We start from the raw sequence: 114746 nt of genomic DNA on the forward strand, positions 1-114746 counted from the left end.
CCGGCTGGCCCACCTGTCCCGACTGATCCGCGTAGCCCGACTGGCCTGCGTAGCCGGGGTGGTCTGCGTAGCCGGGGTGGCCCGCGTGGCCAGGTTGGCCAGGTTGGCCAGGGTGGCCCGCGTGCCCAGTCCGCTCTTCCTGCCCGGTCCGGGCCGGCTGGCCCGCGTCGCCCGGCTGGCTCGCGTAGCCCGCGTGGCCCAGGTCGCCCGGCTGGTCTGGCTGACCCGGATGGCCCAGCTGTCCGGTCCGGTCGTCCTGCACGGTCCGGTCCGGCTGCCCGGCCTGCTGCGTCTGCTGCTCGGCCTGCCGTTTGCTGCGCCGGAGCCCCATGGTGTGCCGCCTTCCGTGCCGGTCGACCACCCGGTGGTGATCGTGTCTCCGACGCTACGGAGGGTGCGGGGTCGGAACCATGGCGGGAGCTGGCGCACCGGTGGTGGGGGTAGCCCGACCAACGGCCGGAGGCACGGTCCCACCGGCCCGGGGGTGGACGGGGCCGCCAGCCGAGGGTGAACGGCCCACCAGCCCGAGGGTGGCGGGGCCTGCCTACCCGGGCATCTGGCGGGACCGGCCCAGGCACCGGCAGGTGCCGGGCACCGACACCGGGAAGAGGCCAGGTGCCTACCGGGTATCTGGCGGGACCGGCCCGAGGGGGGCGGGGCCTGCCTACCCCGGCTTCAGGCACCGGCAGGTGCCCGGCACCGACACCGGGAAGGGGACGGACACGGCTTCGGGCGGAGCTGGCGCGGGCGGCGGTGGCGACCGGACGCCGCCGGACGGAGTCCGGTGCAGCGCCGCGAAGTCCGCGGAGCGGTGCGAGCGGTGCGAGCGGTGCGTCGAAATGGTGGGCGGCGTGTTCTAGAAGGCCGCGCGGCGGATCAGGAGGAGGGCTCTGTCGTCGTTGACGTCCTTGGCCACCTTTTCGATCAGGTGCCAGGTCGCGCCCTCCCAGCCCGCGCCGACGTAGCGGTCGGCCTCGCCGGTGAGGCGGTCGATGCCCTCGCTGATGTCGCGGTCGGCCGTTTCGACCAGGCCGTCGGTGAAGAGCATCAGGACGTCGCCGGGGCGGAGGTTGCCGCGGGCGGGGGTGAACTCGGCGCCGTCGTAGACGCCGAGGAGCGGGCCCTCGCCGGTCTTCTCCTGCCAGCGGCCGGTGCCCGCGGAGAGCTGGAGGGCGGGCAGGTGGCCGGCGGAGAGGAGTTCGTAGTCGCCGGTCTCCAGGTCCAGGACGAGGTGGATGGAGGTGGCGAAGCCCTCGTCCCAGTCCTGGCGGAGGAGGTAGCCGTTGGCGGCCGGGAGGAAGCCGTGCGGGGGCAGGGCTCCGAGGAGGCCGCCGAAGGCGCCCGAGAGGAGGAGGGCTCGGGAGCCCGCTTCCATGCCCTTGCCCGAGACGTCGGTGAGGACGATCTCCAGGGTGCGGCCGCCGTTGGTGCGGGCGGCGACGACGAAGTCGCCGGAGAACGACTGGCCGCCCGCCGGGCGCAGGGCCATCTCCCGGTGCCAGCCGCGCGGCAGGGCGGGCAGTTTGCTCTGGACCCGGATGCGTTCGCGCAGGTCGAAGAGCATGGTGCCGCCGCGCCGCCAGGGCACGCCCACGCGGCTGCGGAACTGCGCGATGACCAGGCCGAAGAAGCCGCAGGCCGCGACGACGAGGACGGTGCCGGGGGTGACCCGCGCCGGACCTTGGGTGTAGGGGCCGAGGACGAGGGCCTCGACGATCAGCGCGGCCGCGGAGGCCGCGTAGAGGGCGAGCAGACTGGCGGGACGGAGCAGGAGCCCGCCCGCCACGATCGGCAGGACGAGCGCGGCCGGCGAGAACCAGACGGGCAGCATCAACGTGCCGCAGGCGATGGCCGGGATGGTCAGGAGCAGACCGCCGAAGGCCAGCCAGTCGGAGGCGTCGCCGCGGAAGTAGTCGACGGCGGATTTGCGCAGCGCCGTGCGCGCCCGGTGCCACATCATGCGGGACCGGGCCAGGAGGGACTCCACGTGTGCTCCGGCCATTGCTTCGGGACCCTATCCATCCTGGCTGTGCCCGCGCAGGGGTACCCCCTGAGATGGGCCCATCGGCAACCGAAAAGAGATCGACCGGGACGGATTGCCCTGATAGGGATGGCCGTATGGCTCTTGAGACGCGCGTATTGCAGTCGGACGAGTGGGACGTCTGGTACGACCAGCTGGAACTGGCGTTCGGTGGAGTGCCCGAAACCCCCGAGGAACGGGAGCTCTACCGGTCGCTGACGGAGACGGAGCGCTCCCTCGGCGTCTGGGACGGCGAGACCTGCGTCGCCACCGCCGGCGCCTTCTCCTTCCGGCTTTCCGTGCCGGGCGGGGCGCTCGTCCCCGCCGCCGGGGTGACGATGGTGGGCGTCTCCCCCACGCACCGCAGACGGGGTGTGCTCAGCTCCCTGATGCGCCGCCAGTTGGACGACTTCCGGGCGGGTGGTGAACCGATCGCCGTGCTGACGGCCTCGGAACCGGTCATCTACGGGCGCTTCGGCTACGGCACCGCCGCGTACTCGATGTCCGTGGAGATCGACAAGACCCGCGTACGGCTCTCCGTGCCGCCGGGCACCGACGACGTACGGCTGCGGCTGGTCGATCCGCGCAAGGCACTGGCCGACTGCGAGCGGGTCTACGCGGCCCTGCTCGCGGGCCGTCCCGGGATGCCGGCCCGGCAGCCCGGCTGGGAGCTGCAGGCGCTGCTCGACCCGGAGTCGATGCGGAACGGCGCCTCACCGCTGCGGTGCGTGGTCGCGGAGCGGGCGGACGGCGAGGTGGTCGGGTACGCCCGCTACCGGGTCAAGCCCGAGTGGGACCTGACCGGTTCGGACGGCCGGGTGGACGTGGCGGACCTCGACGCGCTCGACCCGGCGGCGTACGCGGCGCTGTGGCGTTACGTGTGCTCCATCGACCTGACGTGGACCGTGCGGGCCGTCAAGCGGCCGGCGGACGATGCCGTACTACACCTGGTCACCGATGTGCGGCGGAGCCAGGCGCGACTGCGCGACTCCCTGCACGTACGGATCGTGGACCTGCCGGCGGCGCTGACCGCGCGGGCCTACGGGGCTCCGCTCGACGTGGTGCTGGAGGTCGAGGACGCCTTCTGCGCGTGGAACGCGGGACGCTGGCGGCTGACCGCCGGCGCGGACGGGGCCGCGACGTGCACCCGGACGGAGGCCCCGGCCGACCTGGAGCTGTCGGTACGGGAGCTGGGCGCGGCCTATCTCGGCGGGGTGACCCTGAACTCCCTGGCCGCCGCCGGTCTGGTGCGCGAGCTGCGGTCGGGCGCCCTGGCCGGTGCCTCCCGCGCCTTCGCCGGGGACGTGGCCCCCTGGCTGCCGCACGGCTTCTAGCCCGGCCGGCCGCTTACCGGGACTGACACCCCGGGCACCAGAAGAGGTTGCGGGCGGCGAGACCGGCGGTGCGGATCTCGCCCCCGCAGATGTGGCAGGGCATGTTCGCCCTCCGGTAGACGTACACCTCGCCGCCGTGGTCGTCCACCCTCGGCGGGCGGCCCATGGCCTCGGGCAGGTGTTCGTCGCGCACGGTGTCGATGCGGTTGTTGCGCACGCCCTCGCGCATGAGGACGACGAGGTCTGCCCAGATGGCGTCCCATTCGGCGCGGGTGAGGTCCTTGCCGAGGCGGTAGGGGTCGATGCCGTGCCGGAAGAGGACCTCGGCGCGGTAGACGTTGCCGACGCCCGAGACGACCTTCTGGTCCATGAGCAGGGCGGCCACGGTGGTGCGGGAGCGGGAGATCCGGGCCCAGGCGGTGTCCGGGTCGTCGTCGCTCCGCAAGGGGTCCGGGCCGAGCCGGTCGTGTATCGCCTTCTTCTCGCCCTCGCCGATCAGCGCGCACGCGGTGGGGCCGCGCAGGTCGGCGTAGTGGTCCTCGTTCAGCAGCCGGAGCCGGACCGTCTCCGCGGCGGGCGGGGCCGGGGCGGTGCCGAAGCCGAGCTTGCCGAAGAGGCCGAGGTGGATGTGGATCCAGGCGTCGCCGAGTTCGAGGAAGAGGTGCTTGCCGTGCGCCTCGGCGGATTCCAGCTCGCGGCCGTCGAGCAGGGCCGCGCTCTCGGCGAACCGGCCCTGCGGACTGCTCACCCGGACCGGCCGGGCGGCGAAGCGCTCGGTGTGGTCCTCGGCGAGGCGGTGGATCGTATGCCCCTCGGGCACGGCGGTACTCCTAGGAAAAGAAAAACCGGCCGCGCCGCCCCGGAGGGCGTCGCGGCCGGAAGCGGTATCAGCCCTGCGGGTGGTGCGCCGGGATCGGGGGGAGCTCGCCGGTGGTCTCGTAGGCGGTGAGCATGTCGATCCGGCGGGTGTGGCGCTCCTCGTCGGAGTACGGCGTCTTCAGGAACGCGTCGATGAAGCTGACGACCTCGTCCTGGGTGTGCATGCGGCCGCCGACGGAGATGACGTTGGCGTTGTTGTGCTCGCGGCCGAGCTCGGCGGTCTGGACGCTCCACGCGAGGATGGCGCGGATGCCCTTGACCTTGTTCGCGGCGATCTGCTCGCCGTTGCCGGAGCCGCCGATCACGATGCCGAGGGAGCCGGCGTCCGCGGCGGTCTTCTCCGCGGCGCGGAGGCAGAACGGCGGGTAGTCGTCCACCGCGTCGTAGATGTGGGGCCCGCAGTCGACGGGCTCGTGGCCGTTGTTCTTGAGCCAGTCCACCAGGTGGTTCTTGAGCTCAAAGCCGGCATGGTCGGATCCGAGGTACACGCGCATGGTCCGAGTGTGGCACGAGCCGGGCCGGTGACCCGCCGCGGGGTGTCGCGTAAGTCACTTCTAAAGCTCAAGTAAACCCAAAGAACGCAGATGGGACACCGCGGGACCGAAGTCCTGGACGTTCGTCCCGAAGCAACGATCCGGATTGGGGTCTTCCGCCCTGCGTTCATCTCAGGTTTGAATGCCGGGGCTCGCCACCCGAGAACCTAAGGATCCGTTCATGAGCTCCACGACGACCCTTCAGAAGGAAGGCTCTCCCACCGGCAATCCCGGTGAAGGCCAGCCCTCCGACGGCCTGAAGGCCGGTCTCAAGAACCGCCACCTGTCCATGATCGCCATCGGCGGCGTCATCGGCGCCGGGCTCTTCGTCGGCTCCGGCGGCGGCATCGCCAAGGCCGGCCCCGCCATCCTGATCTCCTACGCGCTGGTCGGCGCGATGGTCGTCTTCGTCATGCGGATGCTGGGCGAGATGGCCGCCGCCAGCCCGAACTCCGGCTCCTTCTCCGCCTACGCCGACCGGGCGCTGGGCCGCTGGGCCGGTTTCTCCATCGGCTGGCTGTACTGGTTCTTCTGGGTCGTCGTCCTGGCCGTGGAGGCCACCGCCGGCGCCGTCATCCTCGAAGGCTGGGTCCCGGCCGTCCCGCAGTGGGCCTGGGCACTGATCGTGATGGCCGTGCTGACGGTCACCAACCTCGGCTCGGTCGCCTCGTACGGCGAGTTCGAGTTCTGGTTCGCGGGCATCAAGGTGGTCGCCATCGGCGGCTTCGTGATCATCGGCCTGCTGGCCGTCTTCGGCGTGCTGCCGGGCTCGGACAACCCGGGTGCGGGCTTCGCCCACCTCACCGACACGGGCGGCTTCATGCCGAACGGCTGGGGCTCGGTCCTCACCGGTGTGCTGATGGTCGTCTTCTCCTTCATGGGCAGCGAGATCGTCACGCTGGCCGCCGGCGAGTCCGAGGACCCGCGGCGCGCGGTCACCAAGGCCACCAACTCGGTGATCTGGCGCATCGGCGTCTTCTACTTGGGCTCGATCTTCATCGTGCTGACCCTGCTGCCGTGGAACGACAAGTCGATCGTCGACAAGGGCTCGTACGTCGCCGCCCTGGACTCGATCGGCATCGCGCACGCCGGCCAGATCATGAACGTGATCGTCCTGACGGCCGTCCTGTCCTGCCTGAACTCGGGCCTCTACACCGCCTCCCGCATGGCCTTCTCGCTGGGCGAGCGCGGTGACGCCCCGAAGGCCTTCGCCAAGGTGAACAAGCGCGGCGTGCCGATGGCGGCCATCCTCGGCTCGGTCGTCTTCGGCTTCGTCGCCGTCTACTTCAACTACGCCTTCAAGGACACGGTCTTCAGCTTCCTGCTGAACGCCTCGGGCGCGATCGCGCTGTTCGTGTGGCTGGTCATCTGCCTGACCCAGCTGCGGATGCGCGGGATCCTCATGCGCGAGGCCCCGGAGAAGGTCACGGTGAAGATGTGGCTCTTCCCGTACCTGACCTGGGCCACCGCCGCGATGATCACCTTCGTCCTCGGCTACATGGTCTACGACAAGGACAACCGCGAGACCGTCCTGCTGTCGCTGCTGGTCGCGGCCGTGGTGATCGCGATCGGCGTGGCACGCCAGCTGCGCCGCAAAGCCGCGCTGAAGGCCTCCACCTCCGCGTAGTCGCTCCGGACACGACGACAGCCCCGGACCGCGCAGTGCGGTCCGGGGCTGCCGTGCGAACGGGTCGGGCGCGGGGGTACGAGCGCTCACGCGCGGCCGAGCAGCTTCCAGGCGGCCGGCAGCAGGCCCATCGCCAGCGCCGCCTTGAGCGCGTCGCCGATCAGGAAGGGCGTCAGCCCGCCCGCGACGGCGGCGCCGAAGGACATCCCGGTGGACAGCGCGAGGTAGGGCACGCCGACGGCGTAGACGAGCGCGGAGCCCAGCACCATCGTGGCGGCGGTGCGCAGCACCGAGCGGTCGGCGCCGCGCCGCGCGAGGGCGCCGACGACCGTGGAGGCCAGCAGCATGCCGAGGACGTACCCGAAGGTCGCGCCGCCCGCGCCGGAGGAGCCGCCCGCGAACCACGGCACGCCGGCCATGCCGACCAGGGTGTAGAGGGCCAGCGAGAGGAAGCCGCGGCCGGCGCCCAGGGCGGTACCCACGAGCAGTGCGGCGAAGGTCTGCCCGGTGATCGGGGCGGCCAGGCCGTCGACGTGGACGGCGATCTGCGCGGCCAGACCGGTGAGCGCGGCTCCGCCGGCCACGAGCGCGATGTCGCGGACGCGGCTCGCGGGCAGCAGGTCGGCGAGGACGGCGCCGGGCCGGAAGGAGACGGAAGCAGTGCTCATCGGGGACTCCGCGGGAGGTGGGGGCGGCAGGGACGATCACCGACGTTAGTCCCGGGTCCCGGCTCCCATCAGGGTGGCCCGGAACAAAGCCGTACTCCCCGGTTTGGTGGGGAGTACACAAAGACCCCGCTCAACGCCCGAGTTGAAGTGATCCGCATCACGGGCAATGACGGCTGACACGTCCGTTTTGCGCGGATGGGCGCTCTCCGGAGAGACTGTAGGGTCCCTCCAACTGTCGCGGAGCCCCCGCCGCCGCCAGGCCCTAGAGAGTACGAGCACCCCTCATGCGCGACCTCCCGTCCGCCCCTCCCGGCACCACGGACGAACTCCCCCCGGAGCCCCTGAGCCACAGCCTCAAACAGCGCCACCTGACGATGCTGGGCCTCGGCGGCGTGATCGGCGCCGGGCTGTTCGTCGGCTCCGGCGTCGGCATCACCATCGCCGGTCCCGCGATCATCTGCTCGTACCTGCTCGCGGGCATCCTCGCGATGCTGGTGATGCGGGCGCTCGGCGAGATGTCGGCGGCGATGCCCGCCTCCGGCTCCTTCTCCGTCTACGCGGAGAAGGCGCTCGGCCGCTGGGCCGGCTTCTCGGCCGGCTGGCTGTACTGGTTCCTGCTCGTCGTGGTGCTGGCCGTGGAGGCGACCGCGGCGGCGAAGATCGCGAACGGCTGGCTGCCCTCGGTGGACCAGTGGGTCTGGGTGCTCCTCTTCATGGTGGTCTTCACCGTGAGCAACCTGGCCGCCGTGCGGAACTTCGGCGAGTTCGAGTTCTGGTTCGCGGCCCTCAAGGTCGGCGCGATCGTGCTGTTCCTGATCCTGGGCACGCTGGCCGTCTTCGGGCTGCTCCCGGACACCGACCCGATCGGGATGGCCAACCTGACCGGCCAGGGCGGCTTCTTCCCGAACGGCGCGAGCGGCGTGGTCGCCGGCATGCTGGCCGTCGTCTTCGCCTTCGGCGGCCTGGAGGTCGTCACCATCGCGGCCGCCGAGTCGGACGACCCGGCCCGGTCCGTCTCCCGCGCGGTGCGCAGCGCCGTGTGGCGCATCCTCTTCTTCTACGTCGGCTCGATGCTGGTCATCGTGACCCTGCTGCCGTGGGACTCGCTGGAGCCGGGCCAGAGCCCGTACGTGGCCGTCCTCGACTCGATCGGCATCGCGCACGCGGGCCAGATCATGGACGTCGTGATCTTCGTGGCCCTGCTGTCGGCGCTCAACGCGAACCTCTACGGGTCCTCGCGCATGGTGTTCTCGCTGGCGGAGCGGGGCGAGGCACCGAAGGCCCTGCTGAAGGTGTCGGGCAGTGGGGTGCCGCGCCGGGCGGTCGTCGCCTCGGTGGCCTTCGGCTTCTTCTCGGTCGTGCTGAACCTGCTGTGGCCGGACACGATCTTCCTCTACATGCTCAACGCGGTCGGCGCGGTGCTGATCTTCGTGTGGGCCCTGATCGCGGTCTCGCAGCTGAAGCTGCGCAGGAAGATCGAGCGGGACATGCCGGAGCGGCTGACGCTGCCGATGTGGCTGTTCCCGTACGCGACGTGGGCGGCGCTGATCGGGATGGCCACGGTGCTGGTCCTGATGCTGTTCGACGATTCGGCGCGGCCGCAGCTGCTGTGGTCATCGGGGGCCGCGGCCGCGGTGCTGCTGGTGGCGTGGGTCCGGGAGATCCGGGCCAAGCGGTCTTGACTCCACCTCGTTCGCGGAACGGGCCCGGGACTTCGGTCCCGGGCCCGTTCTGTTGCGCGGGCGGACGATCACGTCGGGTGAAACGGGTGTCCGTATGATGGACATAAAGCGTCCGATTATCGGACGGTGGGCAGACTGGCCCCCATGAGCCAGAGCACCATCACCCCTCCTGAGCAGCAGCAGAGCCCGGCGCGGCCCGAAGCCGGATCGCCCCTCGGCAACGGACTCAAGCAGCGCCACCTTTCGATGATCGCCCTCGGCGGGGTCATCGGCGCGGGCCTCTTCGTCGGCTCCGGCGCCGGCATCGCGGCCGCCGGTCCCTCGATCGTGCTCGCGTACGCCGCTTCCGGGCTGCTCGTGATGTTCGTGATGCGCATGCTCGGCGAGATGTCCGCCGCGAACCCCTCCTCCGGCTCCTTCTCGGTGCACGCGGAGCGGGCCATCGGCCCGTGGGCCGGTTTCACCGCCGGCTGGATGTTCTGGACCCTGCTCTGCGTGGGCGTGGCCATCGAGGCCATCGGCGCGGCGCACATCATGACGGGCTGGTTCCCGGGCACCCCCTCGTGGATGTGGGTGCTGGCCTTCATGGCGATGTTCTGCGGCTCCAACCTGGCCGCCGTCTCCAACTTCGGCGAGTTCGAGTTCTGGTTCGCCGCCCTGAAGATCGGCGCGATCGGCCTCTTCCTGGGCCTGGGCGTGCTGGCCGTGCTCGGCGTGCTGCCCGGCACCGGCTCCCCCGGCGCCGCCAACCTGCTGCACGACGGCGGCTTCCTGCCCAACGGGATGGACGGGCTGCTGGTCGGCCTGCTCGCCTCCGTGGTCGCGTACGGCGGGCTGGAGACGGTGACCATCGCGGCCGCCGAGTCCGACAACCCGGTCCGGGGCGTCGCCAAGGCCGTGAAGACCACCATGTGGCGGATCGCGATCGTCTACGTCGGCTCGATGCTGGTCATCGTCACGCTGCTGCCGTGGAACGACCCCGCGGTCACCACCGACGGCCCGTACGCGGCCACCCTGGACCACCTGGGCATCCCGCACGCCGGCCAGGTCATGAACGTGGTCATCCTGATCGCCCTGCTGTCCGCGATGAACGCGAACATCTACGGCTCCTCCCGCATGGCCTACTCCCTTGTCTCCCGCGGCCAGGGCCCCAAGGCGCTGGGCAAGCTCTCCGGCCGGGTGCCGCGCCGGGCGGTGCTCGCCTCCTCCGGCTTCGGCTTCGTCACCGTGCTGCTGTCGTACTGGTACCCGGACACCCTCTTCGCCTGGCTGCTGAACATGGTCGGCGGCGTCATCATCGTCGTCTGGGGCTTCATCGCCGTCTCGCAGTTCGTGCTGCGGCGCCGGACGGAGCGCGAGGCCCCCGAGAAGCTGGTCGTGAAGATGTGGGGCTTCCCCTATCTGACCTGGGTCGCGCTGGCCGGGCTCGTCGGGGTCCTGGTCCTGATGGCCATGGGCGACGACACCCGGACCCAGCTCGTCTTCACCGGCGGCCTGACGGTGGCTCTGGCCGCCACCGGCTACGCCCTCCAGCGCCGGGCGGCGGCGCGCGAAGCCGCGTAACACCCGCCGTACGGCGGCCCGGAGGCCGGACTCATGCGATCGCATGGGTCCGGCCTCCGGCGTTCCGGAGGTCCCGACAAGTGAGGCGACCCTTATGAGAATCGAGGAATAGATGCTGCTAGCGTGCAGTTGCGCATTGATTGCAATAAGCAGTTGGCACGCCGAGGGGACCGGATAACACGCATGGCCATTTACACGCTTCCTGAGCTTCCGTACGACTACGCGGCGCTCGAGCCGGTGATCAACCCGCAGATCATCGAGCTGCACCACGACAAGCACCACGCGGCTTACGTCACGGGCGCCAACAACACGCTGGAGCAGCTGGCGGAGGCGCGCGACAAGGAGAACTGGGGCGCGCTGAACGGCCTGGAGAAGAACCTGGCCTTCCACCTCTCCGGCCACATCCTGCACAGCATCTACTGGCACAACATGGCCAGCCCGAAGACCGGCGAGGGCGGCGGCGAGCCCACCGCGGCCGACGGCCTGGGCGACCTGACCGACGCGATCACCGAGTCCTTCGGCTCCTTCGCGAAGTTCAAGAAGCAGCTGACCTTCGCCGCCTCCGCGACCCAGGGCTCCGGCTGGGGCGTGCTGGCGTACGAGCCGGTCAGCGGCCGCCTCGTCGTCGAGCAGGTCTACGACCACCAGGGCAACGTGGGCATCGCGAGCACCCCGGTCCTGGTCTTCGACGCCTGGGAGCACGCCTTCTACCTTCAGTACAAGAACCAGAAGGTGGACTTCATCGAGGCGATGTGGAACGTCGTCAACTGGCAGGACGTGGCCAAGCGCTACGCCGACGCCAAGGCGAACACCCCGCTGCTGATCCCTGCCAAGGGCTGATCAGCGCCACCAAGCCGTCCGCCTCGTGATCGTCTTCTCAACCTTCACTTGCGGGCGTGTCCACCAGAAGGCCCCCGCGAGGACGTGACTCGCGGGGGCCTTCTGCGTCCGCGCAGTCGACGAGTCCGTCCACCTCGCCGACCACCGTGAACTCCCGTGCCAGCCCGGTCTCGTGGAGCCGCGCGAAGGGGGTGAAGGGGACGCCGAACTCCGACTCCCCGCGGTCGAAGTTCCAGCTCTTGTGCACCTGGAAGCGGTAGTCGCTCACCACGGAGCCGTCCTCGTGGACCCGTACCGTGCCGCTGATCCGGTACTGGGCCCCGCGCAGCGCCAGCCACCAGTCCGCGCTGCCGCCCTCGCGGGCGCGCCGGGTGATCAGCACCCCGCGCCAGCCGCTGTCCGCCGCGTACGCGCCGGGCTCGCCGAGCACCCGCGCGGCCTCCCGCCACTCGCGCAGGCGCAGGTCCACGTCCTCCCGTACGGCGGGCACGGCGAGCAGGGCCCGCGCGTCGACCCGGTACGGGCGGCCCGTGCCCCGGAGGTAGTGGCGCAGGGTGCCGGCGGCATGGCGGACCCCGAGGGCCGACCACAGCGGGGGCACCGCGACGCAAGCTGCCCGCAGCACCCGGTCTCGGGGGCGTGCGGGCAGGCTGGCGTGCGCGGCATTGTCGTTCGGTATCGCGGGCTCCGCCCGGCCGCCGCTGCGGCCGAGCGGTTCCTCCCGTGTCGGGCTAGTCCCCATAGGGGGACGTTAAGGGAGGAACCGGACCCCTGCTAGTCGGGACGGTCGGGCCGGCAGGGCCGGTCGGACTAGTCGAAGATCGGGCCCTGCGTGCGGGTGCGCTTGATCTCGTAGAAGCCCGGGGTGGAGGCGACGAGCAGGGTGCCGTCCCAGAGGCGGGCGGCGGCCTCGCCGCGCGGGGCGGGGGTGACGACCGGGCCGAAGAAGGCGACCTCTTCGCCGTCGGCGCCGGGCACCGAGATGACCGGGGTGCCGACCTCCTGGCCGACGCGGTTGATGCCGTCATTGTGGGAGTCGCGCAGGACCTCGTCGTACTCGTCGGAGTCCGCGTAGTGGATCAGCTCGGCGGGCAGGCCCACCTCGTCCAGGGCCTCGGCGATCGCCTCGCGGGTCGGGCCCGTCGCCTGGTTGTGGAAGCGGGTGCCGAGAGCGGTGTAGAGCTTGCCGGTGACCTCGTCGCCGAACTTCTGCTGGGCGGCGACGACCACGCGCACGGGGGCCCAGCCCTTGGGGCCGAGCAGTTCGCGGTAGCGCTCGGGCAGTTCGTCGAGCTTGTTCTCGTTCAGGACCGCGAGGCTCATCACGTGCCAGCGGACTTCCACGTCACGGACCTTCTCGACCTCCAGCATCCAGCGGGACGTCATCCAGGCCCAGGGGCAGAGCGGGTCGAACCAGAAGTCGACAGCGGTCTTCTCGCGCACCTGGGTGTCAGCCATGTCTCTCCTCAGATCGGAACGTTCCTCCCTGCCCAACGGCTCCGACCGCACGCGCATTCCCCCGTGGGAGGATTCTGTCAGGTATCGCGATCACGCACGAAGGAGTGCACGTGCCCGGAGAGAATCTGTCCCGTGACGAGGCCCGCGAGCGGGCCGAGCTGCTGTCCGTCGACGGGTACGAGGTGGTCCTCGACTTGAGGTCCGCGGTGGACGAGGCCGAACCGGCCGACGGCCCCAGGACCTTCCGTTCGGTGACCACCGTCCGCTTCCGCGCCGCCGCTCCGGGAGCATCGAGCTTCGCGGACCTCCTCGCGCCCCGGGTGAACGCCGTGACCCTCAACGGGCTCGCGCTGGACCCGGCCGTCGTCTTCGACGGCACGCGGATCGCCCTGGACGGGCTGGCCTCCGAGAACGTGCTCGTGGTCGACGCCGACTGCGCGTACAGCCGGACCGGCGAGGGCATGCACCGCTTCGTGGACCCGGAGGACGGCGAGGTCTACCTCTACACGCAGTACGAGCCGGCCGACGCCCGCCGGGTGTACGCGAACTTCGAGCAGCCCGACCTCAAGGCCCCGTACCGCTTCGAGGTGACCGCGCCCGAGGGCTGGCAGGTCTGGAGCAACGGGGTCGAGGAGTCCCGCGAGGGGCAGACCCGGCGCTTCGCCGAAACCGCGCCGATCTCCACGTACATCACGTGCGTGGTGGCGGGGCCGTACCACTACGTCACGGACTCCTACACCCGCGGGGACCTGACGATCCCGCTGGGCGCGATCTGCCGCAAGGGGCTGGCGAAGCACTTCGACGCGGACGACGTCTTCCTCGTCACGAAGCAGGGCTTCGACCTCTTCCACGAGATCTTCGACTACCCGTACCCCTTCGGGAAGTACGACCAGGCCTTCGTGCCGGAGTACAACCTCGGCGCGATGGAGAACCCGGGGATGGTGACCTTCCGGGAGGAGTACATCTTCCGCGGGAAGGTCACGCAGGCCTCGTACGAGCGGCGCGCGAACACGATCCTGCACGAGATGGCGCACATGTGGTTCGGCGACCTGGTCACCATGAAGTGGTGGGACGACCTGTGGCTGAAGGAGTCCTTCGCGGACTTCATGGGCTCCTTCGGACTGGTCGAGGCCACCCGCTTCGACCAGGCCTGGGTCACCTTCGCCAACAGCCGCAAGGCGTGGGCCTACCGGGCCGACCAGCTGCCGTCCACGCACCCGATCACGGCCGACATCCGTGACCTGGAGGACGCGAAGCTGAACTTCGACGGCATCACCTACGCCAAGGGCGCGGCGGTGCTCAAGCAGCTCGTGGCGTACGTGGGCCGGGACGCCTTCCTGGAAGGGGCGCGGCGCTACTTCAAGGCGAACGCCTACGGGAACACCACCCTGGACGATCTGCTGTCGGTGCTCGCGGACGTCTCCGGGCGGGACATGGCCGAATGGTCGCGGGCCTGGCTGCAGACGGCCGGCGTGAACGCGCTGACCCCGGTGGTGACCTGTGACGCGGGCGGCCGGATCACCGAGCTGGCGGTGGTCCAGGACGGCGACGAGCTGCGCCCGCACCGGGTCGCGGTGGGCCTGTACCGCCTGGACCCGGACGGCGCGCTGGTGCGCTACGCGCGGTCCGAGGCGGACGTCGCGGGGGCCCGCACGGTCATCGGCGAGCTGACCGGGCAGGAGAAGCCCGCGCTGGTGCTCGTCAACGACGAGGACCTGACGTACTGCAAGATCCGCTTCGACGAGGCCTCGCTGGCCTCGCTGCGCTCGCACCTGGGCTCGGTGACGGACCCGCTGAGCCGCGCGCTGTGCTGGTCGGCGCTGTGGAACCTGACGCGCGACGGGCTGATGCCGGCGCGGGACTTCGTCTCGCTCGTGGTGGCCCACGCGGGCCGGGAGACGGACGTGGGCGTCCTGCAGATGCTGCACGCGCAGGCGCTGACCGCGGTCGGCAGCTACGCGGCGCCCGACTGGCGGGAGCAGGGCGGCAAGGTGCTCGCGGCGTGCGCGCTGCAGGAACTGCGGTTCGCGGAGCCGGGGTCGGAGCACCAGCTCACCTGGGCCCGCTTCTTCGCGGCGGGCGCGGCGACCGAGGGCGACTTCCAGCTGCTGCTGGGGCTGCTGGAGGGTTCGGCGCGGATCGACGGGCTGGAGGTGGACCAGGAGCTGCGTTGGGACTTCCTGCTGCCGCTGGCCGCGCACGGGGCGATCGGCGAGGAGGTCATCGCGGCGGAACTGACGCGGGACGACACGGCGTCGGGCAAGCGGCACCAGGTCCGGTGCCTGGCGGCTCGGCCGTCGGCGGCGGTCAAGGACCAGGCGTGGGCCGCGGTGGTGGAGTCGGACGCGCTGTCGAACGCGCTGGTCGAGGCGACGATCGCGGGGATGCAGCGGCCTTCGCAGCGGGGCCTGCTCGCGCCGTACGCGAAGCCCTACTTCGCCGCCATCGAGCGGATCTGGGCCGACCGGTCGATCCAGATCGGCATGGACGTGGTGCGGGGGCTGTACCCGTCGCTGCAGGACTCGCAGGCGACGCTCGACGCGACGGACGCGTGGCTCGACGCCCACGCGGATGCCGCGCCCGCGCTGCGCCGCCTGGTCCTCGAGTCGCGGGACGACCTGGCGCGGGCGCTGCGTGCGCAGGCGTGTGACGTGGCGGCGGGCTAGCACTGCGGGGCTGCGCCCCCGGACCCCGCGCCTCAAACGCCGGCGAGGCTGAATTCTTCGGCCTCGCCGGCGTTCGCGTGCCGGGAAACGGTGCGCAGCCTGGTCAGCGGCCTATGCCATCGGCAGTCGAACGTCCGTACTTTAGCCCCAGCTTGTCCCGATTTGCCGACGGATGTGTAACAGGGGTTAGCGAGGCCATGGCCTGAGGGAATCTCAGCGTCATGAACCACAACGCACCCCTCCCCCTCGCCCACCTCACCGACAACCGCCCCCGCGTGCTGTCGCTGACCCAGCTCCGTGAGCACGGGGTCTCCGCCTCCGACGCCGCCGAGCGGTCCTGGCAGCAGATCCTGCCGGGGGTGTTCCTGCTCCATTCCGGGCCCGCGACGAGCGAGGAGCGGCTGCACGCGGCGCTCCTGTACGCGGGGCGCCGCGGGGACGAGGTCATGATCACGGGACTGGCCGCCCTCGCCCTGTACCGGTTCTCCTCCGCCCCCGCCCTGCTCGGCCTCCCGCAGATCGACGTGCTCGTCCCGAACACCCGCCGGCTGCGTTCCGCCGGACAGGTCCGCATCGTGCGGGCGCACACCCCGCCCCGGCCGGTGGAGGTCACCGGACTGCCCGTCGCCCCCGTGGCCCGTGCCGTCGCCGACGCCGTCGCCCACCTCTCCGACGCCGGTACGGTCCGCCGCCTGCTCAGCGAAGCCGTCCGCGGCGGGCACTGCGAACCGGCCGCCGTGGTGCGGGAGCTGACGGTGGCCCGGCTGCTGAACCGCCCGCACGTGGTGGACGCCGTCGAATCGCTGCTCGCCGAGGGCCGGGCCATCGCCGAGGACCGGCTGTACCAGCTCGTACGGGGCTACGAACTCCCCGAGCCCGTCTGGAACGTGGACCTGCGGCTGCCCGGCGGCCCCCACCTGGGCGGGGTCGACGCGTACTGGCCGGAGCAGGCGGTGGCCCTGGAGATCGACACCCGGGCCCCGCGCCAGGGAGAGGACGAGGCGTGGGAGGAGTCCGTCCGCAAGCGGGAGACCCTGGAGCGGTGCGGGGTGACCGTCCTGCACATCACCCCGCGCAAGCTCCGCGACTGGCCCGAGCAGCAGGCGGCGGTCGTGCGGACCGCCCTGACGGCGTCCGCCGACCGCGAGCCCGCCGCCTACCTCGTCGTCCTGCCCCGGTGAGGGCCCGGGCGAGGGTCCAGGTGCGGGCCCTGCGGGCCCTGCCGCTACCGCGCAGGCTGCCAAGGCGGCGCGGGCAGCGCCGGATTGGCCGGCGAGTACTCCGGGGCGCTCCACAGCAGCCGCCCCGGGTGCACGCTCTCCACCACCGACTCGATCCGGAAGCGGACCCGGCGCTCCCCGCCCGCCCCGAACTCGGGCTCCGCCCGCCCGCTGAGCTGGAGCAGCGCCCCGCTCTCCCAGTCGGGGAACAGCAGTCCGGCCCGCGGGTCGGCCAGCAGGTTCCCCAGGGTCAGGAACATGGCGTTGCCGGCGTAGTCCGGCCAGGCCAGTTCGGTCGGGGACAGCACCTCGACGAAGCCGGGCATCCCGCCCCGGTGGCTCGCGTCGGCCCCGTCCGCCCCCGCGGAGGTGGCGACGAAGAAGGTGTCGGCGGCGCGGACGGCCCGTTCCTGGTCGGGGGTGAGCGCGTCCCCGCGCCGCACGACACCGGCTCCTTCGGCGGCGAGCTGGAAAGGCTGCCGCTTCTGGAGGTACTTGGGGCAGTTGGCGAAGACCCGTTCGGCCGCCAGCGCGAACCCGCCGGGGGTCACCTCCAGGGTTCCGCCCAGCCGCATCCGGCGCCGGGTGCGCGGGTCGAGGGAGATGGTCCCGACCCGGGTGCCGGCGGTGGCCAGCGCCTCCGCGAGCGGATCGCCCTCGGGGACCCCGCCGGTGACCGCGATCCGGTCCGGCCCGGTGGCCCGTACGAAGCCGGGGGCGCCGGTCAGCAGTGAGGCCCAGAACAGCCCCCCGGCGTCGGCCGCGCCGACGACCAGGTGCGGCTGCTGCGCCAGGAAGGCCGCGGCCACGTCCTTGATGTGCGGGGTGACGGACTGCCCGACGTGCACGGCGTGCTCGCGGACACCGACCCGCTCCTGGATGGCCAGCGAGCCCCAGTGATACCCGGACATTAGAAGAACCCGCAGGTCGGGGCCCCTGTGGTGGGAGCCTCGGCGCCTTCGGCGCCGCTCGGCACGGAGATCTCCAGACGGATTCCGTCGGGGTCGTGGAAGAAGATCCCGCCCGAGGACGCCCCTTCCCCGTGGGGGACGACCCCTTCGTAGGCGAAGTCGACACCCAGACCGCGCAGCCGCTCCTCGTACCCCCTGACCTCCTCGATGGCGTCCGCGGAGAGCGCGAGGTGGTGCAGTCCGGCCGCGCCGGGCGCGTAGGCCCCCTCGGCCTGCTGCCACAGCGTCAGCACGAGTTCGCCGTCCCGGCCGAGGAAGGCGAAGCGCCGGTCCTCCTCCTTGCCCTCGCCGAGCAGCTCGAAGCCGAGGCCGTCCCGGTAGAAGACGAGCGACCGGGTGAGGTCCGTGACGTTGAGGCCCACGTGGCCGGTGCGCAGCTTGCTGATGACGGTCGTCACAACGGTTCCTTCCCCAGAACTACAAATTTCTAACCTTCTAAATCGAGATTAAGGGTTAGAACCCAGGGAGTCAACCGCTCACGTACTCTTGAAGGGTTAGAGCCACGAGGAGGCGGACATGACGGCGGCGGACACGACGACGGCGGACCCACGACCCCTGACCGGGGAACCGGTCGCCCTGGACCTGATCAACACCCGGTGGGTCCAGGAGGGCGAACCGCTCGACCTCTTCGCCGGGGCCTTCGGGCTCAGCCGCGTCGAAGGGCTCGCGCTCTGGCTGGAGAGCGCCGGGCTGGCCGGCCGCTTCCGCGCCGACGCCTCGACCCTGGTCCACCTGCTCACCGCCCGCGAGGCACTGGCCCGCGCGGTCGCGGACCCGGCCGACGAGAGCGCCCGCGCCCTGGTCGACGCCGTCCTGGAGCACGGCCGGATCCGGGCGACCCTGACCGCCGAAGGGCCGGGCGAGCGGACCGAGTTCGACGACCCGACCTGGGGTCCGGCCTGGACGGCCGCCCGCGACTACCTGGAGCTGCTGGGCTCCGACCCCGCCCGGATCCGCAAGTGCGCCTCCGAGACCTGCGTCCTGCGCTTCCACGACACCTCGCGCAACGGCACCCGGCGCTGGTGCTCGATGTCGGCCTGCGGAAACCGGGCGAAGGCCTCGCGCCACTACGCCCGCACGCGCGAGCACTGAGCGCCCGGCGCCGTCGCGCCGGACCGTGCCCTGACACCTCGCGCACGTGCGCGTGCGTCGGAGGGGCAGAAGTTGTCACACCCGATCTGAGACGGAGACACGCCGCCCCCCTGGCGCACGGTCGGGAAGTCTACAAATCCATCTCCGAGCCCGAAGGTTCGTACCCGTTCACCCCGGTACGGGCCCACTGGCGTATGCCCCGAGCTGGCGGGAGTCCGCCATGGCAGGTATCGGTCCGTGACAACTCTCCCCAAAGAGCTGTCACTTACGCGAGGCTGACCGGTCATCCGGCACCGAAATCCGGACCGTACCTTTCACTTAGCCAGGGATGCTGATGACCCTCGACTCCCCCAGCTCCATACCCGGGGCCCGACGCGCCGCGCGCGTCGCGGCCGCGGCCGGCCTGGTCGCCGCTCTCGCGGCCACCGGTGCCATGCCCGTCTTCGCGGCGACCGGCACGAATACCCCCGCGCCCAACCCCGCGGTGAAGTCGGCCGACGAGAAGCTCGGATCGGCCGACGCCGAACTGCTTCAGGAAGCCAAGACCAAGGGCGAGAAGACCGTCACGGTCATGGTCGCGACGGCCCCCGGCGAGACCCAGCAGGTGGCCAAGCAGCTCGACGACGTCCAGGGCGCCTCCGTGGGCCAGACGTACGACAAGCTCGGCTACGTGCGGGCCACCCTGCCGACCGACAAGGCGGAGGCCGCGCTGAAGGCGGCCGCCAAGCTGTCCACCGTGCACGGCATCGACCTGCGGCACGAGATCCAGCTGCCGGACCCCCGTCCGGACGCGGACCGCGAGACGGGGACGGTGAAGCGGACCGCCGCCGAGACCTACCCCGGCCCGGACAAGAACACCCCGGCGAAGAACCCGTACAACCCGTCCTTCGAGACGGGTGCGCTGGACTTCCTCAAGAAGAACCCCAAGGCCGACGGCCGCGGCGTGACCATCGGTGTCCTGGACTCGGGTGTCGACCTCGGTCACCCCGCGCTCCAGAAGACCACCACCGGCGAGCGCAAGATCGTCGACTGGGTCACCGCGACCGACCCGCTCGCCGACGGCGACGCCACCTGGCGCGCGCAGATCACCCCCGTCGCCGGTGGCACCTTCACCGCGGGCGGCGGGAGCTGGAAGGCTCCGGAGGGCTCGTTCCAGTGGAGCCGCTTCACCGAGTCGATCACCGCCAACGGTGACATGAAGGGCGACGTCAACCGGGACGGGGACACCACCGACCGGTTCGGCCTGCTCTACGACCCGGTCGCCGGGACCGTCCGCGTCGACACCGACCAGGACAACGACTTCACGAACAACGAGCCGATGAAGCCGTACAAGGACGGCTACCAGATCGGCTACTTCGGCACGGACAACCCGGCGACCGAGGTCGCCGAGCGCATCCCGTTCGTGATCGAGATCCGCAAGGACGTCCCCATGGACCCGCTGGGCGGTGACTGGGTCGGCAAGAAGGCCGACTTCGTCAACGTCGGCATCATCGAGTCCGAGCACGGTACGCACGTCGCGGGCATCACCGCCGCCAACGGCCTGTTCGGCGGCAAGATGAACGGCGAGGCGCCCGGCGCCAAGGTCGTCTCCTCGCGCGCCTGCTCCTGGTCCGGCGGCTGCACCAACATCGCGCTGACCGAGGGCATGATCGACCTCGTCGTCAACCGCGGCGTGGACATCGTCAACATGTCGATCGGTGGCCTGCCGGCCCTGAACGACGGCAACAACGCGCGCTCCGAGCTCTACAAGAACCTCATCGACACCTACGGTGTCCAGCTCGTCATCTCGGCGGGCAACGAGGGCCCCGGCATCAACACCATCGGCGACCCCGGTCTCGCGGACAAGGTCATCTCCGTGGGTGCGGCGGTCTCCAAGGAGACCTGGGCGGCCAACTACGGCTCCGGCGTGACCAAGAAGTACAACATGTTCCCCTTCTCCTCCCGCGGTCCGCGTGAGGACGGCGGCTTCACGCCGACGATCACCGCCCCCGGCGCGTCGATCAACACCATCCAGACCTGGCTGCCCGGTGCACCGGTGAAGGAGGCCGGCTACAACCTGCCGGCCGGTTACGGCATGCTCCAGGGCACCTCGATGTCCTCGCCGCAGGCGGCGGGCGCCAGCGCCCTGCTGATCTCGGCCGCCAAGCAGCAGAAGATCGCCCTCACCCCGGCGGCCCTGCGCATCGCGCTCACCAGCAGCGCGAAGAAGATCGATGACGTTCCGGCGCACGCCCAGGGCGCGGGCCTGATCAACATCCCCGGCGCGTGGGAGTCCATCCAGCGCGGCGCGAAGGCCAACGAGTTCACCGTCAAGGCTCCGGTCGACACCGCGATCGACCAGTTCCTGAAGACCCCGGGCTTCGGCACCGGCGTCTACGACCGCGAGGGCGGCCTGAAGCTCGGCCAGAAGAAGGTCTACGACGTCGTCGTCACCCGCACCACGGGCGTCAAGTACGGCACCCCGCACCAGCTCAGCTGGCGCAACAACGACGGGACCTTCAAGGTCATCGGCGGCTACGACTACGTCACGCTGCCGCTGAACAAGCCCGTCACCATCAAGGTCGAGGCCAAGGCCAAGACGGCCGGCGTCCACAGCGGCATCCTGCAGCTCGACGACCCCTCCACCGAGGGCGTCGACAAGCAGATCCTCTCCACGGTCGTCGTCTCGACCCCGCTGGCGAAGCCCGCGTACAGCTACTCGGACACCTCGTCCGTGCAGCGCAACAGCCACAAGTCGTACTTCGTGACCGTCCCGGCGGGCGCGAAGACCCTCGAGGTCGCCCTCGGCGGACTCGCGGCGAACAGCCAGACGCGCTTCATCTCGATCCACCCGTACGGCGTGGGCGTCGAGGACAGCGCGACGACCCAGTGCTACCCGAACTACGACAACCCGGCCAACCTGTGCCGCCCCGACCTGCGTTCGTACCCGAACCCGCAGCCGGGCGTCTGGGAGATCGAGGTCGAGTCGCGCCGCACGTCGCCGCTGCTCGACAACCCGTTCAAGCTGGACGTCTCCGTGCTCGGCGCGGCCTTCGACCCCGCGGTCCAGGTCCTGCCCGAGGTCAAGCAGGGCACCCCGGCGCCGGTCCAGTGGACCGTCAAGAACGACGGGGCCGCCATCACCGGCGGCAAGCTCCAGGGTGGCGCGCTCGGCTCCGCGAAGGTCGCCAAGCCGACCATCGCCGCCGGTGAGACCCACACCACCGAGGTCACGATCGGCGAGGGCGTCTCCCGCCTCGACATCGCGATCGGCAACGTCTCCGACGCCGCCGCCGACCTCGACCTGGACGTGTACAAGGACGGCGTCAAGGTCGGCACCTCCGCCGACGGCGACTCCGAGGAGGCCGTGAGCCTCCTCAACCCGGCCGCGGGCACCTACACCATCGAGGTGTTCGGCTACGCGATCCCGTCCGGCTCCACCACGTACGACTACCGCGACGTCTACTACTCGGCCGCCCTGGGCACCGTCCAGGTCGACGAGGCCGCCGCGGTCAACCTCGCCAACGGCGCCTCGGCGACCGTCTCCGCGAACGTGCTGGTCAACAGCGCGGCTCCGGAAGGCCGCCAGTTCTTCGGCGAGGTCAAGCTGCTCAACGCCCGCGGCACCGCCGCCGGCACCGGCAGCGTGCAGATCGAGAAGGTCCTCCCGTAACGGAGACCTGCTGAACGCATGACGGAGGGGCCGGCGCCCGAGGGCGCCGGCCCCTTCGCGTTGCCCGGTCCCGCCCCTGCGAACCGGGGCGACCCGATCCTCGCGCCGGGTGGGCCCGATGGCAGGATGCCGGTATGCCGAACATAGAAAGAGGGGCCAACACCCCTTTGACCCGGGGCCCGTTCCGCATCACCGTGGCGCGCACCGCCCGCCCCGGGACCCCGGCGGTGGCCGCCGCGGCGATCCTGCTGGACGCCGTCGGCCGGGTACGGGACGACGCCGACGTGGTCCTGGCCGCCGGGCCCGGACACCCGTCCGGCGCGGTGCGGCACCTCGGCGGGGCGCGGGAGGGCGGGCTGCTCGTCCAGCGGCTCGAGGTGGACCCGGACGGCGTGGAACCCTCCGTGCAGCGGATCCTGATCGCCGCCCTCACGGCCGCCGGCACGTTCGGCGCGGTCGACGGGCTGTACGTGGAGGTCACGGCCGGCGACGGTACGCCGATGGCCCGGTACGAGGTGACGGGCGCGGAGATGGACACCGCGCTGGTGCTCGGCGAGTGCTACCGCCGCGACGGCGCCTGGCGGTTCCGCGCGGTGGGCCAGGGCTACACCGGCGGACCGGACGCCCTCGCCGCCGACCACGGCATACGGCCGCGGGCGCTCCCGGCCGCCCCGGTGGCCGGCCCCCCGATGACCGAGGTCGACAAGGAGGACGAAGTGCCCGCGCCGGTCGCCGCGCGGACACCGGCCCCGGCGGCCGCCGGGCCGCTCCCCGCCCCCCGGCGGGACCCGGGGCGCGGCGGGGGCCGGCCCTGGGCCGACGTGGTGCACGAGGGGGACGGCGACGGGGAGGTCACCGTGGTGAACCCGGAGCCCGGACAGCCGGCGATCCTCGAGTACGAGGCGCTCGGCCCGACGGACCGCGACACCTGGTTCACCGCGAACCGGATCGACGGACGGGAGGAGCCGCTCCTGGTGTTCCACCGGGGCCGCCACGGCCTGCGCGGGCAGCTGCTGGCGTTCGGCATGGGCGGCAGCGAGTTCCGGCTGGGCATCGATGCGAACTGCGGCTGGCGCCTGCGGCTGCGCCCGGCCGGGACGGCGCGGGCCCTCGCGACGGGCGCCTCGGGGCGGGGCACCACGGTCCTGCGGTACGACGGCCCGCCCGCCCTGCTCAGGGTCGAGCGCGGGCGCGACAAGAACGCCTCGCTGGAGGTGTTCACACTCCAGGAGGACGGCGGCTGCCACATCGTCGCGAACGCGGACTCCCACCACCCCGTGACCGGCCCGCTCGCCGTGGGCCCCGGGGGCTGGTGCCACGTCCTGGTGGAGACCTCCGACACCGTCGCCTGGAAGCTGGAGACGATGCCCCTGCACACCGCCCCGGTGCTGGAGCGGAAGCTGTCCGGCCGTGGGGCTCAGGTGGTCCTGGTCCGGGGGAAGGGGGCGACGGCGGACGTCCGGCACGACAGGTTCATCACCCCGCTGTTCTCCCTCGGACCGTACCTGCTCCCCGGGGAGCGGCTGTGTACGGAACAGGGCGTCCACGATCTGCCGCCCGGCCTGGTCACCGTCCGCGCCACGGGCAAATGGAGCCTGCGGGTCCGCGACTGACCGGCCCGCGGACCGGTTCCGTGCCGCAGATCGTCCGCAGTACGGACAATGGATTGGACAAGGCTCGTGGGGTCGAACGCATGATGGCTTCACGCGCGCCCGCGTCGTACGTACCAGAGGAGTCACCGTGAGGGTCGGAATCGTCGGAGCCACCGGACAGGTCGGCGGAGTCATGCGCGGCATCCTCGCCGAGCGCAAGTTCCCGGTGGATGAGCTGCGCCTGTTCGCGTCGGCCCGTTCGGCCGGCTCCACCCTCGAGTGGGAGGGCCGCGAGATCACCATCGAGGACGCCTCCACGGCCGACTACTCCGGCCTGGACATCGTGCTCTTCTCCGCGGGCGGCGCCACCTCCAGGGCCCTCGCCGAGAAGGTCGCCTCCCAGGGCGCCGTCGTGATCGACAACTCCTCCGCCTGGCGCGGCGACCCCGAGGTCCCCCTCGTCGTCTCCGAGGTCAACCCGCACGCGATCAAGAACCGCCCCAAGGGCATCATCGCGAACCCGAACTGCACCACGATGGCCGCGATGCCCGTGCTGCGCCCGCTGCACGACGAGGCCGGTCTGACCGCGCTGGTCGCCACCACCTACCAGGCCGTGTCCGGCTCGGGCCTGGCGGGCGTCGCCGAGCTCAAGGGCCAGGCCTGCGCGGTGTCCGAGGCCGCCGACCAGCTGACCTTCGACGGCGACGCGGTGGAGTTCCCCGAGCCCGCCGTCTACAAGCGTCCGATCGCCTACAACGTGATCCCGCTCGCGGGCTCGATCGTCGACGACGGCTCCTTCGAGACCGACGAGGAGCAGAAGCTCCGCAACGAGTCCCGCAAGATCCTGGAGATCCCGGAGCTCAAGGTGTCGGGCACCTGCGTGCGCGTGCCGGTCTTCGCCGGTCACTCCCTCCAGGTCAACGTCCGCTTCGACCGCCCGCTGAGCGTCGAGCGCGCCTACGAGCTGCTGGGGGACGCCCCGGGCGTCGAGCTCTCGGAGATCCCGACCCCGCTCCAGGCCGCCGGCCAGGACGTCTCGTACGTGGGCCGCATCCGCGTCGACGAGACCACTGAGAACGGCCTCGCGCTGTTCCTCTCCAACGACAACCTCCGCAAGGGCGCCGCGCTGAACGCGGTCCAGATCGCGGAGCTGGTCGCGGAGGAGCTGCGCGGCTGATCACGCATCTGATCCCCGCTCGCACCGGCGAAGGGCGGCACCGTGACGGTGCCGCCCTTCGGCGTGCGCGCCCCTGCTTTAGGCCCGGCGGACCTCGAAGAGGTAGCAGCCGAACTCGGCCGCGCGGACGTGGACGAGCGCGGTCCGCGGATCGTCGAAGGCATCCGTCAGCGCCTGCCCGACCACCGCGTCCGGGTCCTCGGCGAGGTCGAGCACCCGCCCGCCGAGGATGCGGCCCGCGGCGTCGTAGCGGCGGGCCGTGCGCAGGGCGCCGGGGTGCCCGAAGGGCAGTCCTGCCTCGGGGGCCGGTCCGCCGCAGTCCTCGGCGTGGATGAACACCGGGCCCTGCTCGTCGTAGGCCCCGGGGTCGACGCCCGTCGCGGCGGCCCAGCGGCGCAGCGGGGCGTACGCGACGAGGGCGATCCGTTCGCCGGGGGCGCTGCGGCGCAGGCAGCAGCGCAGCGGAGCGCCGCCCTCCGGGTCCGCGTACGGGGCGCAGGGCCGCCCGGCGTCGTCGAGGGTGCGCAGGGCGGAGAGCACGGAAGGGGCGATGGCGAGCACGGTGTGGGGCGTCACGTGGGTGGTCATGGGGTCCAGGGTGCTCCGGCGGACCGGTCGGAGCTGGCGGAAATCGGACGTCGAGTTTCGCCCGTGGATTACTCCGGCGCGGTGGCCCGGCCCGCGTGGAAGGATGGGCCGGAACGTCACCATCGAAGGAGATGACCGCGTGCCAGGCACGAATCTGACCCGTGAAGAGGCTCAGCAGCGCGCAAAGCTGCTCACCGTCGACTCGTACGAGATCGAGCTCGATCTCAGCGGCGCGCAGGAAGGCGGCACGTACCCCTCCGTGACCACCGTGCGCTTCCAGTCCGCCGAGGCCGGCGCCGAGACCTTCATCGACCTGGTCGCCCCGGCCGTGCACGAGGTCGTCCTCAACGGCAAGTCGCTCGACGTGGCCGCCGTCTTCCGGGACTCCCGGATCGCGCTCGCCCACCTCGCCGCCGGGGCCAACGAGCTCCGCGTCGTCGCCGACTGCGCGTACACCAACACCGGTGAGGGTCTGCACCGCTTCGTCGACCCGGTCGACGAGCAGGCCTACCTGTACACCCAGTTCGAGGTCCCGGACGCGCGCCGCGTGTTCGCGAGCTTCGAGCAGCCCGACCTGAAGGCGACGTTCGAGTTCACCGTGACGGCCCCCGCGGGCTGGACGGTCATCTCGAACTCCCCGACGCCTGATGCCCCGGCCGACAACGTCTGGCGCTTCGAGCCCACCCCGCGCATCTCCACGTACATCACGGCCCTGATCGTCGGCCCGTACCACGCGGTGCACAGCTCCTACGAGGGCACGGACGGGCAGTCCGTCCCGCTCGGCATCTACTGCCGTCCCTCGCTCGCCGAGTTCCTCGACGCCGACGCGATCTTCGACGTGACCCGGCAGGGCTTCACCTGGTTCCAGGAGAAGTTCGCGTACGACTACCCCTTCGCGAAGTACGACCAGCTCTTCGTGCCGGAGTTCAACGCGGGCGCGATGGAGAACGCGGGCGCGGTCACCATCCGCGACCAGTACGTCTTCCGCTCGAAGGTGACGGACGCGGCGTACGAGACGCGCGCCGAGACGATTCTGCACGAGCTCGCCCACATGTGGTTCGGCGACCTCGTCACCATGGAGTGGTGGAACGACCTCTGGCTGAACGAGTCGTTCGCCACCTACACCTCCATCGCCTGCCAGGCGTACGCGGAGGACTCGAAGTGGCCGCACGCGTGGACCACCTTCGCCAACTCCATGAAGACCTGGGCGTACCGGCAGGACCAGCTGCCCTCCACGCACCCGATCATGGCCGACATCACCGACCTGGACGACGTCCTGGTCAACTTCGACGGCATCACGTACGCCAAGGGCGCCTCGGTCCTCAAGCAGCTCGTGGCCTACGTCGGCCAGGACGCCTTCTTCAAGGGCGTGCAGGCCTACTTCAAGGCGCACGCCTTCGGCAACACGCGCCTGTCCGACCTGCTGGGCGCCCTGGAGGAGACCTCCGGCCGCGATCTGACCGCCTGGTCGAAGGCGTGGCTGGAGACGGCCGGCATCAACATCCTGCGCCCCGAGATCGAGACGGACGAGAACGGCGCCATCACCGCCTTCGCCGTCCGTCAGGAGGCCCCGGCGCTGCCCGCCGGCGCCAAGGGCGAGCCGGTGCTCCGTCCGCACCGCATCGCGGTCGGCCTGTACGACCTGACCGACGGCAAGCTGGTGCGCGGCGAGCGCATCGAGCTGGACATCGACGGCGACCTGACGGCCGTGCCGGAGCTGATCGGCCGGACCCGTCCGGCCGTGGTCCTGCTGAACGACGACGACCTGTCGTACGCCAAGGTCCGCCTCGACGAGGTGTCCCTCGCCAACGTCACCGCGCACCTGGGCGACTTCACCGAGTCGCTGCCGCGCGCGCTGTGCTGGGCCTCGGCCTGGGACATGACCCGCGACGGCGAACTGGCCACCCGCGACTACCTCGCCCTCGTCCTGTCGGGCATCGGCAAGGAGTCGGACATCGGCGTCGTCCAGTCGCTGCACCGCCAGGTCAAACTGGCCGTGGAGCTGTACGCCGACCCGGCCTGGCGCGACCAGGGCCTGGCCGTCTGGACGGAGGCCACGCTGGAGCACCTGCGCGCGGCCGAGCCGGGCAGCGACCACCAGCTGGCATGGGCCCGCGCCTTCGCGGCGACGGCCCGCACCGAGGAGCAGCTGGCCTTCCTGGCGGCGCTGCTGGACGGCTCGGCCGAGCTCAAGGGCCTGGCCGTGGACACCGAGCTGCGCTGGGCGTTCCTGGAGCGGCTCGTCGCCACGGGCGTCGCCGACGAGCCGGCCATCGCGGCCGAGCTGGAGCGGGACAAGACCGCGGCGGGCGAGCGGCACGCGGCGACCGCCCGGGCGGCGCGTCCGACGGCGGAGGCCAAGGCCGAGGCCTGGGCGTCGGTCGTCGAGGGCGACTCGCTCCCGAACGCGGTGCAGGAGGCGGTGATCGGCGGCTTCGTCCAGACCGACCAGCGCGAGCTCCTCGCCCCGTACACGGAGAAGTACTTCGCGGCGGTCAAGGAGATCTGGGGGACCCGCAGCCACGAGATCGCCCAGCAGATCGCGGTGGGGCTCTACCCGTCCCTCCAGGTCTCCCCGGAGACCCTCGCGGCGACGGACGCCTGGCTGGCCTCGGCCGAGCCGAACGCGGCCCTGCGCCGCCTGGTCTCGGAGTCCCGCGCGGGCGTCGAGCGAGCGCTGACCGCCCAGGCGGCCGACGCGGCTGCCGCAGCCCAGAGCTGACCGGACCCCCGGACGCCGGGCGGGCCGGACACTCCGGCCCGCCCGGCCCCGGGCCCTGCGGGGCTGTCCCCTACCCGCCCTTCCACCGTTCCCCGGGCTCCGCCCGGACCCGTACGTGCGCTCCGCGCCCGTGCCCTCAAACGCCGGGCGGGCTGGATACCCCCAGGGGCGGCTACGGACGGGCGGCGGCGACGGACCGTAGGGCCTCCAGGACGTGCGCCACCGCAGGGGCCGATTCCGAGCCCCGCCGCAGGGCGGCGATGACGTGCCGGGTGGGGCGGTCGTGGGGCAGGTCCCGGACGGCGACGCCCGCCGCGCGGCTCGCCACCATGCGGGGCACCAGCGCCACCCCCATCCCCGCCTCGACCATGGCGAGGATCGCCGTCCAGCCGGACGCCGAGTGCGCCTGCTCGGGGACGAACCCCGCCGCCTCGCACGCGTTGCGGGTGATCTCCGACCAGGGCCCGGAGCCGCCGTAGATCCACGGGTCCCCGGACAGGTCCGCGAGCCGCAGCTCCCCGGCTCCGGCCAGCGGATGGTCCGGGGGCAGGGCCACGTCGAGGGGGTCCTCCAGCAGGGTCCTGCGGGTGAAGCGCGGATCCCGGGCGGTCGGGGCGTGCGCGGCCAGGGAGAGCGCGAGGTCGACGACCCCGGCGGACAGCAGCTCGTAGGACTCGGCCGCCTCGGTCTCCCGTACGCGGACCTCCACCCCGGGGTGCGAGTGCCTCAGCGCGGCGACCGCCGGTACCACGAGGACCGGTACGGCGGTGGAGAAGGCCCCGATCCGCACCTCGCCCGCCTCCCCCGCGAGGTATCCGGTGAGTTCCGCGTCGGCCCGTTCCAGCTGCGCGAACACGGCCTCCGCGTGCCGCAGTACGAGGTGCGCGGCGTCGGTGAGCCGCACGCGGCGGCCCTGGGCCTCCAGCAGCGGGACCCCCAGCATCTTGGCCAGGTTGGTCAGCTGCTGCGAAACGGCCGAGGGCGTCATGTGCAGCGCCTCGGCCGTCGCGGTCACGGTCCCCTGTTCCGCGAGGGTCCGCAGGATCCGCAGCTTCTTGATGTCCCACTCGATCATGGGACCGAACCTACCGCCGGGCACCCAGACCCACGCCGCCCAGGATCAGCGCCATGCACAGCAGCTGCGTCGGGCCGGTCGTCTCGCCGAGGAGCAGCAGGCCGAGGCCCGCGACGCAGACCGGCTGGAGGTAGTAGACGACTCCGGCGCGGGCGGCGCCGATCATCGAGACGGCCTTGTTCCAGGCGAAGAAGGCGACGGCGGAGGAGAAGACGCCGACGTACAGGAGCATGCCGGCGGTGGAGGGGGTGACCTGGAAGCCGCCCTGGACCTTGACGGACACCGCGTAGGCCGGGGCGAGCATCAGCGCGCCGAGGACGAAGGTGGTGAGCAGGAAGGCGAGGCCGCCCAGTTCGGCGGGCTTGCGCTTGAGGAGCGCGCTGTACGTGGCGAAGGACAGGGCGGCGCCGAACATCCACAGGTCGCCGGCGGCGAAGTCGAAGCGGATCGATCCCTTGCCGACCAGCAGGAGCACGCCGAGGGCCGCGAGGGCCAGTCCGAAGGTGCGCCGGGCTCCGAGCTTCTCGCCGCCGAGCCGGGCGTACAGGGCCATGATGACCGGCGAGGCGGCCATGATCATGCCCATGTTGGAGGCCGAGGTGGTCAGGCCGGCCTGGTGGACGAGCGTGTTGTAGAGGGTGACGCCGAAGAGGGTGGCCAGGGCGATGAAGCCGAAGTGCTTGCGGATCAGGGCCCGCTGCTGCCAGGCCTGCCGGGCGGCGAAGGGGGCGACGGCGACGGTGGCGATCACCCAGCGCCAGAAGACGGCCTGGACGGGCGGGATGCTGTCGGCCATGCCGCGGGTGGCGACGAAGCTGCCGGACCAGACGACCGTCGCGAGCAGGGCGAGGAGTACGCCGAGACCGGCGGCACCCTTCTTCGCCTTGCCGGATGCTGCTTCCTGCGGGACGGTGCGGACTCGGTCCATGACGGCCACGGTGTGTCTCCCCCTCGGGGTTCGGAGTGTCGGTTCGTTGGTCTACCGTCGCATCGGGGAACCCGTCAGGTCCATCGAAACATTTCGATTGGTTTCTTCAGCAGAACTGAAAGGTACGGTCTGGGGCCGCGGCGCACCCGCCGAGCCCGCCGCGAGCTGCCCCGCCACGGTGGCGCCGAAGGCGATCACCATGCCCAGCACCTGCACCGGCGACAGCGCCTGCCCCAGGGCCGCCCAGCCGATGACGGCGGCGGTGAGCGGCGAGAGCGGACCCAGCAGGGTGGCCGAGGTGGCGCTGAGCTGTCCGATGCCGCGGAACCAGAGCCAGTAGGCGATGCCGGTGTTGATCAGCATCATGTATCCGTAGCCGAGGAAGGCCCTGCCGTCGAGCGCCGGCGGCGCCCCTTCCGCCAGCACGGCGACGGGGATGATCATCAGTCCGCCCGCGGTGAGCTGCCAGCCGGTCATGGCCAGCGGACCGACGCCCGCCGGGCGCCCCCACCGCTTGGTCATGACGATGCCGGCGCCCATCGAGGCGGAGGAGACCACCCCGGCCACCAGCCCGACCGGGTCGAGCTGCGCCTGTGCGGTCAGCACCACCAGGCCCACCCCGAAGGCCGCCACGACGGCGGCGAGCACGGTCCGCAGCCTGGCCCGCTCACCCAGGAGGAGGGCGGCGAGCCCCACGACGAACAGGGGTCCCGCGGAGCCGAGTACGGCCGCGACCCCGCCGGGCAGGCGGTAAGCGGCGAGGAACAGGAGCGGGAAGAAGGCGCCGATGTTGAGCCCGCCCAGGACGGCGGCCTTCCACCACCACTGGCCGGCGGGCAGCTTCCGCGCGAGGGCGGTGAGCAGCAGCCCGGCGGGCAGGGCCCGCATCACCCCGGTGAACAGGGGCCGGTCGGGCGGCAGCAGCTCGGAGGCCACGAAGTAGGTGGAGCCCCAGGAGATGGGGGCGAGGGCTGTCAGGGCGATGGCGGTGACGCGCTTCACGGCGGTGCTCCTCCGGCAGGGACGAGTGGCTCGAGCGAGTAGCTCACTTGGAAGTAGCTTACCGCTAAGCTACTTTCCTGCAAGCAACTTTCTTGCCAACGAATCAGCGGAAGCCGGATACTGCGCCTATGACCGACAAGGACCCCGTCGACGCGATCGCGGACCAGTGGTTCGCGGTGCGACCCGAACTGGACACCGCGCCCATGGCCGTCTTCGGCCGGATCTACCGGATCTCCAGAACCATGGGCGACGCGATGGACAAGACCTACGCGCGCTACGGAATCTCGCGCGGGGAGTTCGACGTCGTGGCCACGCTGCGCCGCAGCGGAACCCCGTACACCCTCTCGCCCCGCCAGCTCTCGGCCACGCTGATGCTCACCACGGGCGGGATGACGGGACGGCTGGACAAGCTGGAGAAGGCCGGGCTGCTGCGCCGGAGCCCCGATCCCGACGACCGGCGCGGGCTCCGGGTGACCATCACCGACCGGGGCCTCGCGCTCATCGACGAGGCGGTCGAGGCGGGCCTGGAGGTACAGCACGAGGCGCTCGTCGGGCTGGACGCGGCGGAGACCGCGGCGCTCACCGGCCTGCTGCGCAAGGTGATGGCAGGACTCCCGTAGCCACCGCCCGACCGGTCCGGGACCCGGTGCCGGCCGGCGGCGAAAGCCGCCCCGTGGCCCGCGGAACCGGGCCCGGGTACGACAAGGCGCCGGGGGTCCTCACGGACCCCCGGCGCCTTCGTTCGATCTTGGGTCAGCTCTCGTTCTGCGTCTTGCGCGACTTGTCGCCGACCATCACCAGACCGGCGATGACCAGGAACAGCACGATCGGCGTGGCCACGTAGAGGCCGAGCGTCTCGGCGACGCTCAGGCCCGGACCCGGGTCGTCACCGTCGTCACGGGTGACCGCGAGGGCGGGAGACGTCATCAGCAGCATCATCAGCGTCGTTCCGGCCGTGACGGCGCCGGCGCGCAGAGCGTTCTTCTTGTCCACGGTGCAAACGTAGCGAACACCTAAACGCCGCGCGCGCCCGGGGGTGCCGTACGGGTTCCCGCCGCCCCCCGCACCGCCCCCAGCAGGGCGTTCGCCCGCGGCGAGGCGGCCAGTGCCTCCAGGCTCAGCGGCCGGCCCTCCGCGTCGGCCACCGGGAGCCGCCAGTTGGGGTACTGGTCCCAGGTGCCGGGCAGGTTCTGCGGTCGCCGGTCGCCCACGGCGTCGGGCAGCCACACCCCCACCAGCCGGGCCGGAGTGCGCAGCAGGAACGCGTACAGGGCCCGTACGGCGGCCTCCTCGCCCTTGGTGTCGAGCCCGAGGTCCTCCAGTACGTCCAGCCAGCGCGCGGTGTCGGCCGCGTCCTCGGCGCGCTCCCGCTCCGCCGGCCGGGTCAGCAGTCCGAGCCGGTCGCGCAGTTCCACGTGGGAGCCGGCCAGCTTGGCGGCGGTGGGCGGCAGGTCGTGGGTGGTCACGGTGGCCAGGCAGTCGGCCCGCCAGCGCTCCGGCTCCAGCGGCTCCCCGTCGCCGCCCCAGTCCCGCTCGAACCACAGCACCGAGGTGCCCAGCACCCCGCGCCGGGCCAGCGCCTGACGGACTCCCGGCTGCACGGTGCCGAGGTCCTCGCCGATGACCAGGGCTCCGGCCCGGTGCGCCTCCAGGACCAGCAGGGCGAGCATCGCCTCCCCGTCGTACGCGACGTACGCGCCTTCGGCGGGCGGGGCCCCTTCCGGGATCCACCAGAGCCGGAACAGTCCCATGACGTGGTCGATCCGCAGGGCGCCCGCGTACCGGAACACCCCCCGCAGCAGGGACCGCAGCGGCGCGTACCCGGTGGCGGCCAGCCGGTCGGGCCGCCACGGGGGCAGCCCCCAGTCCTGGCCGCGGGCGTTGAAGGCGTCCGGCGGGGCGCCGACGGAGACGGCCCGGGCGTAGTGGGGGGCTCCGAAGGGGGCTCCGGTGGCGTCCGAGCCCTCCGGGTGCACCCCGACGGCCAGGTCGTGCACGATGCCGACCGCCATCCCGGCCTCCTTGGCGGCCCGCTGGGCGGCGGCGAGCTGGGCGTCGGTGAGCCAGACCAGCCAGCGGTGGAAGTCGGCCCGGACCTCCGGGTCCTCCCCGGCGTGCCCGGCGCACCAGGCGGCGTGCCGGTCCAGCTCGGCACCCTGCGCGGCACGGAACTCCCCGTAATCCGCGTCCCGTTCGGGGCTGCGCGGGACGGCGTACAGCAGCTCCAGGGCGGTCCGCTTGAGGGCCCAGACGGCGTCCCGGTCGATCAGCGCCCCCTTCTCCAGCACCTCGCGCCGCAACTCCGCGCCCCGGTCGGCCAGTTCCGCGAGGGCGGCCCGGTCCGGGCAGTCGGCGTACTCGGGGACGTCCTCGATCCGCAGGTGCACCGGGTCGGGGAAGCGGCGCGAGGACGGCCGGTACGGGGAGGGGTCGGTCGGGGTGCCGGGCACGGCCGCGTGCAGCGGGTTGACCTGGACGAAGCCGGCCCCGTGGACGCGGCCCGCCCAGCGCGCCAGCTCCGCGAGGTCGCCCAGGTCGCCCATGCCCCAGGAGCGTTCGGAGAGCACCGAGTAGAGCTGGACAAGCAGCCCGTGGGTGCGTTCGGGCGCCGCCGGGGCCCGGTCGGGGGCCACGATCAGGGTGGCCGTGACGGTGCGGCCGTCGGGGGCCTCGGCATGGATCAGGTGCACCCCGAGCGGCGGCTCCCCCGCGTCGGCCGCGCTCCAGGGCACCGCACGGCCGCCCGCCCCCGGCGCCCCGGCCGCCTCGGCTTCCCCCTCCGCCTCCGCCGCGGTCGCGTCCTCCGGCTCCAGCAGGGTCCGGGTCCCCGCGGGCACCGCGCTCAGCTCCACGGGAGGCCGGGAGCCGGCCCACCACACCAGCACGCGCGGCAGCAGCCGGTGCGCCGCGTCGTGCTCGGCGGCGGCCAGGTGCGCGCGTACGGACTCGGGGGTGTCCGTGTTCACCCCCAACTGCCGCAGTACGGCGGCGACGGTGGCCTCCGGGACCCGGAGGGTGACGTCCTCGGCGGGCTGGTAGGTGGTGGCGACTCCGTACAGGGCCGCGAGCCGGGCGAGGTCGTCCATCAGGTTCCTTGTCGTCTAGTCACCCGCGGCGGCCGCCGCGGCATGGGTGGTCGGCTCGCTGGTCAGCGGGGCCTCGCAGACGAGCGGGGGCTCACTGGTCAGCGGCGCGTGCGCGGCGTCGGCCAGCGACGGCTCGCTGGTCAGGGTCCGCAGGGTCCGCTCGTTGGGGTCGGCCTGCGCCGGCAGGTGGGCGAGCGGCGGACGCGGTTTCGGGGCGGATATGGCGGTGGTGTCGTTGGTGGTCTTCACAGCCTTGGTGTTCACCGGCAGGCACTCCTTCGTGCGTGAGGATCGGTCGGGACCCGTGGATGGCTCCCACTGTGTCGGTCCGTGCGCCGTCCGCGCACCACCGACAGCGGAAATTCTCCGGTGCGAGCCGTGAATTCACACAGACGTGCCTGCGTTCGCGCCGCGCACGGGAGGTGTTGCGGAGCTCCGGTCCGATCACCACGCGTCCGGAGCCACCGGCCCTGGCGTGCGGGAACGTCGGGAACACCCTCCGGCGCGCGGCCCGGAGGACATCCCAGCCCTACCCAGTCGGCGGCATCGCATTCCTGGCGGATCCAGGTCAGATCACCCGCCGGCGTTGACACCCCGGCGTACGGATGGTGGGGTCTGGCTCATTCGTACGAGCGGGGGACGACTCGGGACGGGGTGGCTCCGTGCAGACCAGGGGCAGCAAGCGGGCCACGGCCACGGCCGCGGCGGTCGCCGTCATCGGCGCCCTGCTGAGCGGCTCGGCGGTGGTGGGTCCCCCCACCGCCTTCGCCGCGCCGACCGCGCCGGACTCGCCGAGCGCCCCGGACCCGGGATCGGCGCCCGCGGCTCCCGCCGCGCTGCGCGACCCGGCGCCCGTGCCCGCCACCGCCCCCTTGCCCGACCCCCGCTCCGATCCGGCGCGCGCCGCCGCCGAGGGGCCCGCGGTGTATCCCCGCCCGCAGTCGACGGCCGCCGACCCGGCGCGCGCGGTGCCACTGGGCGCCGAGGCCGTACTGGTCCTGCCCGCGGGTGTGGACCCGTACGCCGCCCAGGTGGTGCGCGAGGCCCTGCGCGACGCGGGCGTACGGACCCTGCACGAGCGGGCCGAGGGGCAACCGCTGCCCGCCGCGGGCCCCGTCGTACGGCTCCAGGGGCCGGAGGCGGAGCGTGCCCTGCGGGCCCTGGGCGCGGACGCGGCCGGCGACCTCCCGGCGGGCGGCTACCGGCTGGCGGTGGGCCGCGTCGAAGGGCGGGACACGGTCGCGCTGGCCGGCGCCGGCGAGGACGGACTGTTCCACGCGGCTCAGACGCTGCGTCAACTGCTGGCCCAGGGCGGCGGAAAGGTGCCCGGGGTCCTCGTACGGGACTGGCCGTCCGCGCCGGTGCGCGGGATCACGGAGGGGTTCTACGGGACTCCGTGGACGGCCGCACAGCGGCTCGCGCAGGTGGACTTCATGGGCCGCTCCAAGCTGAACCGGCTGCTGCTGGCGCCCGGCGACGACCCGTACCGGACCACGGAGTGGCGCCGCGACTACCCGGCGGCGCAGGCCGCCGAACTGCGGCAGCTGGCCGAGCGGGCGCGCGCCAACAAGGTGGTGCTCGCCTGGGCGGTGGCGCCCGGGCAGTCGATGTGCCTGGCCTCCTCGGCGGACCGGGCGGCGCTCGCCCGCAAGGTGGACGCCATGTGGGACCTCGGGTTCCGGGCGTTCCAGGTGCAGTTCCAGGACGTCAGCTACACCGAGTGGGGCTGCCGGTCCGACCGCGAGCGGTACGGCAGGGGCCCGGCGGCGGCCGCGAAGGCGCACGCGGAGGTGGCGGGCGAACTGGCCGCGCACCTGGCCCGGCGCTATCCGGGGGCGCCCGCGCTGTCCCTGCTGCCGACGGAGTACTACCAGGAGGGCGCGACGCCCTACCGGACCGCGCTGGCCCAGGCCCTGGACGGGCGGGTCGAGGTGGCCTGGACGGGCGTCGGCGTGGTGCCGCGCACGATCACCGGGCCGGAGATGACCGCGGCGCGCTCCGCGCTCGGGCAGCACCCGCTGGTCACCATGGACAACTACCCGGTCAACGACTGGGACCCGGGCCGGATCTTCCTCGGCCCGTACGCGGGACGCGACCCGGTGGTCGCGGGCGGTTCCGCGGCCGTGCTGGCCAACGCGATGCCCCAGGGCACCCTGTCGCGCATCCCGCTGTTCACGGCGGCGGACTTCACCTGGAACCCGCGCGGCTACCGGGCCTCCGACTCCTGGGCGGCGGCCGTGGCCTCGCTCGCCGGACCCGACCCCAAGGCCCGCGAGGCGCTGGCCGCGCTGGCCGGGAACAACGCCTCCTCCGGCCTCGCCCAGCCCGAGTCCGCCTACCTGGTCCCGCTGATGGACGAGTTCTGGCGGGCCCGGAGCGCCGGCGACCCGGCGGCGGGCGAACGGCTGCGCGCCGCCTTCCGCGTGCTGCGCGAGGCCCCGGACCGGCTGCCCTCGCTCGCGCAGGAGGCGGGGCCCTGGCTGTCGCGGCTCGCCCGCTACGGGGCGGCCGGGGAGCTGGCCCTCGACGTCCTCCAGGCGCAGGGCCGCGGGGACGGGGCGGCGGCCTGGCGGGCCTCGCAGGCCCTCGGCGCCGCCCGCGCGCAGCTGTCCGGGGCGGACGGGGCGGAAACCGCCCGGGTCGACAAGGCGGTGCTGGACCCCTTCCTGGCCCGGGCCGCGGCCGAGGCCGACGCGTGGACCGGCGCGGCCCGCGCGCCGGGCACGGTGACCCGGCAGGCCGACGCGTGGACGGTCGCGCTGTCCACCGCCCGGCCGGTGTCGGTGGTGACCGTGATGACGGACCCGCTGCCGGCGGGCAGCCGGGGCGCCGTGATCGAGGCCCACGTACCGGGCGAGGGCTGGCGCAAGGTCGCCGAGGCGGCGGCGTCGGGCTGGACCCAGGCGGACGTGGGCGGCCTGCGGGCCGACGCGGTCCGGCTCGTCTGGTCGGGCCCTGCCCCGGCCGTGCACAGCGTGGTCCCGTGGACGGCGGACGGCCCGGAGGCCCGCTTCGAGCTGCCGGACACCGTGGACGCGGAGATCGGCGGGAGCGCGCAGCGGATCACGGCGCAGCTGTCCGCGCTGCGTCCCGGCGAGGTCCACGGACCCCTGTCGGCGACGCCGCCGGCGGGGATCTCGGTGCGCCTGCCCCAGACGGCGGCGGCCGCGCGCGGTACGACGGCGACCGTCCCGGTGGAGGTCACGGTGGCCGCGGGCACGGCGCCGGGCACCTACGAGGTCCCGGTCGCCTTCGGCTCCGAGACGCACACCCTGAAGGTCCGCGCCCATCCGCGCACGGCGGGCCCGAACCTGCTGCGGGCGGCCGTGGCCTCGTCCTCGGCGGACGAGACCCCGGCGTTTCCCGCGTCGGGGGCGCTGGACGATTCCGCTTCCACCCGGTGGTCCTCGCCCGCGGAGGACGGGGCCTGGTGGCAGGCGGAGCTGCCGGCCGCGGCGCGGATCGGTCTGCTGCGCCTGCGCTGGCAGGATGCCTACCCGTCCCGGTTCCGGGTGGAGACCTCTTCCGACGGTGTCGCCTGGCACCCGTCGGCGACGGTCGCGTCCCGCGGCGGGGTGGACTCCGTCCACCTGGACCCGGCGGCCGCCCCGGCCCGCTTCGTCCGGGTCACCTGCGAGGCCCGAGCCACCCGCTACGGCTGCAGCCTCCTGGGCGCGGAAGCCTTCGCGATGGCCCCGTAGACGGCCGGGCAGCCCTGCGGCGACAGCCCCGCAGGGCACGCCCGCGGCGGGCCCCCGCTCAGGGGGCTACGACGCGACCGCCGCGGCGGCGAGGGGGACCCCGATGCGATCCAGCGCATCCTCCGCCCCGTACGGCTGGAGGTACGGCATCCAGCACGGATCCCGGTGCCCCGTCCCGATGATCCGCCAGGCCAGCCCCGACGGCGGAGCCGGCTGGTGCCGCAGGCGCCAGCCGAGGTCGACGAGGTGCCGGTCGGCCTTGACGTGGTTGCAGCGACGGCACGCGGCGACGACGTTGTCCCAGGCGTGCTGCCCGCCCCGGCTGCGCGGGATGACGTGGTCGACGCTGGTGGCGACGGCCCCGCAGTACATGCAGCGACCGCCGTCCCGGGCGAACAGCGCGCGGCGGGTGAGTGGAACGGGCCCCCGGTAGGGGACCCGCACGAAGCGCTTGAGCCGAACCACGCTGGGCGCGGGGACGGCCCGTGTCGCGCTGTGCAGAAAGGCGCCGGATTCTTCCAGGGAGACCGCTTTGTTCTCCAGGACGAGGACGAGCGCGCGACGGAGCGGTACGACGCCGAGGGGCTCGTACGACGCGTTGAGGACCAGGACGTGCGGCACGGACTGCCTCCTATAACGCCGGCGGCGCGTGGCTCGCGCCGGGACGATCTGCTTTCCAGTCTCCCCTTACGGCTGGTCGAAGCGCCACCACGCGCCCGTAACGGGTCCGAGGTGTTTTCGACCACAACCGCTTCATCCCCGCGTGAGTCTGGTCTCTCCCTCGAACACGGCAACAAGTCAGGCCGAGTGCCCCGTTAGGGTGGATGGTCTGCCCGCCCCACCCCTACCGCGGGCAGGACGCTATATCTGGAGGTTCCCGCCGTGCCCAGGCCTGCCGCCGTGCTCCCGCTCGCAGCCGACAACCCGGACGCGGCCGAAACGATCAGAGAAACCCACGAGAGCGTCACGAACGCCGCCAGTTTCATCGAGGAGAACTGGGCCGGATGGCTTTACCTGGGTCTGCGGATCCTGCTGATCCTGGTCATAGCCTTCGCCCTGCGTTCGGTGGTCCGCAAGTCCCTGAGCAAGCTGATCACCCGGATGAACCGCGGCGCCGACGCCGTCGAGGGCACGGCCCTGAGCGGGCTGCTGGTCAACGCGGAGCGGCGCCGGCAGCGGTCCGAGGCCATCGGTTCGGTCCTGCGCTCGGTGGCCTCGTTCCTGATCCTCGGCACGGCGGCCCTGATGGTGCTCGGCGCGCTCGACATCAACCTGGGGCCGCTGCTGGCGAGCGCCGGTGTGGCCGGTGTGGCGATCGGTTTCGGCGCCCGGAACCTGGTCACGGACTTCCTCTCCGGCGTGTTCATGATCCTCGAGGACCAGTACGGCGTCGGTGACAAGATCGATGCCGGGGTGGCCTCGGGCGAGGTCGTCGAGGTGGGTCTGCGCGTCACCAAGCTGCGCGGCGACAGCGGCGAGATCTGGTACGTCCGCAACGGCGAGATCAAGCGGATCGGCAACCTCAGCCAGGGCTGGGCCACGGCGAGCGTCGCGGTGCAGGTCAAGCCCAACGAGAGCCTCGGTCACATCCGCGAGGTGATCAAGGAGATCGCCGACACCATGGCCAAGGAGTCCCCGTGGGACGAGCGGCTGTGGGGTCCGGTGGAGGTGCTGGGTCTGGACGAGGTGCTGCTGGCCTCGATGTCGGTCTCGGTTTCGGCGAAGACGATGCCGGGCCAGCAGTTCGCCGTGGAGCGCGAGCTGCGCTGGCGGATAAAGGACGCCTTCGACGCCGCGGGCATCGGGATCGTCGGGGGCCTGCCGGCGCCCGAGGAGGACTCGGCCCCGGCCGACCCCTCGGCCTCCGTCGCCCCGCCCTCGGCGCTGGCGAACCCGACCTCCCCCCAGTCCCTGGCCACGGCGGAGATCCCGCACCCGGCCGCGGGCGGGGCGGCCTCCGGCTCCGGCCCGCGCATCACGAAGTAGCACCCGCCCCGCACGTCCCTTCACACCGCTCCGCCACTGCCCCCTTAGGCCCTGCCTGCGGGGGCAGTGGTGTACGCAGTGCCATTGACACGAGCGACCCACGAATAGGAAACTTACCTAACAGTTCACCCCGGTGAGAGAGAAGTCACCCCATGCCCGCCACCCCCGGTACGCCCAGCCTGTTGCGCGCCCTGAACGACCGGGCCGCGCTAGAGCTGCTGCTGACGCACGGTCCCCTGTCCCGGACCCGGATCGGGCACCTCACCGGCCTTTCGAAGCCCACCGCCTCCCAGCTGCTGGCCCGCCTGGAGGCCGCCGGGCTCGTCGTCGCCACCGGCACCGCCACCGGCCGCCCCGGCCCCAACGCGCAGCTCTACGCCGTCAACGCGCGGGCCGCCCACGTCGCCGGGCTCGACGTCACCCCGGGGCGGATCCTCGCCTCCGTGGCCGACCTGTCCGGCGAGGTGATCGGCAGCCACGAGCTCCCGTACGCGGAGGGCACCGGGCCGGTCGAGCAGGTCACCCGCGCCCTCGGCGAGGCCGTCAAGGACGCCGGGCTGCACCTCGCCGACATCCACCGGGTGGTCATCGCGACCCCCGGCTCCTTCGACCCCCGCACCGGGGTGCTGCGCTACGCCGACCACCTGGCGGGCTGGCAGTCCCCCACGCTCCTCGACGAGCTGGCCGCGGCCCTGCCGATGCCGGTCGAGTACGAGAACGACGTGAACCTCGCCGCCGTCGCCGAGCAGCGGCTCGGCGCCGCCCGCGGCCACGAGGACTTCGTCCTGCTGTGGAACGAGGAGGGCCTCGGGGCCGCGCTGGTGCTCGGCGGCCGGCTGCACCGCGGCTGGACCGGCGGCGCCGGGGAGATCGGTTTCCTGCCGGTCGCCGGGCACCCGCTGGTCCGCCAGGTCACCCGGGTCAACTCCGGCGGCTACCAGGAACTGGCCGGCGTACAGGTGCTGCCCCCGATGGCGGACCGGCTCGGCGTCGAGACGCCCCCGGCCGCCGAGGCCGGGGCCGGCTCGGTACACGGCGCCGTGTACGGGGCCGAGGCCGGGGCCATGGTCGAAGCGGCGGCAGCGCTGCTCACCCAGGCCGCCGCCGCGCCCGAGGGGGCCCACCTGGACCTCCTGCGCGAGTACGCCACCGCGCTGGCCACCGGTCTCGCCTCGCTGGTCGCCGTACTGGACCCGGAGATCGTGATCCTCTCCGGCGCCCTGACCATCGCCGGCGGGGAACCGCTGCGCGAACTCCTCGAAGCCGAGCTCGCCGACCTCGCCCCGTCCCGGCCCCGGCTGGTGACCGGCGAGGTACGGGAACGGCCCGTGCTGCGCGGGGCGCTGGAGAGCGCCCTCGCCGCGACCCGCGACGAGGTCTTCGACACCTCCCGCCGCTGAACCGCACCACCACCCGCACCACACCACCCACACCGCACCACCCGCCCCTCCCCGCACCACCCGCCCCTCCCCGCACCACGGCACGCCTCCCCGCAATACGGCTCCTCCCCACCCCTCCAGGAAGTCCCCCCGCGCAGAGAGTGACTCCGCCATGCCCGGAATCCGCCGCCTCACCGTCGCCGCGACCGCCCTCGCCGCGATATCCGTACTCGCCACCGCCTGTTCGGGCTCCGCCGCCAACACGGCCGCCGACGACCCGAAGAAGGACGTCACCCTCAACTTCTGGCACGGCTGGTCCGCCCCCAGCGAGATCAAGGCCATCGAGGGCAACATCGCCCGGTTCACCAAGGCGCACCCGAACATCAAGGTGAACGTCACGGGCAACATGACGGACGACAAGATCAACCAGGCGCTGCGCGCCGGCGGGGAGAAGGCCCCCGACGTGGTCTCCTCCTTCACCACCGACAGCGTCGGCAAGTTCTGCAACACCGGCGCCTTCGCCGACCTGAACCCCTTCCTGAAGAAGTCCGGGGTCGAGAAGGAGAAGGTCTTCCCGAAGACCCTGCTGGAGTACACCCAGTTCAACGGCAACCAGTGCACGCTGCCGCTCCTGAGCGACGCGTACGGCCTCGTCTACAACAAGACCGCCTTCGACGCCGCCGGGATCACCGAACCCCCCAAGACGTGGAGCCAGTTCGTGGCCGCCGCGCAGAAGCTGACGGTGCCCAAGGGCGATTCGTACCAGCAGCTCGGCATCATGCCCACCTACCACGGCTACGAGACCGCCCCCCAGCGCCTGGCCGCGATGTGGAGCCCGGCGTACTTCGACGCCTCCGGCAAGTCCAACCTGGCCAAGGACCCCGGCTTCGCGCAGATGCTGACGGCGCAGAAGGACCTGGTCGCGAAGCTCGGCGGGTACGAGAAGCTGGAGAAGTTCCGCACCACCTTCGGCGACGAGTGGAGCGCCGAGCACCCCTTCCACCTGGGCCTGGTGGCCATGCAGATCGACGGCGAGTGGCGGGCCGCGATGGCGAAGGAGGCCGGGGTGAAGTTCGAGATCGCCACCGCGCCGATGCCCGTCCCCGACGACCGGATCGCCGAGTACGGAAAGGGCTACCTCGCCGGCACGATCATGGGCATCTCCGCGGGCAGCAAGAAGCAGAACGCGGCCTGGGAACTGACGAAGTACATGACGACCGACACCGAGGCGGTCGTGGAGTTCGCCAACGCCATCCACAACGTGCCCTCCACACTGGCCGCCCTGGACTCCCCCAAGCTCCAGGTCACCCCGGAGTTCAAGACCTTCATCGACATCGCCAAGCACCCGAAGTCGACCACGACCCCCGCGCAGGCCGATGGCGGCACCTACCAGCTGACCTTCACCGACTTCGCGTACGCGGTCGAGAAGGGCGAGGTCACGGACCTCGCGGCCGGTCTCGCCAAGACCGACCAGCAGGTCGACACGGACATCGCGAAGGCCAAGTAGTCCGATGGCCGGCACCTTCTCCCCCGAACTGCGCGGCAGGCGCCGCAGGTCGGCGCTGCGCACGGCGGCCTTCATGTCGCCCTGGCTGATCGGGTTCGGCGTCTTCTTCGCCTACCCGCTCGTCTCCACCGTCTACTTCTCCTTCACCAAGTACGACGGCTTCCGCCCGCCCGTCTTCAACGGGCTGGACAACTGGACCTACGTCTTCTCCGACCTGCCGATGTTCTGGCCGGCCATGCGCAACACCCTGTGGCTGGTCGTGGTCATGGTCGCCTGCCGGGTCGTCTTCGGGCTCGGCATCGGGCTGCTGATCACCAAGATCAAGATGGGTACGGGCGTCTTCCGCACCCTGTTCTACCTGCCCTACCTGGCCCCTCCGGTGGCGGCGACCCTCGCCTTCGTCTTTCTGCTCAACCCGGGTACCGGCCCGGTGAACACCCTGCTGGACGCGGTCGGACTGCCCACGCCCGGCTGGTTCACGGACCCCGCCTGGTCCAAGCCCGCGCTGACCGCGCTCGCGGTGTGGGGGGTCGGCGACCTGATGGTCATCTTCATGGCCGCGCTGCTCGACGTACCGCGCGAGCAGTACGAGGCCGCCGAGCTGGACGGGGCCGGGCCCCTGGCGCGCTTCCGCCACATCACCCTGCCGAACATCTCCCCGATCATCCTGTTCGCGGTGGTCACCGGGGTCATCCAGGCGATGCAGTACTACACACAGCCCCTGGTGGCGGGGAAGGTGGCGTCCGGCGTGATGGGCGGCTCGGGCCAGCAGTTCGAGCCCGGGTACCCCGACAAGTCCACCCTGACCCTCCCCCAGGTCATCTACAACGTCGGCTTCCAGCGCTTCGACTACGGCACCGCCTGCGTGGTCGCCCTGGTGCTGTTCGCCCTCTCCATGGCCTTCACCGCGCTGCTCATGCGGCGGCGCGGCGGGCTGATCGAGGCAGGTGACCGATAACCATGAGCCAGACCATCACCCGCGGCGCGCGGCCGACTCCGCGTCCCACCGCGCCCGGTACGCCGGACTCCGCGCGGGCCATTCGCACCGCGCGCCGCCGGGCCGCCCTGCACTGGGTGGCCGTGCACTCCCTCGGCGTCGCCGCGGCGCTCTTCTTCGTCCTCCCCTTCGTGTTCCTCTTCCTGACCTCGGTGATGAGCGACCAGCAGGCGCTGACCCGCGACCTGTGGCCGCACCAATGGGACTGGGGCAACTACGCGAAGGTGTGGGACACCCCCGGCTTCCTGACCTGGTGGCGCAACACCCTGCTGTACGCGGGCCTCGGCACCCTGCTGACCGTGGTCTCCTCGGTGCCCGTCGCCTACGCCCTCGCCAAGTTCCGCTTCCGCGGCCGGCGGCTGTCCCTGATGCTGGTCATCGCGATGATGATGCTGCCGCCCCAGGTGGTCGTCATCCCGATGTACCTCTTCTGGGCCAAGCAGCTGGACCTCTCCGGCACCCTGTGGCCGCTGATCATCCCGATGGCCTTCGGCGACGCCTTCTCCATCTTCCTGCTGCGCCAGTTCCTGCTGACGATCCCCGACGAGTACCTGGACGCGGCGAAGGTCGACGGCTGCGGCGAGCTGCGCACCCTGCTGCGGGTGGTCCTGCCGATGGCGAAGCCCGGCATCGCGGCGGTCGCGCTGTTCCAGTTCTTCGCCGCCTGGAACGACTACTTCGGCCCGCAGATCTACGCCTCCGACAACCCGGCCGCCTGGACCCTCAGTTACGGACTGGAGTCCTTCAAGGGCGCCCACCACACCAACTGGAACCTGACCATGGCGGCAACAGTGCTGGTCATGGCCCCGGTGATCGTCCTCTTCTTCTTCGCCCAGAAGGCGTTCGTCGAAGGCGTCACCCTGACCGGAGTGAAAGGCTAGTGACCTTGACTTTCCGCCCCTCTTCGAAGGGAGGGGCGTTCCCACACTCACGGGTGGGCTTCCTGCTTCACCGCGGACCGCCCCGACCGAGAGGAGGACTCTCGTTGAGGTCTTGCGCCCGCTCCACAGGCAGTGACCGCCAGCCCGGCGGCCAGAAGGTTGATCGCTGCGTTCCCGTCGCGGTCGTGGGTCGTCCCGCAGTTCTCGCACGTCCACTCTCGGACGCTCAGGGCCATCTTGTCGGCGAGCGTCCCGCAGGCCGAGCACAGGTGCGTACTGGGGAACCATCGGTCGACGGTGATCAGCCGGCGTCCGTACCAGACCGCCTTGTACTCCAGCATGGTCCGCAGCTCATGCCACGCCGCATCCGTGATGGCGCGGGCGAGGCTGTGGTTCTTGAGCATGTTGCGGACGCTGAGATCCTCGATCACGAGCGTTTGGTTTTCGCGCACGAGTCGAGTGGTCAGTTTGTGCAGGTGATCACGGCGCCTGTCAGCGATCCGCGCATGCACCTTCGCCACCCGGATACGGGCCTTGGCCCGGTTGTTGCTGCCCTTCTCCTTCCGCGACAGCGCACGTTGGGCGCGCGCCAGTTGCTCCCGGCCCCTGCGCCCGTGATTCGGGTTGGGGACCTTCTCCCCAGTCGAGAGGGTGACCAGGGCCGTCAATCCAGCGTCGATGCCCACGGCATCCGTGGTGACCGGCATTGGGGTGAGAACGTCCTCGCAAAGCAGGGACACGAACCAGCGCCCGGCGCTGTCCCGAGAGATTGTGACCGTGGTCGGGTCCACACCGGCAGGCAGTGGACGCGACCACACCACGCGCAGCGGCCCTGCGATCTTCGCCAGTGTCAGCCTGCCATCGGCATAGCGGAAGGCACTGCGCGTGTACTCCGCAGAGGCGCGGGTCTTCCGCTTGCACTTGAAACGCGGGTAGTTCGCCTGCTTCCCCCAGAACGCTTTGAAAGCCGTCTGCAGGTGCCTGAGCGACTGCTGGAGTGGCACGGACGACACCTCGGCCAGGTAGGCCAAGTGGTCGGTCTTCTTCCAGTCGGTGAGCATCGCCGAAGTCCGTGCGTATCCCACCCGCTCCTGGCGCGCCGTCCAGGCTTCGCTCCGGGCAGAGAGGGCCAGGTTGTAGACCTTCCGCACGCAGCCGAATGTCCTCAGCAGCTCAGCCGCCTGCGCCTCGGTCGGATAGAAGCGGTACTTGAACGCCCGCTTCACGGAAGAAGCCCCCACGCCGCGGACGCTAAAGGCGCTCACGATGCGTACGCAAGCGCAGGTCACAGCATCACGCAGAGGCATTTCGCCGCTTCCTGTACCCGGGGCAGAGCTGTATGCGCTCCCCCGATTGAAACCCAGCGTTCCCTTGTAAGGAGATTGAAATGAAACTCGCAGTGGTGGGCGGCGGTTCCACCTATACCCCCGAGCTGATCGACGGGTTCGCCCGGCTGCGCGACACCCTGCCCATCAGCGAGCTGGTGCTGATCGACCCGGCCGCCGAGCGGCTGGAGCTGATCGGCGGACTGGCCCGGCGGATCTTCGCCAAGCAGGGGCACCCGGGCCTCATCACCACCACCTCCGACCTCGACGCGGGCGTCGCCGACGCGGACGCGGTCCTGCTGCAGCTGCGCATCGGCGGACAGGCGGCCCGGCTCCAGGACGAGACCTGGCCGCTGGAGTGCGGCTGCGTCGGCCAGGAGACCACCGGCGCGGGCGGTCTCGCCAAGGCGCTGCGCACGGTCCCGGTGGTCCTCGACATCGCCGAGCGGGTCCGGCGCTCCAACCCGGACGCCTGGATCATCGACTTCACCAACCCGGTCGGGATCGTCACCCGCGCCCTGCTCCAGGCCGGGCACAAGGCCGTCGGGCTGTGCAACGTGGCCATCGGCTTCCAGCGCAGGTTCGCCGCGATGCTGGACCTGACGCCGGCCGACATCCACCTCGACCACGTGGGCCTCAACCACCTCACCTGGGAGCTGGGGGTGCGCAAGGGCGGCCCGGAGGGCGAGAACCTGCTGCCGCAGCTCCTCGCCCGGCACGGCCAGGCCATCGCCGACGATCTTCACCTGCCGCGCGCGGTACTGGACCGGCTCGGGGTGGTCCCCTCGTACTACCTGCGCTACTTCTACGCGCACGACGAGGTGGTCCGGGAGCTCGGGACCAAGCCCTCGCGGGCCGCCGAGGTCGCCGCGATGGAGAAGGAACTGCTCGGCCTGTACGGGGATCCCGCGCTGGACGAGAAGCCGGAGCTGCTCGCCAAGCGGGGCGGCGCCTTCTACTCGGAGGCCGCCGTGGACCTGGCCGCCTCCCTGCTGGGCGACGGCGGCAGCGCCGTACAGGTGGTCAACACGCTGAACAACGGCACCCTGCCGTTCCTCCCGGACGACGCCGTCATCGAGGTGCAGGCGCGGGTGGACCGCACGGGACCGTCGCCGCTGGCCGTGCCCCGGCTGGACCCGCTGTACGCGGGGCTCATCGCCCACGTCACGGCGTACGAGGACCTCGCGCTGGACGCGGCGCTGCGGGGCGGCCGCGAGCGGGTCTTCAAGGCGCTGCTGGCCCACCCGCTGGTGGGCCAGTTCGACCTCGCCGAGGGGCTGACCGACCGGCTCCTCGCGCACAACAAGGAGCACCTGGCATGGGCGTGAGCCGGCCCGTTCCCCCGCCGGCGACCGCGGCCGTCCTGGCCGTCGACGCGGGCAACAGCAAGACGGACGTGGCGCTGATCGCCGCGGACGGCCGGGTCCTCGGCACCGGGCGCGCGGGCGGCTTCCAGCCCCCGCGCGTCGGGCTCGAGGAGGCGGTGGACGTCCTCGGGCAGGCCGTCGCCGAGGCGGTCGCGGCCGCCGGGCTGCCGGCGCCCGCGGCCGGAGCCCCGTACGCCGGCCGGGTCTCGGCCTGTCTGGCCAACGCGGACCTCCCCGTGGAGGAGGCCCAGCTCGCGCGGGCCATCGGCGCGCGCGGCTGGGGCACGGACACCGAGGTCCGCAACGACACCTTCGCGATCCTGCGGGCGGGACTCGGCGAGGACGCCGGGGGCCCGCGCGGGGTCGCCGTGGTGTGCGGCGCGGGCATCAACTGCGTGGGCATGCTCCCCGACGGGCGCACGGCCCGGTTCCCGGCGCTCGGGCAGATCTCCGGCGACTGGGGCGGCGGCGGCGGACTGGCCGCCGAGGCCATGTGGTGGGCGGCCCGCGCCGAGGACGGGCGCGGCGGTCCCACCGGGCTCACGGCGGCCCTGCCGGGGCACTTCGGGCTGGATTCCATGTACGCGCTGATCGAGGCGCTGCACCTGGGCTCCGTCGATGCCGTACGGATGCACGAGCTGGTGCCGGTGCTGTTCGCGGTGGCCGCGGCCGGCGATCCGGTCGCCGCGGCGCTCGTCGAGCGGCAGGCCGAGGAGGTCGTGGCGCTGGCCTCGGTGGCGCTGGAGCGGCTCGGGCTGCTGGACGCGCACGCGCCCGTCCTGCTCGGCGGCAGCGTACTGGCGGCCCGGCACCCGCAGCTGAACGGCCGGGTGGAGGCCCTGCTGGCCGAACGGGCGCCGCACGCCCGGGTGTCGGTGGTGACGGCCCCGCCCGTGCTGGGCGCCGGCCTGCTGGGCCTGGACGCCCTGGGCGCCGGCCCGGAGGCCTACGGGAAGCTCCGTGCCCATTTCGGATGAACCGCGCCCGATCCGGAACCATCACGGGCCGCAGGGCGTACTGACGGTGAAGGGGTGGAGCGGACGGGGGGACCGGCCGGGGCAGGACCGGGGACGGATCGGGGCGGATCGTGCCTGATCCCGGACCGGGTGCTGTGGAGGACCGCCACTAAGGCCATACTGCTGCGAAGCACGAAGGACCGAGGGGGAGGTCAGGGTGGCCATCACATCACGCGCGCCCGCGCCCGGCGGCGTCGTCCCGGCGTCCTCCGGGCCGCCGGCGCCGCCGCCCGACGGGCTGCCCCGGCGGGGCACCGCCTGGGCCGAGGGCGTGGAGCGGCTGCGCGCGGCCGCCACCACCGAGCCCGGCCGGCTGCGGATCATCGGGGCGGCCCTGGCCGCGCTGGTCCTGCTGTTCGGCGCGGTGGCCGGCTGGGAGATCTCCGGCCGGGTCGCCGCCGCCGACGACGTCGTGGGCCGCAGCCAGCCCCTGAGCGCCGACGCGGCGAGCATCTACCGCTCCCTCGCGGACGCCGACACCGCCTCCTCCAGCGGTTTCCTCGCGCTCGGCCAGGAGCCCCGCGAGGTCCGCAGCCGGTACGAGAAGGACATAGCCAACGCGTCCCGGCTGCTGGTGAACGCGGCCGCCAGCACCACGGCCGGCGAGGACTCCCGCAAGCAGATCACCCTGCTGAGCGAGCAGCTCCCCCGCTACGCCGGGCTGATCGAGCAGGCCCGGGCCACCAACAAGCAGGGCCTGCCGCTCGGCGGGGCCTACCTCCGGTACGCCAACGAGCAGATGAGCACCCAGCTGCTGCCCGCCGCGCAGCGGCTCTACGAGGCGGAGACCGGCCGGCTCTACACGGACTACGACGAGGCCCGAGCACTGCCCCTGGGCTCGCTCGGGGCCGGTCTGCTCGCCCTCGCCGCCCTGGTCTGGGTCCAGCGGCGCAACTACCGCCGCACGAACCGCGTCTTCAACCACGGGCTCGTCGCCGCGACCACCGCCGCGCTGGTGCTGCTGCTGTGGCTGGCCGCCGGGCACACGGTCGCCCGGTCGGGGCTGAGCGAGGCCCGCACGGACGGGCAGGAGTCGCTCAAGGTGCTCAACGACGCGCGGATCGCCTCGCTCCAGGCGCGGGCCAACGAGAACCTGACCCTGGTCTCGCGCGGCGCCGTACTGGCCGAGGACAAGAAGTCCGACAAGTACGACGTGGACTACGCGAACGACATGAAGGACCTGGACGCGGGCCTGGCGTTGGCGGCGAAGCTGGCCGACGACGCGGCCGGCCGCGACCCGGTGGCCCGCGCCGCGGAGGGCGTGCGGCAGTGGAAGGGACTCCACGCGGCGGCCCGGGCGACCGACTTGATGGGCGACTACCAGGGCGCCGTCGGGCAGGTCATCGGCGACAAGGACCATCCGAAGCCCACGGGGACCGCCTTCGACACGGTGGACGCCTCGCTGGAGGAGGCCGTGGTCCACGAGCAGAGCGAGTTCACCCGGGCGGCGCGGGACGGGCTCGGGGCGCTCGACGGTTTGGTGACAGGTACGGCGGCCCTGGCGGTCGTCGGCGCGGTGGCCGCCCTGCTCGGCATCGGGCGCAGGCTTTCGGAGTACAGGTGAGAGCGATGCCGGGACGGGTGAAGCACGCGGTCATGGGCTCCGAGGGCGCCGCGGAGGGCTCCGCCGAGGGCGCGGACGTACGCGGCCCGCGGCGGGTGACGCGCCGGCTGCGCGGCTGGGGCGGGGTCGGTGCGATGGCCGCGGCCTGCGCGCTGACGGCGGCCGCCGTGCTGCTGCCCCTGGCCCAGGCGGCCCCGGGCGGCCCGGGGGGCTCCTCACCGGTGCGCGAACCGGCCAGGATGGCCGTCGCTCCGCAGGCACCCGCGGACACCTGTGAGAACCCGGAAGCGAGCCTGCGCCCCAACGGGCTGGACGGCTCGGCCATCGAGCGGATCCGCGCCGCGGGCCACCTCGTCGCGGGCGTGGACCAGAACAGCTTCAAATGGGGCTACCGCAACCCGGCCGGGGAGCTCGACGGCTTCGACATCGCCCTGGTCCAGGCCATAGCGAAGGACATATTCGGCACGGACGGCAAGGTCATCTACCGGGCCATCCCCACCAGTCAGCGCATCCCCGCGCTCAAGGACGGCACCGTCGACATCGTCGTGCGCACGATGACCGTCAACTGCAAGCGGCTGGAGGAAGTCGCCTTCTCGACGGCGTACTTCGAGGCCGGGCAGCAGGTGCTGGCCCCGAAGGACTCGACGATCACCGGCTACGACGCCTCGCTGAAGGGCCGCCGCATCTGCACGGCGGCCGGTTCCACGGCGGAGGCGGCCCTGGCCGCCCAGTCCTACGGCGCCGTCCCCGTCAGCGTGCCCAACCAGCTCGACTGCCTGGTCCGGCTGCAGTTGGGCGAGGTGGACGGCATCATCACGGACAACGCGCTCGCCGCCGGCCAGGCCGCGCAGGACCCGTCGGTCAGGCTGGTCGGCTCCCCGTTCACCAAGGAGTTCTACGGGGTGGCCATGAACAAGGACGCCGGTGACCTGGTGCGCCGGGTCAACAAGGTGCTGGAGGACTACCGCGCGGGCGGCGCCGCCAGCCCCTGGATGGCGGCCTACAAGCACCATCTGGAACCGGTGCTGCCCGGCGTGGCCGGTCCGCCCGTTCCCAAGTACCGGGACTGAGGCCGGTGTCGGATTCTGAGCCCGATGTCACGAGACCGGAGGCGGAATCGGTGGAGGCCCATCCTTGGGGAACGCAGCCTGTGGGGACGCAGCCGGCGGTGATGGACCGGGACGGCGTGGACCGTGCGCTGGCCCGGCTGGGCGCGGAGCACGAGGCCGTCGAGACCTCGCTGCTCGCGCTCCAGGACCACTCCGGCCGACGGCTCCTGGAGGGCGCCGGGCTGACCGGGGTCACCAAGGAGCGCTGGGCCGAGGCCGACGCGGCCATCACCCGCCTGTGGCGCTACTTCGACGCCTACAGCGGGGCGCTGGGCGCCGCCCGGGAGATCCGTGAGCGGCGCCGCTGGCCGAGCCGCGAGGACCTGGTCGAGCTGACGGACCGGCTGCGCGGGCCCGGGGTGCTGATCTCCGGAGCCGCCGTGGAGGGGGCCCCGCTCGCCGAGCGGTTCTCCCTGGCCGAGCTGGTGTCCCGCATGAACGAGCTGTACGCGAGCTCCCTGGACGTGGTGGTCGCCGCGGACTCCGTCTGGTCGGCGCTGCCCGCCCGGATCGATCTGCTCTCCGCCGAGCTGCACCGCACCCGCGGCCTCGCCCACTCGGTGGGGGTCCGGCCGGGGGAACACCCCTCGGGGGACGACCTGGAGGCCATCACGGCCGAGCTGGCGGACCTGCGGGCCCGGGTGATCGAGGACCCGCTGGCGTTCTGGTTCTCCGTGGCCGGGAGCTCCGCGCCGGGGGGCGGCCGTCCTGACACCGGGCGCTACGACCGGGCCGCGCTCGCGCTGGAGGACGTACGCCGGGAGGTCGAGGCGGTGCTGGCCGTCCGGCAGGACGCCGAGCAGCGGCTGATCGGGTTGCGGGACCTGCTCTCGCGGGCCGACCGGACCCTGGCGGAGGCCCGGGTGGCCCGCGGCGAGGTGCTGGCGAAGATCGCGGCGTCCGAGGTGCCCGCGGTGAGCGGCCCGCCGACGGCGCTGCAGGAGCAGCTGTCGGCGGCGGCCGAGTACCGGCGCCGGGCCCAGTGGCACCGGCTGTCGCCGCTGCTGGAGTCCTTGGAGGAGCGGGCCGAGGAGGAACTGCTGCGGGCCCGCGAATCGTTGACCGCGGTGACGGCTCCCCTGGCCGTGCGGGCGGAGCTGCGCGGACGGCTCGACGCCTACAAGGCGAAGGTGGCGCGGCTCGGCATGGCGGAGGATCCACTGCTGATGGAGCGGTACGACACCGCCCGGCGGATGCTGTGGAGCGCGCCATGCGATCTGCGGGCCGCCGAGCAGGCGGTGCTCCGCTACCAGTGGGCGACGGCCGAAGCACTGCCGTCGCCGCAGGACCGGCAGGATCAGCAGGACCGGCAGGAGCACCGACCGGTGCACGAGTGGCCCGACGGGCCGAGGGAGGGGGACGCGTGAGTCTGATCGGAACGGCGTGCATGCGCCCCGGCTGCCCGGGGACGTACGAGGACATGGGCGGCGGCGAGCTCTACTGCGACACCTGCGGGCTGGCCCCGGCCGGCGCCGTCGCCGCGGGCGCCGAGGAACTGGTGTCGGTGCCGACGGCGATGACGAGCGCCGCCCGCCACGGGGACTCGCAGGGGTCGCACGGATCCCAGGGCTCGCACGGGTCCGGCCGGTCCTCCTCTTCCTCCTCCTCGCGGGCTTCGCGTTCGTCGCGTTCGTCGTCGTCTCGGCGCTCCGTGTCCGGCCGGCTCTCCCGCGCCCTCTCGGGAGCCGCGTCCACCCGGTCGGTGTCGGTGCGCAGTTCGGGCTCGGCGGCCTCGGCTTCGGGCCGCAGCCGGCTGGGCGCCGGGCTGGTCAACGTGCCGGAGGTGCCCCGTCCGGATCCTTCGGAGGCGGTGCTGGAGAACCCGGAGGTCCCGGAGCGCAAGAGGTTCTGCTCGCGCTCCGACTGCGGGGCTCCCGTGGGGCGCGCCCGCGGCGAGCGGCCGGGGCGGACGGAAGGTTTCTGTACCAAGTGCGGTCACCCGTACTCCTTCGTGCCCAAGCTGCGCGCGGGCGACCTCGTCCACGGCCAGTACGAGGTCGCGGGCTGTCTCGCGCACGGCGGGCTCGGCTGGGTCTACCTCGCGGTGGACCGGGCCGTGTCGGACCGGTGGGTGGTGCTCAAGGGCCTGCTGGACACCGGGGACCAGGACGCGATGGAAGCCGCGATCTCGGAGCGGCGCTTCCTCGCGGAGATCGAGCACTCCAACATCGTGCGGATCTACAACTTCGTGGAGCACCTGGACCAGCGGACCGGTTCGCTGGACGGGTACATCGTCATGGAGTACGTCGGCGGCAAATCGCTCAAGGAGATCGCCAACGAGCGGCGCAGGCCCGACGGCCGCCGCGATCCGCTGCCGGTGGAGCAGGCGTGCGCCTACGGCATCGAGGCGCTGGAGGCGCTCGGCCACCTGCACTCCAGGAACCTCCTGTACTGCGACTTCAAGGTCGACAACGCCATCCAGCAGGCCGACCAGCTGAAGCTGATCGACATGGGCGCGGTCCGGCGGATGGACGACGAGGAGTCGGCCATCTACGGCACCGTGGGCTACCAGGCGCCGGAGGTGGCGGAGCTCGGCCCGTCGGTCGCCTCCGACCTGTACACGGTGGCGCGCACGCTGGCCGTGCTGACCTTCGACTTCCAGGGCTACACGAACGTGTTCGTGGACTCCCTGCCCGACCCGCGGCACATCGAGGTGTTCGGGCGGTACGAGTCCTTCTACCGGCTGCTGGTACGGGCCACCGACCCGGATCCGGGACGGCGGTTCGCGTCCGCGCAGGAAATGGCCGACCAGCTGACGGGGGTGCTGCGCGAGGTCGTCGCGCTCCAGACGGGCCGCCCGCGGCCGCAGGTCTCCACCCTCTTCGGGCCCGAACTGCGGGTACCGGACGACCGGCTGTTCACCGACGACCGGACCGGCGGGCACGTGTCCCGGCTGGGCGAGCGGCCCGTGAAGCGGTGGCGGGCGGGCCGGGTCCCGGCTCCGGCCGCCGTCCCGGAGCCCGCGCGGGCTCCGGCTCCCGCCGCCGCCCTGCCCGCGGGGGCGCCGGCCGCTCCGGCCGCGGCGCCCATCACGGGGTACGGCACGACCGGGCTGGTCACCACCGCGACGCACCGGGCCGCCGGTCCGGGCGTACCGGCCCCGCGCCAGGCACCGCCGGCCGAGCCGCTGCCCCCCGTCGGGATCACCGCCCCGCGGCGGCCGGAGCTGTCCACGCTGGACACCCGCGAGGCCGCGCTGGCGCTGCCCGTGCCGCTGGTCGACGCCGCCGACCCCAACGCCGGCTTCCTGGCGGGCCTGCTGGCCTCCGCGCCGGCCGACCTGCTGGCCGCGCTGGGCTCGGCGCCGGCCGAATCCGCGGAGCTGCGGCTGCGGGAGCTGCGGGCCCGGCTCGAACTGGGCGGCGCCGACGCGCCGCTCGTCGCCGACGCGCTGACCCGGCTGGAGGCGCGGCACCCCGACGACTGGCGCGTGGTGTGGGCCAGGGGCATCGCCTCGCTGGCCGTCGGGGAGGACGAGACGGCGGCCCTGTCCTTCGACGCCATCTACGACGCCTTCCCGGGCGAGCCGGCGCCGAAGCTGGCGCTGGGGCTGTGCGCGGAGGTGCTGGGGCAGTTGGACAACGCCTCCGAGTACTACCGGCTGGTGTGGGCCACGGACCCCGGCTTCGTCGCCGCGGCGTTCGGGCTGGCCCGGGTGCAGCTGGCCACCGGGGACCGGGACGGAGCCGTGCACACGCTGGAATCCGTACCGGAGGTGTCGATCCACCACACCGCCGCGCGGGTGGCCGCCGTACGGGCACGCCTGCGCGACCGGTCGCCCCAGGAGGCCCTGCTGGCCGATCTGACGGCGGCCGCGGCGCAGGTGGAGGCCCTGGGGCGGTTCGGCCTGGACTCGGTGCGCCACGAGCGGCTCAGGGCGGAAGTTCTGGGCTCGGCGCTGGACTGGGTACTGTCGGGCAGCCGGGGTTCCGACCCCGGCCGTACCTCGCTGCTCGGCTGCCAACTGGACGAGCGGGGACTGCGCTTCGGCCTGGAGCGCTCGTTCCGCGTGCTGGCACGGCTGGCGCAGCGGGGCGAGGAGAGGATCGAACTGGTGGAGCGGGCAAACCGTTTCCGTCCCCGGACGTGGGTGTGATTGATGTCGATGCATCGGCTGTCGGGCTGCCCCAGCTGCGCGGAACCGCTGGAGGAGGGTGACCGCTTCTGCGGCCTCTGCGGTTACGCCCTCACGACCACCGCCGCCGCGGAGGCCGGAGCCCCGGAACGGGCACCGGCCCACGCGGCCCCGGCCGCTCCGGCGGGTTCTGCTCCGGTGGCCCCGCCCGCGGCCCCGCCGGGCTCCCCGGCGGGCCCGCCCCCCGCGCCTCCGGCTGCGCCGGTGGCGGGCGGCACCGCTCACGCGGGAGCCGCCGGGCAGGCCACCCCGGCGAGTGGGATCCCGGCCGCGCGCGGACTCCCGGCGTCCGGCGAGGACTTCGCGCCCCGGCACTCCGGCGGCCACGCCGAACCGGCTGCCCCCGGGTACGCGGCCGAGGCCGCGCCCGGCTGGGGCAGCGTCTCCACCGCCGCCCCCACCCTGGTGTCGGGCCCCACGGGCTGGTCCGACCCCGGCCACGTCGCGCCCCAGGCCCCCGAGGGCCCGTACGCCGCGTCCGCTCAGGGCCGGCACCCGGCCGACAGCACTTCGCACGGCTCGGGCGCGGCCGCGTACGACGGCTCCGACGTGTACGGCACCCCGGCCCCGGGAGAGCACGCCACCTCCTACGACCTCCCCGCCCCGCAGGGGCAGCACCCCGGCGGCGAAGCCCGGCACGGCGCGGGCCCGGGGCACGGAGCCCCGTACGGCGGCCCCCCCTCGCCGGGGTACGCCTCCGGCGGCGAAGCCCCGTACGGCTCGGCCCCCCAGGGGCAGCACCCCGAGGGCACGCCCCCGTACGGCAGTTCCACCCCGCAAGGTCGGCACCCCGCGGGCGAAGCCCCGTACGGCGCCCCCGCCCCGCAGGGGCAGGCCGACGGCGAAGCCCCGTACGGCGGTCCCGCTCAGCAGGGGCAGCACGCGGGCGAGCCCCCGTACGGCGCCCCCGCCGCGCAGGCGCAGCACGCGGGCGGCGAAGTCCCGTACGGCGAACCGGTCCAGCAGGGCCACGCCCCCGGGGGCGACGCCCCCCACGCCGGTCAGGCCCCCGCCCCGCAGGGGGACTCCGGGGGGAAGACCTGTGTGGCCTGCCGCGCCGGGCGGGTGGACACCGACGGGTACTGCGAGCACTGCGGGCACGCGCAGCCCCGGGAGCGGGACCACCTCGAGGAGGAGCTCGGGAGCGTCGCCGCCGTCAGCGACCGCGGGCTGCGCCACCACCGCAACGAGGACTCCTTCGCCGTGGCGGCCACCGCGCTGCCCGACGGCTCCGCCGCGACCGTGGCCATCGTCTGCGACGGCGTCTCCTCCGCCAGCCGACCCGACGAGGCCTCCGCCGCGGCCGCCGGAGCCGCCAACGAGGCGCTGCTCGAGGCCCTCCCCCGCGGCGCCCACCCCCAGGAGGCCATGCACGAGGCGATCCTGGCCGCCGCCTCCGCCGTGAACGCGCTGGCCCCCGAGGTGCCCGGCGCCCAGAACGCTCCCGCCTGCACCCTGGTCGGCGCCGTGGTCAGCCGCGGCCTGCTGACCATCGGCTGGGTCGGCGACAGCCGTGCCTACTGGGTCCCCGACGACCGCGCCGCCCTGCCCCGCCGCCTCACCGAGGACGACTCCTGGGCCGCCCAGATGGTCGCGGCGGGCCTGATGGGCGAGGCCGAGGCCTACGCCGACGTCCGCGCGCACGCCATCACCGGCTGGCTCGGGGCCGACGCCTACGACCTGGAGCCGCACACCGCCACCTTCAAGCCCGACCACGACGGCGTGGTCGTGGTCTGCACCGACGGGCTGTGGAACTACGCCGAGTCCGCGCGCGACATGGCGCAGGTGCTCCCGCACGACGCCGCCGTCCGGCCCCTGCACAGTGCGCAGGTCCTGGTGGGCCACGCCCTCGACGGCGGCGGGCACGACAACGTCACCGTGGCGATCGTCCCCTTCGCGGCGACCCCGCCGGACCCGCAGACCCCGCCCGCGGGCGCTGCGGGCGCCGCCGGCCCGGCCGCCCCGCAGGCCCAGGCCTGACCCCCGTACCCGTCCCCGAGGAGGAGCGACCAGTGGCGAACTTCGCCAAGCCGAGCGCCCCGCGTTTCAGCGTGGAGGTGTACCAGAACGAGTTCCTCGCCGAGGGCTCCCGCGACGTCCACGCCATCGTCACGGTCACCTCCACCGGCGGAGCCACGGCCACCCGGACGGCCGTCGCCCCGGGCGGCGCCGCCGTGGTGATCATGGTCGACTGCTCCGGCTCCATGGAGTACCCGCCCGACAAGATGCGCGGCGCCCGCGAGGCGACGGCCGCCGCCGTCGACACCCTCCGCGACGGCACCGCCTTCGCGGTGATCGCCGGCACCCACGTCGCCAAGGAGGTGTTCCCCCGCCGGGGCCGGCTCGCCATCGCCGACGCGACCACCCGCGCCCAGGCCAAGGAGGCCCTGCGCGGCCTCTCCTCCGGCGGCGGCACCGCCATCGGCACCTGGCTGCGCCTCGCCGACGGCCTGCTGCGCGGGTCCACGGCCGCGATCCGGCACGGGATCCTGCTCACCGACGGCCGCAACGAGCACGAGGACCCGGCCGTGCTGCGCGCCACGCTCGACGCCTGCGCGGGGCGCTTCACATGTGACGCCCGCGGCGTGGGAACCGACTGGGAGGTCAAGGAGGTCACCGGCATCGCGAGCGCGCTGCTCGGCACGGCCGACATCGTGGCCGACCCGGCCCGCTTGACGGCCGACTTCACGCACATGATGGAGAACGTCATGGGCAAGGAAGTGGCGGACGTCTCACTGCGCCTGTGGACCCCGGTGGGCGCGGAGGTCCTGTACGTCAAGCAGGTCGCTCCCGCCGTGCAGGACCTGACCGGCCGCCGTACGGAGGCGTCCCCGCGCGCCGGGGACTACCCGACGGGTTCCTGGGGCGACGAGTCCCGCGAGTACCACGTGTGCGTACGGGTCCCGGGCGCGGCCGTCGGCCAGGAGATGCTCGCCGCCCGCGCCGCCCTGGTCATGCCGGGAGCGCCCGGCGAGCAGCCGGCCGTACTCGCCCAGGGCCTGGTCCGCGCCGTCTGGACGGACGATCTCGCCGCGTCCACCGCGATCAACCCCCAGGTGGCCCACTACACCGGACAGGCCGAGCTCGCACAGGCCATCCAGCAGGGCCTGGAGGCCCGCAAACTCGGGGACGTCGGCGGTGCCACGGCCAAGCTCGGCCGGGCCGTGCAGCTGGCGAGCTCCTCGGGCAATGCCGACACCGCCAAGCTGCTGGCCAAGGTGGTGGATGTCGTCGATGCGGCGGCGGGTACTGTGCGACTGAAGGCAAAGGTCGCCGACGCGGACGAGATGACACTAGAAACGCGTTCCACTCAAACCGTTCGAGTGCGAAAATCTTGACGTGAAGCGTGACGCTCCGATCGTGACCTGATCGGACGCGAAGAAGAAGAACCTGCCTCGATGACGCAGGAAGAAGGAGGAAGCGCCGCGATGCCGACCTGCCCGAACGGGCACCAGTCCGCCTCCGACGACTGGTGCGAGGTCTGCGGCCACCGCATGGCTGCCCCTACGGGCACCCCCGGGGCGCCCTCCTACGGCTACGGCTACCCTCCCACCGGCGAGCCGACCGCACAGGCCGAGCTCTGCCCGCAGTGCCGGACCCCGCGCGAGGCCATGGCCCCGTTCTGCGAAGAGTGCCGGTACAACTTCCTGACGCGTACGGCGACCTCGTACACGCCGCTGTCCCCGGACCTGCCTCCGCCGCCGCCCCCGTCTCCGGGCGCGCCCGGGGCCCCGCCGGCGTACTCCCAGGACCACTTCGACTACCAGGGCTCGCGGCCCTCGCGGGTCAACCGCCCGGCCGAGCCGCTGCAGCGCGAGGACGACTGGATGCTGCCGCCTCCGGCGCGCCAGGACTTCCAGCAGCCCCCGTACCAGCAGCAGCCGCCGCCCCCGCAGCAGCACCAGCAGCAGCCGCGTCAGCAGCAGCCGCACCAGCAGCCGCAGGCTCAGCAGGCTCCGCCGCAGTATCAGCAGCAGCCGTCCCGGACGGGGCAGTACCAGCCGCCCCAGCCGCAGCAGCATCAGCCGCCGCAGCACCACCACCACCAGCAGCAGGCTCCGCAGCCGCAGTACCAGCAGCAGCCCTACCAGCAGCCGGGCGGGTCCTGGAGCGCGACGATCGGTCCGGACCGCTCGTACTTCATCGCGATGATGGAGCGCAGCGGCCCCGAGGCGTCCGGGCTCGACCTGCCCGCGTACTCCCCCGAGCAGCACCTCCCGCTGTCCGGCGGCCAGATCACCATCGGCCGGCGCCGCGCCTCCACGGGCGAGTCCCCCGACATCGACCTGTCGGTGCCCCCGGAGGACCCGGGCGTCTCGCACCAGCACGCGGTGCTCGTCCAGCAGCCGGACGGCAGCTGGGCCGTGGTGGACCAGAACTCCACCAACGGCACCACGATCAACGGCGGCGAGGAGTCGATCCAGCCGTACGTGCCGGTTCCGCTCGCCGACGGGGACCGCGTCCACGTCGGTGCCTGGACCACGATCACCGTCCGGCGCGGCTAACCCCGCGCGGCCACGGATCCCGAACGCGACGAAGCCCTCCGGTGATACCGGAGGGCTTCGTCGCGTTCGGGGATGTTCAGCCGCCGACCAGCGGGTCCCGGGCCCCGCGCCGGCGCCGCACGCTGACCACCGCGGCGGCGACCAGCAGCAGGACGAGCAGACCGGCCAGGGCGAGCGGGAGCAGCGTCCCGGGGTGGAGGGCGAAGAACAGGACCGGCAGACCCGCGAGCAGGACGGCCGGCGCGGTGCGCAGCCCGGCGAAGGCCCGGCGTCCGGCCAGCAGCAGTCCGGCGGCCAGCGTGACGGCGAAGCGCAGCTGGGTGAAGGGGTACACCAGCGGGACCAGCATCACCGCACTCGTCAGCACCAGCGTCCACGCCATCACCGCGAGCACGCCGGCCCGTGTGCGGACACGGGGAGCGGGCCTCAGGTCCGGCGGGCACGCCACGGCGACCAGGGCCAGGACGAGCATCGGCCCGTCGATGAACGCCGAGAACCCGATGGAGGCGATGCCCATCCGGACCGCACCGAGCGCGAACACCACGACGGTTGCCGCCAGCACGGTCCAGCTGCCCGCCGCCCAGCGTCCGGCCAGCGCGAGGAACACCCCGAACACCATGACGAGGTAGGCCGCGACCATCCCCGCGAAGCCCGGACCGATCTCGTCGAAGTCCACCATGAGGAAGACGTTGTGCAGCACTCCGGCCCAGCTCGACGCGGCGGCCCCGACGGCGACCAGGGCGAACGGCGCCAGCGCCGCCAGGAGCCGGCCGGGGCGTCCCGCGGAGCCCAGGCCGAGCCGCATGCGCAGGGCGTGGCCGGCCACGTCGGCGGCTTCCCGCACCCGGGCGGGCACCCCTGCCCCGCTCGTGGCTTCCTCGTACGCGTAGGCGATCTCGTCGCCGAACTCCCGCCGGTAGGCGGCGGGATACAGCCTCAGCAGCGCGCTCACGTGCCCACCGCCGTGCGGCCGAGTCCCGTACGGAGGGCGGTGCCGAGGGAGGCGGCGGAGCCGCCGAGCCCCAGCCGCCGGGTGGCTTCCTGCGCGGTGCGCGCGAGCCGGGCCGCCTCGGCGGCCAGGATCTCCCGGCCGCGCGGGGCGAGGGCGTAGCTGCGCCGCCTGCGGCCGTCGACCACCTCTTCCTCGTGGACGGCGATGAGTTCTTGTTCCAGGAGCCGCTCCAGGGCCCCGTAGAGCGTTCCGGTGCGCATGGTGGTGCGGCCTTCCGAAATCTTCTCGACCTCCTGGGCGATCGCGTATCCGTGCCGCGGGGCATCGGCGATCGCCGTGAGGATCAGCAGGGTCGGCTCGCGGAGAGCTTGATCAGTCACACCCTGAACATAGCTCGGCCACCGACATATGTCGATAGCCGACCTATGGCTCCTGATCTACGACTCCCCGACGGCCTCCCCCAGGGGCCACACGTAGGGCCCCTGGGGGTCGTCGAGCCAGCACCACTGCCCCGCGGCGCTCACCGTCACCCCGAAGCGCTCGCGCGACGGCCGGTCCTCGCGCCGCCACAGGTCCAGCGCCTCCCTCGGGTGCAGGGCTCCCGAGGTGAGCACGAGCATGAACTGGAAGCGCTCGTTCTCCACCAGCTCGTACGGGATCCCCTGCGGCATCCCGTACGTGCCCGGCGGCGCGGCCGTGGCCCCGCGCAGGGGCACGAAGTAGGCCGAGGTGTGCAGGAAGCGGCCCTCGGCGAACTCGGCGTCCCGCACCGTGAGCGCGATCAGCCCGGTCGACAGGGGGCCCAGGATCCGGGCCCCGGGCCGGCACTGCCCCAGCCACGCGGGCGGGATCAGCGGGATCGTGCAGGTCACCAGGATCCGGTCGAAGGGGGCGCGGGCGGGGCAGCCGCGCGCCCCGTCGCCGGTGACGACCGCCGGGTGGTAGCCGAGCCGGTCCAGGTGGGCACGCGCCGACTCGGTGATCTCCTCGTCCAGGTCGACGGTGGTGACCAGCCCGTCGCCGAGCCGGTGGCACAGCAGGGCCGCGTTGTAGCCGGTGCCGGCGCCGATCTCCAGCACGCTGTCCCCGTCGCGGACGTCCAAGGCCTCCAGCATCTTCGCCATCAGCGAGGGCTGGCTGCTGGAGGAGACCAGTTCGCCGTCGCGCAGCCGGGTGGCGAGCGGGGCGTCGGTGTAGACCCCGCGCAGCCAGCGGGCCCGCTGTTCGGGGTCGGGGTCCTCGGCCCAGAGCCGCTCGTGACCGGCGCCGCGGCCCGTGTAGTAGTACGGGACGAACACGTGCCGGGGCACGGCGGCGAAGGCCGCCCGCCAGCGCGGATCCTCCAGCGCCCCGGCGGCGGTCAGCTCCCGTACCTGGGCGGCGTGCGCAGTCTCCCGCACGTCGCGTACCTCGGCGTGTGCGCCCATGCCTCCACTGTCCTGCGGACGCCGCCCGGGTGCGACCGCGCCGCGGCCGTCGGGAGCCGAACCCGGCCGAACCCGGGGGTCCTAGGGCCGGAGTCCTCCGTCCGGGCGTCTGAGACGATGGTCGGGTGAATGAGATTCCGCGGGGCACGGTCCAGGAGCAGACCTTCTACGAACTGGTGGGCGGCGAAGACACCTTCCGCCGCCTGGTCCACCGCTTCTACCAGGGGGTCGCCGAGGACCCGCTGCTGCGCCCGATGTACCCGGAGGGGGACCTCGGTCCGGCCGAGGAGCGGTTCGCGCTGTTCCTGATGCAGTACTGGGGCGGCCCGAACACCTACAGCGAGAACCGCGGCCACCCGCGCCTGCGCATGCGGCACGCGCCGTTCCAGGTGGACGCCGCCGCGCACGACGCGTGGCTGGCCCACATGCGGGTGGCGGTGGACGAGCTCGCCCTCGCGCCCGAGCACGAGGCGCAGCTGTGGCGGTACCTGACGTACGCCGCCGCGTCGATGATCAACACCGCGGGCTAGGGCGTACGGGATCGGGGAGGACCCGTACGGGACCCCGCGCGGGATCCCGTACGGCGTGGCCGGCTAGACCGGCCGGACGAGCAGGGTGCCGAGGCCGCCGGGGCGGCGCGTGGCCACGGACCCGTACGGGGTGCGCAGCCGCAGCCAGCCGCCGGAAGCGAACAGGGCCACGGGCTCGGGGGCTCCTGCCGCGGCAGGCGCGGTGGGGGCGGCGGGCACGGTGGACCGTACCGGCCGCAGGAAGCCCAGGGACTGCGCGGCGTGCACGGCGCGCAGCGGAAGTTCGGTGTCCCCCAGCGTGCGGGACCAGATCTCGCGGCCGATGCGGTCGCGCTCGGAGCGGGTCCGGTGCTGCGGGGGCAGGGCCTCGTCGCGGGCCCGGAACTCGGCGACGGCGGCCGCCAGGGCCTTCGCCATCGCCTCGGGGCCGGGCAGCCCGGCCACCGGGGTCCAGCCGCCGCGGGGCGGCAGCACGCCCGCCCAGGGCGGTCCGGTGACGGCCGCCGGGACGACGGCTCCGGCCCGCTCGCCCTCGTCGACCGACTCCAGCAGCTCCCCGGCCGAAACGGTCAGGTCGAGCGGAGCGGAGAGCGGCGCGGCGAGCCGCACCGTGCGGACGGCCAGGACGTCGAAGGACGGCGGCCGCCCGAAAACGGCGAGCGCGCCACCGCCGGCCTGCGCCTGCAGGCGGACGGCGGCGGCGCGGTCGTAGTGCACCAGCCGGCCCAGGAAGGCGGCGAGGTCCGCCGCCTCCCCGGAGTCGGCGAAGTGCAGCTGCTCGTTCATGCCGCGATGCCTCCGGCAGGGGCGCCGGCACCGGTCTTCGGCTGTGCCTTCGGCTCGTCCAGGTACTCCTGGAGGAAGAGCTTCTCCTCGGCCGTGATGCGGCGGGGCCGCCCCTCGGCGAGGTTGTAGGGCACGACCACGGTCTCGGCGCGCACGTACACCGTCTCCGGCGCGTCCTCGGTCGCCTCGTCCTTGACCTCGTAGCGGATGGTCAGGGACGCGGCGCCTATCCGGGTCACCCAGGACTCGATGAGGACCGGCTCGTGGCGGTGCACGAGGGGCAGCTTGTAGTCGATCTCGTGACGGGCCACGACGGAACCGCCCGTGAAGGACTCACTGCCCTCCCCCGGCGCGAGGCGGAACATGAAGTCGATCCGCGCCTCCTCCAGATAGCGGAGGAAGACGACGTTGTTGACGTGCCCGAAGGCATCCATGTCCGCCCAGCGGAGGGGGCATCGGTAGTGGTGTCTGGCCATGGCCCGTTTCCTCGGCCCTCAGCCTCGGGTGAGCTTCTTGTAGGTGGCGCGGTGCGGACGGGTCGCGTCCGCGCCGAGCCGCTCGACCTTGTTCTTCTCGTACGACTCGAAGTTGCCCTCGAACCAGTACCACTTGGACTCGCCCTCGTACGCCAGGATGTGCGTGGCGACCCGGTCCAGGAACCAGCGGTCGTGGGAGATGACCACGGCCGCACCGGGGAATTCGAGGAGCGCGTTCTCGAGCGAGGACAGGGTCTCGACGTCGAGGTCGTTGGTGGGCTCGTCGAGGAGCAGCAGGTTGCCGCCCTCCTTGAGCGTCAGCGCCAGGTTCAGGCGGTTGCGCTCACCACCGGAGAGGATGCCGGCGGCCTTCTGCTGGTCCGGACCCTTGAAGCCGAAGGCGCTGACGTACGCGCGCGACGGCATCTCGACCTGGCCGACGTTGATGTAGTCCAGCTCGTCCGACACGACGGCCCACAGGGACTTCTTGGGGTCGATGTTGGCGCGGCTCTGGTCGACGTACGAGATCTTGACGGTCTCGCCGATCTTGACGGAACCGGAGTCCGGCGCCTCGAGACCCAGGAGCATCTTGAAGAGCGTGGTCTTGCCGGCGCCGTTCGGGCCGATGATGCCCACGATGCCGTTGCGCGGCAGGGTGAAGGACAGGTCGTCGACCAGGACCTTGTCGCCGAACGCCTTGTTGAGGTTGTTGACCTCGACCACGATCGAGCCCAGACGCGGGCCCGGCGGGATCTGGATCTCCTCGAAGTCCAGCTTCCGCATCTTGTCCGCCTCGGCGGCCATCTCCTCGTAGCGCGCGAGGCGGGCCTTGGACTTGGTCTGGCGCCCCTTGGCGTTCGACCGCACCCACTCGAGCTCTTCCTTGAGGCGCTTCTGGCGCTTCTCGTCCTTGCGGCCCTCGACCTTGAGACGGGTGGCCTTCTTCTCCAGGTAGGTGGAGTAGTTGCCCTCGTACGGGTGGGCGCGGCCGCGGTCGAGCTCGAGGATCCACTCGGCGACGTTGTTCAGGAAGTACCGGTCGTGGGTGACGGCGACGACGGCACCCTTGTACTGCGAAAGGTGCTGCTCCAGCCAGTTCACCGACTCGGCGTCGAGGTGGTTGGTGGGCTCGTCGAGGAGGAGCAGGTCCGGGGCCTCGATCAGCAGCTTGCAGAGCGCGACGCGGCGCTTCTCGCCACCGGAGAGGTTGGTGACGGGCCAGTCGCCGGGCGGGCAGCCCAGGGCGTCCATGGCCTGCTCCAGCTGGGCGTCGAGGTCCCAGGCGTTGGCGTGGTCCAGGACTTCCTGGAGCTTGCCCATCTCGTCCAGCAGCGCGTCGGTGTAGTCGGTCGCCATTTCCTCGGCGACCTCGTTGAAGCGCTTCAGCTTGGCCATGATGTCGGCCGCGCCGTCCTGGACGTTCTCCAGGACCGTCTTGGCCTCGTCGAGCTTGGGCTCCTGCATGAGGATGCCGACCGTGAAGCCGGGAGACAGGTAGGCCTCGCCGTTGGACGGCTGCTCCAGCCCCGCCATGATCTTGAGGACGGTGGACTTACCGGCGCCGTTGGGGCCGACCACACCGATCTTCGCGCCGGGCAGGAAGTTCAGGGTGACGTCATCAAGAATCACCTTGTCGCCGTGCGCCTTGCGCGTCTTGCGCATGGTGTAGATGAACTCAGCCAAGAGAAACCGTCCGGCAGATCGATGGGTGGGCAGATACACCCCATCTTGCCTGACGTCCATCCCTCGGGGGAAACCCGTTCGGCCTCGCGACCACCGCAACGGGGTCCGCCAAACGGTCCCGAGGCCTTGTGCCGCACGGCAGGATGATGCCGACGAGGGCGTGGCGGGGGGCTGCGGCCGAGGTGGGGGACGTGGGGGACGCATGGACAGCGGACTGATCGCGCTCGGAGCCGCCGTGGTCGGCGTGGCCGGAACTTTGCTCGCGACGGTGCTTTCGCAGCGGATGGTGGCGCGGGTGCAGGCGGCGCAGTTCGAGCGGGAGCAGCGGGTCGCGCAGGTGGGGTGGGCCCGGGAGCAGCAGCTGGCGGAGCGCGATCGCAAGCGGGAGTGCTACGCGGCGACGAACGCCGCGTACCGGCGGTACCGCATCGCGCTCATGTCCTTCCTCTGGGCCGTCCACAACGCGCCGGCAGATCCGGCGGATCCGGCGGAGCGGCCCGCGCCCGCGCGGACGGCGCTGGAGGAAGCCCGGGGCAGCCATCACGCCGCCTTCGCGCAGGCGCAGATGATCGCCTCCGCCGCCGTCCTTCTGGAACTGGACTCGATGACCCGGGGCATGGCGGGGGCGTACGCCCGCACGATGCGGCTGGCCGAGGGTGCTCCCGGGCCGGACTGCTCCTTCGAGGAGATCCATGCCGAGCTGCTCAGGCTGTCGGAATGCTCGAACGTCATGCGGGGCACCATGCGGGCGGATCTCGGCATGGTCTGAGCGCGGGCCCGGGCCCCCGGCCTCCGGCGGCGCCCAGGGCCGGGACCGGGCTCAGCGGGGTCGGCCTCAGCGGGGGCGGTAGACCCTCAGGGCGTCCGGGAGGTCGTCCAGGACCAGGGCCGTGGGGGCCTGGGCGTACTCGCCGTCGTAGGCGAGCGGGGTGCCGGCGGGGATGTCGCTCAGGCGCAGGCTGCGCAGCCGGGTGGCGACGTGGACCGGGGAGCGGGTCAGCGGGCCCGCGAAGGCGGCCGCGAGCAGGCGGGGGCCGGGGCGGCCGCCGCCGTGGACGAGCCGGATGTCCAGGAGGCCCTCGCCCAGGCTCTTGCGGTAGCGGGGCGCCGGGCCCGTGCCCTGGTAGGTGCCGTTGCCCGCGAAGAGCAGCCAGACGCTGCGCGGCTTCCCGGCGAGCTTGAGCCGTACCGGGCGCTCCGCGCGCAGCACCCGGTACGCCGCCAGGAGGGCGGCGGGGCCGCCGCCGATCCGGGGGGCCCAGCGGAGCCGGGTGCCGAGCAGCTCCGGGTAGGCCCCGATGCTGAAGTTGTTCAGGAAGTACCCGGCCCTGGTGTCCTCCGGGTCCGGGCCGGGGCCCGGGGTGAAGCGGCCGACGCCGATGTGGACGGCGTGGCCGTCCGCCACGGCCCGGCAGGTGTCCTCGATCCCGGCGAGGCCGAGGTCGAGCGCGAAGTGGTTGAGCGTGCCGCCGGGGAACACCGCCAGCGGGATCCCGGCGCGCAGCGCGGCGGTGGCGGCGGCGTTTATGGTGCCGTCGCCGCCGCACACGCCGAGGACGGCGGCCCGCTCGGCGGCCGAGGCCAGTTCCGCGGCGAGGTCCGGCCCTTCGCACTCGACGAGCTCGGCCTTCGGCAGCCGCTCGCGCAGCAGTACGTCGAGCCCCGTCGTGGCGGCCGTGCCCGACCCGGTGTTCACGACCACCGTGAGACCGGCCCCGTCGGGCAGCGCGGGTGCCACGGCGGCGCGCTCGTCGCCGGGCACGATGCGGGCCTCCACGGCGTCCCGGGTGAGGCGGCGCACGACGAGTCCGGCCGCCACCCCGAGCGCGGCGCCCGCGAGCACGTCCGAGGGGTAGTGGACGCCGGTGTACACGCGGGAGAAGGCGACGGAGGCGGCGACCGGGGCCAGCGCGGCGCCCCAGAGCGGGGACTCCATCGCCACGCCGGCGGTGAAGGCGAACGCGGACGCGGCGTGCCCCGAGGGGAAGGAGGTGGTCCGCGGCTGCGTGCCGAGCTGTCGCGCGGCGGGTACCCCGTCCAGCACCGGGCGCGGCCGGCGTACGGACCATTTGCCGACGGTGTTGATGGTCGCGGAGGCCAGCGCCAGCGAGGCGACCCCGCGCACGGCCGCCTTACGGGCCCCGGCCGAGCCGAGGACGGCGATCCCCGCGGCGGCCCCGCCCCACAGCAGGCCGTGGTTCGCGGCCCGGCCGAGCCGCGGCAGCACCCGGTCGGCCCCGGGCCAGTGCCGCCCGGCCACGACGTCGAAGAGCCACCGGTCCCCTCGCGCGACCGCGCCCCGCCAGGTCAGATCTTGATCAGCCATTTCTTGCCTCTACCCGAACCCCCGGATCCCAACCAGCCACCACACCCGCCCCGGCCCCCGGGCGCGCCGGTCCGCTTCCCGCTCCGGTCCTGCTCCGGGCCCGTGTCCCGCACCGGGCCCGGGTCCTACTCCGGGCCCGGGTCCTACTCCGGGCCCGGGTCCTACTCCGGGCCCGTCGCCCGGTCCGGGCCGGGGCCGTCCTCCAGGGGGCGCTTGCGCAGGAGGAGGACGACCAGGCCGCCCAGGACGACCAGGCCCACCGCCAGGGAGGCGATCACCGGGGTGGCCGCCGAGCTGCCGCTGGCGGCCAGCCGTTCCCCGGAGGTGTCCGGCTCCGGTTCCGGGGCGGCGGAGGCCGACAGCGCGCCCAGTGCCGCCATCGTCCCGCCGGACGCCCCGGCCGGGGCCCCGCCCGACGCCGCCTCGTCCGCCGGCCGGGCGACGGGGAGCTGTGGCCACGTGGCCGTCGCCGTGGCCACCGCGGCGGACTCGCTGGAGCCGGCCACGATCTGGACCTGCGCCGGGACCCCGCTGGTGAAGACCCTGCCGACGGGCACGCGCGTGTTCCCGCGGAGGGTGACCTCGGCGCTGCCGTCCGCCGTCCCCTCCGGCACCTCGAAGTACAGCTTCGCTCCGTTGACCGCGGAGGTGACCGGCAGGCCCCGGGCATCGACCACCCGCACCCCCATGGCCAGGGCCGCCGGGTCCGGGGTCACGCTCACGCTCTGCGCACCCGTACGGACGGTGACCGGCCCGATCCGGGTGCCCAGCGGCCCCGACACCTCGCCGGGATCCACCGCGAGCGACGCCGGCGGTTCGGGCAGCCTGCGCGCCGCCCGCTGGAGGTAGTCGGCCAGCTTCTCCGCCGCCGGGTCGACGGCCTCCACCGCCACTCCCTCGGCCAGGCGCCAGATGGCCACCTGGGTCCCGGCCGCGGCGCTCTCCGCGGTGAGCGCCGGGGCTCCGGCGGCCTTGGCGAGACCGGCCAGATCGTTCAGCTGGGGGTAGGAGTGCTCCAGTACCCAGCGGATCCGGCCCGCCTCGCCGTTCCCGGCGAGCGGCGTGCCGCTCCATCCGATCTCCGTGAACCGGGCCTGGGGCTGCGCGGCGCCCTCGACGCCGACTCCGTACGTCTGGAGCATGCCGCCGCCGTCGACCCGCATCTCGTACAGCCCGGCGGGGATCCGGCGCACCGTTCCGTCCGGGCCGCGCAGGACGGCCTGTCCGTAGGTCTTCAGCCCGTCGAGGACGGCGCTCGCTCCCTCCGGTGTCCGGGGTGTGGCCGGACCGGTGTCGGCGACCGCCACCGCGCCCGGGGCGCCGGCCAGCGCGGCGGCGAGCAGGGCCATCGCGATCGGCCGCCGTACGGAACCCCGTATGGCCGCGGCGACCGTGGTGCGCGCCGCCGGTGCGTCGCCGGTCCGCGCGGCAGCAGGAACCGGAACACCGCCCGGAGGGCGGCCAGGAGCGACGCCGGCGGCGGCAGGAGTGGAGGGAGCGGGAACGGCAATCGACACAGTCTTCCCCTTCGGGCCGAAGGCCCAGGTGCCCGTGAGTACCGGGGAATCCTAGCCTCCTCGAACACTCAGACCACCGCCGCCTTCTGAGTGGCCATCAGTGGGACGTCCGTCCTGACGACCCGCCGGAAGGCCGCCGTGCCGCGGTTCAGGTCGTGCCCGATGGCGGTCGCGTCGATGTTGGCCGAGAACCACCGGTTGCCCTCCCCGTCGGGCGGGTCCTCCCGCACCCGCAGCCTTCCGTGGACCACCAGCGGTTCACCCACCGACACGGAACCGGCGAGGTTCACGGCGAGGCCGCGCCGCGCCCACACCGTGTAGAAGCTGGTGGGCGCGTCCGCCCAGGTCTCCTTCTTCCGGTCGTAGTACCTGGGGGTGACCGCGAAGCGGAACCGGGCCGCCGGACCGCTCGCGGTGTCCTTGTAGTCGATCTGCGTGGCCACGTAACCCACCAGCGTCACCTGGGTGTCGTTCATCCCGGCCGCCCTTCCGGGGTCCGGCGGTGCGCTCGACCGCGCTCCGCCCCGACCCGCGTTCCCCACCCGTCCGGACCATCCGCACGGCGTAGGACCATGCTGGCCCGGACGGCCGGAACCCGTCGGCGGCTGTGGACTACTGACGGCTTGTGGACAACTTCGCCACCGCCGCGTACTGCTCGCGCACCTCCCGGTAGCGCAGCAGTTCCGCCGCCACCGGCTCCAGCACCCGGGCCCGACCGCAGCCGGCCGCCGCCTGGCGCAGCCGGCGCTCCGCGTCCTGCCCGTAGCGCCGTGCCGGGCCCCGGGCCCCGATCGAACAGGCCCACTCCACGAGCGGTCCGCCGATGATGCCGGCCACCATCAGCAGGACCGGCGGCATCAGGTTCGGTGCGAGAACCCCGGCGATCTGCCCGACCAGCCACAGCCCGCCGTAGATCTGGAGCAGGGTCATGGCCGCCTGCGCGAGCACGGCCGCCGGCCACCACGAGGGCCGCGGCGGGCGCGCGCTGGGCAGGGCGACCACCGGTCCGAGGGTCACCGCGATCTCGTCCAGCGCCTGCGGGAGCCCTTCGGCGCCGCGGACCGCGGTCTCCCGTACGGCCTGGGCCCAGGGGTCGGGCAGGCCGATGACCGCCTCGTCGGCGACGGTCCGTACGGCCTGTTCCACCCGCTGGCGGGCCGTCACCTCTTCCTCGACGGGCAGCTCGGGGGCCGTCGCGGAACGTCCCATGGCCGCCAGCGCGGCGAGGCCGCCGAGCGAGCGCGGGGCGCGCCGGCTCTCGTACCACCGCCACAGGCGCAGCCACGGGGTGCCGCAGGCCTTGCCGGCGTTGCGCCGCCAGGCGCGCTCGGCGGCGAGCCCGGCCGCGTACGCCCCGACCGCTTCGGCGAGGCGGTCCTCGAACTCGGCGCGCGCGGTCTCCCCGATCTCCGGCCCGGGGTGGCCGTCGGCCACGTAGAGCGGTCGCAGGCGGGCAGCGGCCTTGTCGACGTCGGCGGAGATGCGACGGGTCGCGGCGCCCTTCTCCTGGGTGAACTGTCCGAGCATCTCGCGCAGTTCCCCGACGCCTTCACCCGTAAGGGCGGAAAGTCCGATAACGGTGGCTCCGGGCTCGCCGTGTTCGCCGAGCGCGATCCCGTCGTCGTCGAGGAGCCTGCGCAGGTCGTCCAGGACGAGATCGGCCGATTCCCCGGGCAGCCGGTCCACCTGGTTCAGCACGACGAAGGTCACCTCGGCGTGCCCGGCCAGCGGGCGCAGGTAGCGCTCGTGCAGGACGGCGTCCGCGTACTTCTCGGGATCCACCACCCACACCACCGCGTCGACCAGCGCCAGTACCCGGTCCACGTGGTCGCGGTGGGCTCCGACGGCCGAGTCCAGGTCGGGCAGGTCGACGAGGACCATGCCGCGCAGCGCCTCGGCCTCGGAGGTCTCCCGGGGGCGGCGGCGCAGCCGTCCGGGGATCTCCAGGCGGTCCAGCAGTCCGGCGGCGCCGTCGGACCAGCTGCAGGCGATGGGTGCGGCGGTCGTCGGCCTGCGCAGCCCCGTCTCGGAGATCTGCACTCCGGCGAGTGAGTTGAAGAGCGTGGACTTGCCGCTTCCGGTGGCCCCGGCGATGGCCACGACGGTGTGCTGCGCCGACAGCCCGCGGCGCGCGGCCGCCTCGTCCAGGACGCGTCCGGCTTCGGCGAGGGTCTTTCCGTCGAGGATCCTGGTCCGGGACAGCCCGATGAGCTGGCGCAGCGCGTCCAGGCGGACGCGCAGGGCCTGCGCCTCGGGGCTGAGCGGGGGCGTGGGTGCCTTGCCTCCGTCGCTTCCGGCTCCGGAAACCGCTCGTACGAGTGCTTCGTCGCCCTCCTCGTCACCGCCGACGGGCCAGTCGTCCTCGCTGGTCCGGGGGCGTGAACGGGCGATCAGTCCGTCGTCCCAGCGGTCGTCGGTGCGGTCGGTCAGGGCGGTCACCGCGTCACCTCTCCTTCTGCAGTACGGACAGCGCGGCGATCAGCTCGGCCTGGGGTTCGGGACTGACTTCGAGCGCCTCGATCGGGGCGAGGCGGCGGTCGCGTTCGGCGCGCAGCACCTGGTCGAGGTGTTCGGCGACGAGCTCGCCGCCCCGGTCCCGCAGGCGTACGGCGGCTTGGACTCCGATCCGTTCGGCGAGCTTCTCCCCGGCCGGCCGGGCCCGCTTGCCGCCGAGGAGGGCCGCGACGAGCAGGGCGGCGACCCCGTCGGGGTCGGGCGCGGGCTGCTTGTCGAGCCGCGCCACCTCTTCCTCCGCGAGTTCCTCCAGCACGCGCCGCCAGCGGCGCACGGCCATGCCGATACGTTCCGCCGCCTCGCGGTCGGGGGCGGGCAGGGACACCGCACCGGCGGCGGGCTCGCGGCGCCAGGCCTCCGCGATGCGTTCGTCGGCGGCGGCGACGGCGCACTGGAGCAGCGCCGCGAGGGACTCCGCGAGGGAGTCGAGCAGTTCGTCGGCGCTCGTGTCGAGCGGGTAGCCGCGCCAGCGCGTCAGCGCGTCTCCGGCGAGTACGGCGCCCCGGTCCAGGCGGCCCCGGACCCGCTTGCCCTCCCTCTTGTAGGCGTCCTCGACGGCGAAGGTCAGCCGTACGGCCGCGGCGTGCTGGGCCGCGACGGCCGAGGCGAGCTCCGGCATCCGGCGCCCGAGGGAATCGAGCGCGCCGAGGGCGGTGCGCCCGACGGCGTACTGGCGGGCGGCCGGGTCCTGCGCGTGGTGCGCCAGCCAGGCGAACAGCGGCGCCACGGCGCTGGCGGGCAGCAGCCCGCCCCCGCCCGCCGATTCGGGCAGCTCGGGCACCGTGAAGCGGGGCACCTCGCCCAGCCCGGCCCGTGTGAGCAGGGCCCCGTACTGCCGGGAGACCTCGGCGAGCACCTGGTGCGGTACCCGGTCGAGGACGGTGACGAGGGTGGCCTTGTACTGCTTCGCGGTGCGCAGGAGGTGCCAGGGCACGGCGTCGGCGTACCGCGAAGCGGTGGTGACCATGACCCAGACGTCCGCGGCGCAGATGAGCTGCGCGGCGAGCGTCCGGTTGTCGACGACCAGGGAGTCGATGTCGGGGGCGTCGAGGATGGCGAGGCCGCGGGGCAGGGTGGAGACGGTCTCGATCCGGACCTCGCGGGTGGTGGCCGGGTACCCGTGCCCGTGTTTGTCACCCGGCCGGCGGGGGGTCCGCCGGGCGGACGCGGGGGTGTCCTCGTCGTCCTGGGGGGCCCAGACCCGCATCAGATCGGGCAGCACCCGCACTCCGGCGAACCAGTGGTGGTCATCCGGATGGCAGACGAGGACGGGGGTGCGCGTCGTGGGCCGGAGTACCCCGGCTTCACTCACTTGGCGCCCCACGAGGGAGTTGACGAGGGTGGACTTACCGGCCCCGGTGGACCCGCCGACGACGGCGAGCAGCGGCGCCTCCGGCGCCTTCAGCCGGGGTACGAGGTAGTCGTCGAGCTGCGCGAGCAGCTCCGCTCTGGTCTGGCGGGCGCGGGGGGCGCCGGGCAGGGGCAGCGGCAGACGCACGGACGCGACCCGGTCGCGCAGGGCGGACAGGGCATCGAGCAGCTGAGGCCGAACATCCAAGGTCACCACATGCGAAGAATGCCCAATTTAGGAGCATTTTTGAAGCTTATACGTCCTCTGCGCGCCGAGCGCTACTCCAGCGGCACATCCCGGACACAGCGGACGAGTGGGGCGCAGGCATAACGAGTGCACAACACCCAGGGCGCCACGGCGCAAAAGCGGTGCGAGAATCGCACCTGCCTGCGATTATCGGGACCGCTTCACCGAACCTCCACATCGTGGCACGCGAGTGAAGCAACCGGGACAAGGCAACCGGAGCCCTATCCTTGACCCGGCACGGACCACAGCCCCACCCCCACCCAGGGGCTCCAGGCCACCACGGCCACCTTCCGGCCCCCGTAGCTCAGTGGATAGAGCAGGTGCCTTCTAAGCACTTGGCCGCAGGTTCGAGTCCTGCCGGGGGCACACTTCCCGTCCCACCCCGAAGCCCTCCCATGCGGAGGGCTTTCGTGCAGGTCAGGGCACTTTAGCGCGGCCCGCGTAGCGCCGCCGTAAGCGCCGGAGGCTCCCCCTCCCGAGTCCGGGGCTGTCCGGCTGTCACCGGGTCCGCGGGGGCCGGCTTGCCGGAATCTCCTTTGACGTGCACGGGGAAGGTTGCGAGGCTGCGCGTACTCCGGGTGCTGACAAGCTCGGGGTCTTACCGGTGGCCGTGTCCGCCTAGCTCCACCATCGGAGCGGGGTCCGCCTTATGGCGTGCGGCCACCGGCCTTTTGCGGGCGTACGCCGACACCCAGTTGAGGTCACGGTGCCCCGGCCCGTAGCGCTCCAGCTCGTTGACGACGCGTACGTCCGGGTCGGCGAACCCGGCCGCTTCGAGCATGTCCCGAACGCGGTCCGCGGTCTGGTAGCGGAAGAAGCGGGCCGCGTCGGCGCTGAACGACTCTACGATCCCCTCTTCGCCCTGCCCCTCCTTGAAGCTGACGAACAGCGCCCCGCCGGGGCGCAGCACCCGGTGGAACTCGCCGAGGGCGGTCCGTACGTGCTCGTCCTTGAGGTGCAGCAGCGTGGCCTGGCACCAGACGCCAGCGAAACCGCCGTCCGCGAAGTCCAGCGCGCACACGTCCATGCTGCGGAAGTCGAGGGCGGGGTGCAGCTCCCGGGCCCGGCCGAGGAGGGGCTCGCTCAGGTCGATGCCGGTCACCGCCAGACCCCTGGCCGCGAGGAGGGACGTATCGCGGCCGAAGGCACAGCCGGCGTCCAGTACCGGACCCGCCGGGTCGGGCAACAGTGCGACGAAGGTGTCGAGTTCGGCGTCCGGGACCATGTCCTTCGTGGCGGATTCGTACGTGTGGACACCCTGTCCGTAGGCGGCGAGGGTACGCGCGAGGTAGTCAGACATGCCGAAAATCTACTCCGCCGCGATCATGCGCTCGGTTCCCGGCGCCGAGGAGTGCTCGATGACGCGTCCAGGGTCCCGATGACCCCAGCGCCGGCGGCGGGGCTCGGCCACGACAACGGCTGGCACCGCCTCCATGTGCCCAGGTCAGCCCCGTAGCCCAGGAGCTGGAGCACGCGCCTTCTCAACGCTTGGCCCGTCCTGGCGCAGGGACGACATCACCATCAGCTGCGGGTCCTGGAGCAGCAGGCGCGCGTGGAGCGCCCGCAGGGCCGGGCCCGGCTCCACGCCCAGCTCCCGGACCACACGGGCGCGCTGGCCGGAGTACACCGTCAGCGCCTCGTTGCCGCGGTCCGAGCGGTGGAGCGCGAGCATCAGCAGCCACAGGAAGCGTTCCCGCAGCGGGTACTTGTCCACCGCGTAGTACAGGTACGGAACGGCGTTGCGGTGCCCGCCCAGCTCCAGTTCCAGCTCGGCGCGCACCTCCATGTCCGCGAGGAAGCGCTCGTGGCGGTAGAGCCGTTCGCGTTCGAGCATGGGCCCTTCCAGCCCTTCCGCGAGCGGGCCCGTGGACATCATGCGCGCCCTTTCCAGCAGTTCGGCCGCCTGCGGGAGCTCGCCCCTGCGCGCGGCGGCGATGCCGGCCGCCGCCAGTCGTTCGTACGCGTACAGATCGACTTCGGAGTCGCCGATGTCCATCCGGTAGCCGCCGCCCGACCACTCCAGGCAGACGCCCCGGCCGTTGCCTTCTTCGGCCGACAGGAGGCCGCGCAGGCCCGAGACGGATTTCTGGATCAGGTTCTTCGCGCAGGCCGGACAGTCGTCCCCCCAGAGGGCCTCCGCCAGCTGATCGATACCGGTCTCCAGGCCCGGCCGGAGCAACAGGACCGCCAGCAAGGCCCGTTGCTTCGGCGGACCCAGCTCCAGCGCCTTCGTTCCGCGATGGGTCTGCAACGGCCCGAGCAGACGGAACCGCAGTCGCGGCGCAGCTCCGCCGTCCGCCTCGAAGTCGCGGTCGCGGTCGCCGTCGCGGTCACGCTCGCGCAGCAATACACCAGACATTTCCACCCCCAGATGAACCTTCGCAAGGCTAGGTATTACCTGCTGGTTCTCACGGCCCGGGGATCGGATGAGAGAGAGCTCACATCGCCCGACATCTTGACGGCGTCGGGTAGTTGGGCTCCACGCAGGGTGCGCGACGGCGACGGCGACGGCGAATTCCGGGCCGAACCGGGGTCGGTCAGCGATTGCTCCAGCGGCTGGTCAAACCCTGTCGTCCAAGGTGATCCGGTCCGCCCCCCACCCTTCGCCCTGTCCCTCGACCCTCGTCCCTGTCCCCACCGTTCCCCTTCGTCCAGAGAGCAGAAATGCCGAGAACGCCGCGCACCCAGCAGTCCCCTCGCCACACCCCCATGGAACCCCTTCCCGCCCTGCAGCGCTGGGGACGGACGGCCGCCTCCCGGTCCCGGCTCGTGGTCCGGGTCGGTGTCGCCCTGGCCGTACTGGGCCTGGCCCTGGCCGCCGGCACCATGGACCGCCTGGTCCTCAGCCGCTTCGAGACCCCCGGGTCCGAGTCGGTCACGACCCGAGGCGTCCTGGAACGGGAGTTCGGGGCGGGAACGCCCGGAGTGCTGCTGATGGTCACCGCCGAGCGGGGTGGCGTGGACGGGGACGCCGTCGCGTCCGAGGGCCGCGCCCTGGAGCGGGAGCTGGCCGGGCGGCCCGGGGTCGCCGAAGTCTTCTCGTACTGGTCGCGGGACAACTCGCCCACCATGCGCGGCAAGGACGGCAAGCAGGCCCTGATCATCGCCCGGCTGTCGGGCACGGTGACGGAGGCCCGGACCAGGCTGGCGGACATCTCGCCCGCCTTCACCCGGGACAGCGCGCAGCTGAAGGTCCGGGTCGGCGGTGGCGACGAGGTCTTCCGGCAGGCCGCGGAGCAGTCCCGCAAGGACTTCCTGCGGGCCGAGATGATCGTCTTCCCGCTGGTGCTGCTCCTGCTCTTCGCCATCTACCGCCGGTTCTCCGCCGCCTTGCTCACCCTCGGCATGGGCCTGTTCTCGGTGATCACCACCCTGGCGCTGATGCGCGGGGTCACGTACATCACCGACGTCTCGACCTTCGCCGCCAACCTGGCCCTGGTGATGGGCATCGGGCTCGGCGTCGACTACAGCCTCTTCGTCATCAACCGCTTCCGCGAGGAGCTGCGGGCCGGCCGCGCGGTCCCCGACGCCGTCGAACGGTCCGTGGCGAACGCCGGCCGCACCGTCGCGTTCAGCGGTCTCACCGTGGTCCTGTCGCTGGCCGCGCTGCTGCTCTTCCCGTTCCCCTTCCTGCGCTCGTTCGCGTACGCCGGTATCGCCACGGTCCTCACCTCGGTCTTCGCGGCCCTGGTGATCTTGCCCGCCTCGCTGGCCCGCCTGGGCCACAAGGTCGCCCGCAAGAACGAGAACACCCGCCCCGAGCAGGGCTGGTGGCACCACACCGCGCTGCGCATGATGCGCAGGCCGCTGCTGTACGGAATCCCGGCGCTGGTGGTGCTGCTGGGGCTGGCCTCGCCGGTCCTGGGTCTCACCTTCGGCGTGCCGGGTGCGCAGGTGCTGCCCCGGGACGTGTCCAGCCGAGTGGTGCAGCAGCAGATCCTCGACAATTTCGCCGCCGAGGAAACGAGCGCGATCAAGGTCCTGCGCACCGGCCGGGCCGGGACCGACGCCAACCGGTCCTCGATCGAGGCCACGGCCACCGAGCTGTCCCGGGTCTCCGGAATCCACCAGGTCGACGCCCTCACCGGTTCGTACGCGAACGGCCGGAAGATCGCCGAACCCGGGCAGCACTCCCGCCGGTTCGCGGGCGAGCGCGGCACCTGGTACTCGGTGGTCGCCACGCACCGCACCGTCGCCCGGGACATCGACCGGACCCACGCCGAGATCCGCTCCGTCGCCGCGAAGGGCGCCGAGCCCGGCGCGGTGAAGATCGGCGGCTACCCCGCCGAGCTGAGCGAGTTCCGCGCCGAGCTGGTCGACCGGCTGCCGCTCGTCTTCGGGCTGATCCTGGTGACCACGTTCCTCGTCCTGTTCCTGATGACCGGCAGCGTGCTCCTGCCGGCGAAGGCCATGCTCCTGAACACCCTGAGCATGGGCGTGATGTTCGGCGTCCTCGTGTGGATCTTCCAGGAGGGCAACCTGGCCGGCCTGTTCGGCTTCACTCCGAGCGGCTCGATCGAGCCCAGCATCCCGATCCTGACGTTCTGCGTGGCCTTCGGCCTCTCCATGGACTACGAGGTCTTCATGCTGTCGCGGATCAAGGAGGAGTACGACCTCACCGGCGACACCACGGGCGCGGTGGCCGCCGGTCTGGAGCGCGGCGGCCCGCTGATCACCTCGGCCGCGGTCATCCTCGCGGCCTCGTTCGCCACGTACGCCTCGTCCGAGATCGTCTTCCTCAAGATGCTCGGCATCGGCATGGTCGTGGTCATCCTGATCGACGCCACGCTCGTCCGCGCGGTCCTGGTACCGGTCTCCATGCGGCTCGCCGGCAAGGCCAACTGGTGGGCCCCGGCGCCCCTGCGCGCGTTCCACGAGCGGTTCGGCATCTCCGAGTCCCCGGCCGCGACCGGGGCCTCCGGCGCGCCCGACACGGCCGGGGTCGGCGTGTACGCCGACCGCACCTGATCCGATCCGTCCGGCCTCCGGGAGAGAGACATGCTGGGATTCGGAGTGACGGCGCTGATGCTGGTGGGCTCCGCCGCCGTCCACTCGTACCTGTGGATCCGGCTGGTCCGTGACACGACCGGGCCGGGGAGGTTCGTGCGGCGGCTCGCCACGTGCGGGGTGGTCCTGTCGGCGCTGCTGGCGCCCGGGACCCGGATCCTCACCCCGCTGTTCGATCCCTCGGACGGAGGTGGCGGCCGGTTCCTGGCGTGGCCCGGGTACACCTGGATCGGAGTGCTGCTCTATCTGGTGCCGATGCTCCTGGTACTGGAACTGCCGCGGGCCCTCGTGCTGCGCAGGTGGCGACGGGCGGAGCGGACGCCGTCGCGGCGGCCTTCGGAGCCGCTTGCGGAGCCATGTGTGGAGCCATGTGCGGGGGCGTCGACGGAGCTGCCGGTGCCCGCCCGGGCGGAGGCCGGGAACCGTCTGGTCGGGGACCGTCTGGTCGGGGACCGTCTGGTCGGGCGCCGGCTCTTCCTCGGGCGGGCGGTGGGCACCCTGGCCGGGGCCACCGCGCTGGGCACCGTGGGCCACGGCATGTCCTCCGCGCTCGGGGACCCGCTGATCAAGCGCATACCGGTCATGCTCTCCAAGGTGAGCCCGCGCCTGGCCGGTCTGCGGATCGCCGTCGTCAGCGACATACATCTGGGGCCGCTCCTCGGGCGCGCCCACACCGAGCGGATCGTCCGCATGGTCAACGGGCTGCGGGCCGACCTGGTGACGATCGTCGGCGATCTCGCGGACGGAACGGCGTCCGAGCTGGGCCTGCGGCCCGACCTCTGAAGGGGCTCGAATCGCGCTACGGCAGCTTCTTCGTCACCGGCAACCACGAGTACCTCTACGACGGGGTCGAGGACTGGCTGGACGAAATGCGCGACGTCGGCGTCCGCCCGCTGGTGAACGAGCGCGTGGAGATCCTGCACAACGGGGCCCACCTGGACCTGGCCGGGGTCGAGGACCTCGCCGGGGCGGAGTACGGCCGGGGGCCCGACCTAGGGAAGGCCCTGGGTGGGCGGGACCTGTCGCGTCCCGTCGTACTCCTCGCCCACCAGCCGGTGTTCGCCGACGAGGCCGCGCGGCACGGGGTGGACCTCCAGCTGTCCGGGCACACGCACGGCGGGCAGATGTTCCCGCTGACCGCGATCACCGAGCTGGTCAATCCGGTCGGCTCCGGGCTCGGCAGGGTGGACGACACCCAGGTGTACGTGACGAACGGGGCGGGCTTCTTCGGCCCGCCGGTCCGGGTCGGCGCCCCGGCGGACATCACCCTGCTGGAACTGCGCTCCCCTCTGCCCGGGTAGCCCGCGGGTGGTGGCGGCTCCGGGCTACTCGAAGGCCTTGACGGCCTGGTAGTAGGTCCACGCGGTGCCGTCGCAGGAGGCCTTGCGGGCGCCGGAGTAGCGTGCGCAGACGCGCTTGAGGTCGGAGTGGAACATCTCGTCCAGCCGGGGCTTGGCCGCCGGGAACCCGCCCGCCGCCTTGTAGTTGCGGTACCCGAAGTCGTGCCGGGCGCAGGCCGTCCGGAAGGGGAAGCCGAAGGGATTGTCCGGGGACGTGGTGCAGTAGTCCGTGGACCAGTCGAAGCCGTACGGCTCCCACTCGCCCCGGTTCTCGCGCGCGGCGGCCCAGGCGGCCTGGCTGGCCGCGCCGGGCTGCGTCCAGCCGCTCAGCACCAGCGGCTTGTCCTGCGGAACCAGCGGGGTCTGCTGCCGGGCGGCGGACGCCGGTGACGCGAAGGCCAGTACGGCGGACACGGCGCCCGCGACGAGAGCGGACGCCCGGACTCCGGTCCGGGCGGGTGCCGGGGGCGGGGACGGGGCGGGGACGGCTGGCGCAGGGGTGGGGGCGCGGACTGGGGCTGGGGCTGGGCGGCGGGGCACACATCCTCTAACGAGGGCCGCCGTCACGGGTGTCGGGGTGCCTGCGCGGCCTCCCCGGCCCCTGCCCCGCGCGGGATCCGGATCTCCGCGCGTGATCCGGACCGGTACTCAGGTATGAGCCGATGTCACTCTTCCGGCAGAGATTCGGTTCAGCCTCGGGAGGGACGCGGACTACGGCGGCCACCGCGAATACTCGTGGACATGAACCGCCGTCCTCTCGTCATCGTCGCCGCCACCGTCGGAGTCCTCGCCACCGCTGCCATCGCCCTGCCCAACCTCCCGCGCAACCCCCTGACCGACACGATCAACGACCGGGTGTTCAAGGAGAGGGGCATGCGCTTCGCGACGGCCGCCGACGCTCCGACGCACGGGGAAGGCGCGCGCGGGCAGGCAGCGCGCGGGGAGACGGCCCGCGGAGACGCCAGGTGGGTGCTGCCGCGCTGGGTGCCGAAGGACGCGACCGACGTGCGAATAATGGCGCGCACCGACGGACAGGCACGGCTGCTCCGCTTCACGCTGGGCGCGACCCCGCTGGACGGCCCGCAGTGCTCGGCGGGCACGCCGAGCAAGCACGCGGGGACGACTCTGCAGGCCAAGTGGTGGCCGGCGGGCACCCGGGCCGAGGAGCGGCCCGAGTGCCGCGGCGCCTACCAGTACCAGGTCACCGTGCGCGGCAAGGAGGTCTACGCCTGGACCGACGGCACCCTCTCGCCCGGGGCGGGGACGCAGGACGGGATCCCCGTCCAGCAGGTGTCGGCCACGACGCCCTGAGCCACGAGGCCCTGAGCGCGGCACCCTGGTCCGACCGCCCGGCGGCTTCAGCGGCGCGTGCGCAGCTCGCGGGCCGCCGAGAGTTCCGCGAGAAGGGCCCCGTGGGGGCGCAGCCAGTCCTCCGGTGAGGCGGCCGTCGGCAGGCCCGCGGGCAGACTGTCGTGGAAGGCCGTGGTCTCGGGTTCGACGGCCCGGTGGTGTGTCAGGATCCGCGGTTCCTCAGGACCGTCCGAGGCGACGGCCACGCTCCGCAGGAACATGGCATTGGCCACCAGCAGCCAGTGCTGCCTGCCCGGGTCGGCGTCGGAGCCCGAGCCGTTGTCGCTCGACAGCGCCCACGGGTCCGGGGCCACGTACCGCACCCGTCCCACTCCGGTGAACTCGGCCGCCGCCGCGCACATCGAGCACGGTTCCTGGGTACTCCACAGCGTCGCCGTGCCCAGGTCCCAACCCGTGCGGGCAGCTCCCAGCGCGTTCATCTCGGCGTGCGCGAGCGGTGTACCGCGCAGCGGGCCGGTGCCCGGGCCGTCCTCGTAGGCCTCGTTGCGCCCCTCGGCGACCGGCTTCCCGTCGGCGTCCGTGAGGACGGCACCGACCGCCAGGCCTCCGGCCGCGAGCGCCTGGTAAGCAAGGGCGAGCGCCCTGCGCAGCGGCTCCGGCGCGGCGCGCCACTCCGTGTCGAAGGCGTGCTCCCCGTTGATCATCCGGCCATTATCACCAACCCGTCCGTCCCCACTCCGCACCACCTCCGTCCCCCATCGGCACGCGCCATCGTCGCTCCTCCCACACCCCCGCCCGGCATCGCTACCGAGCACCCTCCGCACACCCGGCGTCGGCACCCCTCACGCCGACCGTCCCCACACCGAGGCCGGCACCCCGCCCGGCACCGCTCCCCGCACCGTGCGGTGCACCTCGTGCCGCCACCCGCTCGGCATGACCCGCGTCGAGGCCGGCACCCCTCGCGGCACCACCACCCACGGCGAGGTCGGCGCCCCTCACGCCGGCCCTCCCCACGCCCAGGCCGGCACCTCGCCCGGCACCGCTCCCCACACCGTGCGGTGCACCTCGTGCCGCCACCCGCTCGGCATGACCCGCGTCGAGGCCGGCGCCCCTCGCTGCACCACCACTCACGCCGAGGCGGCACCGCTCGCGGCACACCGCCCACAGCGAGGTCGGCGCCGCTCGCGGTGTCGCTTCCGGCATGCCCGTGGCACCGATATCGTCACCGCCATGGACATCCGCCCCGCACGTACCGTCGCCGAACTCAAGGCCGCGGAGGCCCTGTTCGACGGGCCCGCCCGCGCGGACTGGTCGGAGCGGTTCCTCTCCGCGCCGGGGCACCTGATGCTGATCGCCTACGTGGACGGCGTGCCCGTCGGCATGGTGTCCGGCATCGAGATGATCCACCCCGACAAGGGCACCGAGATGTGCCTCTACGAGCTCTCCGTGGACGAGGCCCACCGTCGGCGCGGCTTCGGCCGGGCCCTGACCGAGGCGCTCGCCGCCGAGGCGGAGTCGCGCGGCTGCTACGGCATGTGGGTGGGCGTCGACACCGACAACGAGGCCGCGCTGGCCACGTACGGGGCGGCCGGCGCCCGCGACGAGGGTGTCTTCAGGATGCTCGGCTGGCCCTTCGCCCGCTAGGCCGTCTCTTTCGGATCCTGCCGGTTGAGCCCGCGTCGTCCGGTGCCGTGCATCGGCGCCTTGGCGGGGCGCCGGAGTACTGGACGTACTTGGCGTTCCGCCAAGGCGGCGAGGTGCGGTGCCGGGCGGCGCGGGCCAGACAAGATTCGGACGAGACAGCCTAGGTCGCCTCCTTCGGATCCTGCCGGTCAGGCCCCCGTCGTCCGGTGCCGGACCCACGTGGTCGCCTCGGCCGTGCGGCCGGGTGCGGTGCCGGGCGTCTCGGGCCCGGCAGGATCCGGGAGGGGCGGCCCGGCCCGCGGGCCCCCCGGGGGCGGCGTGTCGTGGGGCCAGTCGGCGCACCCTCCGCGCGGCCGGGCCGTGCCTCGCCGAGCATCGGCGGCATGACCGCATTCACCGCGCTGCTCCCGGCCGCCGCCCTGCTGGCGGCGGCCACCGCCCTGCCGCCGTACGCCTCCCACGCCGCAGCCGCCACCGCCGACACCCCCACCGCCCCCTACGTCGTCGTCCTCAAGGACGGCGCCACCCGCGCCTCCGCCGCCGCGGCCACCCGCGCCCTCGCCGCCGAGTCGGAGGCCGCCGGCGACAGTGTCGGGGCCGTCTACGACACGGCCCTGAGCGGTTTCGCCGTCCGCACCACCGCGGCCCGCGCCGCCGAACTCGCCGCCGATCCCCGGGTGGCCTCCGTGGAACCCGACACGGTCTTCCGGATCGACGACGACACCCCCGTGGGCGAGGCCGTCGCTCCCGCCGCTCCCGTCGCCCCCGCCGTTCCCCCCGCTCCCCTCGTTCCCCGCGCTCCCCTCGTTCAGGCCCCCGCCCCCTGGTCCCTGGACCGGCTCGACCAGAGCGAGTTGCCGCTCGACGGCTCGTACACGTACCCGGCCAAGGCCGAGGGGATCACGGCGTACATCGTGGACACCGGGATCAACACCCTGCACCAGGAGTTCGGCGGCCGCGCCCGCTGGGGCGCCAACGCGGTGTTCATGGAGGGCGCCACGGACTGCAACGGCCACGGCACGCACGTCGCGGGCACGGTCGGCGGGGCTACCTACGGGGTCGCCAAGGGGGTCTCGCTCGTCGCCGTGAAGGTCGCGGACTGCCGCGGGGACGCGACCCTGTCGGCCATCACCCGGGGCATCGACTGGATGGTGAAGGACGCCCTCAAGTCGCCCGCGACCCCGGCCGTGGCCAACATGAGCCTGGGCGGCGGGTACAGCTTCGCCCTCAACCGCGCGGTGACGCGGGCGATCGCGTCCGGGATCACCTTCGCGGTGGCGGCGGGCAACTCCGCCGAGAACGCCTGCACCGGCTCCCCCGCCGGTGTCCCGCAGGCGCTCACCGTGGGCGCGACGGACGCACTGGACCGGCGGGCCTCTTTCTCCAACCACGGCGCCTGCGTGGACCTCTCCGCTCCCGGCGTGGCCGTCACCTCCGCCTGGAAGGGCTCCACGACGGCCACCGCCCGCGCCTCCGGCACCTCGATGGCGGCCCCGCACGTGGCGGGCGCCGCCGCGCTGGTGCTGGCGCGCGGCCTGGCGGCCGGCGGCCCGCGCCGGACGCCGGCCCAGGTGGCCGAAGTCCTCGTACGGGACTCCCTGCGGGACCGGATCACGGCCCTGCCGGCCGGGACGCCGAACCTGTTGCTGCACGTGGCGGCCGACGAGTAGCCCGTACGGGACCCTCCGCCGGCGGCGCCTCCCCGCCCCCGGCGGACCCCGGCCGGCCCGCCCGGCGGCCCGGTCCGAACGCGCGGCCCGGATCCCGGTCCGCAGCCCCACCCGCCCCACCCGCGCCGCCCCGGGCCAACGGGCATCCGCCCCTCCGTTCCACCCGGCCTGATGGCACATCAATTTCTGTGTGCTTCGGGCGAAAGCAAGTCATTGACTTCTCAATCCCGCGACGCGTCAATGTCGGCCACCGCACCGGCTCGACCTCCCCCACACAGCGGGTGGGGGGGAGGGTTCGTATGACGAAGGAGTCGCGACCCAGTGAGTACAACGTTTCGACGAAGAGTTCTGGCCGGGGCTGGCGCTCTGTCCCTGGCCCTGACGGGCGCCGTGGTGGGTCTGTCGGGCACCGCGCAGGCCGCGACCAAGACGACGCCCGTCCCGATGGACTGCGTCGCCCCCGCGCCCCAGCCGGGTGGTTCGGGCACGCAGAACTACACGATCACGCTGCCGGACGGCGCCAAGGCCGGCGACGTGGTCCCGGTCACCATCGACCCGGGTCCGAGTCCGGTCATCCCGAGCTTCTCGGTGACGACCACGAACGTCTCCAAGATCACCCTCAAGGTCGGGTCGACCCTCCAGACGGTCGTCAGCCCGCCCGAGACGGTCGACGTGGTCGCCGGACAGGCGCTCAACCCGGCCGCCTTCTCCGGCACCGTCAAGATCCCGGACGGTTCCGAGGGCACCACGGTGAACGTAGCCCTGGACCTGGCGGTGACCGACGCGAGCCTCATGGGCTCGGTCTTCACCACCACCTGCACCCCGAACCCGCGCCCGAGCGCCTCGCTCGGCTCGGTCGCCGTGGAGGCCCTGCCCAAGGACCCGATCACCACCAAGCTGACGCCCAACAGCGGCAAGGCGGGCCAGGAAGTCGTCGTCACGGGCGCCAACTTCCCGGCGGGCGCGGTCACCTGCTCCGCGCTGAAGAACGGTACGGCCACGGGTGACACCGGTACCGGCACGGCCACCGCGGCCGGCGTCGCGACCTGCAACATCGTCGTCAACCAGCCCGCCGACACGATCAAGATCGACGGGTCGATCCTCCCGTACAAGACCTACTCCTTCATCGTCGAGCAGCCGGGCGTACAGAACCCGGTCGACGTCGAGGTCCTGCCCGGCCCGCTGGCCATCGGCCCGCAGGCGGGCAACCCCGCCGTCAGCTTCGGTTCGGTCACCATCAACGGCAAGTCCCAGTCGGTCGTCGGTCAGTTCACCGCGATGGCCGTCCAGGACTTCCGCGGCGGGACCCTCGGCTGGGACGTCTCGGCGACCCGGACGCCCTTCCTGAACTCGGTCACCGGCCACTCCATGGCCACGGCGCAGATCGGCATCCAGCCGACCTGCAAGGTGACCAACCCGGCCAGCCCGAGCCCCTGCACCGCGGGTACGCCCGGCGCGATCTCCGACGTCCCGATGAAGGTCGCCTCGGCGGCCGCGGGCGGCGACGACCTGACCGGTGGCGAGTTCGAGATCGGCGGAGCCGGAATGATCCAGCTCCCGCCGTTCATGTTCGCGGACACCTACCAGTCGGTCGTCACCTTCTCGATCGCCTGACCCGTACGACCCCGCTCCACCCCGGGTGGTGCGGCGCTCCGGCGCCGCACCACCCTTCCGCGCACCACCCTTCCGCGCACCACCCTTCCGCGCACCACCCCCGACAAGCGACCCCCTCCCCGTCCGGCCCGACTGGAGAACCGCCCATGCGCACCCGCACCCTCCTCCTCGGCCTGCTCCTCGGCCTCGCCGCCCTGCTGCTCCCCGCCCTCCCCGCGACGGCCGCGGACAACGGCACCTGGGGCGTCTTCCCGACGCCCCCGGCCGGTGCGGCGATGACCGACCGGGCGTACTTCTTCCACCAGGGCGAGGCCGGCACCACCATCAGCGACAGCGCGACGATCGTGAACTCCTCCGACAAGGAGCTGACGTTCCAGATCTTCGCCACCGACGCCGTCAACACCCCGGTGGGTGGCGGCTTCGCGCTGCTGCCGGTGGAGACGAAGCCCAAGGACGTGGGGACTTGGGTCGTGCTGCCGCCCGAGACGAAGAACACCGTCACCGTGCCGCCGAAGGGCCGCAAGGACCTCCCGTTCTCCGTGAAGGTCCCGGCGGACGCGACGCCCGGTGACCACGTGGGCGGGATCGTCGCCCTCAACACCGCCGTGGAGGGCATCCAGAAGGAGGGCAAGGTCCAGGTCGGGGTGAAGCGCCAGGTCGGCGCCCGGCTGTACTTCCGGGTTCCGGGACCGGTGACCCCGGGGCTGAGCGTGGAGAACGTGAAGGTGAGCCGGGCGGCGCCGCTGCTGCCCTGGGTCAAGGACTCCCGCGCCAAGATCACGTACTCCCTGGTCAACCTCGGCAACGTGGTCGTCGAGCCGAAGGTGACGGTGTCCGCCGAGGGCCTGTTCGGCCGCCGGGTGCTCGACCGGCCGGCCCGTGAGCTGAAGCTCGTGCTGTTGCCGGGCCAGCGGATCGAGCTGACCGAGGAGTGGGCGGACGCGCCCCAGTCGGACTGGGTCACCGTCGACATCACCGCCGGGGCCTCCGCCTACCCCGACCTCGTCTCCACCTCCGCCACGGAGTTCCTCGCCGTGCCGTGGCCCGCGCTCGGCGCCCTCCTGGTGCTGGTCGGCGCCGCCATCGCCGCCCGGGTACTGCGTCGGCGCCGCCGGGCAGGCGACCTCGAACGGCTTGAACCGGCACCGGACTTGGCTGAAGCGCGATGATCGGCAAAGGTGTCCCCAGGTGACGGCATCCGGCCATCGCCGGGCAGGCGAAGGCGCCGGGGGGCACCACACATGGCACGACAGCACGGCGCAGCGGGGTCCGGCCGGCCGGCGCACGGAAGCGTTCCCGCAGGCCCGCCGGCGGATCCCACCGCCGCGGGGATCGGGCTGCTGACCCTCATCGAGCGGACGCTGGGCACGGGCACCGCGGTGTACGTCCCGGGCGACGGCTGGATCCGGCTCACGCTCCCGGTCGAGGACGGCGGTCCGGCCCCGGTCACGGTGGACGTGGTCGCGGACACCCGGCGGACCCCGCACGGGATCGCGTACCTCCTGCCGGGAGGCGGGCTGAACTTCGGCTCCTCCTTCTTCACCCCGTCCGACCTGAACCTCGCCCACCGGCTGCGCCGCGAGGGCCTGCTCGTCGTCGGCGTCACCCCGCGCGAGGACGCCGCCGCCTCGGGGGACATCGGCCCCGACTGGGGGCTCGCGGCGCACCGCCGGGATCTGGCCACGGTCGTGGAGGCGCTGGACGGGGCGCTCGGGCTGCCGTACCAGTACGTCGGCCACTCCGCCGGGGCCCTGCTCGCTCTGGACGCCGCCTCGCACGACGACTCGCCCCGCCTGACCCGGGTGGTGGCCCTGGACACGACCGGCCCCTACTCCGGCGACCTGGCCGTACGGGCGGCCCAGACCCGGGACGCGTACGAGGCCCGGATCGCGCAGGGCTCGTACGCGACGGACCCGGGCCTCCCGGCCCTGCTCTCCCGGGCCGTCACCGACCCGGGCGGCTCCTCGGAGGTCCCCTGGCCCCCGGACCCCGGGCTCCGCTTCACCCACGCGGGGCTGGCCCACTTCGCGCTGGTCCGCACCGCCCTGCTGCCCGGCCCGGCGAACTGGATCTACACCCAGGGCCACGCCGCGGGCTCGTACTCCTTCGGGGCCACCCCGGCGGCGGACCGCTTCGGCCTCGCCCACACCACGCTCGCCGCCTGGCACGCGGCGACCGCCGCCCTCGGCAGCGGGCTGATCCCGGACGCCCTGCTGCGGGACCTGACCGCGGTCTGGGCGGGCGACGGGAAGTCGTACGCGATCGACTGGGAGCGGATCACCGCCGAGGTGGTGTGGGTCAACGCCGAGCTGGGCCGCGGCGACCACGCGCGCGGCCCCCGGCTGATCCGGGCGGGCGGCAACACGCGGGTCCGCTTCGCCGTCGTCCCGGGGTACGGGCACGGCGACCCCCTCTGGTCGCAGACGGCGGCGGCGGACGTCTGGCCGCTGCTCTGAGCACGGCCGGGGAAGCCCGGCCGAAAACGGAGCTCGCCCCCCGCGGTGAGGGTTGCGGGGGGCGAGAGTTCCTACGGGGCCTGCGGCCCTACGGGGCGTGCGGTCCTACGGGGCCTGCGGTCCTACGGGCCGTGCGCCCGGCCGGGATCCGGCCGGGGCCGCGCCCGGCGGTCAGTGGTTGCGCGGGAATCCGAGGTCCACGCCGGCCGGGGCGTCCGACGGGTCGGGCCAGCGGGTCGTGACGACCTTGCCCCGGGTGTAGAAGTGGGTGCCGTCGTTGCCGTAGATGTGGTGGTCGCCGAAGAGGGAGTCCTTCCAGCCACCGAAGGAGTGGTAGCCCACCGGCACCGGGATCGGCACGTTGACGCCGACCATGCCCGCCTCGATCTCCAGCTGGAAGCGCCGGGCGGCGCCGCCGTCACGGGTGAAGATGGCGGTGCCGTTGCCGAACGGCGAGGCGTTCATGAGCGCCACGCCCTCCTCGTAGGTGTCCACGCGCAGCACGCACAGCACCGGGCCGAAGATCTCGTCGCGGTAGGCGTCGGAGTCGGTCTTGACGTTGTCCAGCAGCGAGAGGCCGATCCAGTGGCCGTTCTCCTTGCCCTCCACCGTGTAGCCGGTGCCGTCCAGGACCACGTCCGCGCCCTGCGCCGCGGCGCCCGTCACGTAGGAGGCGACCTTGTCGCGGTGGGCCGCGGTGATCAGCGGGCCCATCTCGGAGGTCGGGTCGTTGCCGGGGCCGATCTTGATCTTCTCGGCGCGCTCGCGGATCTTGTCGACGAGGGTGTCGGCGATGGAGCCGACGGCCACGACCGCGGAGATGGCCATGCAGCGCTCGCCGGCCGAGCCGTAGGCGGCCGAGACCGCGGCGTCGGCGGCGGCGTCCAGGTCGGCGTCCGGCAGCACCAGCATGTGGTTCTTGGCGCCGCCCAGGGCCTGGACGCGCTTGCCGTTGGCCGAGGCGGTGGTGTGGATGTGACGGGCGATCGGGGTCGAGCCCACGAAGGAGACGGCCGCGATGTCGGGGTGCGCCAGGAGCGCGTCGACGGCGACCTTGTCACCGTGGACCACGTTCAGCACGCCCGCCGGCAGACCGGCCTGGCTCGCCAGCTGCGCCAGCAGCGTGGAGGCCGAGGGGTCCTTCTCGCTCGGCTTGAGGATGAAGGTGTTGCCGCAGGCCACGGCCAGCGGGAACATCCACATCGGCACCATCGCCGGGAAGTTGAACGGGGTGATGCCCGCGACGACGCCGATCGGCTGGCGGATCGAGGAGACGTCCACGCGGCTGGAGACCGAGGTGGACAGCTCGCCCTTGAGCTGCACGGTGATCCCGCAGGCCAGCTCGACGATCTCCAGGCCGCGGGCGACCTCGCCCAGCGCGTCGGAGTGCACCTTGCCGTGCTCGGCGACGATCAGCTCGGCGATCGCGTCGCGGTTGGCGTCCAGCAGGGCGCGGTAGGCGAACAGCACCTTGGTGCGGGCGGCCAGCGAGGACTGCCCCCAGGACAGGAACGCCTCCTTGGCGACCTGTACGGCCGCGTCGACCTCGTCGGCGGACGCGAGGGCGACCTGCGTGGTGACCTCGCCGGTGGCCGGGTCGGTGACCGGGCCGTAGTTGCCCGACGCGCCCTCGACGGTCTTGCCACCGATCCAGTGGTTGACGGTCTTCATGCCTAACTCCTTCACAGATGGCGACGTCGCTGCGCGGCTTGCCGGTCGTACTCTTCTCGGGCTTCCACCGCCGACGTACGGGTCGCGGTCTCGGCCACAGGTACATCCCACCACGCCTGTGCGGGGGGCGGGCCCGACACAGTGTCGGGTGTTCGGGTCTGCACGTAGACACATGTGGGACGGTCCGCCTCGCGCGCTCGGGCGAGGGCTTTGCGCAGGTCACCGATGGTGCGGGGGCGGATCACGGCCATCCCGAGGGAGGCCGCGTTGGCCGCCAGGTCCAGCGGCAGCGGCGCACCGCTGTACGAACCGTCCACCGCCCGGAAGCGGTAGGCGGTACCGAACCCCTCGGCGCCCACCGCGTCCGAGAGGCCGCCGATGGAGGCGTACCCGTGGTTGTCGAGGATCACCAGCCTGACCGGGATCCCCTCCTGGACGGCGGTGACGATCTCGGTCGGGTTCATCAGGTACGTCCCGTCGCCGACCAGCGCCCACACCGGCCGGCCGGGGGCGGCCAGCGCGGTGCCGATCGCGGCGGGGATCTCGTAGCCCATGCAGGAGTACCCGTATTCGACGTGGTACTGGTCCGCGGAACGGGCCCGCCACAGCTTGTGCAGGTCCCCGGGGAGCGAACCGGCGGCATTGATCAGGATGTCGTCACCGTCGACGAGGCCGTCCAGCAGGCCCAGCACCTGTGCCTGCGTCGGGACGGAGTCCTCGTCGGGAGCCGCGTAGGCCCCGTCGACCAGCCGCTCCCACGCCCTCTTCCCTTCTTTGTACGCCGCCTCGTACGGGGGGTCCACCCGGTACCCGGCGACCTCGGCCAGGAGTTCCTCCAGGCCCTCCCGCGCATCGCAGACCAAGGGGCGGGCGGCGAGCTTGTGGGCGTCGTACGGGTCGAGGTTGAGCCCGAGGAAGCGCACGCCGGGGTGCTGGAACAGGGTCGCGGAGGCGGTGGTGAAATCGGTGAGCCGGGTCCCGGCGGCGATCACCAGATCGGCTTCGCGGGCCAGCGCGTCGGCGGTGGACGTGCCGGTGTGCCCGATCCCGCCCACGTCGGCGGGGTGGTCCCAGGGCAGGGCCCCCTTGCCCGCCTGGGTGGAGGCCACCGGAATCCCGGTGGCCGCGGCGAACTCCGCCAGCGCCGCCTGCGCCCCGCTGTGCCGGATCCCGCCGCCGGCGATGATCAGCGGCCGGGCGCAGCCCCGTACGGCCCGGGCGGCGGCGGCCAGCTCGGTCCGGTCGGGCCGGGGCCGGCGTACGCCCCACACCCGCTCGGCGAAGAACTCCTCCGGCCAGTCGTACGCCTCGGCCTGGACGTCCTGGGGCAGCGCGAGCGTGACGGCGCCGGTGCTCACGGGGTCGGTGAGGACCCGTACGGCCTGGAGCGCGGCGGGGATCAGGGCCTCGGGACGGGTGACGCGGTCGAAGTGGCGGGAGACGGGGCGCAGGGTGTCGTTGACGGAGACATCACCCGCGTGGGGGACCTCCAGCTGCTGGAGGACGGGGTCGGCGGGCCGGGTCGCGAAGGCGTCCCCGGGCAGCAGGAGCACCGGGATCCGGTTGATGGTGGCGAGGGCGGCCCCGGTGACGAGGTTGGTGGCGCCCGGTCCGATGGAGGTGGTGACGGCGTGCGCGGACAGCCGCCCGCTCTGCCGGGCGTACCCGACGGCGGCGTGCACCATGGCCTGCTCGCTGCGGCCCTGGAGGAACGGCATCTCCCCGCGGCCGCTCTCCAGCAGGGCCTGGCCGATGCCGGCGACGTTGCCGTGCCCGAAGATCCCCCAGGTGGCGGCGATGAGCCGCTGCCGGTGCCCGTCGCGCTCGGTGTACTGGCGGGAGAGGAAGCGGACGAGGGCCTGCGCGACGGTGAGCCGGACGGTCGGTGTCATGCGGGGTCCTCCGCTCGGGGGAAGGGGAGCCGTGAATCAATGTCCTGACCGGCCCAGGTGGAGCGGATCCAGCCGTGATCGGGGTGATCGCGGATGAGCCACTCCCGGGTCGCGCCGGGGCCCGCCATGACGTTGAGGTAGTACATGTCGTGGCCGGGCGCGGCGATGGAGGGGCCGTGCCAGCCGTCCGGGATGAGGACCGCGTCACCGGTCCTCACCTCGGTGAGGATGTCGGTCTTCCCCGCCGGGGAGGGGCTGACACGCTGATAGCCGAGGCCGGGCGTGTCCCCGTGCGGGGCGATCTCGTAGTAGTAGATCTCCTCCAGCCGGGATTCCTCGCCGGGGTGGTGCTCGTCGTGCTTGTGGGGCGGGTACGAGGACCAGTTGCCGCCGGGGGTGAGCACCTCCACGGCGATGAGCCGGTCACAGTCGAAGACTCCGGCGGCGGCGAAGTTGTTGACCTGCCGGGAGCACTGTCCGGCTCCGCGGAGCTCTACGGGGACCGCGCGCGCGGGCCCGTACCGCGCGGGGAGGCGCTGCTCGCAGCGGGCCCCGACGAGCGCGAAGCGGCCGCCCTCCCGGGACGTGACCTCGGCGTGCCCCTCCCGGGGGAGGTAGGCGAAGTCGGTGGGACCGTCGAACACCCCGCGCCGCCCCCGCAGTCGGAAGACCGGCGGGCCGGGGGCTCCGCCCCCGGTTTCGGGAAGGGGCGGGGTGGGGGAAGGCTCCGCGCAGCGGATCTCGCAGCCACCCGCCAGGGGCAGGACGATCCACTCCGACTCCCCGCACGGGTGCGCGTACACCTCCCCCGGTGCGAGGTCGAGCACGAGCAGCCTCGTCCACTCCATCGCCCACTCAGACACCACCGGCACGGCCGAGCACCTCCTCCACTTCCGCCGCGAACGGCATCGCCGTCGAACAGGCCAGCCGCGAGGCCACGATCGCCCCGGCCGCGTTGGCGTAGCCGATCACCCGTTCCAACTCCCAGCCCGCGAGGAGCCCGTGGCACAGCGCCCCGCCGAACGCGTCTCCGGCGCCCAGGCCGTTGACGACCGTCACCGGTACCGGAGGAAGCTCCGCCACCGTCCCGTCGCGATGGACGGCCAGGACCCCGGCCGGGCCCCGCTTGACGACCGCCAGCTCCACGCCGGCCGCGAGCAGCGCCCGCGCCGCCGCGTACGGCTCGGTCTCGCCGGTGGCGATCGCGCACTCCTCGGCGTTGCCCACGGCGACCGTGGCGAGGGACAGCGCCCGGCGGTACCACTCACCGGGGGCCTCGGTGCCCCCCTCCCCGGAGGGCCACAGCATGGGCCGCCAGTCCAGGTCGAACACCGTGAACGGGCTTCTGCCGCGCGCTTCCAGCGCGGTCAGGGTCGCCGTCCGGCTCGGCTCGGCGCTGAGCCCCGTACCGGTCATCCAGAACATCCGCGCCGCCCGCACCGCGTCGAGGTCGAGCTCGTCCGCGGCGATCTCCAGGTCCGGCGCCTTCGGGTACCGGTAGAAGTACAGCGGGAAATCGTCCGGCGGGAAGATCTCGCAGAAGGTCACCGGCGTCGGATAGGCCGCCACCTCCCCGGCCCACCGCTCGTCCACCCCGAACCCGCGGAGTTCCGCCCGGAGATACGCGCCGAAGGGGTCCGCGCCGGTCCGGGTGATCACCGCCGTCCGCCGGCCCAGCCGGGCCGCCGCGACGGCGACGTTGGTCGGGGAACCACCCAGGAACTTCCCGAAGGTGTCCGCCTCGCCGAGCGGTACGCCCGTCTTCAGGGGGTAGAGATCCACCCCGATCCGCCCCATCGTGATCAGGTCGAACGCCAACGGATCCGCAGCCATCACCACACCAATCCTCCCGACCGAGTGCTCCCCGTACCGAAGAGCCTCGCACCCTAAGGTGGCCGTATGACGTCCTCACCGCCCGCGTTGACCCGTATCCGCGTCGGTTCGGCGCCGGACTCCTGGGGGGTCTGGTTCCCCGACGATCCGCGGCAGACCCCGTGGGAGCGGTTCCTGGACGAGGTCGCCGAAGCCGGGTACGAGTGGATCGAACTCGGCCCCTACGGCTATCTCCCCACCGATCCCGTCCGGCTCGCCGCCGAGGTCGCGGCGCGCGGCCTGCGGGTCTCCGCGGGAACCGTCTTCACCGGACTCCATCACGGGCCCGCCGTGTGGGAGGAGACCTGGGAGCACGTGTCGCGGATCGCGGAGCTCACCCGGGCCATGGGCGCGGCGCACCTCGTCGTGATCCCGTCGTTCTGGCGGGACGACAAGACCGGCGAGGTCCTGGAGGACCGCACCCTCACCCCGGAGGCTTGGCGCGAACTGACCACGCAGACCGAGCGGCTGGGGAAGCGGGTCCAGGACGAGTACGGGCTGCGGATCGTCGTCCACCCGCACGCGGACACGCACATCGACACCCCCGGGAACGTGGCGCGCTTCCTCGACGCCACCGATCCCGCGCTGGTCTCCCTCTGCCTGGACACCGGGCACTACGCGTACTGCGGCGGCGACAGCGTCCGGGCCATCGAGACCTTCGGCGAGCGGATCGGCTACCTCCACCTCAAGCAGGTCGACCCGCGGATCCTCGCCGAAGTCGTCCGGGACCAGGTCCCCTTCGGGCCGGCGGTGGCCCGCGGGGTGATGTGCGAGCCGCCGGCGGGGGTGCCCGCGCTGGAACCGGTGCTGGCGGCCGCCGAGCGGCTCGGCGTGGACCTGTTCGCCATCGTGGAGCAGGACATGTACCCGTGCCCGCCCGACCGGCCGCTGCCGATCGCCCGCCGCACCCGCGCCCACCTGCGCTCCTGCGGCGCGCGCTGAACCGGACCGGACCCCCCGCTCCCCGGCCGTACGAACTCTCGTGGAGGAACAGAACATGACCAGCACGCTCGGCATCGCCGTCATCGGTACCGGGAAGATGGGCTCCGACCACGTCAGCCGCTTCGGCCGGACGGTCGGCGGGGCCCGGGTGGTGGCCGTGGCCGACCCGGACGGGGACCGGGTCAAGGAGGTCGCGGCCGGTCTGGACGGGGCGGTCGCGCACACCGATCCGGCGGCCGCGATAGCGGCGCCCGGGGTGGACGCCGTACTGATCGCCTCGCCCGGGCCCGCCCATGAGGAAGCGATCCTGCACGCGTTGGAGCGGCGGCTGCCGGTGCTCTGCGAGAAGCCGCTGACCCCCGATCCGGCGGGCGCCCTGCGGATCATGGAGGCGGAGGCGCGGCTGGGCCGCCGGCTCGTCCAGGTCGGGTTCATGCGGCGCTACGACGCCGAGTACGCACGGCTCAAGGAGCTGCTCGACGCGGGTGGCATCGGGCGGCCGCTGTTCCTGCACTGCCGGCACCGCAACGCCTCCTCGCCGTCTTTCTTCACCAGCGAGATGCTGATCAGCGATTCGGTGGTGCACGAGGTGGACGCGGCCCGCTGGCTGCTGGGCCAGGAGATCACCGCGGTGACCGTGCTGTCGCCGACACCCACTTCGGCCGCCCGCGAGGGACTGCGCGATCCCCGGCTGGTCCTCATGGAGACCTCGGGCGGAGCCGTGGTGGACGTGGAGATCTTCGTCAACTGCGGCTTCGGCTACCAGGTGCAGTGCGAGGCAGTCGGCGAGTCCGGCAGTGCCCGGATCGGCGACGGCCACGCGATGGTCGTCCAGTCGGCGGGCCGGTGGGGCGGGGAGATCGACCAGGACTTCACGGTCCGCTTCGCCGACGCCTACGACCGCCAGCTCCGCCGCTGGGTCGCGGCGACCGCGCTGGGCCGGGTGGACGGCCCCGACGCGTGGGACGGCTACGCGGCGGCCGCCGTCTCCGAGGCGGGCATCGCCGCGGCCCGCACCGGCGCACGCACCCCGGTGGAACTGGCCGAACGCCCGCCCCTGTACCGCTGATCCACCCGCCCGGGCCCCGGGGCACACCCCACAGCCGGTCCCCGGCCGACGGGGCATCATGGGGGAATGCCCGAGATACCTTCCTCCGCGATCCCGGTCGCGATGCGACTCTCCCGGTACACGAAAACGGAACAGGACGAGATCCTCGGTGGCGGCGCCGACCCGTTCGGTGTGAGCGCGGCCGGCTTGAAGTGGCTGCCCAAGGAGGAACACTTCGGCGTCACGGCGGACGACCGGCTGCTGGCACACGCGGGCCTGCTCCGGCTGCCCGTCGCGATCGGCGGCGCCGAGACGGAGGTGGTGGGCGTCGGAGGAGTGGCCGTAGCCCCCGACGTACGCGGTCGCGGGCTGGCGCGGCTCGCCCTCGCGGCCGCACTCCGCCACGCGCGCACGATGGGCCCCCGGCACGCGCTCCTGTTCTGCCGGCCGCCGCTCGTGCCGCTGTACGAACACCTCGGATGGCACCTGCTCGACCAGGAGGTCCTCGTCGAACAACCCGGAGACCGCTCGGTCCCCATGCCGCTCCGCACCATGGTGACCCCCCTGCACGAGAACGCGACCTGGCCCTCGGGCCCGGTGCGGCTCCTCTCCCTCCCCATGTGATCGCGCGCCACCGGGGCGGCGCCCGCGCCGTATGTGCCACCTGTGTCACGAGGGTTGCCGGTGTGTCACGCATGTCCGCATTACGCGGGTCTTGCGTCACAGCCGGGCGACAGCCCCTCCCCTGACCTCACCCTGCGTCGTTCCCCGGGCACAACCTGAGTGATCGTCAGTGTCCACGCGCCGGCTCCCCCGACGGCCTCCCGGCCGGCCCCGCGGCGTGGACAAGGAGGTGTCGAGGATGAGCGACCGACAGCTGTGGTCGTACAAGGAGATCGCCGCTCACATCCGGGTCCAGCCGGACACGGTGCGCTCCTACCGCAAGCACGGGCTGCTGCCCGCACCCGACCATGTGGAGGGTGGCAAGCCCTACTGGTACGCCGACACCATCCGCACCTGGGTGGCACGCCGGCCCGGCAACCGCGGACGCCGCGAGGACTGACGCGGCGTCCGGTCCAGGGACGGGACCCTCCCGGGCCCCGTCCGCTAGCGGCTCCCGGCGGGCACCGGCTCGGATTCGGACCGCTCGGAGGCCGGGGCCGGGGCCGGCTCCCCCTCGCTCAGCCCGATCCGTTCGTGGAGTCTGCGCAGCGGCGCCGGCGCCCACCAGGTGGCCTTCCCGGTCAGCTTCATCACCGCCGGTACCAGCAGGCTCCGCACGACCATCGCGTCCATGAGCACGGCCAGCGCGATCCCCAGGCCCAGCATCTTGGTGTTGGTCACCCGCGAGCTGCCGATGGCGACCATCACCACCGCCAGGATCACGGCCGCAGCGGTGATCAGTCCGCCCGTGCGGGTCAGCCCGGCGCGCACCGCGCCCTCGTGGTCCCCGGTCCGGTCGTACTCCTCCTTGATCCGGGATATGAGGAACACCCCGTAGTCCATGGAGAGTCCGAAGGCGATGCAGAACATCAGCACCGGCAGGGTGGTCTCGATGTCTCCGGTGGCGGTGAAGGAGAGCGGTCCGGAAAGGTGGCCCTCCTGGAACACCCACACCACCGCCCCGAACATCGCCGTCAGGCTCAGCGCGTTGAGCAGGACGGCCTGGACCGGTATCAGCAGGCTCCCGGTGAGCAGGAAGACCAGGAGCAGCGTGGCCAGCACCACGACGGCCAGGGCCAGGGGCAGTTTCTCGGCTATGGCGTCGCGGGCGTCGACGAGCACCGCGGCCTGTCCGGTCACGGCGGTGTCGAAGGGTGCCTCGACCGCCCGCACCAGGCCCACCAGGTCCTGGGCCTCCTCCCCCACTTCCTCGCCCTCGGTGAGCACCGAGAAGTAGGCGTATCCGGTGCCGGCCGCCGAACTCACCGGCCCTGCCACCCCCACCACGCCGGGCAGGGCCTCCACCCGGCGCTTGTAGGCGTCGAGATCGGCGGCGCCGGAGGCCCCCTCGGTCAGTACGGTCAGAGCTCCGCCGGGGCTGCCCGGGAAGCCTTCGCGGATGTGCTGCTGCACCACGTGCGACGCGGCGGTCGCCGGCAGCTGCCGGTCGTCCACGGTGCCGAACTTCACCCCGAGGAAGGGCGTTCCGAGCAGCAGCAGTCCGGCCGTGGTGACCACGGCGAACAGCGGGGCGCGGCGCATCACCAGATCGGTGAGCCGGGCCCAGCCCCGCCCGCCCCCGGCCCGGCCCGGGTCGGTCCCGGCCGGCCCGGGCCGGCGCCACAGCCGGCGCAGGTCGAAGGAGTTGACCCGCTCCCCCAGCAGTACGAGCGCGGCGGGCAGCACGATGAGGGCGGCCGCCGCGGCGAGCAGGACCACCGCGACTCCGGCGTAGGCGAAGGAGCGCAGGAAGTACATCGGGAAGAAGAGCATGGCCGAGAGGGCGACGGCCACGGTCAGCGCCGAGAACAGGACCGTCCGCCCGGCGGTGCGCAGGGTGACTCCGACGGCCGCCACGGGGTCGCGCCCGGCGGCCAGCTCTTCGCGGAACCTCCTCACGATGAACAGGGCGTAGTCGATGGCGAGGCCGAGTCCCAGGGCGGTGGTCAGGTTCTGCGCGAAGACGGAGACGTCGGTGAACTCGGTGAGCCCGCGCAGCACGGCATTGGTTCCGATGACGGCGATGATGCCGACACCGAGGGGCAGCAGGGCCGCGACGGCGCTGCCGAAGACGAGGACGAGCAGGACGAGCGTCACGGGCAGGGCGATCAGCTCGGCGCGCAGCAGGTCCTCCTGGATGGTGGAGGTCACCTCGCGCTGGACGGCGGCCGGGCCGCCGAGGGACACCGTCACCGGTCCGTGCTGACCGCGGTAGCTCGGGACGATCCGGTCCAGGACGGCATTGGCCGTCTTCTCGTCGCCCAGGACCCGGGCGGCGATCAGGGCCTGCCGGCCGTCCTCGGAGCGCAGGGTGGGCAGCCCGGTCCGCCAGTACGAGCCGACGCCGGTCACGCCCTGCTCGGCGGCGAGCCGCGCCGTCAGCCGCTCGGCCTCGGCGGCGACGGCCGGGTCGTCCACCCCGGCCGTCCCGGCGGCGGCCCCGGCGGCCCCTATGTCGACGAGGAGTAGCAGATTGGGCTGGGAGCCCGGGAACTCGCGCTCCAGCGCCTTGGTGGCGTAGGTGGAGCGGGCGCCGGGATCCTCCCAGCCCCCGCTTCCCAGTCGGTCGGCGACGCCTCCGCCGGCGAAGACGGCCAGGGCCGTGACCACGAGGGCGAGCAGCAGCGAGAGCCTCGGCCGTGTGGTGACGAGCCCGGTCCACCGGCCGCCCTCCCCAGGCGACGGCGGTTTTTTGACTTCGGACATGTCTCGGTGTCCCCTTCACCGTGATTGCCAAGCAACTTAGACTGGCAAACACGAGCAGTCGCTCGCGTTCTCCAAGAATGCGAGCGACCTCTCGCGTTTGTCAATCACCCACGGGAAGCAACAGGAAGCAAGGGATTGGACATGCGGGAGACCCCTCGGGCCACGAGTACGGAGAAAGCGGGTGAACCGGCCGTGGAGGCAGCACTGACACCGGCCGCGGAACCCGCGGCCGAAACCGCCCCCCGCCGCCGCCAGGCCCGCGGTGAGCGCCGGATCGCCCAGCTCCTGACAGCCGCCGCCGGGGTGTTCTGCCGCACGGGTTACGCGGCGGCCAGCACCAACGCCATCGCCCGCGAGGCAGGCGTCTCCCCGGGCACGCTCTACCAGTTCTTCCCGAACAAGGAGGCCATCGCCGTGGAGCTGGGCGGGCACCTCCTCCAGCGCGCCCACGAGGCGCACGGCCGGGCCTTCCTCCCCGAGAACCTGGACCGGCCGCTGCCCGAGCTGCTCGACGCCGTCCTGGATCCGGTCATCGCCTTCAACTGCGAGAACCCGGCCTTCCTGGCGCTCATGCACGGCTCCGGCATCCCCGGCATCGCCCAGGAGCACGACGAGCTGCACGTCGGCATGCTGACCCGCGTCGAGGGGGTGCTGCGCGCCTGCGTCACCCCGGCCGCAGACGGCGCCCCCGCCACCGACGCCGAGCTCACGCAGGTCGCCACCATGGTGCTCGGCATCGTCAAGGTCTCACTCGAGCTGATCCTGGCCAGCGAGGGCGCGGAGCGGGACGCGTACGTCGCGGAGCTGAAGACCGTCCTGTTCCGCTACCTGGACCCGATGATCACCACGCCTCCTCCTCGCTGACCATCTCCCCGACACCCTCGGGGCCGCCGGATCCGGCGCCGGCGGCGGACCCCGCCCGCAACCGCAGCCCCAGCAGCGGGAAGACCAGCACGGACACCATCCCGGCCCCGACCAGCGCCGCGGCCTCCCCCGGCTCCAGCTTCCCGGCCTGCACGCCCAGGGTGGTGATCGCCACCACCAGCGGCAGCGCCGTGGAGCCGAACAGCACCAGTGCGGAGCGGTCCTTGCGCCCGAGGTCCCGGGGGGCCAGCAGCCACATCGGGAGCCCGCGCACCACGAGGAAGAGCAGCAGGAACACCGGCAGCAGCAGGAGCACGCGCCCGCCCCCGAGCAGCGCGGTCAGGTCGAACTCGATCCCGGTGACCACGAAGAACAGCGGCACCAGGAAGCCGAAACCGAAGGCCTCCACCTTCGACAGCACGGCCTCGCTGCTCTCCGGCGCGGCCCCGTGCAGCACGAGCCGGGTGATCAGCCCCGCGGCGAAGGCGCCGAGCAGGACGTCGAGGCCGAGCACCTCGGACAGCGCGAGGAAGGCCACGAGGATCAGCACCACCAGGCGCACCGCGAACTGACCGCTGCTGTGCAGGGTCTTGGCGATGACCCGGGCGAACCAGGGCGGCTTGGGCCGCATCGCCCAGAACACCGCGGCGGCCGTGAGCACCGCGAAGCCGATCAGCAGCGCCGCCGACTGGGCCGGCGCCCGTCCGCTGAGCAGCAGGGCCATCGCGATGATCGGCCCGAACTCGCCGACCGCGCCCATCGCCATCATCACCGAGCCGAACCGGCTCTGCAGGTCCCCCGAGTCCCGCAGGACCGGCAGGATCGTGCCCAGCGCGGTACTGGTGAGCGCGGTGCCGATGTAGACCCCCTTCTCGAACCCGCCGCCCGACAGCAGCAGTCCGAGCCCGAGCCCCAGCGCGAGGGCGGCCACCCAGGCCCACACCGACCGCTTCAGGGTGTCGCCCTTGACCTGGGCGAACTGGATCTCGTAGCCGGCCAGGAAGATCAGCATCGCCAGGCCGAGCTCGCTGAGCACGTCGATGACGTCGGTGGAGTGGGCCCATCCGAGGACGTCGGGTCCGACCACGACGCCCAGGACGATCTCGAAGATCACCAGCGGCACGGGGAGCCAGCGCGAGACCCCGTACGCGAGAAGGGGCGCGAGCACCGCGATCGACATGATCAGGATGAGAGTGATCCCCGTGTGCTCCATACGTGCCATTTACATACGCTTCGCACGGATTGTCCACCGCAAAAGATCTAGCCGCACGACCCTCGGATGCTCGCGTTGATACCCCCTAGGGGTATAGTCTCGAGTGTCGGGATGAACGGTGGCCTCACCACGAGCCGTCCGCCGCCTTCCGGCCGCCCGGAAACGCCCCTGAAGAGGAGAACGACATGAGCGCCGACACGGACACCCAGACCACCACCGTCTACCGGGTGACCGGCATGACCTGTGGGCACTGCGAGGGTGCGGTGACCGCCGAGCTCTCCGAACTGGCGGGCGTCAGCTCGGTCAAGGCCGTCGCCGCGACCGGCGAGGTCACCGTGGTCTCGGCCGCCCCGCTCGACGAGGCCGCCGTGCGCGCCGCCGTCGACGAGGCCGGCTACGAGTTCGCCGGCCAGGCCTGAGCACCTCCTCTTCGGCAGCACCCGCTTCGGCAGTACCCGCAGCACCCCGCCGGGCCGTACCGGCCAGCTCATACTGGTTCCGTACGGCCCGGCCCTCCCCCTGGAGCCCGGATCATGAGCAGCAGCACAGTGCACGACGGACCCATAGCGACCGCCGAGGTCGAGCTGACCATCGGCGGGATGACCTGCGCCTCCTGCGCGGCCCGCATCGAGAAGAAGCTGAACCGGATGGACGGGGTCACCGCATCGGTGAACTACGCCACCGAGAAGGCCAAGGTCTCCTACGGCGCCGACGTACAGGTCGCCGACCTCATCGCGACGGTCGTCAAGACCGGCTACACCGCCGAGGAGCCCCCGCCGCCGGAGCCCGAGCAGGTCGAGGAGGCGCGGGCCCCCGACGAGGCCCGCGACCCCGAGCTGGCCGCCCTGCGCCAGCGCCTCCTGGTTTCCGTGGTCCTCTCGCTGCCCGTCGTCGTGCTCGCGATGGTCCCGGCCCTGCAGTTCGACAACTGGCAGTGGCTCTCGCTGACCCTCGCCGCCCCCGTCGTCGTCTGGGGCGCCCTCCCCTTCCACAAGGCCGCCTGGACCAACGCCCGGCACGGCGCCGCCACCATGGACACCCTGGTCTCGGTGGGCACCGGGGCAGCCTTCGCCTGGTCGCTGTGGGCCTTGTTCTTCGGCCACGCCGGAATGCCCGGCATGCGACACGGCTTCGACTTCTCGGTCTCCCGCACCGACGCCTCCTCGGCGATCTACCTGGAGGTGGCGGCCGGAGTCGTCAGCTTCATCCTGCTCGGCCGCTACCTGGAGGCCCGCTCGAAGCGGAAGGCCGGCGCGGCCCTCAAGGCCCTCATGCGGCTCGGCGCCAAGGACGTGGCGGTGCTGCGCGGCGGCGCCGAGGTGCGCATCCCCGTGAGCGCGCTCGCGGTGGGCGACCGGTTCCTCGTCCGGCCCGGCGAGAAGATCGCCACCGACGGCACGGTCGTCGAGGGCAGCTCCGCCGTGGACGCCGCCATGCTCACCGGTGAATCGGTCCCGGTCGAGGTCACCGTGGGCGACGGCGTCACCGGAGCCACCGTCAACACCTCCGGCCGCCTCGTCGTCGAGGCCACCCGCGTCGGCTCGGACACCCAGCTCGCCCGGATGGCCAAGCTGGTCGAGGACGCGCAGAACGGCAAGGCCGAGGTGCAGCGCCTCGCCGACCGGATCTCCGGGATCTTCGTCCCCGTGGTGCTCGTCCTGGCCCTGGGCACCTGGGTCACCTGGCTGCTGATCACCGACAACCCCACGGCCGCCTTCACCGCCGCCGTGGCCGTCCTGATCATCGCCTGCCCGTGCGCCCTGGGCCTGGCCACCCCGACCGCGCTGATGGTCGGCACCGGCCGGGGCGCGCAGCTCGGCATCCTGATCAAGGGTCCCGAGGTGCTGGAGTCCACCCGCCGCGTGGACACCGTCGTCCTGGACAAGACCGGCACCGTCACCACCGGCCGGATGACCCTGACCGCCACCCACCCCGCCGAGGGCGTGGACGCGGACGAACTGCTGCGCCTGGCCGGGTCGCTGGAGCACGCCTCCGAGCACCCGATCGCCCGGGCCATCGCGACGGGCGCCGCGGAGCTCCCCGGCGGCCTGTCGGTCCCCGAGGGCTTCGAGAACCACGGCGGGCTCGGCGTCCAGGGCGTGGTCGACGGACACGCCGTCCTGGTGGGCCGCGAGAAGCTGCTCGCCGACTGGTCGATCGCGCTGCCCGCCGCCCTCGCCGAGGTCAAGGCCGCCGCCGAGGCCGAGGGTTCCACCGCCGTCCTGGTCGCCTGGGACGGGGAGGCCCGCGGGGTGCTGACCGTGGCCGACGCGGTCAAGGAGACCAGCGCCGAGGCCGTGTCCCGCCTGCGGGCCCTGGGCCTGACGCCGGTCCTGCTGACCGGCGACAACAAGGCCGTGGCGCAGACGGTGGCCCGCGCGGTGGGCATCGAGGAGGTCATCGCCGAGGTCCTCCCGCAGGACAAGGTGGACGTCGTACGCCGGCTGCAGGCCGAGGGCCGTACGGTCGCCATGGTCGGCGACGGGGTCAACGACGCGGCCGCGCTGGCCCAGGCCGACCTGGGACTGGCCATGGGCACCGGCACCGACGCGGCCATCGAGGCGAGCGATCTGACCCTCGTACGGGGCGACTTGCGGGTGGCGGCGGACGCGATCCGGCTCTCGCGCCGGACCCTGGCCACCATCAAGGGCAACCTCTTCTGGGCCTTCGGCTACAACGTCGCGGCGCTCCCGCTGGCCGCGGCCGGACTGCTCAACCCGATGATCGCGGGGGCCGCGATGGCCTTCTCCTCGGTCTTCGTGGTCACCAACAGCCTGCGGCTGCGCTCCTTCCGCTAGTGATCAGCCTTCACGCCCCCCGCACACTCTCTTCACACGAGACGCAGATCACAGGGACCCCGACGTAACCATCGGACACCCCCATGGGTCTAATGGGGCGATGCCGAAAACGTGTTGGTACGACTACACGTTGCCTCGGCACGCAGACACCCGGTCCGGGTCCCGTGGGGGGAATCCGTTCCGGGGTAAGGAAAGCGCCCCGACCTTCGACCCGTGGGGGGATCGATGGCGGGGCGCTTTTCCTGTTCCGAACGCCCCATTCCTACGGGCGCTGCGAGTCCTGCGGCTCGACCCTCGGGTCAGCGGGACTCGACCGGGACGAAGTCGCGCAGGACCTCGCCGGTGTAGATCTGGCGCGGGCGGCCGATGCGGGAGCCGGGCTCCTTGATCATCTCGTGCCACTGGGCGATCCAGCCGGGCAGCCGGCCGATCGCGAAGAGCACGGTGAACATCTCGGTCGGGAAGCCCATGGCCCGGTAGATCAGGCCGGTGTAGAAGTCGACGTTCGGGTAGAGGTTGCGCTCGACGAAGTACTCGTCGGCCAGCGCGTGCTCTTCCAGCTTCAGGGCGATGTCGAGGAGCTCGTCGTCCTTGCCGAGCGCCGAGAGGACATCGTGCGCCGCCGCCTTGATGATCTTCGCCCGGGGGTCGAAGCTCTTGTAGACGCGGTGTCCGAAGCCCATGAGGCGGACGCCGTCTTCCTTGTTCTTCACCTTGCGGATGAAGGCGTCGACATCGCCGCCGTCGTTCTTGATGCCCTCGAGCATCTCCAGAACGGACTGGTTGGCGCCACCGTGCAGCGGGCCCCACAGGGCCGAGATGCCGGCGGAGATCGAGGCGAACATGTTCGCCTGCGAGGAGCCGACCAGACGCACGGTGGAGGTCGAGCAGTTCTGCTCGTGGTCCGCGTGCAGGATCAGCAGCTTGTCGAGCGCGGCGACCACGACCGGGTCCAGGTCGTACTCCTGGGCCGGCACGGAGAAGGTCATGCGCAGGAAGTTCTCGACGTAGCCGAGGTCGTTGCGCGGGTAGACCACCGGGTGGCCGACCGACTTCTTGTACGCGTACGCCGCGATCGTCGGGAGCTTGGCCAGCAGCCGGATCGTCGAGAGGTTGCGCTGCTTCTCGTCGAACGGGTTGTGGCTGTCCTGGTAGAACGTCGACAGCGCGCTGACCACGGAGGACAGCATCGCCATCGGGTGCGCGTCGCGCGGGAAGCCGTCGTAGAAGCGCTTGACGTCCTCGTGCAGCAGCGTGTGCTGGGTGATCTCGTTGCGGAACGACGCGAGCTGGTCGACGGTCGGCAGCTCCCCGTTGATCAGCAGGTAGGCGACCTCGATGAAGGTCGAGCGCTCCGCCAGCTGCTCGATCGGGTAACCGCGGTAGCGCAGGATGCCCTGCTCACCGTCGAGGTAGGTAATGGCGGACTTATAGGCGGCGGTGTTTCCGTAGCCGCTGTCCAGGGTGACCAGCCCGGTCTGAGCCCTGAGCTTCGAGATGTCGAAGCCCTGGTCACCGACGGTGCTCTCGACCACCGGGTAGGTGTATTCACCGTCCGCGTACCGCAGTACTACAGAGTTGTCGCTCACGTCATCCCTCACCGACGTAGTGCCTCTTCTTCGAGGTGCCCTGACTGCCTCTACCTTCCCCCATTTGGCGCAGGTGAGTGCACTCGGGGTCGAGCTTTGGTGTTTTTGACGGCACTCAGTGCCGCCAGCGTGCACATCCTGCCCCCTCCGCAACCGTTGTAGGAACCCCAAATGATCGATCATCTAGGTGATGTTTCCCACCGGTATGCGGCCGGAGAGCCTGGGTGCGACGGCCGTGTACCTCCTGCCTGCGGAAACGGTACGCACCGCCTGGGCGAGGGCCTTGCGGGACCCGACCAGGACGACAAGTTTCTTCGCCCGGGTGACGGCCGTATACAGAAGGTTCCGCTGGAGCATCATCCAAGCGCCGGTCGTGACCGGGATCACCACCGCCGGATACTCGCTCCCCTGGGAGCGGTGGATGGTGACGGCGTAGGCGTGGGCCAGCTCGTCGAGCTCCGCGAACTCGTAGGCCACTTCCTCGTCTTCGTCCGTGCGCACCGTCAGCCGCTGTTCCTCCAGGTCAAGGCCGGTGACCACGCCGACCGTGCCGTTGAAGACCCCGTTGGCGCCCTTGTCATAGTTGTTACGGATTTGCGTGACCTTGTCGCCGACCCGGAAGACCCGGCCGCCGAACCGCTTCTCGGGCAGGCCCGGCCGGGCCGGGGTGATGGCCTGCTGGAGCAGCGCGTTGAGGTTGCCGGCGCCGGCCGGGCCGCGGTGCATGGGGGCGAGGACCTGGATGTCCCGCCTCGGGTCGAGGCCGAATCTGGCCGGAACACGACGGGCGGCGACGTCCACGGCGAGCTTTCCGGCCTCCTCGGTGTCCTCTTCGGAGAACAGGAAGAAGTCGGGGAGCCCGTCGGTGATCGGCGGCAGGCCGGTGTTGATCCGGTGGGCGTTGGTGACCACCCCGGACTGCTGGGCCTGCCGGAAGATGGTCGTCAGCCGGACGGCCGGGACCGGCCCGCCCTCGGCGAGCAGATCGCGCAGCACCTCGCCCGCCCCGACCGAGGGCAGCTGGTCCACGTCCCCGACCAGCAGCAGGTGGGCACCGGGTGCCACGGCCTTGACCAGCTTGTTGGCCAGCAGCAGGTCGAGCATCGAGGCCTCGTCCACGACGACCAGGTCCGCGTCGAGCGGCCGCTCCCGGTCGTACGCCGCGTCCCCGCCCGGCTTGAGCTCCAGGAGCCGGTGCACGGTGGAGGCCTCGGCCCCGGTGAGCTCGGCCAGCCGCTTCGCCGCCCGGCCCGTGGGGGCGGCGAGGACCACCTTGGCCTTCTTGGCCCGGGCCAGCTCCACGATCGAGCGGACCGTGAAGGACTTGCCGCAGCCCGGCCCGCCGGTGAGCACCGCGACCCGGCGGGTGAGGGCGAGGCGGACCGCGTCCCGCTGCGCGGGGGCCAGCGTGGCTCCGGTCCGGCCGGCGAGCCAGCCCAGGGCCTTGTCCCAGTCCACGTCCCGGAAGGCGGGCAGCCGGTCCTCGTCGGCGTTCAGGAGGCGGCGCACCTGACCGGCCAGGGACAGCTCGGCGCGGTGGAACGGCACGAGGTACACGGCGGTGAGGGGGTCCGGGCCGCCCTGCGGGTCGGGCACGGATTCCCGTACGACCCCTTCCGGATCGCCGGCGAGCTCGGCCAGGCAGTCGATGACCAGCCCGGTGTCCACCTGGAGCAGCTTGACCCCGTCGGCGATGAGCCGGTCCTCGGGCAGGAAGCAGTGCCCCTGGTCGGCGGACTGGGACAGGGCGTACTGGAGGCCGGCCTTGACCCGCTCCGGGCTGTCGTGCGGGATCCCGACGGCCTGAGCGATGCGGTCGGCGGTGAGGAAGCCGATGCCCCAGACGTCGGCGGCGAGCCGGTACGGCTGGTTCTTCACCACGGAGATGGAGGCGTCGGCGTACTTCTTGTAGATGCGCACGGCGATGGAGGTGGAGACGCCGACCCCCTGGAGGAAGACCATGACCTCCTTGATGGCCTTCTGCTCCTCCCAGGCCGCGCCGATGAGCTTGGTCCGCTTGGGGCCGAGGCCGGGCACTTCGATCAGCCGTTTCGGCTGCTCCTCGATGACGTCGAGGGTGTCGAGGCCGAAGTGCTCCACGATCCGGTCCGCGATCTTCGGACCGATGCCCTTGATCAGGCCGGAGCCGAGATAGCGCCGGATGCCCTGGATCGTGGCGGGGAGCAGCGTCGTGTAGTTCTCCACGGTGAACTGCCTGCCGTACTGGGCGTGCGAGCCCCAGCGGCCCTCCATGCGCAGCGATTCACCCGGCTGGGCCCCGAGGAGGGATCCGACGACCGTGAGCAGGTCACCGGCGCCACGGCCGGTGTCCACCCGGGCGACCGTGTACCCGCTCTCCTCGTTGGTGTAGGTGATGCGCTCCAGCACGCCCTCGACCACTGCCGGCGCCGCGGCCGCGTTCGTCGTCATGGCCCGAAGCTACAGCCCGGGTGTGACGGTCCGGCGGGGCTGTGGAGAACCAGAAGGGGGTCCCGCCTTCCGGCCGGACCCCCTCACGGTTACCCCTCCCTCGTCGGACTCCCCGATCCCCCCGGATCCCCCCCGGAAGTCCCGACGCACCATACGACCCTCCACCCCTGCCGGTGGTTGCACGCGGATCCGGAACTTTACTTTTCCATTACCCAAGGGGGGTTCCGGAGGCCATCCGAGGTGCCGCCGAATCGCCACAGAAGTAGCGTTTCAGACATGAGCGAACCTTCCTTCCAGGACGACGTGCTGAACGAACTCGGCGACGACCGGCTGACCGAGATCGCAGGTCTCCTCGGCACCGACACGAACGGCGCCCGTGACACCGTCGCGACCACGGTCGGAGCGATGACCGGCGACCTCCAGCAGAAGGCCGACGCCGATGACGACGACGGCAACGAGGTCCGCCAGGCCTTCGCCGAGGTCACCCAGGCCCCGCTGGAAGGCGTGGCCACCCTCGGCGGCGGCCTGGGCGGCATGCTCAGCGGCGGGATGATGGCCGGGGTGCTCGCCAAGGTGAGCAAGCCCGTGGCCAATGCCGTATCGAAGAAGACCGGCATCCCCGCGCCCACCGTGGCCCGGGTCATCGAGCTGCTGATCCCGGTCCTGCTGGCGGTCTTCGCCAAGCGCGCGGCCGGAAAGGCCGGAGGCGCGGGTGCGGGCGCGGGCGCCGGGTCCCCGACGGCGGCCGGCGGCGAGTCCCCCATCCCGTCACCGGGAGCGGTACCGGGTGCGGCGGCGGGCGCAGCCCCCGCGGGTCCGGCCGGCGCGGCCCCGGCGGGCGGCGGCAGCCTCGGCGACCTGCTCGGCCAGATCCTCGGCGGCGGCAAGAAGTAGCCGGGTTCACCCGTTCGGACCAAACGGCCCCGGGCCGGGTCCGGACCGCCCCCCGGCGGTCCGGACCCGGCCCGGGCTCCGATCGGCGGGCGCTCCGATCAGCGGGCGGGGACGTCAGATCGCCGGACGGTAGAAGAAGGTCTTGCGCCGTTCGATCCTGCCGTCGCGGACCAGGTAGGTGTCGGCGAAGGCCTCGTCCAGGGCCGTGCCGTTCCTGTCGGCGCCCTGGAACCGCCCCCAGCAGGCGGCCGCGGCCAGGCCGCCGGTCACCTGGCTCACCTCGTGGGCTCCCGAGGTGATGATCCGCTCATGCTCGTAGAACCGGCGGATCCGGTCGAGGCCCTCCAGCGCCGGGTAGCCCGGCCGTTCGTACACGGCGTCCGGCGCGAAGACCTCGTCGAGCCGGTCCCACGAGCGGGTGTCGATCACCTCGAACAGCCGGGCCACCAGGGATTCGGCGGTCACCGGTGCGTGCGACGTCGTTGTCACGGTCTTGCTCCTTGGGGGTGTGGAGGAAAAAGACGGTGCGCATGCGCGGCCCGCCCGACGGGGTGGATCACACCCCGTCGGCCAGGGCCTTCTCCCAGGCCGCGGCCAGACGGGAGACGCCTTCCCGGCGCTGCGCGCCGTCCAGGGAGGCGAAGGACAGCCGCAGGACCCGCGAGCCGTCCTCGTCGATGCAGAAGGGCGTGCCGGGCACGATGGCGACGCCCTGCGCCAGCGCGTGCGCGTAGAGCGCGTCCGAACCGACCCGGGGGTCGGTCAGCCGGCACCAGAAGAAGAGGCCTCCGCGCGGCCGTTCGAAGTCCAGCCAGGGCAGCTGCTCGCGCAGCAGGGTCTCCATGGCGCGGGCCCGGCCGCCGTACAGCGTGCGCAGGCCCGCCAGATGGGTCGGCAGGAACTCCGGATCCCCGAGCAGGTCGGCGAGGAGGTACTGGCCGAAGGTGTTGGTCTGCAGGTCCCCGCACTGTTTGGCGGCGACCAGCTCCCCGATCAGCTCGGCCGGGGCGACCAGTCCGGCCACCCGCAGCCCCGGGCAGACCGTCTTGGAGAGGCTCATGAGCCGGACCACGCGTCCGCTGTGGACGTCGGTGGACGGCAGCCTGCCCCCCTCGAAGGCCAGGTCCCCGTAGGGGTCGTCCTCGACGATCACGAAGCCGAACCGCTCGGCCAGCGCGGCCAGGTGGCGGCGCCGCTCCTCGGAGAGCACGGCCCCGGTGGGGTTGTGGAAGTGCGGTACGACATAGACCAGCTTGGGCCGGGCCCCGGCGAGGAGCCGCTGCTCCAGTACGTCGGTGCGCATCCCCTCCGCGTCACCGGGCACGGGCAGCAGCCGCGCGCCGGCCCGCCGGAAGACCTGCACGGCGCCCAGGTAGCTCGGGTCGTCCAGGGCCACCTCGTCGCCCTCGTCGATCAGGGTCTGGGCGACGAGGTCCAGGCCCTGCTGGCTGCCCGCGGTGACCATCACCCGGTCGGGCCCGACGGTGGACCCCGTCGCGCTCGCCCGGGCCGCGATCAGCTCGCGCAGCGGGGCGATGCCGTCCGTGGGGGCGTACTGGAGCGCACGTACCGCGGACCCGCCCGACCCGGCCGACCCGGCGAACAGCCGGTCGGTGGCCTCGGCGAGCCGGGCCACGGGGAAGCTGTCGGGGGCCGGGATCCCGCCGGCCATCGAGAGCACCCCGGGGGCGGCGGCGGCCGCCAGGATCCGGCTCACCGCGTCGGAGCGGCCCCAGCCGGTGCGGCGGGCGAGCAGGCTCCCGATCGCGGGCGGTTGCTGTACGGGGGTCACTGTGCGTCCACCTTCCGCGGCTGCGCGACGAGCTGGGGCGGGAACTCCTTCAGGCGCCACACCGGCGAGTTGAGGACCACCAGGACCGCGGTCAGGAACAGCCCGGCCGTGACGACCAGCGTCTCGCGCAGCCCGATCAGGTCCCCGAGCCAGCCGCCCAGCAGGGCGCCGAGCGGGAGCGTCCCCCAGGAGACGAAGCGGTAGCCGGCGTTCATCCGGCCCAGCAGGTGGTCCGGGGTCATGGACTGCCGCAGGCTGATGATGTGGATGTTGGCCATGGTGCCGCCGGCCCCGATCAGGCCGAAGGCGGCGACGAACAGGGCCAGCGAGAGCGCCCCGCCGTTCGCCGGGGCCGCCGGGATGGCCACGGGGGCCAGGCAGCACAGCAGCAGCGCCGCCAGGATGGCGCGGCCGAGCCCGATCCTGCCCTTGAGCCACTGCGCGAGCATCGAGCCGGCCAGCGAGCCGACCGCCCCGGTGCCCAGCAGCAGGCCGATGCCGCCGGGCGAGATGCCGAGGGTGCGGGCCGCGTAGAGCACGAACACCGTCTGGAGGGACATCCAGCAGAGGTTGTAGAGCCCGGACTGGAGGGCGCAGGCCCGCAGGTGGGCGCTGTCCCAGATGATCCGGATGCCCTCGGCGATGCTGGTCCGGATCCCGGTGCGCTCCTGCTGGGGCACCGGCTCCGGCTCGACGCGCCGCACCGCGAGCAGGGTGAGCACGGAGACGAGGTACGAGACCCCGTTGATCAGCAGCGCGTAGGGGGCGGTGACCCAGCCGATGAGCAGGCCGGCCAGTCCGGGCCCGCCGATCTGGGCCAGCGAACTGGTGCCCTGGAGCTTGCTGTTGCCCTCGACCAGGTGCTGCTTGCCGACCAGGGTCGGCAGGTACGACTGGTAGGAGACGTCGAAGACCACCGTGAGGGTGCCCACGAGCAGCGCGGCGACGTACACGTGCTCGATGCGGAGCAGGTCGAGCACGGCCAGCAGCGGCACCGCGCTGACCAGCAGCGCCCGCCCTATGTTGGCCATGATCATCAGGGGCCTGCGCCGCACCCGGTCGACCCAGACGCCGACCAGGAGGGTGACCATCAGGAACGGGGCGTAGGAGGCCGCGTTGACGAAGCCCACCTGGGAGGAGCTGGCGTCGAGCGTGAGCACCGCGGTGAGCGGCAGCGCCAGGGTCGTGACCTGCGCCCCGACCTGTGAGATCGCCTCCCCGGACCAGAACTTGAGGAACTCCGGGTCCCGCCAGAGCGTGGCGGGAGCGGCGGCGGCCGGTGTCGCGGCCGCCGTCTCCTCCACCGGCTCGGCGGCCCCGTTCCCGATGTCGGTCACTTGGCTTCCACTCCCTCGGCGGCCGGGTCGACGTGGAACGCGCAGCCGATCTGGGCGCCGCGCAGCATGCTCACGATGCCCACGGCCGGGTCGGTGACGCCGCGGGCCAGGGTGCCGGCGTAGCGTCCGTCGACCATCAGCGTTCCGTAGGCGACGGCCATGTCCTCGCAGGTCTCGCCGTCCTCGGAGAGGAACCGCTCGGTGGTCGGCAGCAGGCGGTGCTGGAGGACGTACGGGCCGTCGACGGCCTGGCGGAGCGTGGCGACCCATTCCTTCTGGTCGGTGGTCCAGCCGGGGGTGACGCCGACGCCGCCGTAGAGCAGGGTGGGCTTGAGGACCAGGTGGTCCTTGTTGGCGATGGCGTAGGGCAGCAGGTCGATCTTCTCGCCGCCGAAGGTGACCTTCTCGTCGCGGACGAAGCGGGTCCAGGGCAGGATCCGGTCGATCAGCTCGCGCTCGGCCTCGGTGAAGACGGCGCGGTTGCGCTCGTCGCTGAGCATCGCGAGGCTGCCCTTGTTTCCGTACAGCTCGCAGTCGAGCGGGGCGAACAGTTCGACCGTGCCGGCCTCGACGGCGTCGAGGAGCGGGTTGACGAGGTCGTAGGTGCGGGGCTCGTCGGGCATTTCGCCGGGCAGGAACATCCGGTAGACGACATCGACCTTGCGGCCGGCGTGCAGGACCTTGCCGTTCTCGTAGGCGAAGTCGCCGAGGTGGCAGACGACGGTCTCGAAGCCGAGCCGTTCGAAGGCCGGGACGACGAACTCCATCCAGCACTTGGACTTCTCGAAGCCCTCCGGCCAGTCGGTGATCGCCAGGTACGGCCGCTCGATGCCTTCGAGGGAGGGTGCCTGGCGGCGCAGCACCTCGGTGATGCGGGCGAGCGGGTCGGGGTAGACCAGGCCCTCGGCGGCCGCGAACTCGGCGAACTCCGCGTCCTGGATCAGGGCGCGGGCGAACTCGCCCATCTGCCAGCCGCCCAGTGAGGAGCCGGTGTTGAGTTCCATGACGCGGAAGCCGCCGGTCTCGCGGTACAGGTCGGCACGGGAGAGCGGGGCGAGCTCGTCCACGGAGCCGCGCAGGACCAGGTCGGCCTGGGTGGGCGACATCCCGACGGCGGTGGCGAAGGCGCGCAGGTCGCCGCCGTAGAGCCGGGCGGGCACCGCCTTGAGCAGGTCGAAGAGGCCGTTCAGGTCGTTCTCCAGGCCCGTGACGTCGGCCTCGCTGAGGAAGACGGGGCGGTTGAGACCCTCGCCGCCGCCGGCTCCGTAGCGGAACCACTCCACGCCCCGGACGCCGGAGACGGTCTGGCGGGCGGCGGTGCGCTCGTGGTCGAAGAAGCGGCGGGTCACGGCGTTCTCGACGCGGGCACCGAGCCGGTGCGCGGCGACTCCGGAGACCTCCGTACGGGAGAGCGCCTCGGCGCGGTCCAGGGCGCGGCGGGTGCGGGCCGGGGTCTCGCCGACCGCGATGAGCGCGGCGGAGCGGGGGGTGAGGCCGCGGGGCGGGAGCAGCAGCTCGTCGCCGGGCTCGACCAGGGCGACGGCCTCGGCCAGGTCCTCGACGTCCTCGGGGGCGGGCAGGACGACGCGGTCGACGGCGCCGTCGTAGGCCGGGTAGAGGAAGCGGACCTCGGCGCTGAGGGCGCGGGTCGGGGTGACGTCCGGGGTCTCCTCGAAGGCGATCCTGGCGGCGGCCAGTGGCAGGTCGACGCCGGTGGCGAGCTTGTTCAGGTGCGGGATGAGGTCGCCGCCGAGGCGGCCGTTGAGCTCGATCAGGCGGGGGCCGTTCGCGGCGACGCGCAGTTCGGTGTGGGTGACGCCGTAGTCGACTCCGGCCGCGCGGTGCGAGGCCTGGACCAGCTGGGTGACGGCGTCGGCCCAGGGCTCGTGGCGCCAGTCGGTGACCAGGTGGCCGACCTCTTCGAAGTACGGGTGGGCGCCGAGCCGCTTGCGGGCCACGCAGACCGGGGTGGCCAGGCCGTCCACGACGACGCTGTCGACGCTCAGTTCGGGGCCCTCGATGAACTCCTCGATCAGGACCGAGGCGGTGGTGCCGGCGCCGCGCAGTCGGCTGGTGGAGGCGAGCCGGAAGGCCCGGCGCAGGCCGTCCACGTCGCGGGCCATCATCACGCCGAAGCTGCCGCCGAGGGTGCGGGGCTTGACGACGACGGGGAAGCCGATGGACTCGGCGGCGGCGACGGCCTCGTCCTCGGTGGTGGCCGGGACGTAGCGGACGGCGGCCATCCCGGCGGCTTCCAGGGCCTGGCGGGTGGCGTACTTGTCGCGGCAGATCTTGGCGGCGGCCGGGTCCATGGCCCGCATGCCGAGCTTCTTGGCGA

Annotated in this window: 91 protein-coding genes, 1 tRNA gene and 1 pseudogene (1 of these 93 cut by a window edge); 49 read left to right on the plus strand and 44 right to left on the minus strand. The window is 72.7% G+C overall.

From position 1 onward, the window contains the following. Positions 1–511: pseudogene (locus ACFYYB_RS10610) on the plus strand (hypothetical protein); the annotation flags it as partial. 345 nt (positions 512–856) lie between these two features. Here the strand turns inward: ACFYYB_RS10610 and ACFYYB_RS10615 are convergent. Next, entirely contained in the window at positions 857–2002 is a 1146-nt protein-coding gene (locus tag ACFYYB_RS10615; RefSeq protein ID WP_389434533.1) for a PP2C family protein-serine/threonine phosphatase, read from the minus strand. Between the two features lie 116 nt (positions 2003–2118). Between ACFYYB_RS10615 and ACFYYB_RS10620 the strand changes: the two genes are divergently transcribed. Further along, the gene (locus tag ACFYYB_RS10620; RefSeq protein WP_389434534.1) at positions 2119–3354 is read left to right on the plus strand and encodes a GNAT family N-acetyltransferase; all 1236 of its coding nucleotides are present in this window, start codon (positions 2119–2121) and stop codon (positions 3352–3354) included. Between the two features lie 13 nt (positions 3355–3367). On the opposite strand, the gene ACFYYB_RS10625 is transcribed toward ACFYYB_RS10620, so the two are convergent. After that, positions 3368–4174, minus strand: coding sequence for an Fpg/Nei family DNA glycosylase (locus tag ACFYYB_RS10625; protein WP_389434535.1), 807 nt, complete (start codon positions 4172–4174; stop codon positions 3368–3370). A 67-nt stretch (positions 4175–4241) separates the two neighbouring features. Beyond that, positions 4242–4727 carry a ribose-5-phosphate isomerase gene (locus ACFYYB_RS10630; protein ID WP_389434536.1) on the minus strand — a complete coding sequence of 162 codons (486 nt, stop codon included), beginning with the start codon at positions 4725–4727 and terminating at the stop codon, positions 4242–4244. Positions 4728–4947: 220 nt separating this feature from the next. On the opposite strand from ACFYYB_RS10630, the gene ACFYYB_RS10635 reads away from it, so the two are divergent. Continuing rightward, the gene (locus ACFYYB_RS10635; RefSeq protein ID WP_389434537.1) at positions 4948–6393 is read left to right on the plus strand and encodes an amino acid permease; all 1446 of its coding nucleotides are present in this window, start codon (positions 4948–4950) and stop codon (positions 6391–6393) included. A gap of 86 nt (positions 6394–6479) precedes the next feature. On the opposite strand, the gene ACFYYB_RS10640 is transcribed toward ACFYYB_RS10635, so the two are convergent. Further along, the gene (locus tag ACFYYB_RS10640; protein WP_389434538.1) at positions 6480–7061 is read right to left on the minus strand and encodes a biotin transporter BioY; all 582 of its coding nucleotides are present in this window, start codon (positions 7059–7061) and stop codon (positions 6480–6482) included. A 284-nt stretch (positions 7062–7345) separates the two neighbouring features. Here ACFYYB_RS10640 and ACFYYB_RS10645 point away from each other — a divergent pair, with 284 nt between their 5' ends. The 3 genes from ACFYYB_RS10645 (at position 7346) to ACFYYB_RS10655 (ending at position 11146) form a co-directional block, all read left to right on the plus strand. Next, positions 7346–8743, plus strand: coding sequence for an amino acid permease (locus tag ACFYYB_RS10645; RefSeq protein WP_389434539.1), 1398 nt, complete (start codon positions 7346–7348; stop codon positions 8741–8743). 144 nt (positions 8744–8887) lie between these two features. Beyond that, entirely contained in the window at positions 8888–10306 is a 1419-nt protein-coding gene (locus tag ACFYYB_RS10650) for an amino acid permease (protein ID WP_389434540.1), read from the plus strand. 183 nt (positions 10307–10489) lie between these two features. After that, entirely contained in the window at positions 10490–11146 is a 657-nt protein-coding gene (locus ACFYYB_RS10655; RefSeq protein WP_274553304.1) for a superoxide dismutase, read from the plus strand. Positions 11147–11183: 37 nt separating this feature from the next. Here ACFYYB_RS10655 and ACFYYB_RS10660 read toward each other — a convergent pair whose 3' ends face one another. After that, positions 11184–11888, minus strand: coding sequence for a hypothetical protein (locus ACFYYB_RS10660; protein WP_389434541.1), 705 nt, complete (start codon positions 11886–11888; stop codon positions 11184–11186). 68 nt (positions 11889–11956) lie between these two features. Continuing rightward, positions 11957–12604 (minus strand): DsbA family protein, encoded by a 648-nt coding sequence (locus tag ACFYYB_RS10665; protein ID WP_389434542.1) that lies wholly within the window; start codon positions 12602–12604, stop codon positions 11957–11959. Between the two features lie 110 nt (positions 12605–12714). Between ACFYYB_RS10665 and pepN (ACFYYB_RS10670) the strand changes: the two genes are divergently transcribed. Both pepN (ACFYYB_RS10670) and ACFYYB_RS10675 read left to right on the plus strand, forming a co-directional pair. Next, entirely contained in the window at positions 12715–15270 is a 2556-nt protein-coding gene (gene pepN / locus ACFYYB_RS10670) for an aminopeptidase N (protein WP_389434544.1), read from the plus strand. 221 nt (positions 15271–15491) lie between these two features. Next, positions 15492–16451, plus strand: a complete 960-nt coding sequence (locus ACFYYB_RS10675) for a hypothetical protein (RefSeq protein ID WP_389434545.1) — start codon at positions 15492–15494, stop codon at positions 16449–16451. A gap of 44 nt (positions 16452–16495) precedes the next feature. Here ACFYYB_RS10675 and ACFYYB_RS10680 read toward each other — a convergent pair whose 3' ends face one another. Next, a complete protein-coding gene (locus ACFYYB_RS10680) occupies positions 16496–17401 on the minus strand; it encodes a pyridoxamine 5'-phosphate oxidase family protein (protein ID WP_389434546.1) in 906 nt (301 codons plus the stop codon). Then, on the minus strand, positions 17401–17859 hold the full coding sequence (locus tag ACFYYB_RS10685; protein WP_389434547.1) for a VOC family protein: 459 nt from the start codon (positions 17857–17859) through the stop codon (positions 17401–17403). Before ACFYYB_RS10685 ends, ACFYYB_RS10680 begins: the two co-directional genes overlap by 1 nt. 118 nt (positions 17860–17977) lie before the next feature. Here ACFYYB_RS10685 and ACFYYB_RS10690 point away from each other — a divergent pair, with 118 nt between their 5' ends. The 4 genes from ACFYYB_RS10690 to ACFYYB_RS10705 all read left to right on the plus strand — a co-directional run bounded on the left by ACFYYB_RS10690 (position 17978) and on the right by ACFYYB_RS10705 (position 24974). Next, complete coding sequence (locus ACFYYB_RS10690; protein WP_389434549.1) at positions 17978–18553, plus strand: CGNR zinc finger domain-containing protein; 576 nt, start codon at positions 17978–17980, stop codon at positions 18551–18553. A 334-nt stretch (positions 18554–18887) separates the two neighbouring features. Further along, positions 18888–22205: a S8 family serine peptidase gene (locus tag ACFYYB_RS10695; protein ID WP_389434550.1), complete on the plus strand. Its 3318-nt coding sequence runs from the start codon at positions 18888–18890 to the stop codon at positions 22203–22205. A 134-nt stretch (positions 22206–22339) separates the two neighbouring features. Continuing rightward, positions 22340–23818 (plus strand): TerD family protein, encoded by a 1479-nt coding sequence (locus tag ACFYYB_RS10700; protein WP_389434551.1) that lies wholly within the window; start codon positions 22340–22342, stop codon positions 23816–23818. 127 nt (positions 23819–23945) lie between these two features. Next, complete coding sequence (locus tag ACFYYB_RS10705; protein WP_389434552.1) at positions 23946–24974, plus strand: aspartate-semialdehyde dehydrogenase; 1029 nt, start codon at positions 23946–23948, stop codon at positions 24972–24974. 78 nt (positions 24975–25052) lie between these two features. Here the strand turns inward: ACFYYB_RS10705 and ACFYYB_RS10710 are convergent, their stop codons facing one another. Further along, the gene (locus tag ACFYYB_RS10710) at positions 25053–25562 is read right to left on the minus strand and encodes a DUF1203 domain-containing protein (protein WP_389434553.1); all 510 of its coding nucleotides are present in this window, start codon (positions 25560–25562) and stop codon (positions 25053–25055) included. Between the two features lie 139 nt (positions 25563–25701). Here ACFYYB_RS10710 and pepN (ACFYYB_RS10715) point away from each other — a divergent pair, with 139 nt between their 5' ends. Further along, the gene (gene pepN / locus ACFYYB_RS10715) at positions 25702–28284 is read left to right on the plus strand and encodes an aminopeptidase N (RefSeq protein ID WP_389434554.1); all 2583 of its coding nucleotides are present in this window, start codon (positions 25702–25704) and stop codon (positions 28282–28284) included. A 172-nt stretch (positions 28285–28456) separates the two neighbouring features. On the opposite strand, the gene ACFYYB_RS10720 is transcribed toward pepN (ACFYYB_RS10715), so the two are convergent. Genes ACFYYB_RS10720 through ACFYYB_RS10730 form a run of 3 tightly spaced genes read right to left on the minus strand, consistent with a single transcriptional unit; the run spans position 28457 to position 31289 of the window. Then, entirely contained in the window at positions 28457–29359 is a 903-nt protein-coding gene (locus ACFYYB_RS10720) for a LysR family transcriptional regulator (RefSeq protein ID WP_389434556.1), read from the minus strand. A 10-nt stretch (positions 29360–29369) separates the two neighbouring features. Then, a complete protein-coding gene (locus ACFYYB_RS10725) occupies positions 29370–30287 on the minus strand; it encodes a DMT family transporter (protein WP_389434558.1) in 918 nt (305 codons plus the stop codon). A 51-nt stretch (positions 30288–30338) separates the two neighbouring features. After that, entirely contained in the window at positions 30339–31289 is a 951-nt protein-coding gene (locus ACFYYB_RS10730) for an EamA family transporter (RefSeq protein WP_389434559.1), read from the minus strand. A 128-nt stretch (positions 31290–31417) separates the two neighbouring features. Here ACFYYB_RS10730 and ACFYYB_RS10735 point away from each other — a divergent pair, with 128 nt between their 5' ends. Further along, positions 31418–31909 carry a MarR family winged helix-turn-helix transcriptional regulator gene (locus ACFYYB_RS10735; RefSeq protein WP_389434560.1) on the plus strand — a complete coding sequence of 164 codons (492 nt, stop codon included), beginning with the start codon at positions 31418–31420 and terminating at the stop codon, positions 31907–31909. A 133-nt stretch (positions 31910–32042) separates the two neighbouring features. Here ACFYYB_RS10735 and ACFYYB_RS10740 read toward each other — a convergent pair whose 3' ends face one another. The 3 genes from ACFYYB_RS10740 to ACFYYB_RS10750 are packed head-to-tail and all read right to left on the minus strand — an operon-like array spanning position 32043 to position 34639. Then, entirely contained in the window at positions 32043–32282 is a 240-nt protein-coding gene (locus ACFYYB_RS10740) for a hypothetical protein (protein ID WP_389434562.1), read from the minus strand. A 20-nt stretch (positions 32283–32302) separates the two neighbouring features. After that, positions 32303–34375, minus strand: a complete 2073-nt coding sequence (locus tag ACFYYB_RS10745) for a 4-alpha-glucanotransferase (RefSeq protein ID WP_389434564.1) — start codon at positions 34373–34375, stop codon at positions 32303–32305. Between the two features lie 15 nt (positions 34376–34390). Beyond that, positions 34391–34639: a hypothetical protein gene (locus ACFYYB_RS10750; RefSeq protein WP_389434565.1), complete on the minus strand. Its 249-nt coding sequence runs from the start codon at positions 34637–34639 to the stop codon at positions 34391–34393. A 398-nt stretch (positions 34640–35037) separates the two neighbouring features. Between ACFYYB_RS10750 and ACFYYB_RS10755 the strand changes: the two genes are divergently transcribed. Next, positions 35038–38076 (plus strand): beta-N-acetylglucosaminidase domain-containing protein, encoded by a 3039-nt coding sequence (locus tag ACFYYB_RS10755; RefSeq protein WP_389434567.1) that lies wholly within the window; start codon positions 35038–35040, stop codon positions 38074–38076. Between the two features lie 66 nt (positions 38077–38142). Here the strand turns inward: ACFYYB_RS10755 and ACFYYB_RS10760 are convergent, their stop codons facing one another. Continuing rightward, complete coding sequence (locus ACFYYB_RS10760) at positions 38143–38697, minus strand: HNH endonuclease (protein WP_389434569.1); 555 nt, start codon at positions 38695–38697, stop codon at positions 38143–38145. A gap of 261 nt (positions 38698–38958) precedes the next feature. Between ACFYYB_RS10760 and ACFYYB_RS10765 the strand changes: the two genes are divergently transcribed. The 5 genes from ACFYYB_RS10765 (at position 38959) to ACFYYB_RS10785 (ending at position 44826) form a co-directional block, all read left to right on the plus strand. Then, positions 38959–40062, plus strand: a complete 1104-nt coding sequence (locus ACFYYB_RS10765; RefSeq protein WP_389434570.1) for a mechanosensitive ion channel family protein — start codon at positions 38959–38961, stop codon at positions 40060–40062. 152 nt (positions 40063–40214) lie between these two features. Then, positions 40215–41462, plus strand: a complete 1248-nt coding sequence (locus ACFYYB_RS10770; RefSeq protein WP_389434571.1) for an ROK family transcriptional regulator — start codon at positions 40215–40217, stop codon at positions 41460–41462. Between the two features lie 151 nt (positions 41463–41613). Continuing rightward, the gene (locus ACFYYB_RS10775; protein ID WP_389434572.1) at positions 41614–42948 is read left to right on the plus strand and encodes an extracellular solute-binding protein; all 1335 of its coding nucleotides are present in this window, start codon (positions 41614–41616) and stop codon (positions 42946–42948) included. Between the two features lie 4 nt (positions 42949–42952). Continuing rightward, positions 42953–43906 (plus strand): carbohydrate ABC transporter permease, encoded by a 954-nt coding sequence (locus ACFYYB_RS10780; RefSeq protein ID WP_389434573.1) that lies wholly within the window; start codon positions 42953–42955, stop codon positions 43904–43906. A gap of 2 nt (positions 43907–43908) precedes the next feature. Continuing rightward, complete coding sequence (locus ACFYYB_RS10785; RefSeq protein ID WP_389434574.1) at positions 43909–44826, plus strand: carbohydrate ABC transporter permease; 918 nt, start codon at positions 43909–43911, stop codon at positions 44824–44826. 47 nt (positions 44827–44873) lie between these two features. Here the strand turns inward: ACFYYB_RS10785 and ACFYYB_RS10790 are convergent, their stop codons facing one another. Continuing rightward, positions 44874–46091 carry an RNA-guided endonuclease InsQ/TnpB family protein gene (locus ACFYYB_RS10790; protein ID WP_389434576.1) on the minus strand — a complete coding sequence of 406 codons (1218 nt, stop codon included), beginning with the start codon at positions 46089–46091 and terminating at the stop codon, positions 44874–44876. A 122-nt stretch (positions 46092–46213) separates the two neighbouring features. On the opposite strand from ACFYYB_RS10790, the gene ACFYYB_RS10795 reads away from it, so the two are divergent. The 9 genes from ACFYYB_RS10795 (at position 46214) to ACFYYB_RS10835 (ending at position 59847) form a co-directional block, all read left to right on the plus strand. Next, on the plus strand, positions 46214–47479 hold the full coding sequence (locus ACFYYB_RS10795; RefSeq protein ID WP_389434577.1) for a 6-phospho-beta-glucosidase: 1266 nt from the start codon (positions 46214–46216) through the stop codon (positions 47477–47479). Continuing rightward, positions 47470–48495, plus strand: coding sequence for an N-acetylglucosamine kinase (locus ACFYYB_RS10800; protein ID WP_389434578.1), 1026 nt, complete (start codon positions 47470–47472; stop codon positions 48493–48495). The genes ACFYYB_RS10795 and ACFYYB_RS10800 overlap by 10 nt, the downstream gene beginning before the upstream one ends. A 277-nt stretch (positions 48496–48772) precedes the next feature. Further along, complete coding sequence (locus ACFYYB_RS10805) at positions 48773–50098, plus strand: hypothetical protein (protein WP_389434987.1); 1326 nt, start codon at positions 48773–48775, stop codon at positions 50096–50098. Between the two features lie 134 nt (positions 50099–50232). Then, positions 50233–51168, plus strand: coding sequence for a glutamate ABC transporter substrate-binding protein (locus ACFYYB_RS10810; RefSeq protein WP_389434988.1), 936 nt, complete (start codon positions 50233–50235; stop codon positions 51166–51168). Between the two features lie 101 nt (positions 51169–51269). Next, a complete protein-coding gene (locus tag ACFYYB_RS10815) occupies positions 51270–52574 on the plus strand; it encodes a hypothetical protein (protein ID WP_389434989.1) in 1305 nt (434 codons plus the stop codon). A 5-nt stretch (positions 52575–52579) separates the two neighbouring features. After that, positions 52580–55303 (plus strand): tetratricopeptide repeat protein, encoded by a 2724-nt coding sequence (locus tag ACFYYB_RS10820; protein WP_389434990.1) that lies wholly within the window; start codon positions 52580–52582, stop codon positions 55301–55303. A 588-nt stretch (positions 55304–55891) separates the two neighbouring features. Beyond that, a complete protein-coding gene (locus tag ACFYYB_RS10825) occupies positions 55892–57322 on the plus strand; it encodes a protein phosphatase 2C domain-containing protein (protein ID WP_389434991.1) in 1431 nt (476 codons plus the stop codon). Between the two features lie 32 nt (positions 57323–57354). Further along, positions 57355–58680 (plus strand): VWA domain-containing protein, encoded by a 1326-nt coding sequence (locus ACFYYB_RS10830; protein ID WP_389434580.1) that lies wholly within the window; start codon positions 57355–57357, stop codon positions 58678–58680. A gap of 60 nt (positions 58681–58740) precedes the next feature. Beyond that, positions 58741–59847 carry an FHA domain-containing protein gene (locus ACFYYB_RS10835; protein WP_389434581.1) on the plus strand — a complete coding sequence of 369 codons (1107 nt, stop codon included), beginning with the start codon at positions 58741–58743 and terminating at the stop codon, positions 59845–59847. 76 nt (positions 59848–59923) lie between these two features. Here the strand turns inward: ACFYYB_RS10835 and ACFYYB_RS10840 are convergent, their stop codons facing one another. Genes ACFYYB_RS10840 through ACFYYB_RS10850 form a run of 3 tightly spaced genes read right to left on the minus strand, consistent with a single transcriptional unit; the run spans position 59924 to position 62226 of the window. Further along, positions 59924–60799 carry a hypothetical protein gene (locus ACFYYB_RS10840; protein WP_389434583.1) on the minus strand — a complete coding sequence of 292 codons (876 nt, stop codon included), beginning with the start codon at positions 60797–60799 and terminating at the stop codon, positions 59924–59926. Further along, positions 60796–61179 (minus strand): PadR family transcriptional regulator, encoded by a 384-nt coding sequence (locus tag ACFYYB_RS10845; protein ID WP_389434584.1) that lies wholly within the window; start codon positions 61177–61179, stop codon positions 60796–60798. The genes ACFYYB_RS10840 and ACFYYB_RS10845 overlap by 4 nt, the downstream gene beginning before the upstream one ends. Before the next feature lie 57 nt (positions 61180–61236). Then, positions 61237–62226, minus strand: coding sequence for a methyltransferase domain-containing protein (locus tag ACFYYB_RS10850; RefSeq protein WP_389434585.1), 990 nt, complete (start codon positions 62224–62226; stop codon positions 61237–61239). Positions 62227–62351: 125 nt separating this feature from the next. On the opposite strand from ACFYYB_RS10850, the gene ACFYYB_RS10855 reads away from it, so the two are divergent. Continuing rightward, on the plus strand, positions 62352–62756 hold the full coding sequence (locus ACFYYB_RS10855; RefSeq protein WP_243334938.1) for a globin: 405 nt from the start codon (positions 62352–62354) through the stop codon (positions 62754–62756). Between the two features lie 63 nt (positions 62757–62819). On the opposite strand, the gene ACFYYB_RS10860 is transcribed toward ACFYYB_RS10855, so the two are convergent. From ACFYYB_RS10860 to ettA, 3 genes are read right to left on the minus strand one after another with little or no spacing between them, the layout of a single operon-like run. Continuing rightward, positions 62820–63542, minus strand: a complete 723-nt coding sequence (locus ACFYYB_RS10860) for a hypothetical protein (RefSeq protein WP_389434586.1) — start codon at positions 63540–63542, stop codon at positions 62820–62822. Then, positions 63539–64018, minus strand: coding sequence for an acyl-CoA thioesterase (locus tag ACFYYB_RS10865; RefSeq protein ID WP_389434587.1), 480 nt, complete (start codon positions 64016–64018; stop codon positions 63539–63541). Before ACFYYB_RS10865 ends, ACFYYB_RS10860 begins: the two co-directional genes overlap by 4 nt. A gap of 18 nt (positions 64019–64036) precedes the next feature. Beyond that, the gene (gene ettA, locus ACFYYB_RS10870; RefSeq protein ID WP_389434588.1) at positions 64037–65701 is read right to left on the minus strand and encodes an energy-dependent translational throttle protein EttA; all 1665 of its coding nucleotides are present in this window, start codon (positions 65699–65701) and stop codon (positions 64037–64039) included. A gap of 202 nt (positions 65702–65903) precedes the next feature. Between ettA and ACFYYB_RS10875 the strand changes: the two genes are divergently transcribed. Then, positions 65904–66470 (plus strand): hypothetical protein, encoded by a 567-nt coding sequence (locus tag ACFYYB_RS10875; RefSeq protein WP_389434590.1) that lies wholly within the window; start codon positions 65904–65906, stop codon positions 66468–66470. 66 nt (positions 66471–66536) lie between these two features. Here the strand turns inward: ACFYYB_RS10875 and ACFYYB_RS10880 are convergent, their stop codons facing one another. The 5 genes from ACFYYB_RS10880 to ACFYYB_RS10900 all read right to left on the minus strand — a co-directional run bounded on the left by ACFYYB_RS10880 (position 66537) and on the right by ACFYYB_RS10900 (position 73616). Continuing rightward, entirely contained in the window at positions 66537–68027 is a 1491-nt protein-coding gene (locus tag ACFYYB_RS10880; protein WP_389434592.1) for a bifunctional phosphatase PAP2/diacylglycerol kinase family protein, read from the minus strand. 161 nt (positions 68028–68188) lie between these two features. Next, a complete protein-coding gene (locus ACFYYB_RS10885; protein ID WP_389434594.1) occupies positions 68189–69544 on the minus strand; it encodes a thioester domain-containing protein in 1356 nt (451 codons plus the stop codon). A gap of 68 nt (positions 69545–69612) precedes the next feature. Then, entirely contained in the window at positions 69613–70020 is a 408-nt protein-coding gene (locus ACFYYB_RS10890) for a single-stranded DNA-binding protein (protein ID WP_327306705.1), read from the minus strand. A 136-nt stretch (positions 70021–70156) separates the two neighbouring features. Continuing rightward, the gene (locus ACFYYB_RS10895) at positions 70157–71983 is read right to left on the minus strand and encodes a GTPase (RefSeq protein ID WP_389434596.1); all 1827 of its coding nucleotides are present in this window, start codon (positions 71981–71983) and stop codon (positions 70157–70159) included. A gap of 4 nt (positions 71984–71987) precedes the next feature. After that, positions 71988–73616 carry a dynamin family protein gene (locus ACFYYB_RS10900; protein ID WP_389434598.1) on the minus strand — a complete coding sequence of 543 codons (1629 nt, stop codon included), beginning with the start codon at positions 73614–73616 and terminating at the stop codon, positions 71988–71990. Between the two features lie 332 nt (positions 73617–73948). On the opposite strand from ACFYYB_RS10900, the gene ACFYYB_RS10905 reads away from it, so the two are divergent. Beyond that, positions 73949–74021: transfer RNA gene (locus tag ACFYYB_RS10905), tRNA-Arg, on the plus strand. A gap of 232 nt (positions 74022–74253) precedes the next feature. Here the strand turns inward: ACFYYB_RS10905 and ACFYYB_RS10910 are convergent. Then, positions 74254–74955 carry a class I SAM-dependent methyltransferase gene (locus tag ACFYYB_RS10910; protein WP_389434599.1) on the minus strand — a complete coding sequence of 234 codons (702 nt, stop codon included), beginning with the start codon at positions 74953–74955 and terminating at the stop codon, positions 74254–74256. A gap of 144 nt (positions 74956–75099) precedes the next feature. Beyond that, positions 75100–76014: a BTAD domain-containing putative transcriptional regulator gene (locus ACFYYB_RS10915; RefSeq protein WP_389434600.1), complete on the minus strand. Its 915-nt coding sequence runs from the start codon at positions 76012–76014 to the stop codon at positions 75100–75102. 350 nt (positions 76015–76364) lie between these two features. Here ACFYYB_RS10915 and ACFYYB_RS10920 point away from each other — a divergent pair, with 350 nt between their 5' ends. The 3 genes from ACFYYB_RS10920 (at position 76365) to ACFYYB_RS10930 (ending at position 79963) form a co-directional block, all read left to right on the plus strand. Further along, entirely contained in the window at positions 76365–78623 is a 2259-nt protein-coding gene (locus ACFYYB_RS10920; RefSeq protein ID WP_389434601.1) for an MMPL family transporter, read from the plus strand. A 30-nt stretch (positions 78624–78653) separates the two neighbouring features. Further along, the gene (locus ACFYYB_RS10925; protein WP_389434602.1) at positions 78654–79445 is read left to right on the plus strand and encodes a hypothetical protein; all 792 of its coding nucleotides are present in this window, start codon (positions 78654–78656) and stop codon (positions 79443–79445) included. A gap of 86 nt (positions 79446–79531) precedes the next feature. Further along, complete coding sequence (locus ACFYYB_RS10930; RefSeq protein WP_389434603.1) at positions 79532–79963, plus strand: metallophosphoesterase; 432 nt, start codon at positions 79532–79534, stop codon at positions 79961–79963. A gap of 24 nt (positions 79964–79987) precedes the next feature. Here ACFYYB_RS10930 and ACFYYB_RS10935 read toward each other — a convergent pair whose 3' ends face one another. Beyond that, entirely contained in the window at positions 79988–80416 is a 429-nt protein-coding gene (locus tag ACFYYB_RS10935; protein WP_389434604.1) for a phospholipase, read from the minus strand. Positions 80417–80743: 327 nt separating this feature from the next. Here ACFYYB_RS10935 and ACFYYB_RS10940 point away from each other — a divergent pair, with 327 nt between their 5' ends. Beyond that, positions 80744–81313, plus strand: a complete 570-nt coding sequence (locus ACFYYB_RS10940) for a hypothetical protein (RefSeq protein ID WP_389434605.1) — start codon at positions 80744–80746, stop codon at positions 81311–81313. A gap of 47 nt (positions 81314–81360) precedes the next feature. Here the strand turns inward: ACFYYB_RS10940 and ACFYYB_RS10945 are convergent, their stop codons facing one another. Continuing rightward, positions 81361–82017, minus strand: a complete 657-nt coding sequence (locus tag ACFYYB_RS10945; protein WP_389434606.1) for a nucleoside deaminase — start codon at positions 82015–82017, stop codon at positions 81361–81363. A 526-nt stretch (positions 82018–82543) separates the two neighbouring features. Between ACFYYB_RS10945 and ACFYYB_RS10950 the strand changes: the two genes are divergently transcribed. The 5 genes from ACFYYB_RS10950 to ACFYYB_RS10970 all read left to right on the plus strand — a co-directional run bounded on the left by ACFYYB_RS10950 (position 82544) and on the right by ACFYYB_RS10970 (position 88697). Continuing rightward, the gene (locus tag ACFYYB_RS10950) at positions 82544–82957 is read left to right on the plus strand and encodes a GNAT family N-acetyltransferase (RefSeq protein ID WP_389434607.1); all 414 of its coding nucleotides are present in this window, start codon (positions 82544–82546) and stop codon (positions 82955–82957) included. A gap of 383 nt (positions 82958–83340) precedes the next feature. After that, positions 83341–84627 carry a S8 family peptidase gene (locus ACFYYB_RS10955; RefSeq protein ID WP_389434608.1) on the plus strand — a complete coding sequence of 429 codons (1287 nt, stop codon included), beginning with the start codon at positions 83341–83343 and terminating at the stop codon, positions 84625–84627. 321 nt (positions 84628–84948) lie between these two features. Beyond that, the gene (locus tag ACFYYB_RS10960; protein ID WP_389434610.1) at positions 84949–86241 is read left to right on the plus strand and encodes a hypothetical protein; all 1293 of its coding nucleotides are present in this window, start codon (positions 84949–84951) and stop codon (positions 86239–86241) included. Between the two features lie 146 nt (positions 86242–86387). Further along, positions 86388–87410: a WxL protein peptidoglycan domain-containing protein gene (locus ACFYYB_RS10965; protein WP_389434611.1), complete on the plus strand. Its 1023-nt coding sequence runs from the start codon at positions 86388–86390 to the stop codon at positions 87408–87410. 72 nt (positions 87411–87482) lie between these two features. Continuing rightward, positions 87483–88697 carry a hypothetical protein gene (locus ACFYYB_RS10970; protein ID WP_389434613.1) on the plus strand — a complete coding sequence of 405 codons (1215 nt, stop codon included), beginning with the start codon at positions 87483–87485 and terminating at the stop codon, positions 88695–88697. A gap of 171 nt (positions 88698–88868) precedes the next feature. On the opposite strand, the gene ACFYYB_RS10975 is transcribed toward ACFYYB_RS10970, so the two are convergent. From ACFYYB_RS10975 to iolC, 4 genes are read right to left on the minus strand one after another with little or no spacing between them, the layout of a single operon-like run. Beyond that, on the minus strand, positions 88869–90368 hold the full coding sequence (locus tag ACFYYB_RS10975) for a CoA-acylating methylmalonate-semialdehyde dehydrogenase (RefSeq protein ID WP_389434614.1): 1500 nt from the start codon (positions 90366–90368) through the stop codon (positions 88869–88871). An 11-nt stretch (positions 90369–90379) separates the two neighbouring features. Beyond that, on the minus strand, positions 90380–92260 hold the full coding sequence (iolD, locus tag ACFYYB_RS10980; RefSeq protein WP_389434615.1) for a 3D-(3,5/4)-trihydroxycyclohexane-1,2-dione acylhydrolase (decyclizing): 1881 nt from the start codon (positions 92258–92260) through the stop codon (positions 90380–90382). Beyond that, complete coding sequence (gene iolB, locus ACFYYB_RS10985; protein ID WP_389434992.1) at positions 92257–93108, minus strand: 5-deoxy-glucuronate isomerase; 852 nt, start codon at positions 93106–93108, stop codon at positions 92257–92259. Before iolB ends, iolD begins: the two co-directional genes overlap by 4 nt. A 7-nt stretch (positions 93109–93115) precedes the next feature. Then, positions 93116–94093, minus strand: a complete 978-nt coding sequence (gene iolC / locus ACFYYB_RS10990; protein WP_389434617.1) for a 5-dehydro-2-deoxygluconokinase — start codon at positions 94091–94093, stop codon at positions 93116–93118. A gap of 66 nt (positions 94094–94159) precedes the next feature. Here iolC and ACFYYB_RS10995 point away from each other — a divergent pair, with 66 nt between their 5' ends. The 4 genes from ACFYYB_RS10995 to ACFYYB_RS11010 all read left to right on the plus strand — a co-directional run bounded on the left by ACFYYB_RS10995 (position 94160) and on the right by ACFYYB_RS11010 (position 97185). Then, positions 94160–95074, plus strand: coding sequence for a sugar phosphate isomerase/epimerase family protein (locus ACFYYB_RS10995; protein WP_389434618.1), 915 nt, complete (start codon positions 94160–94162; stop codon positions 95072–95074). 55 nt (positions 95075–95129) lie between these two features. Next, complete coding sequence (locus ACFYYB_RS11000) at positions 95130–96143, plus strand: Gfo/Idh/MocA family protein (protein WP_389434620.1); 1014 nt, start codon at positions 95130–95132, stop codon at positions 96141–96143. A gap of 66 nt (positions 96144–96209) precedes the next feature. Further along, a complete protein-coding gene (locus ACFYYB_RS11005; RefSeq protein ID WP_389434622.1) occupies positions 96210–96746 on the plus strand; it encodes a GNAT family N-acetyltransferase in 537 nt (178 codons plus the stop codon). Positions 96747–96984: 238 nt separating this feature from the next. Beyond that, on the plus strand, positions 96985–97185 hold the full coding sequence (locus tag ACFYYB_RS11010) for an AlpA family transcriptional regulator (protein ID WP_030297784.1): 201 nt from the start codon (positions 96985–96987) through the stop codon (positions 97183–97185). A gap of 44 nt (positions 97186–97229) precedes the next feature. Here ACFYYB_RS11010 and ACFYYB_RS11015 read toward each other — a convergent pair whose 3' ends face one another. Continuing rightward, positions 97230–99491 (minus strand): MMPL family transporter, encoded by a 2262-nt coding sequence (locus ACFYYB_RS11015; protein WP_389434624.1) that lies wholly within the window; start codon positions 99489–99491, stop codon positions 97230–97232. Positions 99492–99632: 141 nt separating this feature from the next. Here ACFYYB_RS11015 and ACFYYB_RS11020 point away from each other — a divergent pair, with 141 nt between their 5' ends. Continuing rightward, positions 99633–100355, plus strand: a complete 723-nt coding sequence (locus ACFYYB_RS11020) for a TetR/AcrR family transcriptional regulator (RefSeq protein WP_389434625.1) — start codon at positions 99633–99635, stop codon at positions 100353–100355. On the opposite strand, the gene ACFYYB_RS11025 is transcribed toward ACFYYB_RS11020, so the two are convergent. Continuing rightward, positions 100333–101568, minus strand: coding sequence for a cation:proton antiporter (locus ACFYYB_RS11025; protein ID WP_389434994.1), 1236 nt, complete (start codon positions 101566–101568; stop codon positions 100333–100335). The two genes, ACFYYB_RS11020 and ACFYYB_RS11025, sit on opposite strands and share 23 nt — an antisense overlap. Before the next feature lie 185 nt (positions 101569–101753). On the opposite strand from ACFYYB_RS11025, the gene ACFYYB_RS11030 reads away from it, so the two are divergent. Next, on the plus strand, positions 101754–101987 hold the full coding sequence (locus tag ACFYYB_RS11030; protein ID WP_266877713.1) for a heavy-metal-associated domain-containing protein: 234 nt from the start codon (positions 101754–101756) through the stop codon (positions 101985–101987). 114 nt (positions 101988–102101) lie between these two features. Further along, on the plus strand, positions 102102–104366 hold the full coding sequence (locus ACFYYB_RS11035) for a heavy metal translocating P-type ATPase (protein ID WP_389434627.1): 2265 nt from the start codon (positions 102102–102104) through the stop codon (positions 104364–104366). A 299-nt stretch (positions 104367–104665) separates the two neighbouring features. Here the strand turns inward: ACFYYB_RS11035 and ACFYYB_RS11040 are convergent, their stop codons facing one another. Next, on the minus strand, positions 104666–105955 hold the full coding sequence (locus ACFYYB_RS11040; RefSeq protein WP_243335006.1) for a citrate synthase: 1290 nt from the start codon (positions 105953–105955) through the stop codon (positions 104666–104668). 183 nt (positions 105956–106138) lie between these two features. Beyond that, positions 106139–108385, minus strand: coding sequence for an ATP-dependent RecD-like DNA helicase (locus ACFYYB_RS11045; protein ID WP_389434629.1), 2247 nt, complete (start codon positions 108383–108385; stop codon positions 106139–106141). Between the two features lie 276 nt (positions 108386–108661). On the opposite strand from ACFYYB_RS11045, the gene ACFYYB_RS11050 reads away from it, so the two are divergent. After that, on the plus strand, positions 108662–109279 hold the full coding sequence (locus ACFYYB_RS11050; protein WP_389434630.1) for a DUF937 domain-containing protein: 618 nt from the start codon (positions 108662–108664) through the stop codon (positions 109277–109279). A 114-nt stretch (positions 109280–109393) separates the two neighbouring features. Here ACFYYB_RS11050 and ACFYYB_RS11055 read toward each other — a convergent pair whose 3' ends face one another. The 4 genes from ACFYYB_RS11055 to ACFYYB_RS11070 all read right to left on the minus strand — a co-directional run. Continuing rightward, positions 109394–109768: a nuclear transport factor 2 family protein gene (locus ACFYYB_RS11055; protein ID WP_389434632.1), complete on the minus strand. Its 375-nt coding sequence runs from the start codon at positions 109766–109768 to the stop codon at positions 109394–109396. 67 nt (positions 109769–109835) lie between these two features. Further along, the gene (locus ACFYYB_RS11060) at positions 109836–111071 is read right to left on the minus strand and encodes a PLP-dependent aminotransferase family protein (RefSeq protein ID WP_389434633.1); all 1236 of its coding nucleotides are present in this window, start codon (positions 111069–111071) and stop codon (positions 109836–109838) included. Beyond that, complete coding sequence (locus ACFYYB_RS11065) at positions 111068–112408, minus strand: MFS transporter (RefSeq protein ID WP_389434635.1); 1341 nt, start codon at positions 112406–112408, stop codon at positions 111068–111070. The genes ACFYYB_RS11060 and ACFYYB_RS11065 overlap by 4 nt, the downstream gene beginning before the upstream one ends. After that, positions 112405–114746, minus strand: the 3' portion of a protein-coding gene (locus tag ACFYYB_RS11070) for an ATP-grasp domain-containing protein (RefSeq protein ID WP_389434637.1). It continues 277 nt past the right edge of the window; 2342 of the gene's 2619 nt are visible here — the last part of the coding sequence; its start codon lies beyond the right edge, outside the window — the gene reads right to left on this strand; its stop codon occupies positions 112405–112407. The genes ACFYYB_RS11065 and ACFYYB_RS11070 overlap by 4 nt, the downstream gene beginning before the upstream one ends.

The organism is Streptomyces sp. NPDC002886 (genome assembly GCF_042888445.1).
Classification (GTDB): Bacteria; Actinomycetota; Actinomycetes; order Streptomycetales; family Streptomycetaceae; genus Streptomyces.

Bases quoted from the DNA above. Each gene is read 5' to 3' on its own strand.
- ACFYYB_RS10615 (WP_389434533.1), bottom strand. From the start codon at position 2,002: ATGGCCGGAGCACACGTGGAGTCCCTCCTGGCCCGGTCCCGCATGATG.
- ACFYYB_RS11035 (WP_389434627.1), top strand. From the start codon at position 102,102: ATGAGCAGCAGCACAGTGCACGACGGACCCATAGCGACCGCCGAGGTC.
- ACFYYB_RS10745 (WP_389434564.1), bottom strand. From the start codon at position 34,375: ATGGACGACCTCGCCCGGCTCGCGGCCCTGTACGGAGTCGCCACCACC.
- iolC (WP_389434617.1), bottom strand. From the start codon at position 94,093: ATGGCTGCGGATCCGTTGGCGTTCGACCTGATCACGATGGGGCGGATC.
- ACFYYB_RS10780 (WP_389434573.1), top strand. From the start codon at position 42,953: ATGGCCGGCACCTTCTCCCCCGAACTGCGCGGCAGGCGCCGCAGGTCG.
- ACFYYB_RS10810 (WP_389434988.1), top strand. From the start codon at position 50,233: ATGGCCGCGGCCTGCGCGCTGACGGCGGCCGCCGTGCTGCTGCCCCTG.
- ACFYYB_RS10950 (WP_389434607.1), top strand. From the start codon at position 82,544: ATGGACATCCGCCCCGCACGTACCGTCGCCGAACTCAAGGCCGCGGAG.
- ACFYYB_RS10735 (WP_389434560.1), top strand. From the start codon at position 31,418: ATGACCGACAAGGACCCCGTCGACGCGATCGCGGACCAGTGGTTCGCG.
- ACFYYB_RS10655 (WP_274553304.1), top strand. From the start codon at position 10,490: ATGGCCATTTACACGCTTCCTGAGCTTCCGTACGACTACGCGGCGCTC.
- ACFYYB_RS10815 (WP_389434989.1), top strand. From the start codon at position 51,270: ATGGACCGGGACGGCGTGGACCGTGCGCTGGCCCGGCTGGGCGCGGAG.
- ACFYYB_RS10650 (WP_389434540.1), top strand. From the start codon at position 8,888: ATGAGCCAGAGCACCATCACCCCTCCTGAGCAGCAGCAGAGCCCGGCG.
- ACFYYB_RS10925 (WP_389434602.1), top strand. From the start codon at position 78,654: ATGCTGGGATTCGGAGTGACGGCGCTGATGCTGGTGGGCTCCGCCGCC.
- ACFYYB_RS10700 (WP_389434551.1), top strand. From the start codon at position 22,340: ATGCCGAACATAGAAAGAGGGGCCAACACCCCTTTGACCCGGGGCCCG.
- ACFYYB_RS10955 (WP_389434608.1), top strand. From the start codon at position 83,341: ATGACCGCATTCACCGCGCTGCTCCCGGCCGCCGCCCTGCTGGCGGCG.
- ACFYYB_RS11020 (WP_389434625.1), top strand. From the start codon at position 99,633: ATGCGGGAGACCCCTCGGGCCACGAGTACGGAGAAAGCGGGTGAACCG.
- ACFYYB_RS11010 (WP_030297784.1), top strand. From the start codon at position 96,985: ATGAGCGACCGACAGCTGTGGTCGTACAAGGAGATCGCCGCTCACATC.
- ACFYYB_RS10725 (WP_389434558.1), bottom strand. From the start codon at position 30,287: ATGGACCGAGTCCGCACCGTCCCGCAGGAAGCAGCATCCGGCAAGGCG.
- ACFYYB_RS11025 (WP_389434994.1), bottom strand. From the start codon at position 101,568: ATGGAGCACACGGGGATCACTCTCATCCTGATCATGTCGATCGCGGTG.
- ACFYYB_RS11045 (WP_389434629.1), bottom strand. From the start codon at position 108,385: ATGACGACGAACGCGGCCGCGGCGCCGGCAGTGGTCGAGGGCGTGCTG.
- ACFYYB_RS10710 (WP_389434553.1), bottom strand. From the start codon at position 25,562: ATGACCACCCACGTGACGCCCCACACCGTGCTCGCCATCGCCCCTTCC.
- ACFYYB_RS10800 (WP_389434578.1), top strand. From the start codon at position 47,470: ATGGGCGTGAGCCGGCCCGTTCCCCCGCCGGCGACCGCGGCCGTCCTG.
- ACFYYB_RS10645 (WP_389434539.1), top strand. From the start codon at position 7,346: ATGCGCGACCTCCCGTCCGCCCCTCCCGGCACCACGGACGAACTCCCC.
- ACFYYB_RS10865 (WP_389434587.1), bottom strand. From the start codon at position 64,018: ATGGCCAGACACCACTACCGATGCCCCCTCCGCTGGGCGGACATGGAT.
- ACFYYB_RS10850 (WP_389434585.1), bottom strand. From the start codon at position 62,226: ATGGGCGCACACGCCGAGGTACGCGACGTGCGGGAGACTGCGCACGCC.
- ACFYYB_RS10795 (WP_389434577.1), top strand. From the start codon at position 46,214: ATGAAACTCGCAGTGGTGGGCGGCGGTTCCACCTATACCCCCGAGCTG.
- ACFYYB_RS10690 (WP_389434549.1), top strand. From the start codon at position 17,978: ATGACGGCGGCGGACACGACGACGGCGGACCCACGACCCCTGACCGGG.
- ACFYYB_RS11050 (WP_389434630.1), top strand. From the start codon at position 108,662: ATGAGCGAACCTTCCTTCCAGGACGACGTGCTGAACGAACTCGGCGAC.
- ACFYYB_RS10880 (WP_389434592.1), bottom strand. From the start codon at position 68,027: ATGGCTGATCAAGATCTGACCTGGCGGGGCGCGGTCGCGCGAGGGGAC.
- ACFYYB_RS10915 (WP_389434600.1), bottom strand. From the start codon at position 76,014: ATGTCTGGTGTATTGCTGCGCGAGCGTGACCGCGACGGCGACCGCGAC.
- ACFYYB_RS10835 (WP_389434581.1), top strand. From the start codon at position 58,741: ATGACGCAGGAAGAAGGAGGAAGCGCCGCGATGCCGACCTGCCCGAAC.
- ACFYYB_RS10770 (WP_389434571.1), top strand. From the start codon at position 40,215: ATGCCCGCCACCCCCGGTACGCCCAGCCTGTTGCGCGCCCTGAACGAC.
- ACFYYB_RS10660 (WP_389434541.1), bottom strand. From the start codon at position 11,888: ATGGGGACTAGCCCGACACGGGAGGAACCGCTCGGCCGCAGCGGCGGC.
- ACFYYB_RS10920 (WP_389434601.1), top strand. From the start codon at position 76,365: ATGGAACCCCTTCCCGCCCTGCAGCGCTGGGGACGGACGGCCGCCTCC.
- ACFYYB_RS10965 (WP_389434611.1), top strand. From the start codon at position 86,388: ATGCGCACCCGCACCCTCCTCCTCGGCCTGCTCCTCGGCCTCGCCGCC.
- ACFYYB_RS10675 (WP_389434545.1), top strand. From the start codon at position 15,492: ATGAACCACAACGCACCCCTCCCCCTCGCCCACCTCACCGACAACCGC.
- ACFYYB_RS10995 (WP_389434618.1), top strand. From the start codon at position 94,160: ATGACGTCCTCACCGCCCGCGTTGACCCGTATCCGCGTCGGTTCGGCG.
- ACFYYB_RS10875 (WP_389434590.1), top strand. From the start codon at position 65,904: ATGGACAGCGGACTGATCGCGCTCGGAGCCGCCGTGGTCGGCGTGGCC.
- ACFYYB_RS11005 (WP_389434622.1), top strand. From the start codon at position 96,210: ATGCCCGAGATACCTTCCTCCGCGATCCCGGTCGCGATGCGACTCTCC.
- ACFYYB_RS10910 (WP_389434599.1), bottom strand. From the start codon at position 74,955: ATGTCTGACTACCTCGCGCGTACCCTCGCCGCCTACGGACAGGGTGTC.
- ACFYYB_RS10665 (WP_389434542.1), bottom strand. From the start codon at position 12,604: ATGGCTGACACCCAGGTGCGCGAGAAGACCGCTGTCGACTTCTGGTTC.
- ACFYYB_RS10640 (WP_389434538.1), bottom strand. From the start codon at position 7,061: ATGAGCACTGCTTCCGTCTCCTTCCGGCCCGGCGCCGTCCTCGCCGAC.
- ACFYYB_RS10975 (WP_389434614.1), bottom strand. From the start codon at position 90,368: ATGAAGACCGTCAACCACTGGATCGGTGGCAAGACCGTCGAGGGCGCG.
- ACFYYB_RS10635 (WP_389434537.1), top strand. From the start codon at position 4,948: ATGAGCTCCACGACGACCCTTCAGAAGGAAGGCTCTCCCACCGGCAAT.
- ACFYYB_RS10945 (WP_389434606.1), bottom strand. From the start codon at position 82,017: ATGATCAACGGGGAGCACGCCTTCGACACGGAGTGGCGCGCCGCGCCG.
- ACFYYB_RS10695 (WP_389434550.1), top strand. From the start codon at position 18,888: ATGACCCTCGACTCCCCCAGCTCCATACCCGGGGCCCGACGCGCCGCG.
- ACFYYB_RS10775 (WP_389434572.1), top strand. From the start codon at position 41,614: ATGCCCGGAATCCGCCGCCTCACCGTCGCCGCGACCGCCCTCGCCGCG.
- ACFYYB_RS11015 (WP_389434624.1), bottom strand. From the start codon at position 99,491: ATGTCCGAAGTCAAAAAACCGCCGTCGCCTGGGGAGGGCGGCCGGTGG.
- ACFYYB_RS10720 (WP_389434556.1), bottom strand. From the start codon at position 29,359: ATGATCGAGTGGGACATCAAGAAGCTGCGGATCCTGCGGACCCTCGCG.
- ACFYYB_RS10930 (WP_389434603.1), top strand. From the start codon at position 79,532: ATGCGCGACGTCGGCGTCCGCCCGCTGGTGAACGAGCGCGTGGAGATC.
- ACFYYB_RS11000 (WP_389434620.1), top strand. From the start codon at position 95,130: ATGACCAGCACGCTCGGCATCGCCGTCATCGGTACCGGGAAGATGGGC.
- iolB (WP_389434992.1), bottom strand. From the start codon at position 93,108: ATGGAGTGGACGAGGCTGCTCGTGCTCGACCTCGCACCGGGGGAGGTG.
- ACFYYB_RS10860 (WP_389434586.1), bottom strand. From the start codon at position 63,542: ATGAACGAGCAGCTGCACTTCGCCGACTCCGGGGAGGCGGCGGACCTC.
- ACFYYB_RS10620 (WP_389434534.1), top strand. From the start codon at position 2,119: ATGGCTCTTGAGACGCGCGTATTGCAGTCGGACGAGTGGGACGTCTGG.
- ACFYYB_RS10630 (WP_389434536.1), bottom strand. From the start codon at position 4,727: ATGCGCGTGTACCTCGGATCCGACCATGCCGGCTTTGAGCTCAAGAAC.
- ACFYYB_RS10785 (WP_389434574.1), top strand. From the start codon at position 43,909: ATGAGCCAGACCATCACCCGCGGCGCGCGGCCGACTCCGCGTCCCACC.
- ACFYYB_RS10940 (WP_389434605.1), top strand. From the start codon at position 80,744: ATGAACCGCCGTCCTCTCGTCATCGTCGCCGCCACCGTCGGAGTCCTC.
- ACFYYB_RS10890 (WP_327306705.1), bottom strand. From the start codon at position 70,020: ATGAACGACACCCAGGTGACGCTGGTGGGTTACGTGGCCACGCAGATC.
- ACFYYB_RS10680 (WP_389434546.1), bottom strand. From the start codon at position 17,401: ATGTCCGGGTATCACTGGGGCTCGCTGGCCATCCAGGAGCGGGTCGGT.
- iolD (WP_389434615.1), bottom strand. From the start codon at position 92,260: ATGACACCGACCGTCCGGCTCACCGTCGCGCAGGCCCTCGTCCGCTTC.
- ACFYYB_RS11030 (WP_266877713.1), top strand. From the start codon at position 101,754: ATGAGCGCCGACACGGACACCCAGACCACCACCGTCTACCGGGTGACC.
- ACFYYB_RS10970 (WP_389434613.1), top strand. From the start codon at position 87,483: ATGGCACGACAGCACGGCGCAGCGGGGTCCGGCCGGCCGGCGCACGGA.